Source organism: Streptomyces avicenniae (assembly GCF_000719135.1).
GTDB classification, from domain to species: domain Bacteria; phylum Actinomycetota; class Actinomycetes; order Streptomycetales; family Streptomycetaceae; genus Streptomyces; species Streptomyces avicenniae.
This window is the reverse complement of the sequence record NZ_JOEK01000001.1, coordinates 1-112122: the sequence shown is the minus strand read 5'-3', so window position 1 is coordinate 112122 and position 112122 is coordinate 1. Positions and strand designations below refer to the sequence as shown.

General features: G+C 74.1%; 112 protein-coding genes, 1 rRNA gene, 1 pseudogene, 1 CRISPR repeat array and 1 riboswitch (1 of these 116 only partly in view). Of the genes and pseudogenes, 61 read left to right on the top strand and 53 right to left on the bottom strand.

Going from position 1 to position 112122, the window contains the following annotated elements:
• Positions 1-471 carry the 3' portion of a VOC family protein gene (locus tag IF27_RS00560; protein WP_052847227.1) on the top strand. The gene continues 327 nt to the left of window position 1, outside the view, so only the last 471 of its 798 coding nucleotides appear in the window; its start codon lies beyond the left edge, outside the window; the stop codon is at positions 469-471.
• Between the two features lie 21 nt (positions 472-492).
• Here IF27_RS00560 and IF27_RS00555 read toward each other — a convergent pair whose 3' ends face one another.
• The gene (locus tag IF27_RS00555) at positions 493-1908 is read right to left on the bottom strand and encodes an FG-GAP repeat domain-containing protein (RefSeq protein WP_052847226.1); all 1416 of its coding nucleotides are present in this window, start codon (positions 1906-1908) and stop codon (positions 493-495) included.
• A 270-nt stretch (positions 1909-2178) separates the two neighbouring features.
• Between IF27_RS00555 and IF27_RS00550 the strand changes: the two genes are divergently transcribed.
• The gene (locus tag IF27_RS00550; protein ID WP_052847225.1) at positions 2179-2484 is read left to right on the top strand and encodes a hypothetical protein; all 306 of its coding nucleotides are present in this window, start codon (positions 2179-2181) and stop codon (positions 2482-2484) included.
• Here IF27_RS00550 and IF27_RS29795 read toward each other — a convergent pair.
• From IF27_RS29795 to IF27_RS00525, 5 genes are all read right to left on the bottom strand, one after another.
• Positions 2429-3886, bottom strand: a complete 1458-nt coding sequence (locus IF27_RS29795; protein ID WP_110945399.1) for a sensor histidine kinase — start codon at positions 3884-3886, stop codon at positions 2429-2431. The genes IF27_RS00550 and IF27_RS29795 overlap by 56 nt on opposite strands.
• 6 nt (positions 3887-3892) lie before the next feature.
• Complete coding sequence (locus IF27_RS00540) at positions 3893-4639, bottom strand: response regulator transcription factor (protein WP_052847857.1); 747 nt, start codon at positions 4637-4639, stop codon at positions 3893-3895.
• A 41-nt stretch (positions 4640-4680) separates the two neighbouring features.
• Positions 4681-6891 carry an MMPL family transporter gene (locus tag IF27_RS00535; RefSeq protein WP_052847224.1) on the bottom strand — a complete coding sequence of 737 codons (2211 nt, stop codon included), beginning with the start codon at positions 6889-6891 and terminating at the stop codon, positions 4681-4683.
• Positions 6892-7002: 111 nt separating this feature from the next.
• Complete coding sequence (locus IF27_RS00530) at positions 7003-7848, bottom strand: phosphatidylinositol-specific phospholipase C/glycerophosphodiester phosphodiesterase family protein (RefSeq protein ID WP_052847856.1); 846 nt, start codon at positions 7846-7848, stop codon at positions 7003-7005.
• A 185-nt stretch (positions 7849-8033) separates the two neighbouring features.
• Positions 8034-8828, bottom strand: a complete 795-nt coding sequence (locus IF27_RS00525) for an alpha/beta fold hydrolase (protein WP_052847223.1) — start codon at positions 8826-8828, stop codon at positions 8034-8036.
• A gap of 108 nt (positions 8829-8936) precedes the next feature.
• Here IF27_RS00525 and IF27_RS00520 point away from each other — a divergent pair, with 108 nt between their 5' ends.
• From IF27_RS00520 to IF27_RS00510, 3 genes are read left to right on the top strand one after another with little or no spacing between them, the layout of a single operon-like run.
• Positions 8937-9593 carry a HemK2/MTQ2 family protein methyltransferase gene (locus IF27_RS00520; RefSeq protein WP_052847222.1) on the top strand — a complete coding sequence of 219 codons (657 nt, stop codon included), beginning with the start codon at positions 8937-8939 and terminating at the stop codon, positions 9591-9593.
• Positions 9568-9885 carry a CDGSH iron-sulfur domain-containing protein gene (locus IF27_RS00515; protein WP_420821965.1) on the top strand — a complete coding sequence of 106 codons (318 nt, stop codon included), beginning with the start codon at positions 9568-9570 and terminating at the stop codon, positions 9883-9885. The genes IF27_RS00520 and IF27_RS00515 overlap by 26 nt, the downstream gene beginning before the upstream one ends.
• Positions 9875-10927, top strand: coding sequence for an NAD-dependent epimerase/dehydratase family protein (locus IF27_RS00510; protein WP_052847221.1), 1053 nt, complete (start codon positions 9875-9877; stop codon positions 10925-10927). The genes IF27_RS00515 and IF27_RS00510 overlap by 11 nt, the downstream gene beginning before the upstream one ends.
• Before the next feature lie 31 nt (positions 10928-10958).
• Here the strand turns inward: IF27_RS00510 and IF27_RS00505 are convergent, their stop codons facing one another.
• The 3 genes from IF27_RS00505 to IF27_RS00495 form a co-directional block, all read right to left on the bottom strand.
• Positions 10959-11945, bottom strand: coding sequence for an iron-containing redox enzyme family protein (locus IF27_RS00505; protein WP_052847220.1), 987 nt, complete (start codon positions 11943-11945; stop codon positions 10959-10961).
• A gap of 106 nt (positions 11946-12051) precedes the next feature.
• Positions 12052-13185, bottom strand: a complete 1134-nt coding sequence (locus IF27_RS00500) for a MarP family serine protease (RefSeq protein ID WP_052847854.1) — start codon at positions 13183-13185, stop codon at positions 12052-12054.
• A 238-nt stretch (positions 13186-13423) separates the two neighbouring features.
• Positions 13424-13837, bottom strand: a complete 414-nt coding sequence (locus IF27_RS00495; RefSeq protein WP_052847219.1) for a DoxX family membrane protein — start codon at positions 13835-13837, stop codon at positions 13424-13426.
• A gap of 297 nt (positions 13838-14134) precedes the next feature.
• On the opposite strand from IF27_RS00495, the gene IF27_RS00490 reads away from it, so the two are divergent.
• Complete coding sequence (locus tag IF27_RS00490; RefSeq protein ID WP_110945398.1) at positions 14135-15007, top strand: SigB/SigF/SigG family RNA polymerase sigma factor; 873 nt, start codon at positions 14135-14137, stop codon at positions 15005-15007.
• A 153-nt stretch (positions 15008-15160) separates the two neighbouring features.
• Here the strand turns inward: IF27_RS00490 and IF27_RS00485 are convergent, their stop codons facing one another.
• A complete protein-coding gene (locus IF27_RS00485) occupies positions 15161-15586 on the bottom strand; it encodes a DUF3224 domain-containing protein (protein ID WP_052847218.1) in 426 nt (141 codons plus the stop codon).
• A gap of 68 nt (positions 15587-15654) precedes the next feature.
• Positions 15655-16590: a helix-turn-helix domain-containing protein gene (locus IF27_RS00480; protein WP_110945397.1), complete on the bottom strand. Its 936-nt coding sequence runs from the start codon at positions 16588-16590 to the stop codon at positions 15655-15657.
• Between the two features lie 98 nt (positions 16591-16688).
• Between IF27_RS00480 and IF27_RS00475 the strand changes: the two genes are divergently transcribed.
• The gene (locus IF27_RS00475) at positions 16689-17486 is read left to right on the top strand and encodes an NAD(P)H-dependent oxidoreductase (RefSeq protein ID WP_052847217.1); all 798 of its coding nucleotides are present in this window, start codon (positions 16689-16691) and stop codon (positions 17484-17486) included.
• 63 nt (positions 17487-17549) lie between these two features.
• On the opposite strand, the gene lpdA is transcribed toward IF27_RS00475, so the two are convergent.
• Positions 17550-18959: a dihydrolipoyl dehydrogenase gene (gene lpdA / locus IF27_RS00470; protein WP_052847215.1), complete on the bottom strand. Its 1410-nt coding sequence runs from the start codon at positions 18957-18959 to the stop codon at positions 17550-17552.
• Positions 18960-19090: 131 nt separating this feature from the next.
• On the bottom strand, positions 19091-20089 hold the full coding sequence (locus IF27_RS00465) for an Lrp/AsnC family transcriptional regulator (protein ID WP_223290853.1): 999 nt from the start codon (positions 20087-20089) through the stop codon (positions 19091-19093).
• A gap of 85 nt (positions 20090-20174) precedes the next feature.
• Between IF27_RS00465 and IF27_RS00460 the strand changes: the two genes are divergently transcribed.
• Positions 20175-21710, top strand: a complete 1536-nt coding sequence (locus IF27_RS00460; protein WP_052847213.1) for an MFS transporter — start codon at positions 20175-20177, stop codon at positions 21708-21710.
• A 64-nt stretch (positions 21711-21774) separates the two neighbouring features.
• Here the strand turns inward: IF27_RS00460 and IF27_RS00455 are convergent, their stop codons facing one another.
• On the bottom strand, positions 21775-22938 hold the full coding sequence (locus IF27_RS00455; RefSeq protein ID WP_110945396.1) for a rod shape-determining protein: 1164 nt from the start codon (positions 22936-22938) through the stop codon (positions 21775-21777).
• Between the two features lie 349 nt (positions 22939-23287).
• Between IF27_RS00455 and IF27_RS00450 the strand changes: the two genes are divergently transcribed.
• The 3 genes from IF27_RS00450 (at position 23288) to fxsT (ending at position 26939) form a co-directional block, all read left to right on the top strand.
• Positions 23288-23527, top strand: a complete 240-nt coding sequence (locus tag IF27_RS00450; RefSeq protein WP_052847211.1) for a DUF397 domain-containing protein — start codon at positions 23288-23290, stop codon at positions 23525-23527.
• A 149-nt stretch (positions 23528-23676) separates the two neighbouring features.
• Positions 23677-24054, top strand: a complete 378-nt coding sequence (locus tag IF27_RS30725; RefSeq protein WP_190232738.1) for a hypothetical protein — start codon at positions 23677-23679, stop codon at positions 24052-24054.
• Positions 24051-26939, top strand: a complete 2889-nt coding sequence (fxsT, locus tag IF27_RS00440) for an FxSxx-COOH system tetratricopeptide repeat protein (RefSeq protein ID WP_052847207.1) — start codon at positions 24051-24053, stop codon at positions 26937-26939. Before IF27_RS30725 ends, fxsT begins: the two co-directional genes overlap by 4 nt.
• Before the next feature lie 9 nt (positions 26940-26948).
• On the opposite strand, the gene IF27_RS00435 is transcribed toward fxsT, so the two are convergent.
• Positions 26949-27872, bottom strand: coding sequence for a DUF3048 domain-containing protein (locus IF27_RS00435; protein ID WP_110945394.1), 924 nt, complete (start codon positions 27870-27872; stop codon positions 26949-26951).
• Between the two features lie 111 nt (positions 27873-27983).
• Between IF27_RS00435 and rpmG the strand changes: the two genes are divergently transcribed.
• The 5 genes from rpmG to IF27_RS00410 all read left to right on the top strand — a co-directional run bounded on the left by rpmG (position 27984) and on the right by IF27_RS00410 (position 31616).
• On the top strand, positions 27984-28148 hold the full coding sequence (rpmG, locus tag IF27_RS00430) for a 50S ribosomal protein L33 (RefSeq protein ID WP_052847205.1): 165 nt from the start codon (positions 27984-27986) through the stop codon (positions 28146-28148).
• 43 nt (positions 28149-28191) lie between these two features.
• Positions 28192-28446 (top strand): type B 50S ribosomal protein L31, encoded by a 255-nt coding sequence (locus IF27_RS00425; RefSeq protein WP_052847203.1) that lies wholly within the window; start codon positions 28192-28194, stop codon positions 28444-28446.
• A complete protein-coding gene (locus IF27_RS00420; RefSeq protein ID WP_052847201.1) occupies positions 28446-29588 on the top strand; it encodes a CobW family GTP-binding protein in 1143 nt (380 codons plus the stop codon). Before IF27_RS00425 ends, IF27_RS00420 begins: the two co-directional genes overlap by 1 nt.
• Before the next feature lie 163 nt (positions 29589-29751).
• On the top strand, positions 29752-31179 hold the full coding sequence (gene rox, locus IF27_RS00415; protein ID WP_052847198.1) for a rifampin monooxygenase: 1428 nt from the start codon (positions 29752-29754) through the stop codon (positions 31177-31179).
• Positions 31180-31379: 200 nt separating this feature from the next.
• Positions 31380-31616 (top strand): DUF397 domain-containing protein, encoded by a 237-nt coding sequence (locus IF27_RS00410; protein ID WP_052847196.1) that lies wholly within the window; start codon positions 31380-31382, stop codon positions 31614-31616.
• A gap of 37 nt (positions 31617-31653) precedes the next feature.
• Here IF27_RS00410 and IF27_RS00405 read toward each other — a convergent pair whose 3' ends face one another.
• Positions 31654-32166: an ATP-binding protein gene (locus tag IF27_RS00405; RefSeq protein ID WP_052847194.1), complete on the bottom strand. Its 513-nt coding sequence runs from the start codon at positions 32164-32166 to the stop codon at positions 31654-31656.
• Between the two features lie 367 nt (positions 32167-32533).
• Here IF27_RS00405 and IF27_RS00400 point away from each other — a divergent pair, with 367 nt between their 5' ends.
• Positions 32534-33373 (top strand): helix-turn-helix domain-containing protein, encoded by an 840-nt coding sequence (locus tag IF27_RS00400; protein ID WP_052847850.1) that lies wholly within the window; start codon positions 32534-32536, stop codon positions 33371-33373.
• A 48-nt stretch (positions 33374-33421) separates the two neighbouring features.
• Here IF27_RS00400 and IF27_RS00395 read toward each other — a convergent pair whose 3' ends face one another.
• Positions 33422-34033 carry a PadR family transcriptional regulator gene (locus IF27_RS00395; RefSeq protein ID WP_052847193.1) on the bottom strand — a complete coding sequence of 204 codons (612 nt, stop codon included), beginning with the start codon at positions 34031-34033 and terminating at the stop codon, positions 33422-33424.
• 141 nt (positions 34034-34174) lie between these two features.
• On the opposite strand from IF27_RS00395, the gene IF27_RS00390 reads away from it, so the two are divergent.
• From IF27_RS00390 to IF27_RS00375, 4 genes are all read left to right on the top strand, one after another.
• Positions 34175-35131, top strand: a complete 957-nt coding sequence (locus IF27_RS00390; RefSeq protein WP_052847191.1) for an ATP-binding cassette domain-containing protein — start codon at positions 34175-34177, stop codon at positions 35129-35131.
• Positions 35128-35925 (top strand): ABC transporter permease, encoded by a 798-nt coding sequence (locus IF27_RS00385; protein WP_052847189.1) that lies wholly within the window; start codon positions 35128-35130, stop codon positions 35923-35925. Before IF27_RS00390 ends, IF27_RS00385 begins: the two co-directional genes overlap by 4 nt.
• 34 nt (positions 35926-35959) lie before the next feature.
• Entirely contained in the window at positions 35960-36673 is a 714-nt protein-coding gene (locus IF27_RS00380; RefSeq protein ID WP_052847188.1) for a bleomycin resistance protein, read from the top strand.
• 105 nt (positions 36674-36778) lie between these two features.
• The gene (locus IF27_RS00375; protein ID WP_052847186.1) at positions 36779-38401 is read left to right on the top strand and encodes a threonine/serine exporter family protein; all 1623 of its coding nucleotides are present in this window, start codon (positions 36779-36781) and stop codon (positions 38399-38401) included.
• Positions 38402-38427: 26 nt separating this feature from the next.
• On the opposite strand, the gene IF27_RS00370 is transcribed toward IF27_RS00375, so the two are convergent.
• Together IF27_RS00370 and IF27_RS00365 are read right to left on the bottom strand one after the other, a co-directional pair.
• Entirely contained in the window at positions 38428-38742 is a 315-nt protein-coding gene (locus IF27_RS00370; RefSeq protein ID WP_052847184.1) for a DMT family transporter, read from the bottom strand.
• 10 nt (positions 38743-38752) lie between these two features.
• Positions 38753-38815, bottom strand: a riboswitch (guanidine-III (ykkC-III) riboswitch).
• Between the two features lie 65 nt (positions 38816-38880).
• Positions 38881-39375, bottom strand: a complete 495-nt coding sequence (locus IF27_RS00365; protein ID WP_052847182.1) for an inorganic diphosphatase — start codon at positions 39373-39375, stop codon at positions 38881-38883.
• 90 nt (positions 39376-39465) lie between these two features.
• Here IF27_RS00365 and dacB point away from each other — a divergent pair, with 90 nt between their 5' ends.
• The 6 genes from dacB to folE all read left to right on the top strand — a co-directional run bounded on the left by dacB (position 39466) and on the right by folE (position 46843).
• Positions 39466-40890 (top strand): D-alanyl-D-alanine carboxypeptidase/D-alanyl-D-alanine endopeptidase, encoded by a 1425-nt coding sequence (dacB, locus tag IF27_RS00360; protein WP_223290852.1) that lies wholly within the window; start codon positions 39466-39468, stop codon positions 40888-40890.
• Positions 40891-40944: 54 nt separating this feature from the next.
• Positions 40945-42060, top strand: a complete 1116-nt coding sequence (locus tag IF27_RS00355) for a zinc-dependent metalloprotease (protein ID WP_052847180.1) — start codon at positions 40945-40947, stop codon at positions 42058-42060.
• A gap of 154 nt (positions 42061-42214) precedes the next feature.
• The gene (gene tilS / locus IF27_RS00350; protein ID WP_052847178.1) at positions 42215-43381 is read left to right on the top strand and encodes a tRNA lysidine(34) synthetase TilS; all 1167 of its coding nucleotides are present in this window, start codon (positions 42215-42217) and stop codon (positions 43379-43381) included.
• Between the two features lie 45 nt (positions 43382-43426).
• Positions 43427-43981 carry a hypoxanthine phosphoribosyltransferase gene (gene hpt / locus IF27_RS00345; protein WP_052847176.1) on the top strand — a complete coding sequence of 185 codons (555 nt, stop codon included), beginning with the start codon at positions 43427-43429 and terminating at the stop codon, positions 43979-43981.
• Positions 43982-44103: 122 nt separating this feature from the next.
• Positions 44104-46104: an ATP-dependent zinc metalloprotease FtsH gene (gene ftsH, locus IF27_RS00340; RefSeq protein ID WP_110945488.1), complete on the top strand. Its 2001-nt coding sequence runs from the start codon at positions 44104-44106 to the stop codon at positions 46102-46104.
• A gap of 130 nt (positions 46105-46234) precedes the next feature.
• Complete coding sequence (gene folE, locus IF27_RS00335) at positions 46235-46843, top strand: GTP cyclohydrolase I FolE (RefSeq protein WP_052847172.1); 609 nt, start codon at positions 46235-46237, stop codon at positions 46841-46843.
• Here folE and IF27_RS00330 read toward each other — a convergent pair.
• The 10 genes from IF27_RS00330 to IF27_RS00290 all read right to left on the bottom strand — a co-directional run bounded on the left by IF27_RS00330 (position 46827) and on the right by IF27_RS00290 (position 55309).
• On the bottom strand, positions 46827-47183 hold the full coding sequence (locus tag IF27_RS00330) for a hypothetical protein (protein ID WP_052847170.1): 357 nt from the start codon (positions 47181-47183) through the stop codon (positions 46827-46829). The two genes, folE and IF27_RS00330, sit on opposite strands and share 17 nt — an antisense overlap.
• Complete coding sequence (locus tag IF27_RS00325; protein ID WP_052847168.1) at positions 47180-47581, bottom strand: hypothetical protein; 402 nt, start codon at positions 47579-47581, stop codon at positions 47180-47182. The genes IF27_RS00330 and IF27_RS00325 overlap by 4 nt, the downstream gene beginning before the upstream one ends.
• Positions 47578-47733 carry a hypothetical protein gene (locus tag IF27_RS30720; RefSeq protein ID WP_190232737.1) on the bottom strand — a complete coding sequence of 52 codons (156 nt, stop codon included), beginning with the start codon at positions 47731-47733 and terminating at the stop codon, positions 47578-47580. Before IF27_RS30720 ends, IF27_RS00325 begins: the two co-directional genes overlap by 4 nt.
• Positions 47726-48136, bottom strand: coding sequence for a hypothetical protein (locus IF27_RS00320; protein WP_052847166.1), 411 nt, complete (start codon positions 48134-48136; stop codon positions 47726-47728). Before IF27_RS00320 ends, IF27_RS30720 begins: the two co-directional genes overlap by 8 nt.
• 120 nt (positions 48137-48256) lie before the next feature.
• Positions 48257-49492, bottom strand: coding sequence for a helix-turn-helix domain-containing protein (locus IF27_RS00315; protein WP_052847164.1), 1236 nt, complete (start codon positions 49490-49492; stop codon positions 48257-48259).
• A 394-nt stretch (positions 49493-49886) separates the two neighbouring features.
• Positions 49887-50183: direct repeats of the CRISPR family, unit length 30 nt; unit sequence GTCCTCATCACCCCAAGGTGGGTTCGCAAC.
• 77 nt (positions 50184-50260) lie between these two features.
• Positions 50261-51838 (bottom strand): TIGR03086 family metal-binding protein, encoded by a 1578-nt coding sequence (locus IF27_RS00310; protein ID WP_052847162.1) that lies wholly within the window; start codon positions 51836-51838, stop codon positions 50261-50263.
• Positions 51839-51926: 88 nt separating this feature from the next.
• Entirely contained in the window at positions 51927-52706 is a 780-nt protein-coding gene (locus IF27_RS30715) for a hypothetical protein (protein ID WP_052847159.1), read from the bottom strand.
• A 113-nt stretch (positions 52707-52819) separates the two neighbouring features.
• Positions 52820-53824 carry an ABC transporter substrate-binding protein gene (locus IF27_RS00300; RefSeq protein ID WP_052847157.1) on the bottom strand — a complete coding sequence of 335 codons (1005 nt, stop codon included), beginning with the start codon at positions 53822-53824 and terminating at the stop codon, positions 52820-52822.
• Entirely contained in the window at positions 53821-54558 is a 738-nt protein-coding gene (locus IF27_RS00295; RefSeq protein ID WP_052847156.1) for an ABC transporter permease, read from the bottom strand. Before IF27_RS00295 ends, IF27_RS00300 begins: the two co-directional genes overlap by 4 nt.
• Before the next feature lies 1 nt (position 54559).
• The gene (locus IF27_RS00290; protein ID WP_420821964.1) at positions 54560-55309 is read right to left on the bottom strand and encodes an ABC transporter permease; all 750 of its coding nucleotides are present in this window, start codon (positions 55307-55309) and stop codon (positions 54560-54562) included.
• A gap of 41 nt (positions 55310-55350) precedes the next feature.
• Between IF27_RS00290 and IF27_RS00285 the strand changes: the two genes are divergently transcribed.
• Entirely contained in the window at positions 55351-56523 is a 1173-nt protein-coding gene (locus IF27_RS00285) for an ABC transporter ATP-binding protein (protein ID WP_052847153.1), read from the top strand.
• A gap of 22 nt (positions 56524-56545) precedes the next feature.
• On the opposite strand, the gene IF27_RS00280 is transcribed toward IF27_RS00285, so the two are convergent.
• From IF27_RS00280 to folB, 4 genes are all read right to left on the bottom strand, one after another.
• The gene (locus IF27_RS00280) at positions 56546-60241 is read right to left on the bottom strand and encodes an nSTAND1 domain-containing NTPase (protein WP_110945391.1); all 3696 of its coding nucleotides are present in this window, start codon (positions 60239-60241) and stop codon (positions 56546-56548) included.
• Between the two features lie 565 nt (positions 60242-60806).
• On the bottom strand, positions 60807-61313 hold the full coding sequence (locus IF27_RS00275) for a DUF3180 family protein (RefSeq protein WP_052847152.1): 507 nt from the start codon (positions 61311-61313) through the stop codon (positions 60807-60809).
• Between the two features lie 92 nt (positions 61314-61405).
• Entirely contained in the window at positions 61406-62014 is a 609-nt protein-coding gene (folK, locus tag IF27_RS00270) for a 2-amino-4-hydroxy-6-hydroxymethyldihydropteridine diphosphokinase (protein WP_052847151.1), read from the bottom strand.
• Positions 62011-62370, bottom strand: a complete 360-nt coding sequence (gene folB / locus IF27_RS00265; RefSeq protein ID WP_052847847.1) for a dihydroneopterin aldolase — start codon at positions 62368-62370, stop codon at positions 62011-62013. Before folB ends, folK begins: the two co-directional genes overlap by 4 nt.
• A gap of 182 nt (positions 62371-62552) precedes the next feature.
• Between folB and folP the strand changes: the two genes are divergently transcribed.
• Both folP and IF27_RS00255 read left to right on the top strand, forming a co-directional pair.
• Positions 62553-63443 carry a dihydropteroate synthase gene (folP, locus tag IF27_RS00260; protein ID WP_110945390.1) on the top strand — a complete coding sequence of 297 codons (891 nt, stop codon included), beginning with the start codon at positions 62553-62555 and terminating at the stop codon, positions 63441-63443.
• Positions 63440-63970 carry a nuclear transport factor 2 family protein gene (locus IF27_RS00255; RefSeq protein ID WP_052847149.1) on the top strand — a complete coding sequence of 177 codons (531 nt, stop codon included), beginning with the start codon at positions 63440-63442 and terminating at the stop codon, positions 63968-63970. Before folP ends, IF27_RS00255 begins: the two co-directional genes overlap by 4 nt.
• A 25-nt stretch (positions 63971-63995) precedes the next feature.
• On the opposite strand, the gene IF27_RS00250 is transcribed toward IF27_RS00255, so the two are convergent.
• From IF27_RS00250 to IF27_RS00240, 3 genes are read right to left on the bottom strand one after another with little or no spacing between them, the layout of a single operon-like run.
• Positions 63996-64175, bottom strand: a complete 180-nt coding sequence (locus tag IF27_RS00250; RefSeq protein ID WP_052847148.1) for a hypothetical protein — start codon at positions 64173-64175, stop codon at positions 63996-63998.
• A gap of 56 nt (positions 64176-64231) precedes the next feature.
• Positions 64232-65611, bottom strand: coding sequence for a PH domain-containing protein (locus tag IF27_RS00245; RefSeq protein WP_223290851.1), 1380 nt, complete (start codon positions 65609-65611; stop codon positions 64232-64234).
• Positions 65608-66108: a PH domain-containing protein gene (locus IF27_RS00240; RefSeq protein ID WP_052847147.1), complete on the bottom strand. Its 501-nt coding sequence runs from the start codon at positions 66106-66108 to the stop codon at positions 65608-65610. The genes IF27_RS00245 and IF27_RS00240 overlap by 4 nt, the downstream gene beginning before the upstream one ends.
• A gap of 78 nt (positions 66109-66186) precedes the next feature.
• Between IF27_RS00240 and IF27_RS00235 the strand changes: the two genes are divergently transcribed.
• Positions 66187-67341 (top strand): NADH-quinone oxidoreductase subunit D, encoded by a 1155-nt coding sequence (locus IF27_RS00235; protein WP_052847146.1) that lies wholly within the window; start codon positions 66187-66189, stop codon positions 67339-67341.
• Positions 67342-67354: 13 nt separating this feature from the next.
• Here IF27_RS00235 and IF27_RS00230 read toward each other — a convergent pair whose 3' ends face one another.
• Positions 67355-68323 carry an SAM-dependent methyltransferase gene (locus IF27_RS00230; RefSeq protein ID WP_052847145.1) on the bottom strand — a complete coding sequence of 323 codons (969 nt, stop codon included), beginning with the start codon at positions 68321-68323 and terminating at the stop codon, positions 67355-67357.
• Positions 68324-68352: 29 nt separating this feature from the next.
• Positions 68353-68697, bottom strand: a complete 345-nt coding sequence (locus IF27_RS00225) for a cold-shock protein (protein ID WP_052847144.1) — start codon at positions 68695-68697, stop codon at positions 68353-68355.
• A gap of 193 nt (positions 68698-68890) precedes the next feature.
• Here IF27_RS00225 and IF27_RS00220 point away from each other — a divergent pair, with 193 nt between their 5' ends.
• From IF27_RS00220 to IF27_RS00170, 12 genes are all read left to right on the top strand, one after another.
• A complete protein-coding gene (locus tag IF27_RS00220) occupies positions 68891-70171 on the top strand; it encodes a sensor histidine kinase (RefSeq protein ID WP_052847143.1) in 1281 nt (426 codons plus the stop codon).
• A 110-nt stretch (positions 70172-70281) separates the two neighbouring features.
• Positions 70282-70959 (top strand): response regulator transcription factor, encoded by a 678-nt coding sequence (locus IF27_RS00215; protein ID WP_052847142.1) that lies wholly within the window; start codon positions 70282-70284, stop codon positions 70957-70959.
• Positions 70960-71091: 132 nt separating this feature from the next.
• On the top strand, positions 71092-72024 hold the full coding sequence (locus IF27_RS00210; protein ID WP_052847141.1) for a Rossmann-like and DUF2520 domain-containing protein: 933 nt from the start codon (positions 71092-71094) through the stop codon (positions 72022-72024).
• A complete protein-coding gene (gene panC / locus IF27_RS00205; protein ID WP_052847140.1) occupies positions 72021-72896 on the top strand; it encodes a pantoate--beta-alanine ligase in 876 nt (291 codons plus the stop codon). Before IF27_RS00210 ends, panC begins: the two co-directional genes overlap by 4 nt.
• Positions 72893-74614: an L-aspartate oxidase gene (locus IF27_RS00200; protein WP_190232736.1), complete on the top strand. Its 1722-nt coding sequence runs from the start codon at positions 72893-72895 to the stop codon at positions 74612-74614. The genes panC and IF27_RS00200 overlap by 4 nt, the downstream gene beginning before the upstream one ends.
• Before the next feature lie 88 nt (positions 74615-74702).
• A complete protein-coding gene (gene nadC, locus IF27_RS00195) occupies positions 74703-75713 on the top strand; it encodes a carboxylating nicotinate-nucleotide diphosphorylase (protein ID WP_052847844.1) in 1011 nt (336 codons plus the stop codon).
• A gap of 2 nt (positions 75714-75715) precedes the next feature.
• Entirely contained in the window at positions 75716-76513 is a 798-nt protein-coding gene (locus IF27_RS00190; protein WP_052847139.1) for a type III pantothenate kinase, read from the top strand.
• A gap of 406 nt (positions 76514-76919) precedes the next feature.
• The gene (locus IF27_RS30710) at positions 76920-77096 is read left to right on the top strand and encodes a hypothetical protein (RefSeq protein WP_190232735.1); all 177 of its coding nucleotides are present in this window, start codon (positions 76920-76922) and stop codon (positions 77094-77096) included.
• A 192-nt stretch (positions 77097-77288) separates the two neighbouring features.
• A complete protein-coding gene (locus tag IF27_RS00185) occupies positions 77289-77708 on the top strand; it encodes a BlaI/MecI/CopY family transcriptional regulator (RefSeq protein ID WP_110945388.1) in 420 nt (139 codons plus the stop codon).
• Positions 77709-77717: 9 nt separating this feature from the next.
• Positions 77718-78236 carry an amino-acid N-acetyltransferase gene (locus IF27_RS00180; protein WP_052847138.1) on the top strand — a complete coding sequence of 173 codons (519 nt, stop codon included), beginning with the start codon at positions 77718-77720 and terminating at the stop codon, positions 78234-78236.
• A gap of 197 nt (positions 78237-78433) precedes the next feature.
• Entirely contained in the window at positions 78434-78772 is a 339-nt protein-coding gene (locus tag IF27_RS00175) for a histone-like nucleoid-structuring protein Lsr2 (RefSeq protein ID WP_052847137.1), read from the top strand.
• A 551-nt stretch (positions 78773-79323) separates the two neighbouring features.
• On the top strand, positions 79324-81846 hold the full coding sequence (locus IF27_RS00170) for an ATP-dependent Clp protease ATP-binding subunit (protein ID WP_052847136.1): 2523 nt from the start codon (positions 79324-79326) through the stop codon (positions 81844-81846).
• 91 nt (positions 81847-81937) lie between these two features.
• Here IF27_RS00170 and IF27_RS00165 read toward each other — a convergent pair whose 3' ends face one another.
• The gene (locus IF27_RS00165; RefSeq protein ID WP_052847135.1) at positions 81938-82612 is read right to left on the bottom strand and encodes a flavin reductase family protein; all 675 of its coding nucleotides are present in this window, start codon (positions 82610-82612) and stop codon (positions 81938-81940) included.
• A 161-nt stretch (positions 82613-82773) separates the two neighbouring features.
• Between IF27_RS00165 and IF27_RS00160 the strand changes: the two genes are divergently transcribed.
• From IF27_RS00160 to IF27_RS00150, 3 genes are read left to right on the top strand one after another with little or no spacing between them, the layout of a single operon-like run.
• The gene (locus tag IF27_RS00160; protein WP_052847134.1) at positions 82774-83025 is read left to right on the top strand and encodes a hypothetical protein; all 252 of its coding nucleotides are present in this window, start codon (positions 82774-82776) and stop codon (positions 83023-83025) included.
• Between the two features lie 30 nt (positions 83026-83055).
• Positions 83056-83646, top strand: coding sequence for a DNA-3-methyladenine glycosylase I (locus tag IF27_RS00155; RefSeq protein ID WP_052847133.1), 591 nt, complete (start codon positions 83056-83058; stop codon positions 83644-83646).
• A 31-nt stretch (positions 83647-83677) separates the two neighbouring features.
• Positions 83678-84169 carry a tetratricopeptide repeat protein gene (locus IF27_RS00150; RefSeq protein ID WP_110945387.1) on the top strand — a complete coding sequence of 164 codons (492 nt, stop codon included), beginning with the start codon at positions 83678-83680 and terminating at the stop codon, positions 84167-84169.
• Here the strand turns inward: IF27_RS00150 and IF27_RS00145 are convergent.
• The gene (locus IF27_RS00145; protein WP_110945386.1) at positions 84145-85026 is read right to left on the bottom strand and encodes an alpha/beta hydrolase family protein; all 882 of its coding nucleotides are present in this window, start codon (positions 85024-85026) and stop codon (positions 84145-84147) included. The genes IF27_RS00150 and IF27_RS00145 overlap by 25 nt on opposite strands.
• 207 nt (positions 85027-85233) lie before the next feature.
• Here IF27_RS00145 and IF27_RS00140 point away from each other — a divergent pair, with 207 nt between their 5' ends.
• Positions 85234-85659 carry an ATP-binding protein gene (locus tag IF27_RS00140; RefSeq protein ID WP_052847131.1) on the top strand — a complete coding sequence of 142 codons (426 nt, stop codon included), beginning with the start codon at positions 85234-85236 and terminating at the stop codon, positions 85657-85659.
• 33 nt (positions 85660-85692) lie between these two features.
• Here IF27_RS00140 and IF27_RS00135 read toward each other — a convergent pair whose 3' ends face one another.
• Positions 85693-86046 (bottom strand): winged helix-turn-helix transcriptional regulator, encoded by a 354-nt coding sequence (locus tag IF27_RS00135; RefSeq protein ID WP_052847130.1) that lies wholly within the window; start codon positions 86044-86046, stop codon positions 85693-85695.
• Between the two features lie 88 nt (positions 86047-86134).
• Between IF27_RS00135 and IF27_RS00130 the strand changes: the two genes are divergently transcribed.
• Positions 86135-86773 (top strand): NAD(P)-binding domain-containing protein, encoded by a 639-nt coding sequence (locus tag IF27_RS00130; protein ID WP_052847129.1) that lies wholly within the window; start codon positions 86135-86137, stop codon positions 86771-86773.
• 18 nt (positions 86774-86791) lie between these two features.
• Here IF27_RS00130 and IF27_RS00125 read toward each other — a convergent pair whose 3' ends face one another.
• Complete coding sequence (locus tag IF27_RS00125) at positions 86792-87712, bottom strand: HhH-GPD family protein (protein WP_052847128.1); 921 nt, start codon at positions 87710-87712, stop codon at positions 86792-86794.
• Between the two features lie 191 nt (positions 87713-87903).
• On the opposite strand from IF27_RS00125, the gene IF27_RS00120 reads away from it, so the two are divergent.
• Both IF27_RS00120 and IF27_RS00115 read left to right on the top strand, forming a co-directional pair.
• Positions 87904-88662: a hypothetical protein gene (locus IF27_RS00120; RefSeq protein WP_052847127.1), complete on the top strand. Its 759-nt coding sequence runs from the start codon at positions 87904-87906 to the stop codon at positions 88660-88662.
• 30 nt (positions 88663-88692) lie between these two features.
• Positions 88693-89133, top strand: coding sequence for a GNAT family N-acetyltransferase (locus tag IF27_RS00115; protein WP_223290850.1), 441 nt, complete (start codon positions 88693-88695; stop codon positions 89131-89133).
• On the opposite strand, the gene disA is transcribed toward IF27_RS00115, so the two are convergent.
• On the bottom strand, positions 89124-90248 hold the full coding sequence (disA, locus tag IF27_RS00110) for a DNA integrity scanning diadenylate cyclase DisA (protein ID WP_052847126.1): 1125 nt from the start codon (positions 90246-90248) through the stop codon (positions 89124-89126). The two genes, IF27_RS00115 and disA, sit on opposite strands and share 10 nt — an antisense overlap.
• A gap of 42 nt (positions 90249-90290) precedes the next feature.
• Positions 90291-91700 carry a DNA repair protein RadA gene (gene radA, locus IF27_RS00105; RefSeq protein ID WP_052847125.1) on the bottom strand — a complete coding sequence of 470 codons (1410 nt, stop codon included), beginning with the start codon at positions 91698-91700 and terminating at the stop codon, positions 90291-90293.
• A gap of 126 nt (positions 91701-91826) precedes the next feature.
• Between radA and IF27_RS00100 the strand changes: the two genes are divergently transcribed.
• Positions 91827-93455, top strand: coding sequence for a BACON domain-containing protein (locus IF27_RS00100; RefSeq protein WP_052847124.1), 1629 nt, complete (start codon positions 91827-91829; stop codon positions 93453-93455).
• Positions 93456-93484: 29 nt separating this feature from the next.
• On the opposite strand, the gene IF27_RS00095 is transcribed toward IF27_RS00100, so the two are convergent.
• Together IF27_RS00095 and IF27_RS00090 are read right to left on the bottom strand one after the other, a co-directional pair.
• Entirely contained in the window at positions 93485-94132 is a 648-nt protein-coding gene (locus IF27_RS00095) for a TetR/AcrR family transcriptional regulator (RefSeq protein WP_052847123.1), read from the bottom strand.
• Entirely contained in the window at positions 94129-94962 is an 834-nt protein-coding gene (locus IF27_RS00090) for a sugar phosphate isomerase/epimerase family protein (RefSeq protein ID WP_052847122.1), read from the bottom strand. The genes IF27_RS00095 and IF27_RS00090 overlap by 4 nt, the downstream gene beginning before the upstream one ends.
• 90 nt (positions 94963-95052) lie before the next feature.
• Here IF27_RS00090 and IF27_RS00085 point away from each other — a divergent pair, with 90 nt between their 5' ends.
• Both IF27_RS00085 and IF27_RS00080 read left to right on the top strand, forming a co-directional pair.
• On the top strand, positions 95053-95805 hold the full coding sequence (locus IF27_RS00085) for an ABC transporter ATP-binding protein (RefSeq protein WP_110945384.1): 753 nt from the start codon (positions 95053-95055) through the stop codon (positions 95803-95805).
• On the top strand, positions 95802-96539 hold the full coding sequence (locus IF27_RS00080; RefSeq protein ID WP_052847120.1) for an ABC transporter permease: 738 nt from the start codon (positions 95802-95804) through the stop codon (positions 96537-96539). Before IF27_RS00085 ends, IF27_RS00080 begins: the two co-directional genes overlap by 4 nt.
• A 47-nt stretch (positions 96540-96586) precedes the next feature.
• On the opposite strand, the gene IF27_RS00075 is transcribed toward IF27_RS00080, so the two are convergent.
• Positions 96587-97519 carry a Ppx/GppA family phosphatase gene (locus IF27_RS00075; RefSeq protein ID WP_052847119.1) on the bottom strand — a complete coding sequence of 311 codons (933 nt, stop codon included), beginning with the start codon at positions 97517-97519 and terminating at the stop codon, positions 96587-96589.
• Between the two features lie 35 nt (positions 97520-97554).
• On the opposite strand from IF27_RS00075, the gene IF27_RS00070 reads away from it, so the two are divergent.
• Positions 97555-98430 carry a DUF3109 family protein gene (locus tag IF27_RS00070; protein ID WP_052847118.1) on the top strand — a complete coding sequence of 292 codons (876 nt, stop codon included), beginning with the start codon at positions 97555-97557 and terminating at the stop codon, positions 98428-98430.
• Between the two features lie 114 nt (positions 98431-98544).
• Positions 98545-100386, top strand: a complete 1842-nt coding sequence (ilvD, locus tag IF27_RS00065) for a dihydroxy-acid dehydratase (RefSeq protein WP_052847117.1) — start codon at positions 98545-98547, stop codon at positions 100384-100386.
• Positions 100387-100417: 31 nt separating this feature from the next.
• Here the strand turns inward: ilvD and IF27_RS00060 are convergent, their stop codons facing one another.
• Positions 100418-102529, bottom strand: a complete 2112-nt coding sequence (locus tag IF27_RS00060) for a protein kinase domain-containing protein (RefSeq protein WP_052847116.1) — start codon at positions 102527-102529, stop codon at positions 100418-100420.
• 85 nt (positions 102530-102614) lie between these two features.
• On the opposite strand from IF27_RS00060, the gene IF27_RS00055 reads away from it, so the two are divergent.
• The 5 genes from IF27_RS00055 (at position 102615) to proC (ending at position 105708) form a co-directional block, all read left to right on the top strand.
• Positions 102615-103118, top strand: coding sequence for a hypothetical protein (locus IF27_RS00055; RefSeq protein WP_052847115.1), 504 nt, complete (start codon positions 102615-102617; stop codon positions 103116-103118).
• Positions 103119-103297: 179 nt separating this feature from the next.
• On the top strand, positions 103298-103732 hold the full coding sequence (locus IF27_RS00050) for an ArsR/SmtB family transcription factor (RefSeq protein WP_110945383.1): 435 nt from the start codon (positions 103298-103300) through the stop codon (positions 103730-103732).
• A complete protein-coding gene (locus IF27_RS00045; protein ID WP_420821963.1) occupies positions 103729-104016 on the top strand; it encodes a hypothetical protein in 288 nt (95 codons plus the stop codon). The genes IF27_RS00050 and IF27_RS00045 overlap by 4 nt, the downstream gene beginning before the upstream one ends.
• 29 nt (positions 104017-104045) lie before the next feature.
• Positions 104046-104861 (top strand): class I SAM-dependent methyltransferase, encoded by an 816-nt coding sequence (locus tag IF27_RS00040; RefSeq protein WP_052847114.1) that lies wholly within the window; start codon positions 104046-104048, stop codon positions 104859-104861.
• A gap of 25 nt (positions 104862-104886) precedes the next feature.
• Positions 104887-105708 carry a pyrroline-5-carboxylate reductase gene (gene proC, locus IF27_RS00035; RefSeq protein WP_052847113.1) on the top strand — a complete coding sequence of 274 codons (822 nt, stop codon included), beginning with the start codon at positions 104887-104889 and terminating at the stop codon, positions 105706-105708.
• A 54-nt stretch (positions 105709-105762) separates the two neighbouring features.
• Here proC and IF27_RS00030 read toward each other — a convergent pair.
• The 5 genes and pseudogenes from IF27_RS00030 to IF27_RS00010 all read right to left on the bottom strand — a co-directional run bounded on the left by IF27_RS00030 (position 105763) and on the right by IF27_RS00010 (position 111680).
• Positions 105763-108224: pseudogene (locus IF27_RS00030) on the bottom strand (ABC transporter permease).
• Positions 108221-108955 carry an ABC transporter ATP-binding protein gene (locus tag IF27_RS00025; protein WP_052847839.1) on the bottom strand — a complete coding sequence of 245 codons (735 nt, stop codon included), beginning with the start codon at positions 108953-108955 and terminating at the stop codon, positions 108221-108223. Before IF27_RS00025 ends, IF27_RS00030 begins: the two are co-directional and overlap by 4 nt.
• A gap of 128 nt (positions 108956-109083) precedes the next feature.
• Positions 109084-110064, bottom strand: coding sequence for an ABC transporter ATP-binding protein (locus IF27_RS00020; RefSeq protein WP_052847112.1), 981 nt, complete (start codon positions 110062-110064; stop codon positions 109084-109086).
• A 10-nt stretch (positions 110065-110074) separates the two neighbouring features.
• Positions 110075-110854: an ABC transporter permease gene (locus IF27_RS00015; RefSeq protein ID WP_052847838.1), complete on the bottom strand. Its 780-nt coding sequence runs from the start codon at positions 110852-110854 to the stop codon at positions 110075-110077.
• 16 nt (positions 110855-110870) lie between these two features.
• Positions 110871-111680 (bottom strand): ABC transporter permease, encoded by an 810-nt coding sequence (locus IF27_RS00010; RefSeq protein ID WP_052847111.1) that lies wholly within the window; start codon positions 111678-111680, stop codon positions 110871-110873.
• A 357-nt stretch (positions 111681-112037) separates the two neighbouring features.
• On the opposite strand from IF27_RS00010, the gene IF27_RS00005 reads away from it, so the two are divergent.
• A 16S ribosomal RNA gene (locus IF27_RS00005) occupies positions 112038-112122 on the top strand; the annotation flags it as partial.

The window sequence follows — 112122 nt, the reverse complement described above, 5'->3', positions numbered from 1 at the left end:
GTCGCCCGCGACCCCGGCGGCGTCGTCTTCGGCGTCTGGGAGCCCGGCACGCACGAGGGCTTCGCCCGGCGGTTCGAGCCGGGCGCGTACGCCTGGGCCGAGGTGTACACGCGGGACGGCGCGGCGGCCGACGCGTTCTTCTCCGAGGTCTTCCCGTTCGAGCCCATCGCCGTCGAGGGCCCGCCCTCGGTGGACTACGCGCTGTGGCAGCTCGACGGCGGCCCTGCCCTCGGCCGCTACCGCTTCCCGCCCGACGCGCCCGCCGACATCGCCGCGCACATCGAGGTCTTCTTCGGCGTCGGCGACTGCGACGCGGCCGTCGCCACCGCGCGGGGGCTCGGCGGGCGGCTGATCGACGGGCCGATGGACAGCCCGTACGGACGCTACGCCGCCGTCGCCGACTCGCAGGGCGCCAACTTCATGGTCATCGACCTGGAGACGACGACCGCCGAGCCGCCCGGCGACAGCTGACCGGCCCCCCGGCCTTTGCCGCTACGGCGCGATCACCTCGCCGAGACCTGGACCGTCCGCCGTGAAGCCGCTCAGCGCGCTCGCGCACACCCCGAACGAGCCCGCCGTGCTCACGCCCGCCGCGCCGGACGCCGCGTGCCACGAGCAGCCCTCCGCGTTCTCGCCCGGCACGCCGACGGTCAGGTCGGCCCGCCCGTCGCGGTTGACGTCGGCGAGCCTGACGCGCTGCCCGAACAGGTCCCAGTACTCCGCCGCGCCGTCCACGCCCGCCGAGTTCTGGTGCACGGCGGTCGCGCCCGCGCCCGTCAGCCCGGACGCCGTGCCGCGCAGCAGCACGACGCCGCCCGCCTCCTCGGCCGCGCCGATGTCCTCGCCCGGCACGCCCACGACGACGTCGTCCCTGCCGTCGCCGTCCGTGTCGCCGACGCCGAGTGACGCGCCGAACGCGTCGCCCAGCTCGCCCGAGCCCGGGATGCCGTTCGAGCCCTGCCGCAGCCGCGTCGGGGCGCGGGCCGGGTCGATGCCGCCGCGCGCGCCGTACCAGACGGTGACCTCGCCGCCGATCTGCCCGGTGGTCTTGCCGTCGAGCGGATCGGCCGGGTCGCCGAGGACGAGGTCGCCGAAGCCGTCGCCGTTCACGTCGCCGATGACGCCGGTCACGCCGTCGGCCGCCGTCAGCGTGGTGCGGACGGCCGCGTTCTGCCGCCAGTCGTCCACCAGGACCCGGCCGCCGGGGTCGGCGGCCGTGGGGCCGGGGAGGAGGACACGCTCGTCCGCCCCGTCGCCGTCGAGGTCGCCGCTGACGACGGTCACGCCCGAGCCGGTCGCGCCCAGCGCCGTGTCCACGGCGTGCGTCGCCGCGCCACCCGCGCGGGTGAACGGGCCGCGGTAGTGGTGCGTCGAGCAGTGCGAGCCGACCGAGACGTCCGCCGCGCCGTCGCCGTTCACGTCGCCCGTCGCGACCGTCTCGCCGAACGCGCAGCTCCCGGCCGGGACCGTGCTCTCCGCCAGCACCACGCCGCCCGACAGCCCGCCCCGCCCGCCCCACACGACGGTCACGCCGCCGCGCGCCGTGACGCCGCCGACCGCCTCGGTCGGCGAGCCGACGACCAGATCGGCGTAGCCGTCACGGTCCAGGTCCGCGCTCGCCGTCGCCGCGCCGAACCGGTCGGCCGCCTCCGCCGCGCCCGGTATCCCGGCGCTGGCCTGCGTGATCACGGTGGAACGCGCCGCGCCCAGCCCGTTCGCCGAGCCGTACAGCACGACGACGGCGCCCGCCCCCGCCTGCCCGCCGACCGTCGCCAGCGGATGGGAGACCACCACGTCGGCGAAGCCGTCGCCGTTGAAGTCGTCGTGCGCCGCCGGGGTCGCGGCGGAGGCGGCGGGCGCCAGGGGCACGGCGAGGCACGCCGCCGTCACCACCGCGAGCGGCAGCACCCGGAACCGGTGCAGTAACGGGGAACGGGCCGTTCGTCTCCGGCCACGCGACGGGCCGCCAACTCTCCGCACAGTGCGCTCCGTTCAGTCGTCGATAACGAACGATCGTACGGACGTACGCCCCCGCGCGCGGGCGGACGGGCGAGACGGTACCGCGCGCCGCGCCGTAACTCGTCCGGGTGACGGCACGCCCCGCGGGCCCGCCGCACGGCGCGGCAGGCGGCTCGGGAGCGCCGCCCGGCGCGTCGGCCCGCCGGTAGGTTGGCGCCCATGGCGACGCCCCCTGTGATCCGCGTCCGTTTCGAGGGCGGCCCCCGCGACGGCCGGACCATCGACCTGGTCATCACCGACCGGGCGCCGCTCATACTGGCCGCCAGGACCGAGGACGGCGCCCGGCCCGCGCCCGGCCTGTACGAGCTGCGCGCCACCCGCGGCGGCGGCACGCGCTACACGTGGATCGACGAACTGCCCGTCCGCGCCCCCACGGTGCGCGCGCCGCAGCCCCCGGCCCACGAGACCGTCACGACGACGGGCCGGGGCCGGGCCGCCGCGCCGCCCGCGGCAGCTCGACCGTGACGGTCGTGCCGGTCGGCCCGGTCGCGCCGCTCCCGGCCACCGAGGTGACGCCCACCCGCCCGCCGTGGGCCGTGACGATGGCGCGCACGATGGCCAGGCCGAGCCCTGAGCCGCCCGTGGCCCGGCTGTGGCTCGGGTCGCCGCGCCAGAACCGTTCGAAGACGTGCTCCAGATGCGCGGCCGGGATGCCGGGACCGTCGTCCGACACGGCGATCCGCACGCCGTCGGGCCGTTCCGACAGCGCGACCCGCACGGCGGTGCCGTCCGGCGTGTGCTGCGCCGCGTTGCCGACGAGGTTGCGCAACACCTGTGCCAGCCGGGCCGCGTCGCCCTTGATCCACACGCCCGCCGGGCCCTCGTAGCCGAACCCGCGGTGCGGGTCGATCACCCGCGCGTCGGCGAGGACGTCCTGTACGAGCGCGGCGACGTCGAGGGCGTCCCGGCCGATCGGGCGCCCGGCGTCGAACCGTGCCAGCAGGGCCAGTTCGTCCACCAGCAGCCGCATCCGGCCCGCCGCGTCGTCGATGTGCGCGACGGCCGCCTCCAACTGCTCTGCCGAGAGCGCGCCTTGGCGGTAGAGGTCGAGCCAGCCCGAGATCGTGGCGAGCGGGGTGCGCAACTCGTGCGACGCGTCGGCGGCGAACGACCGCACCCGCTCCTCGGCACGCGCCTGCGCGTCCAGCGCGTCGTTGACCGCGCGCGCCAGGTCGTCGATCTCGCTGTGCCGCCCGGCCAGCGGCATCCGCTCGGAGCGCCGCCCGGCCGCGATGGCGTCCGCGCTGCGCACCATGCGGGCCAGCGGGCGCAGGCCCACGTTCAGCACGACGACCGCGAGGCCGAGCAGGCAGACCAGCGCCAGCGTGACGATCCCCGCCTGGCGCAGGATGAGGGAGCGGATGGTCGCGTCGTCCACCGACGCGTCGATCACCAGCACCAGCGTCGTGGGGTGCGCGTCCGGCTCGTCGGACGAGCGGACGGTCAGGCCGGGGCTCGGCAGGCCACGCGCCAGCAACTCGTGCCCCTCCACCCGCAGTCGTACCGTCTCGCCCGGCGGCGCGGCGCGCACCCCGGCGCCGATCAGCGCCGCGGCGCTCGCCGTCGTCCCCGCGTGGTCGAGGGCCGTGCCGTCCGCGTCGAGCGCGACGATGCCGAGCGGCGGGCCGATGACGGCGGCGAGCTGGTCGCCGTTGACGGTCTGCGGGCCCGTCGCGACAAGGGCGCGCACCCGCTCGGAGTTGGCGGCCAGCGTCCGCTCCGCGCGGCTGCGCAGGTACTCGTCGAAGACGAAGGCCCCGGCCGCCGCCGTCGTGCCGAGGCCGAGCACGAGCAGGGCGGCGAGCCCGGACAGCACGCGCAGCCGCAGGCTGGACGGCCGCCGCGGGCGGGGGAGGCGCGCGGCCATGTCGGCTCAGTCCTCCGGGAGTTCGCGCACCGTGTAGCCGGTTCCCCGCACGGTCTGGATCAGCGGCGCGCGGCCGTCGTCGATCTTCCGGCGCAGGTTCGAGATGAACCGCTCGACCACCACCGAGCCGCCGCCGAAGTCGTACTGCCAGACGGCCTCCAGGATCTGGCTCTTGGACAGCACCTGCCCGCTGTGCCGCAGCAGGTACGCCAGCAGCCGGAACTCGGTGGGGGACAGGGCGATCAACCGGCCGCCGCGGCGCACCTCGTGGCGCCGCAGGTCCATGACGAGGTCGGCGCAGCGCGGCCGTTCCTCGTCGGCCGCCGCCCCGGCCGCCCCCGCCCCCGCCGCGCCTTCGCGGGAACGCCGCAGCAACGCGTGCAGCCTCGCGCCGAGTTCGACGACGCTGAACGGCTTGGTGACGTAGTCGTCGCCGCCGAGCCGCAGGCCCCGCACCCGGTCCTCGACCGCGTCGCGGGCGCTGAGGAAGAGGACCGGGGTGCGCACGTCCTGTCCCCGCAGGAGTTGGAGGACGTCGAACCCGTCGCTGCCCGGCAGCATCACGTCGAGGACGATGACGTCGGGTGGGCGGCGCGTGATCTCGCGTAACGCGCCGCCGACGTCCTGCGCGAGCGTGACGGCGAACCCGGCGAACGTCAGCGCGGAGTCCAGCAGGGTCCTGATGCCCTGGTCGTCGTCCACGACGAGGACCCGGTCGCGCGCCGCGCCGTCCCCACCGCCGCCGTTTCGCATGTCCACACGTCCCCCTCCGTGTTCGGTCCCCGCCGCGCCGGTCAACCGACCGGCGTCAGGGGCGCGGGTCCAGCATGCTCGCTCGCCGCGCCGGGGCGCGAGTGCCCGCCGCCCTCGACGTCGAGCCGCGGCAGGACCCGGTCCAGCCACCGCGGCAGCCACCACGCGCGGTGCCCGAGCAGCGCCAGCACGGCCGGGACGAGCGTCAGCCGCACGAGGAACGCGTCGGCCAGCACGCCCACGCCCAGGGCGAACGCGATCGCCTTGATCGTCGCGTCGTGCGAGAAGAAGAAGCCGACGAAGACGGCCACCATGATCAGCGCCGCCGCCACCACGACCCGTCCCGCCTGCCGCGCGCCCCGCTCGACGGCGTCCGCTGCGCCGGCCCCCACCAGGTACTCCTCGCGCATCGCGGACACGAGGAACACCTCGTAGTCCATGGCGAGTCCGAAGAGCACGGCCATCACGATGATCGGCGTGAAACTCGCCACCGGCCCGACCTCGGCCAGCCCGAGCGGCCCGGCGAGCCAGCCCCACTGGAAGACGGCCACGGTCGCGCCGAACGCCGCCGCGACCGACAGCAGGAAGCCCACCGTCGCCTTCACCGGGACGGCCACCGACCGGAACGCGACCAGGAGCAGCAGCATCGACAGACCGGCCACCACGATCGTGAAGGGGAGCACGGCGCCGCTCAGCCGGTCGGAGACGTCGATGCTGACCGCGGTGAGGCCGGTGACGGCCGCCGTCACGCCGGGGCGCCCGTCGAACCGTTCGAGGACCGTGCGGATGTCGCCGACCAGCTCCCCGGTCTCCGCGCTGCGCGGGCCGGTCTCCGGCGTCACGACGATCCGGGCCGCCAGGCCGTCCTGCGTCGCCTGCGTCCCGCTGACCCCGGCGACGCCTTCCGAGCCGTCGAGGGCCCGCGTCACCTCCTCGGCGGCCCGCGCCGCGTCGCCGGGGGCGTCGCTCTCGACCAGCACCACGAGCGGGCCGTTCGCGCCGGGGCCGAAGGCGTCCGCGATCAGGTCGTACGCCACCCGGCTCGGCGCCGACGACGGCTCGGAGCCGGCGTCGGTGAGGGCGAGCCGCAGCTCGGCGGCGGGCAGCGCGACGGCGCCGAGCACGGCGAGCACGGCGCAGACGGTGCGCACCGGGTGCCGCGTCACCGTCCGTACCCAGCGCACGCTGAGCGGCGGCTTGGCCGTGCCGCCGGTGGCGCGCCCGGCGGCCCGTGACCCGGGCCTGGGCGTCAGCCTGTCACCGGCCAGCGCCAGCAGCGCGGGCAGCAGCGTGAGCGCGGCGAGCACCGCGACGGCGACCGCCGCCGCCGTGGCGACGCCCATCGACGTCAGCATCGGCACACCCGCCACGGACAGGCCGAGCAGCGCCACCACGACCGTCGCCCCGGCGAAGAACACCGCCCCGCCCGCCGTCGCGTTGGCGAGCGCGATCGACTCGCGCGGCGCCACCCCGGCGGCGAGCTGCGCCCGGTGCCGCGAGACGACGAACAGCGCGTAGTCGATCCCGACGGCGAGCCCGAGCATCGCGGCGAGCGTGGGCGCGTTCTCCGAGATGCCGAAGAGCGATGCGAGGCCGACGAGCCCGGTGACGCTGATCAGCAGCCCGGCGACCGCCGTCAGCAGCGGCAGCCCGGCGGCGAGCAGCCCGCCGAACGTGATCACCAGGATCACGGCCGCCACCGCGACGCCCGCGATCTCGGCCGGGCCGAGCGCGGACGCCTCCTCCTCGAAGACCTCTCCGCCGAGCACGACGTCCACGCCGACCGCCTCCCCGGCGCCGGTCGCGTCGCCCAGCGCGTCGAGGGTCGCGCCCGGGACGGTCGCCGAGGCGGGCGTGGCGAGGGCGACCTCGGCGACGGCCACCGTCGCGTCGGCCGACAGCCGTCCCCCCTCGGCGAGGGGGTCGCTCACGGCCGCCACCCCGTCCACCGCCGCCACGGCGGCCAGGTCACGGACCACCGCGTCCCGCGCGCCCGGCTCCGTCAGCGCCCGGCCGGGCGCGGCGCGGAACACGAGCTGGGCCGTGTGCCCGCCGGGCGGCGGGAAGTGCGCCTCCATCCGCTCCTGCGCGAGCTGCGCGGGGGAGCCGGGCAGCGAACCGCTCGACTCGAAGGCCCCGGCCCCGGTCACGCCCGCCGTCACGACGGCGCCGATCGCGGCCAGCCAGACGACGAGGAAGAGCCGGTGCCGTCTGGCGGCCAGCGCCCCCAGCCGGTGGAGAAGGGTGCCCATGGCGAAGTCCTCCCGAGGAGATCCGTGGTCGTGCCCGTGGTCGTTACGCCGCCCACGATGCGGACCCCGGCTGAGGACTTCCCCCCGTTCCCCTTGACGGTTTCCTGACGATCAGTCGTGCTGCCGCAGGAAGGCGGCGAGGCCCGGGAGGTCGTCGGTGTTGAGGTGGTCCACGTCGGCCGCCAGCAGCTCGCGCCACACCGCGTCGCGCGCGGGGCCCGGCAGGTCGGGCGTCGCCCAGAAGCGGACGCGCTGCCCCGCCGCGTGCGCCGCGCCGACGTACCGGCGCAGCGCCGCGCGCTCTGCCTCGGGGAACGGGCCGCTCCCCAGCCAGGTGAACAGGCTCGTCCAGTTCGCGCTGATCAGCGGGATGAACGACGCGGGCACGCCGCTGCCCAGGTCCTCGGGCCGCCCGTCGTAGAACGCGTACCGCACCCGCTCCGCCTCCATCGGCGCGCGCGCCGCCCGGTCGCCCGAGATCACGGCGGTGACGGCGCCGGTGCGCACCCGGCCACGGCTGGCCGAGCTGAACAGCGCGCGGTACGGGCGCAGCCGCCGCGACAGCTCGCGGTAGGTCGCGTCGCCCGGCGTCTTGATGTCGATGAGCAGCTGGAAGTCGGGCCCGTACCCCCGGTGGACGGCGCCCCGGCCCGCGCGGACGCGGGCGGCCAGCGGGTCGAGGTAGAGGGCTTCGAGCGTGCGCGCCGGGTCGAGGTCCACGGCGTCGTGGGCGACGAGCAGTTGCCCGTCCACCAGCCAGATGTCCGCCTCGACGCTGCCGAAGCCGTGGTCGAGGGCGTCGAGGAGGGGGCGCGGGTGCTCGTAGTCGTTGTGCGCGTGGGCGCGGGGGAACGGCGCGGGTGGGCGGGCGCGGCCGTGCGCAGCGGCGGGCAGCGTGGTACCGGCGGTGAGCAGCCCGGCCGCCGCGGCTGCGGCGCCGAGGGTCCGGCGGCGGATCGGCCGGAGCGGGAGCGGGAGCGGGAGCGGGGACGGGGGGACGTGCGCCACGGTGCCTCCAGGGACGGCATGGACGGTGCGGCCATCCGTGAGTATCCGGGCGGGTCCGTGCCGTGACGAGGGGGCGGCGCGAACGTTCCCCGCGCCGTCACCGGGGATTCGCCGCCGCGCCGGGTCCGCGCGCCTCAGGCGTCGGCGAAGGCGGCGATCCGCTCGCCCCAGGTGCGGATGTCGGCGGCGTCGGGGGAGACGTGCAGCCGTGCGTCGGGCAGCAGTTCGGCGAGCTGTTCGGCGGTGGACACGGGGTGCACCGGGTCGTCGGCCCAGGCGAGGACGAGCGTGGGCACCCGGACGGCGGCGAGCGCCTCGTGCGGCGGCAGGTCGGAGCGGGCGGCGCCGCGCAGCAGGGCGGGCAGGACGTCCGGGTGGACGCCGAGCGACCGGGGCGGGTAGCCGGGCGCCCCGGCCAGCGACGCCGGTACGGGCGCGGCGGCGAACGCCGTGTCGAACGCGGCGGGGCCCCGCTCGTCCACCAGCTGCGCGGCCGTCCTGAACGCGTCGGCCCGCGCCGGACGCGTGCCCCACGCGGTGGGCGGGACGAGCAGCACCAGCCGCGCGAACCGCTCCGGCGCCTTGACGGCCGCCGTCAGCGCGGCGGCGCAGCCGAGCGACGCGCCGACGGCCGTGACGGGACGCTCCGGGCTGAGGTGGGCCAGCAGTTCCAGGAGGTCCTGGGCGACCGTCTGGTACGTGTAGTCCGACGATTCCGGCCGCCCGGCCGAGTCGCCGTGGCCGCGCGCGTCGTACCGGAAGAAACGGCGGCCGGGCAGGGCGCGGACGGGGTCCCAGCTGAAGAGATCCATGGCGTCCTCGACGGCGCGGCTCATCAGCATGCCGTGCGCCTGGATGATCAGCGGGCCGTCGCCGACCGAGGAGCAGGCCAGCTCGATACCGTCCGAAAGAGTGAATCTCGTCGTCATGGCGTGACATTACATGCGGGCAGATGAACGGGAGATGGCCGTCCGTGCCCGGCGGGGTGAGGGCTCGCGTGACGCTTCGGACCGACCGCGCGGGGTACCCGGCGCGGCGTGCTGTTCGTCAAACCCCCCGGGGTCTACCGCCCGCAGGACGACACGTCCCTGCTGCTCGAAGCGCTGGTCAGGGAGCCCCTGACGGCAGGCGCGCGCGTCCTCGACGTCGGCACCGGGTCGGGCGCCCTCGCGCTGGCCGCGGCCCGGCTCGGCTCCGCGCGGGTCACCGCCGTGGACGCGTCACGCCGCGCGGTCATGACGGCCAGGCTCAACGCGCTGCTGGCCCGCCGCCGGGTGCGCGTGCACCGCGGCGACCTGTTCGCGCCGGTCACCGGCCGCACCTTCGACCTCGTGCTCGCGAACCCGCCGTACGTCCCCTCGCCGCACCCCCGCCTGCCCCGGCGCGGCCCGGCGCTGGCCTGGGACGCGGGCCGGGACGGGCGCGCGATCCTCGACCGGCTCTGCCACTCGGTGCCGCCGCTGCTGCGGCCAGGCGGCGTCGTCCTGATCGTGCACTCCGGCCTGTCGGACCCGGAGCGGACGGCCGGGGTGCTTGAGTCGTCCGGCCTGCGGGCCGCGATCACGGAGCGGCGGCGCATCCCGTTCGGGCCGGTCATGCGGGAGCGCGCCGCGTGGCTGCGCGCCCAGGGGCTGCTGCTGCCGGGCGAGGACGGGGAGGAACTGGCCGTTGTCCGCGCCGAACGCGTCGCCTGACCTGCCGCTTCCCGAGCCCGAGCCCGAGGGCGCCGGACGCCCCGCGTGCCGCGTGTCCATCGAGCCGGGCGGGCCGGTCCTCGTGGAGGGCCCGGTCGAGTACGTCGCCGAGGACGGCTCGGTGACCCGCTCGGACCGCCCCGTGGTCGCGCTGTGCACCTGCCGCCGCAGCAAGACGTTCCCCTTCTGCGACACGAGCCACCGCCGCCGCAGCAGGAACGGCACGTCCCGCGCGCCGGGGAGACCGGGGAGACCGGGGAGACCGGGGGGAGAAGCCTCCCGTGACGGCTGAGACGGTCCTCGTCACCGGCGGCTCCGGCTTCCTCGCCACCCGCTGCGTCGCCCAGGCACTCCGGCGCGGGTACGCCGTGCGCGCCACGGTCCGCGCCCCGGGCAAGGAGCGGCGGGCGCGCCTGGCCGTGGCCGCCGCCGGGGTGCCCGAGGACGCCCCGCTCTCCTTCTCCGTCGCCGACCTCACCCGCGACGACGGCTGGGCCGAGGCCGCCGAGGGCTGTGCGTACCTGCTGCACGTCGCCTCCCCCCTGCCCGCCACGCCGCCCGCGCACGAGGACGACCTCGTCCGCCCGGCACGCGAGGGCACCCTGCGCGTCCTGCGGGCCGCACGCGACGCCGGTGTCCGGCGCGCCGTCGTCACGTCCTCGTTCGCCGCCATCGGCTACGGCCACCCCCCGACCGACCGGCCCTTCACCGAGGACGACTGGACGGACACGGGCGCCGACGTCGGCGCCTACGTCAGGTCCAAGACGCTCGCCGAGCGGGCGGCGTGGGACCTCATGGACCGCGAGGGCGGGGACATGACGCTCACGGTCATCAACCCCACGGGCATCTTCGGGCCCGTCCTCGGCCCCGACCTCGCCCGCTCCATCGGCCTCGTCAAAGCACTCCTGGACGGCACGATGCGCCGCACGCCGAAGGTCCGCTTCGCCGTCGTGGACAGCCGCGACGCGGCCGAGCTGCACCTGCTGGCCATGACCGACCCGCGCGCGGCGGGCCAGCGCTTCATCGCCGCCTCGGGCGACACGCAGCCGCTGCACGCGCTCGCGCTGACGCTGCGCCAGGGCCTCGGACCTGCGGCGCGGCGGGTCCCGACCCGCGACCTGCCGACCTGGGCGCTGCGGCTCCTGGCGCGCTTCACGCCGCGCCTGCGGGACGCCGCGGCGAACGCGGGCGTCGTCCGGCACCTCGACGACAGCAAGGCGCGTGACGTCCTCGGCTGGCGGCCCAGGCCCGCCGCCGACACGCTCCTCGACACCGCGCGCAGCCTCATCGACCAGGGCCTCGTCACACCACCGCCCGGCACCGCGCCCCGGTGACGCCCGCGGCGGCGGTGACGAACGGGACGGGTCAGGGCGTGCGCAGCGCGGAGCGCCCGGCCCGCCACGGTGTGATCAGGGAGGCCGCGAACCGCTCCTCAAGCAGGGTCGTCGCCTCCACGCCGAACAGCACGTCGTCGGCCAGCTCCGGCTCGTCCGCCAGTAGCCCGCCGACGACCTCGCGCCGCATCACCTGCTCGTGCACCGCGTCCGCCTCGACGTGCTCGGCGTAGAAGTGGACGGCCGCAGGACCGGCGCCCAGCCGCTCCATGGCCTGCGTCATGCGGCGTGACGCCGGCGACGAGGTGATCTCGACGGTCGCGTAGTGGCCCACCAGGGCGCCGCGCAGCGCGCGGTGCAGCCCGAACAGGGACATGAGGTTGACCGTCGCGAGCAGTTCCGCGGTGCCCTCCTCCATGTAGTGCCCGTAGGTGGGGTCCAGGCCGAGCCCGGCCATCAGGTCGGCGTAGAGCCGCTGGTGCATCCGGTCGGCACGCCCGGCCCCGTACTCGTCGTACTCGACGGCCACCAGCCCGGCCTTGGCACGGCCGCCGAGGTGCGGGATGCCGTACGCGTGCGGGTCGCCCTCCTTCAGGTGGTAGAGCGACCGCAGCGCGGCGTACTCGTGCAGCTGCCAGGGCTCGCCCTCGTCCTTCAGGAAGCCGCTGATGCCGCCGCCCTCCACGGGCTCGACCAGCAGCTCGTCCAGCGCGGCCCGCACATCGGTGTGCCCCGGCACCTCCGTGCGCAGGCACGTCAGGAAGCGCCGCTCCAGCGCGCCGCGCAGCCGCAGCACCTCCGGATGCCACTCCCAGCCGTCGGCCACGCCGTCGAAGCCCCGGTAGTGCAGCTCGTAGGCGAGGTACAGGGCGAGTTGGAGGTCCTCGCCGAACGGGTCGGCGCCGTCCACCGCGCCGTCCCCCGTGCCCGGCAGCGCGACGTCGTCGCGGCCCGGGTCCTGGCCGAGCGTCCCGATCAGCGTCGCCGACAGGTCCCCGCGTGCCGCTGGCAGTTCCATCCGGCGCTCCTCTCCCACCCGCGGCGCGCCACACGTCCGCGCGCCGCGCGCCGGTGGCCGTACGGCCTGGGCGAGTACCCCACGGGTACCGGGCGAACCCGGCGGCTCACATGTAGCCGCGTATCTGGTCCGCCGTGAGGACGTAGCCGGTGTTGCCGTCCGTCACCGAGCGGGCGAACACCATCCCGTACACCTCGCCCCCGGTGGTGAGCAGCGGCCCGCCCGAGTTCCCCGGGCGGACGAGGGAGCGGATCGTGTAGATGTCCCGGGTGACCATGCTGTCGCCGTGGATGCCCTGGCCACGGGCGTTGGTACGGCCCGCGACGGTGGCCGCGCGCAGGTCGAGCCCGCCGTTCTCCGGATACCCGGCGACCACGGCGGGGGCGCCCCGGTCGGCGTCCCCTGCCAGCGCGACGGTGGGCGCGGTCAGCCCCGGCACGTCGAGCACGGCGACGTCCACCTGGTCGTCGGCCAGCACCACGGTCGCGTCCAGCCGCTCCCCTGCGCCGCCGACCTGGACCATGATCGCGTCCGCGCCGTCGATCACGTGGGCGTTGGTCATCACCCGGCCGTCCGCGAAGACGAAGCCGCTGCCCTCCTGCCCCGAGCCGAGGCCGGACGCCGCCGTGATCTTCACGGTCGAGTCCCGCGCGGCGGCGACGGCCTCCGGCGTCACGTTGTCGCCCGAGGGGTCGGGCACCTCGGCCGTGGGGGCATTGGCGAACGGGTCGAAGACCTGCGGGAAGCCGGCGTCGGTCAGCGCGCCGGTGGCACGGCTGAACCAGGTCGGCGCCTGGTCCGGCATACGGCCCTGCACGGCGCCCAGCACCCGCGACTGCTGCACCTCACGGTTCAGCCCCGCCGAGGGCGTCGGGAGCAGCGCGCTGGCGGCGATCCAGGCGACGAGCAGCAGCGCCACCCCGTTGAAGACCGCGCCGCCCGCGCCGTCCAGCCACCGGGCCGGGGCCCGGCGCACGCCCTGCCGCAGCCGCAGCGCCAGCGGCCACGTGATCGCCTGGCCGACGGCCGCCGGTATGAGCACGACGAGCAGCGCCACCGTCGTCGCCGTCACCGACCCGGGCGTCAGCGGATCGATCACGAACGGCAGCAGCCACACCCCGATCACCGCACCGCCGACGAAACCCGCCAGCGAGATCACCCCCGCGACCAGCCCGCGCTGGTAACCGGACACCCCGGCCAGCACCGCGGCCACGAGCAGCACCACGTCGAGCACGTTCACCGCGCTCACCCCCCTTCGCCCACCGGGACGCGCCGGTCACCCGGCGTCCTCGCCACTCGTGTCCCTCTACCCGCTGACGCCCCCGCCTCCCCGCCGCGGGCGATCCCGTCCTCGGCCGTTCCCTCCGTCCCTTGGGAACAGCCCTCGCCCTGGCAAACGGGGGGCCGTCGGCCGTGGTTCCCCGCCCCCTGTCACTCGTTCGAATGAACGAGTGACGAACGCCCGTCGCGGGCACGGCTCAGCCGAAGAGCGGCCCGGTCCAGGTCAGGCCCACCTCGTCGCCCGCGAGGGCGAACAGTCCGGCCAGCGCCAGCGCCGCGCCCGCCAGCGCCAGGTCCTTCTGGAAATGCAGCATGTCGTTCATCCGCGCCGCCGGGTCGGGGACCGTCCAGAAGTTGTGCATGACGAGCGCCGTGGGCACCAGGAAGACCACCAGCAGCAGGGCGCCCAGGTCGGCCCAGACGCCCAGCAGCACGCTCAGCCCGCCCACCAGCAGCAGCACGCCGGAGCCGAGCACCGCGAGCCGCGGCGAGGGCAGCCCCTTCCCGGCCGCGTAGGCGGCCAGCGGGCCGCTGCGCGTCAGGTGGTTGACGGCGGAGAGCAGGAAGAAGAGGGCGAAGACGATCCGCCCGATCAGTACCAGCACGTCCATGGCGATGCCTCCAGGCGGTGACAGGGGCGCGGAACGCGCGCGGGACCTGCCCTGCGCCGCCTCCGCACCGGTACGGCCCTTCACCGAGTGTGCTGCCGCCCCCAGGACCCGGCAACCGGGAGGGACCGGCGCGCGTTTCACCTCCCGCGCGCCGGGCACGCGGGGGGAGTGGCAGGACAAGGTGCGTCAAAGCCGACAATCCGTCGTGACCGCCGGGCAGGACCCGGCGGTCACGGACAGCCCACGAGCACCTGTCAGAGAGCACGTCCCGAGCAGCAGGACCAGCGGAGAGAAGTCATGGGAACCACGGCAGTCACGCCGACCCGCCCCAGGCGCCATCCGCACGATGACGCCCCCGACACGACCGGCCGGTTCGAACGGATCGCGACCCTCCCGGAAGGCGCCGAACGCCGCAGACTCCGCCAGGAGGTCGTCTGCGCCTGGATGCCGATGGCCGACCGCCTCGCCCGCCGGTTCAGGGACCGGGGCGAGAGCCTGGAGGACCTGGAGCAGGTCGCCGCCCTCGGACTGGTCAAGGCCGTCGAGCGGTACGACCCGCACCGGGGCAAGGCGTTCGAGAGCTACGCCGTCCCGACCATCGTCGGCGAGGTCAAGCGGCACTTCCGCGACCACCTGTGGGGCGTCCACGTGCCCCGGCGCACCCAGGAGCTGCGCAACCAGGTGCGCGCCGCCCGCCAGGAGCTGGACTGCCGCGTGGACGGCCAGGCCCCCGCCGTCCGCGAGCTGGCCGAGCACTGCGGCCTCACCGAGGACGAGGTGCGGGACGGCCTCGCCGCCCTCGGCGGCTTCAGCCCGCTCTCGCTCGACGCGGACATCACCCGCGACGGCGAGGGCTACGCGCTCGGCGACACCCTCGGCGACGCCGACCCGGGCTACGACCAGGTCCTCTACCGGGAGATGGTCCGCCCCCGCCTCAGCGGCCTGTCGGAACGCGACCGGCGCATCCTCTACCTGCGCTTCTTCGAGGAGCTGACGCAGAGCGAGATCGCCGGGCGCCTCGGCATCTCCCAGATGCACGTCTCGCGGCTCCTCAGCCGCATCTGCGAGCGGCTGCACGACGAGATCGAGGCGGACACCGCCGACGTGACGGACGCGGCCGACGCCCCTGACGCCCCCGAGGGCGAGGGCACCCCCGGCACCGCTCCCTGACCGCCCACCCCTGACCGGACGCGCCCCCGGCCGCCGCTGCCGTCGTGATCATGGACGACAGGCAGACCGCGCCGGTCACGGCGCCCTCACACACGCGCGCGCCCGGCAGTCCTGAGACGTACCGCTGAACCGCCCCCGACCGACCCGCCCGGCTCAGTCGAGCTGGTAGTCGAACCGGATACGGTGCGTGCCGTCCGCCTCGACCACCAGGTCGCCCGTACCGGATATCCCGGTCAGCCCCCCGGTGCCGCTTCCCGGGACGACGGTGAAGAACCCCGTGGTGCGCTCGCCGCCCGCCATCGACAGCGAGTGCACGAAGTTGAAGGCGCCCTCGCGGTCGTGGAGCGCGCCCTCGAAGGACTCAAGGGCCAGATAGGTCCCCGCCCCTGCCGTCTCGTCGAAGGCCGAGGTGAACAGGGTGGCCGAACGCCCGGCGACCTCCCCCGTGAACGTCTTCTCCAACGTGGCGAGACCCACCGGCAGGCCCGTGGACGGAGCCGGCTCCGCCCCGCCGCCCTCCAGCGGCACGAGCTCCCTCGCGTCGAAGGCCGTGACCGTGAATGTTCCGGTTGCTTCCATGGACCCACCGTATCCAGGGGGTCTGACAACGAGCACGGCGGCAGACGCCGCCACCGCCCGCCCGCGGCTCAGGAACCCGCCTCCACCAGCGAGGACCGCCGTCCCGACGGGCCCGCCAGGCTCGCGCCCAACCGGGCGAGCGCCGCCGCGTCCTCGCCGTCCTCCACGGCGCTGTAGACGTGGATCTCCAACGCCGTGTCCCCCGTGACGGCGGGCACCCGCAGCGTCTCGTAGTCCAGCCGCATCAGCCCGGCCACCGGATGCCGCAGCTCCTTGCGCCCCGCCCCGCAGCTCAGCACCTCGCCCTCGTCCCACAGCCGCCTGAAGTCCTCGCTGCGCCCGGAAAGCTCCGTGATCAGCCCGGTCAGCTCCGCGTCGTACGGATAGCGCCCCGCGTGGAACCGCAGCTGGGCCACGGCCTCGCTCGCCGCCACCTCCCACTGCGGGAAGAGCGCCCGGGACGCGGGGTCGAGCAGGAGGAACCTGGCGTTGTTCCGGTCGCGCCGCGCCGGGTCGTCCAGGCCGCCCATCAGCGCGGCGCCCAGGCGGTTCCAGGCCACGACGTCGAGGCGGTGGTTCGTCGCGAAGGCGGGGAAGTCGGTCATGCCGTCGAGGAGACGTTGCAGCAACGGGCTGACCCGCGCGTCGGGCGCCGTGCCGCGCCGGGTCGTGGCCAGCGTGGCGAGGTGCCCGCGCTCCGCCGGGTCGAGGCCGAGCGCGCGGGCCAGCGCGTCGATCACCTCGGGCGACGGCTGGGTGGCACGGCCCTGTTCGAGCCGCACGTAGTAGTCCACGCTGATCCCGGCGAGCTGGGCCAGCTCCTCCCGGCGCAGCCCGCGCACCCGGCGGCGCCCGCCCGCGGCGATCCCGACGTTCTCGGGCGCCACACGGCCCCGCCGCACGCGCAGGAACGCCCCGAGCGCCCGGCGCGGATCGGCGACGCCGTCGTGCCCGTCATCCCGCCGGTCACCGTCACCGTCGCCGCGTCCGTCCAAGCCGTCCATGGATTCCAGTATGCGTGGGACTCCCGGTACCAGGAACGCCGTTCCGCCGGTCGAAGCGGGCCCTGGCTACCCCGCCACGCCCGAGCCACCGTGGTCCCATGACCACCCACCCCGCGCCGCGGCGCCCGAAGAAGATCCTCCTCGTCAGCGCCCACCCCGAGCCCCGCTCGCTCAACGCCTCCCTGAGCGCCTTCGCGGCCGGTCACCTGCGCGCGGCGGGCCACGAGGTCAGCGTCTCCGACCTCTACGCGATGAAGTGGAAGGCGGTCGTGGACGCCGACGACTTCCCCGGCCGCGACCCCGCCCGCCGCCTGAACGTCCTGGACGACTCCCAGCGCGCCACCCTGGACGGCACGCTCTCGCCCGACGTCGCCGCCGAGCAGGAGAAGGTGCGCCGCGCCGACGCCGTGATCCTCCAGTTCCCCCTGTGGTGGTTCTCGGTGCCCGCGATCCTGAAGGGCTGGATCGACCGCGTCTTCACCGCCGGATTCGCCTACGGCCCGGCCGTCCCGCCGCCCTACGGCGACGGCCCGCTCGCCGGACGGCGGGCGCTGCTGTCGGTGACCTACGGCGCGCGCGAGTCGGCGTTCTCGGAGCGCGGCATCCACGGGCGGCTGGCGGACGTCCTCCACCCCGTGCAGCACGGCCTGTTCTGGTTCACGGGGATGACGCCGCTCGACCCCTTCGCCGTCCACGGCTCCCTCGACGTCCCGCCGGAGCGGTACGCGCGGATCACCGAGGCGTACGCGCGGCGGCTCGACGGCCTGTTCACCGACGCGCCCGTCCCGTTCCGCTCCCTCACCGGCGGCGACTACGACCACGCCATGCGCCTCGTGCCCGGCACCGAGCCACCCGGCACGACCGGCCTCGACCTGCACACCCACCCGCGCACCTGACCCGGCCGCGCCCCGTCCCGAGACCGCGCCCAGGCGGTCTCGGGACGGGGCAGGACGGCTGTCTCACATGTTGATCATGTGCCCCGACAGGCCGTGGATCGCTTCCTTCACGGCCTCGCCCAGCGTCGGGTGCGCGTGGACGTTGCGCGCGATCTCGTGCACCGTCAGGTCCCACTGCTGCGCCAGCGTCAGCTCGGGCAGCAGCTCGGTGACCTCCGGGCCGATCAGGTGCGCGCCGAGCAGCTCGCCGTACGTCTCGTCGCTGATCACCTTCACGAAGCCGGTCGCCTGCCCGAGCCCGTGCGCCTTGCCGTTCGCCGTGAACGGGAACTTGACCGTCTTCACGGCGTAGCCGCGCTCCCGCGCCTGCTCCTCCGTGAAGCCGAAGCTGGCGATCTGCGGCTGGCAGTAGGTGGCGCGCGGGATCATCGGGTAGTTGAGCGGCATGGTCTCCGCGCCCGCGATCGTCTCGGCCGCGACGATCGCCATCGACTCGGCCGCGTGCGCCAGCATCAGCTTCGCCGTGACGTCGCCGATGGCGAAGATGTGCGGCACGTTGGTCCGCAGGTACTCGTCCACCGCGATGGCGCCACGCTCGGTCAGGGCGACACCGGTCGTCTCCAGCCCATAACCGGTCACGCGCGGCGCAAAACCGATCGCCTGGAGCACCTTGTCGGCCTCAAGGACCCGCTGCTCGCCCTTGGCGTCCGTGACGGTGACACGCACCGGCGCGTTCGGGTCGGAGTCGTCGATGCCGTCCACCCGCGTCGAGGTCAGCACCTCCACGCCGAGCTTGCGGTACTGGCGCGCCAGCTCCTTCGAGACCTCGGCGTCCTCCAGGGGCACCATCCGGTCCAGGAACTCGACGATCGTCACCTTCACGCCGTAGTTGTGCAGGACGTACGCGAACTCGACGCCGATCGCGCCCGCGCCCGCGATGATGATGCTGCCCGGCAGGTCGTCGGTGAGGATCTGCTCCTCGTACGTCACCACGCGGTCGCTCAGGGACGTCCCCGGCAGCAGCCGCGTCGAGGCCCCGGCCGCGACGATGCAGTGGTCGAACGTGACGGTCTCGCTGCCGCCGTCGCTCAGCGCCACCTGGAGCGTGTGCGGGTCGGTGAACGTGCCGCGCCCGTCGTACTCCGTGATGCCGTTCTTCTTCATCAGGTAGTGGACGCCCGCGACCCGGCCGTCGGCCACCTTGCGGCTGCGCTTGAACGCCTCGCCGTAGTCGAAGCTGACGCGGCCCTCGACCTGGATGCCGAACGTCTTCGCCTCGTGCTGGAAGATGTGCGCCAGTTCCGCGTTGCGCAGCAGGGCCTTCGAGGGGATGCACCCGACGTTCAGGCACACACCGCCCCAGTACTTCTCCTCGATGACGGCGGTCCGCAGCCCCAGCTGGGTGGCACGGACAGCCGCGGTGTAGCCGCCGGGGCCGGCGCCCAGGACGACGACGTCGTAGTGCGTGGCCATGAAACTCTCACGCCTTCTCTCACGCTCTTGCGGTGGACTGGGCCGGGAGGTCGGTCGCGCCGATTTCCCGCCCGCCTCCATGACACCACGCGCGGCAAGTTCCCGGCGGCGCGGCCCTGGGGGCGTGGGCGTCAGGCGCGCGTGGCGGGGCCGCCGCCGTGCGGGGTGATGCCCTTGAACGTGCGGACCAGCGGCAGCGTCTCCACCCGCTCCACGCCCTTCAGCGCCGCCACCCGCGTCGTCAGGTAGCGGTAGACGGCGGCGCTGTCCGAGCAGAGCAGGGAGACGAAGAGGTTCGTCGGCCCGGTCGTCGCCACCGCGTACGCGACCTCCGGGTGCCCGGCCAGCGCCCGGCCGGTCTCCTCCAGGCGCGACGGCGGCACGGCGAGCAGCATCAGCATGTGCGCGCGCAGGCCGAACATCCGGCGGTCGTACTCGACGTCGAGGTAGACGGAGCCGTCCGCCCGCAGCTCCCCGAGGCGGCGGCGCACCGTGCTCTGCGACCAGCCGGTGGCCGCGGCCAGGTCGGCGAGCGGCGCCCGGCCGTCCTCCGCCAGCGTGGCGACGAGGCGCAGGTCCCCCTCGTCGGCCGGTACGGGCCCGTCACCGCAGCGCGCCGTCGGCGCCGGTCGGTCGCGCAGCGCGGCGGCCTGCGCGGCGCTGAGCGCGCCCGACTTGTTCACCAGGCTCATCGGGCCGCCGAAGAACGTGTGCAGCGTGCTGAGCACGGTGACGCCCGTGACCTGGCGCGTCCTCGGGAGCTGTTCGAGCAGCGTCGGCGCGTGCCTGCCGTCCGGCGCCTCCGCCGGGATACGCGCGCCGAAGTTGACCTCCGTCCCGCCCGACAGGGCGTGCACCCAGATCGTGTCGGGACGGCGCGCCAGCATGCGCCCCAGCTCCTCGGCCGCCCCCGGGACGCAGCGCAGCCGCACGACCCAGCCGGTGTCGCCCCGCGCGCCCACCCGCCACAGGCCGACGACGTGCACGAGACCCGCCGTCCGCAGCCGCGTGTACCGCCGGGCCACGGTCTGGTCCGACACCCCCAGCACCCGCGCGATCCGCGAGAACGGCGCCCGCCCGTCGATCTGGAGGGCATGCACCACCTGGCGGTCGATGTCGTCGTATTCCACCGTGCCGAGGGTACGACGTGTCGGAGTCCGCCGAATCCGCCCGCCCGGCTGGAACGCCACGGGGGTCCGGTCGCAACCTTGCCGCATGTCTGCACCGTCCGCACCGTTCCCACCGGCCGCGCCGCCCGGCGCGCGCCCCGGCAAGTGGTGGCCGCTGGTCGCCATCTGCCTGGGCAACTTCATGCTCCTCATCGACGTCACCATCGTCGTCACCGCCCTGCCGTCGATGGCCCAGGACCTCGACGCGGGGTTCACCGACCTCCAGTGGGTCATGGACCTGTACGCCCTCGCGCTCGCCGCCCTCGTCATGGTCGCGGGCACGGCGGGCGACCTGCTGGGCCGCCGCCGCGTGTACGCCCTGGGGCTCGCCGCCTTCGCGGTGGCCTCCCTGGTCAGCGGCCTCGCGCCGAACGTCGGCGTCCTGATCGCCGCGCGCGCCCTCCAGGGCGTGGCCGCCGCCGCCATGCTGGCCACCAACACGCCGCTGCTCGCCGCCGCCTACACGGGCCGCGACCGCGCGTTCGCCTTCGGCATCTGGGGCGCGGTCAGCGGCGCGGCCAGCGCGCTGGGCGTCCTGCTCGGCGGCGTCCTGACCGACTACCTGGACTGGCGCTGGATCTTCTACGTCAACCTGCCGGTCTGCGCGCTCGCCCTGCTGATCACCTGGCGCACGGTCGCGGAGTCGCGCGGTGCCGCGTCCCGCATCGACTGGCCGGGCACCGCGACGTTCACGGTCAGCGCCGCCGCGCTCACCTACGGCCTGATCCGGGGCGGCGAGGACGGCTGGGGCGACGCCGTGGCCGTGGCCGCGTTCGCCGTGGCGGCCGTCGCGCTCCTGCTGTTCCTGCTGGTGGAGCGCCGTACGGCCGAGCCGCTGCTCGACCTGCGGATGCTGCGGCGGCCGTCGTTCGCCGCGCTGATGGCCGCCGCGTTGATACTGACGGGCGCCGCGTTCGCGCACTACACGTACACGATGCTGTGGCTCCAGTCCGTCCAGCAGCTGACGCCGATAAGGGCCGGGCTCGCGGTGGTGCCGATGGCGGTGACGGCGTTCGTCGTCTCGGGCGCGGGGGGCAGGTTCCTGCACCGGCTGCCCGCCTGGGTAGCGGTGAGCGGCGGCCTGGCGCTGATCGGCGTCGGCCTGCTGACGCAGACGGCGATCGGCCCGGGCTCCGACTGGACGGTCCTGCTGCCAGGGCTGATCATCTCGGGCGCGGGCGTCGGCACGGCGATCCCCGTCCTGGTCGCCGCCGCGCTCGCCGCCGCGCCCCCGGAGCGGGCGGGGATGGCGAGCGGCGCCGTCAACACGTTCCGCCAGCTCGGCTTCGCGCTCGGCGTCGCCGTGCTCGGCACGCTCTTCAGCGGGCGCATCCGCGAGGTCCTCACGGGGGCCGGCCTGACGGAGGCGGCGGCCCGCGCGGTCAGCGGGGGCGCCCCGCTGGGCAGTGACCAGGGGCTCGTGCGCGAGGCGTACGCGGCGGCGCTTGAGCGCGTCTACCTGACGGCGGGGCTGGCGGCCGTCGTCACGGCGCTGCTGGTGGCGGCGGTCGCGCGTCCGTCGCGGACGGCGGCGGCGCGGGCCGAGGCCCCGGCGCGCGAGCCGCTGCCGACGGCGCGCTGACCACGCCGACCGGAACGTACCGGCCGGGGCACGCGGCAGGCCCCGGCCGGTACGTGCGAACGGCTCAGACCGTCGCGGACGCCTCCTGCTCACGGCCCGCCTGCTCGTCACCGGTCTCCGCGCCCGCGTCCGGCGCGGGCAGCTGCCCGGTCCGCGACGCGGCGGGCACCCGCCCGGAGTGCCGCCCGCGCCGACGCGGCCCCGGGGTGGGCTCGGGCAGCGGCACGAGGCGTGGCCGTACGCGGCCTTCGAGCAGCGCGCCGAGGCCCTGCACGGCGCACAGCCCCGGCTCGTCGGCGACCTGGACGGGCATGCCGGTGTTGTCGCGGATGATCTGGTCGAGGCCGGGGAGCCCGGCCGCGCCGCCCGTGAGCATGACGCCGCGCTCGGCGAGGTCGGCCACCAGGTCGGGCGGGCAGCGGTGCAGCACGGCGCGGATGGTGTCCAGCAACGCCGTCAGCGGCGGCATGACGGCGGCCCGCAGGCTGCGCGGATCGACCCGCACCGTCCTGGCGAGGCCGGTGGCGACGTCGCGTCCCGCGACCTCGGCGAGTCCCTGCTCCGGGTCGCCCAGCGCCTCGTGCAGCGGGCGCACGGCCAGCGAGGGGAGCATCAGCTCGTGCTCGTTGCGCAGGTGCTGGAGGAGGGCGCGGTCGATCGTCTCGCCGCCCATCGGCACCTTGTCGGCCGCGACGATCGAGCCGAGCGACAGCACGGCGATCTCGGTCGTGGCCGCCCCGACCTGCACGATCATCGTGGCTTCCGGCTCCTCCACCGGCAGGCCGCAGCCGATGCCCGCCGTGATCAGGCTGTCCACCAGCTCGACGCGCCGCGCCCCGACCCCGACCAGCGTCTCCAGCGCGGCGCGGCGCGCCAGCGGGTCGGCGTCGTGCGGGATGCAGACGGCGGCGCGCAGCAGCGGGTTGCGCCGCCAGGCGCGGCGGAGCTTGGTGCCGACCATGGCGCGCAGCATGCGCTGGGCCATGTCGATGTCCACGACGGTGCCGCCGATGATCGGCTTGACGACGCGGATCGTGGCCGGGGTACGGCCCGCCATCCGTTCGGCGGGGGTGCCGACGGCGATCAGGGCGCCGGTCTTCGTGTTGACCGCGACGATGGAGGGTTCGTCCACGACCAGACCGGAGTTCTTCAGGTAGATGCGGGTACGGGCGGCACCGAGATCCGCGGCCACCGAGCAGCGCCGCAGATGATCATGGCTGAGGGTCATACCGTCATGCTGTGTGACCGCACCCCGGCCCGCCCGCTGTGCTGAGCCGACCGGAGGAGACGGCGCGTCAGCTACCCGACCGGTGACAACGCCGCGCCAAGGCCGGGCCATTGCTCGCCGCCCGAGGTGACGCTCCGTCGCCTCCGCGCCGCCACCGGGCGGTCCGGCGCTGTTCCCCGACTGTTGAATTGACAAGGACACGCCGAACGCGCTCCTCGTCCGGGCGCCGATCTGCTCATACGATCGGAAGCGAGGTCGTGTCCGGCGCGGAGCACCGTCGAGCGGGGACGGGCGGCGCCTCGGAGCGGGACGCGGCCTCGAACGAGGCGGCGAGGGGGAACTGCTGCTCATGCGGGGGACGTCTGGTGACGGCCGGGCCGGCTGGCGCAGGTCGAGCTACAGCAACGCGGACGGGGGCAACTGCGTCGAGGTCGCCGAGCCCCGGTGCGTCGGCTGCCTCGCCGACGTGCCCGTGCGGGACAGCAAACGCCCGTACGGCCCCGCCCTCGCGTTCGCGCCCGCGACCTGGTGCGCGTTCGTCCTGCACGTCGGCCGCCGCCACGGACGCCAGGTGTCCCGCATGCACTGACAGCCCGTCAACTCACGTCACACGGGCACCACTTCGGGTGTGCCGCGGCCCGATGTGCGGGAACCGGTGGCCGGGCCGTGCAGTCCCTGATAAGGGTGGAGCGGTCGGCGGGGCGGCGCCGCCGTACGGGTGGTGGGAGGCGGGTGCGGATGTCACGAGCGGGGCGGTGGCTCGTCATGGTCTGCGGCACGGTCGGGGTGTTCTGCGGGTGCCTGCTCGCCGGGTGGACCGACCCGTTCGGCGTCCTGCCCGAGGACGGCGCGAACCGGCTCGCGGTCTCCACCGCCACCGCCGGGGCGGCCTCGGCAGCGGTCGCCGTGCCCCTCGGCTGGTGGGCCGGTCGCGAGGCGGGGACCGGCGGCGGACGGCGCGTGCGGCAGCGCGCCACGGCCAAGGGCCGCGCGAAACTCACCCAGACTGCCGGGGGCGCCGACGACATCGACCAGCGCGCGACCGCCCGTGGCCGCGCGGAACTCCACCAGTCGGCCGCCGACCAGGAACCGGACACCCCGGGGAGCGGCACATGAGCCCCGACGGCGCACGCCCCCCGCGCGCGGGCGACCACGCCGACCAGCGCGGCAGCGCGTCCGGCGCCGCGAGCCTCAACCAGGCGGCGGGCGACCAGCCCATCACCTACGTCTACGGCCCCCAGTACGTCGGCGCGCCGCCCGCCGAGCCGGACGCGGGCCGCCTGGAATGGCCGGTGCGCATCGGCGCCGTCCCCCCGGCGGCCACCGCGTTCCAGGACAGGCAGGACCTCCGCGAACGGATCGGCCTCGCGCACCGCGGCAACGGCACCGTCGTCCTCACCCAGGTCCTCTCCGGCGGCGGAGGCGTCGGCAAGACGCAGCTCGCCGCCCGGCACGCCCACCACGCCGAGGAGTCGGCGACCGACCTCGTCATGTGGATCGACGCCTCGGAGACCGCCCAGGTCGTCGGCGCCTACGCCCGCGCCGCCCGCCGCCTCAGCCTCCCGGGGGACGAAGGCCAGGACGCGGAGACGCGGGCCCGCGACTTCCTCGACTGGCTGGCGGGCACGCGGCAGTCCTGGCTCATCGTCCTCGACGACATCACCGAGCCCGACGGCATGGGCGGCTGGTGGCCGCCCACGCCCTCCGGCGGGAACGGCCGGGTCGTGGCCACCACCAGGCGCCGCGACGCGATCCTGTCCGGCGGCGGGCGCGTCCTCATCGACATCGACGCGTTCACCGCCGCCGAGGCCGTCGCCTACCTGACGGACCGTCTCGTCCAGGCCGCCGCACGGCACCTTCTGGACGAGGAGGCCGAGGCGCTCGCCGAGGACCTCGGCCGCCTTCCCCTGGCGCTCGCGCACGCCGCCGCCTACATGGCCAACCAGGGCACCACCAGCCGCCGCTACCGCGCGCTGCTCGCCGACAGCAGGCAGCGTCTCGACGGCCTCATGGCCCCAGGAGGCGACGGCTACCAGCGCCAGATCACCTCCGGCCTCCTCCTGTCCCTCGACGCGGCGGCGCGCGAGGAGCCCGTGGGACTGGCCGGGCCCGCGCTGCGGCTGGCCGCCCACCTCGACCCGGCCGGGCACCCCAGGCACCTGTGGAGCAGCGAAGCCGTCACCGGCTACCTCGCCCGCCACCGCGCCACGCCGGACGCCGGGGAGGTGACCGCCGAGGATGCGCTGGCCGCGGTGCGGGTCCTGCACCGCTACGGCATGCTCACCGACCAGCCCGCCGACGGCCCCCGCGCCATCCGCGTCCACGCCCTGACGGCGCGGGCCGCCCGCGAGACGACCCCTGACGGCGCGTCGGCCGCCGCGTCCCTCGCCCTCGCCGCCGCCCTCATGGACTGCTGGCCCGCCGAGTACCACCACGACCCGGCGCTCGCCACGGTGCTGCGCTCCAACACCGACGTCCTCGCGCAGCACGCGGGCGACGCCCTGTGGGACCAGGAGACCGGCGGCCACGTCGTCCTCTTCCAGTCGGGCAACAGCCTCCACGACGCCGGGCTGCACCGCGCCGCCCGCGCGTACTGGACGGAGATGGCGCGGACCGCCCACGACCTCGTCGGCCCCGACCACGCCGACACCGTCACCGTCCGCCACAACCTGGGGATCTCCCTCCGCGACGCCGGGCGCGTCGAGGAGGCGATCGCGCTCCAGCGGCAGGTGGTCGAGGACCGGAGCCGCGTCCTCGGCCCCGACCACCGCAGCACCCTCGCGACGCGCGGCAGCCTCGCGATCTCCTACCGCAGGGCCGGGCGGTACGACGACGCGATCGCGCTCCAGCGGCAGCTCGTCGCGGACAGCGAGGCGGCGCTCGGCCCCGACCACCCCGACACCCTGGGCGCGCTGGGCAACCTCGCCTTCACCTTCTGGAACGCGGGCCGGATGGACGAGGCCATCCGCATCGAGGAGGAGGTCGCCGCCGACCGCGAGCGCGTCCTCGGCCCCCGGGACGTCAACACGCTGATCACCCGGAGCAATCTGGCGATCTCCTACCGCGACGCAGGGCGGATCGACGACGCGATCGCGCTCCAGCGCGAGGTGGCGGCCGACAGCGAGGAGGCGCTCGGGCCCGAGCACCCGGACACGCTGGACGTGCTCGGGTCGCTGGCCGTCACCTACCGCAGGGCCAGGCGGTTCGACGAGGCCGTCGCGCTCCAGCTGCGCCTGGGCGAGACCAGCGAGCGCGTCCTCGGCACGGATCACCCCGACACGCTGGGGATGCGGGGGAGCCTGGCGTACACGTACTGGAACGCGGGCCGGGTGGACGAGGCGATCGGCATCGAGGAGGAGGTCGCCGCCGACCGCGAGCGCGTCCTCGGGCCCGACCACCCCAGCACCCTCGTCGCCCTCAACAACCTGGCGATCTCCTACCGCGACGCAGGGCGCGTCGCGGAGGCCGTCGTGCTGCAGAGCCGTGTGGTCGCCGACTACGAGCGGGTCCTCGGCCCCGAGCACCCGAGCACGCTCGGCGCCCGCGGCAGCCTGGCCCTCTCGCACCGCAAGGCCGGGCAGCTTGAGGAGGCCGTCGCGCTCCAGCTCGACCTGGCCGCCGACCACGAGCGGATCCTCGGGCCCGACCACCCGGAGACCCTCGCGGCCCGTGGCGGCCTCGCGCACTCGTACTGGACGGCGGGCCGGGTCGAGGAGGCGATCGTGCTGGAGGAACGGCTCGTGGACGACCGGCGGCGCGTCCTCGGGCCGGACCACCCGGAGACGTTCACGGCGCGCGACAACCTGGCGATCTCCTACCGCGACGCGGGGCGCACCGGGGACGCCATCGCCCTGGAGCGTGCGGTGGTCGCCGACTACGAGCGCGTCTTCGGGCCTGACCACCACGGCACGAGGACGGCGCGCGGCTTCGTCGCGGCCTGGGAGCGGGAGCGCGTGCGGGCACGGAGGCGGCGCTGGTGGCGCCCGTGGGGCAGGCGGTGAGGCCGGCGCTCAGGCCCGGTCGAGCACGATCCAGACCGGGCCGCGCGCGAAGCGCAGGGGATCGCCGCCCGGCGTGGTGAACTCCGTCCCCGCCTCGGCGTCCGGCCGTTCCCACCGGCCGTCGTACGCCCTGCCGTCGCGCAGCACCACCGCGCCCCCCGAGCCGACGGTCTCGGTGTACGGCGTCGGGTTGCCGTTCGCGTCGCGCAGCGCGGACTCGCGCACGGTGACCCGCTGCACGACGACCGTCGCGGGCCGCGCGTCCACTGCGTCGCCGTCGAGGAGGACGCGCCACCGCCCCTCGTCCGCCGACCAGCGGAAGGTGAAGCGGGCCTGCGGGAAGGCGGCGTCGTACGTCCGCGCGGGCTCCCCGCCGCTCCCCGGCGCGGCGCCGAAGCGCAGCCCGGCACCGGCGGCGTCCGGCGCGTCCCCTGCGCCCTCGGCGGTGTCGAGCAACTCCTCCGGCCTGACGTACAGGTTGTGCGGCGAGGCGCGGCGCCCGTCCCGCTCGTACGCGCGTGGCGCCGCGTCGGGCGAGGCGGCGACGACGTCGGCCCGCCGGATGGCCGCCGCCACCGTCTCCTGCGCCCCCGAGTAGGCGAAGACCGGCCTGCCGAACTGCGCGAGCAGTTCGAGATCCGACTCCCGCGCGCTGCGCACCGGCCCGATCCGGCCGGGCAGCGTGCCGGACCAGACGCCCACGAGGCGGCTCAGCCCGCCCTCGACCTCCTCGGCGTAGACGAGGTCGGCGCTGTCGAGGCCGGTCTGCGGCCTGGCGCCCGGCGCGTTGTCGATCTTGACGGCGACGACCGGCCCCGGGTCGCCGCGCTCCCCGGTGAACGGGGACGTCCGCCCGCCGTCGCCGCCGCAGCCGGTGGCCGCGAGCAGGGCCAACGCCGCCGCGCCCGTCAGGGTCCGGATCTGTGTACGCATGGTCACCTCTCGCGCCGGAACGGCCCTCAGTGCATCACATACCGGGATGTACCGGACGCCATCCACGGACCGCCAGATGAAGACGATTACCGTTTCCGTATACTGGGCCGCATGAACCGCCACGACACGCGACCGGTCGTCCGGATGGGAAGCACCGCCGGGACCGGGTACTCGTACGCGACCCGCAAGAACAGAAGAAACGACCCCGACCGCCTTGAGCTGCGGAAATACGATCCGGTGGCCCGTCGGCACGTCCTCTTCCGCGAGGAGCGCTGACCGCGCGCACCGCCACGTCCCACCCCTGACGAGGAGCACGACCATGAAGTCCGGAATCCACCCCGCCTACCGCCCCGTCGTCTTCCGCGACCGCGCGGCCGGATACGCGTTCCTCACCCGCTCCACGGCGACGAGCGCGCACACCATCGAGTGGGAGGACGGCAACACCTACCCGGTGATCGACGTCGAGACCTCCTCGGCCAGCCACCCGTTCTACACGGGCACGGCCCGCGTCCTCGACACGGCCGGGCGCGTCGAGCGCTTCGAGCGCCGGTACGGCAAGCGCGAGGAACGCTGATGCTGCCCGTCGTCCTGGTCGGCGGACTGCACGCGGACGCCCGCAGGGGCGCCGTGCGGCAGCTGCTGCACCAGGTGCCGGGGAGCGTCGCCCTGCACCACGACCTGACGGGTGCCGCGCGCGGCCGGGTGGTCCGCACCGCCCGGCACGCGGGCGGCGTCATCGGCGGCGCCGAGACGGCGCTGGTCAACGACTGCGCCTGCTGCGCGCTGCGGGCCGACCTCGTCCCGGAGCTGCGCGGCCTGGCCGCCGACCGGACGACGCGGCTGGCCGTCGTCGAGCTGTGGGACTCCGTCGAGCCGCGCTCGATGGCCGAGGTGATCACGGCGCACGCCTCGGCGGGGCTGCGGCTGGCCGCCGTCGTCACCGCCGTGGACCCGGCGCAGGTCATGCCCTACCTGGCCTGCGGCGACGAGCTGGCCGAGACCGGGCTCGCCGCCGCGGCGAACGACGCGCGCACGGTCGCGGACACCTGGGCACGCCAGCTGGAGTACGCCCCGGTGCTCGCCCTCGCCGCCGGCCCCGACCAGGCCGACGACGCCGACCGCGCGCTGCTGGCCCAGCTGCACCCCACGGCGGTGCGCGTCGGCGTGGCCGACCCGCACTTCGCCGCCACGGTGCTCGGCGACCACTTCGACACGGAGGCCGCCGCCGCCCGCCAGCACCCCGCCACGGCGCTGCTGCCGCAGGAGGCGGCGCAGGACGGCGTGCTCACGGCCGTGTGGCGCCACCGCCGCCCGTTCCACCCCGAGCGGCTGTACACGGCGCTCGAAGAGCTGACCTGCGCGGCACCCCGCAGCAGGGGCCGCTTCTGGCTCGCCGACCGCCCCGACACCCTGCTGTCCTGGGACGCCGCGGGCGGCGCGCTGAGCGTCCACGCGGCGGGGCCCTGGCTCGCGGCACTGCCCGACGCCGCCTGGGACCTCGTCCCGCCAGGCCGCCGGGTGGCCGCGGCGCTCGACTGGGACGACGAACTGGGCGACAGGACCCAGCACCTGGTGTTCACCGGCCCGGGGCTCGACGTCGTCGGGCTGCGCGCGCTGCTGGCCACCTGCCTGCTGACCGACGAGGAGTACGCGGCCGGTCGTCCGGCCTGGCGACGGCTCGCCTCCGCCTTCGACGATCTCCTGGACCGCGTCTGAGACGGCGAGGGGGCGTACCCACTCCTCGCCACTCTCAACGTATAGCGCACGGGGGGGCTTGCGGCAAGACCCCGTCCCTGCCGCACAATCGTCGGCCGAGGCCAGGACCTGCGTGGACGCGCGGCCGGGCCTCGATCCGACTGCCTGGTGAGTGGGGGGTTCCATGTTCGACGTGATCATCGCCGGTGGCGGGCCGACCGGCCTGATGCTGGCCGCCGAACTGCGGCTGCACGGCGTACGCGTGCTCGTGCTGGAGCGCGAGACGGCGCCGACGCCGTACGTCCGCGCGCTGGGCCTGCACGTGCGCAGCATCGAGGTGATGGACCAACGCGGCCTGCTGGAACGCTTCCTCGCGCACGGCAGCCAGTTCCCGGTCGGCGGCTTCTTCGCCGCCATCGAGGCGCCCGCGCCCCCGGAGCTGGACACCACGCACCCGTACGTCCTCGGCATCCACCAGCCCGTCACCGACCGCCTGCTCGCCGAGCACGCCGCCGAGCTGGGCGCCGAGATCAGGCGTGGCCACGCGCTGGCCGGGCTGAGCCAGGACGACGAGGGCGTGGACGTCGAGCTGTCCGACGGCACACGGCTGCGCGCCCGCTGGCTCGTCGGCTGCGACGGCGGACGCAGCACGGTGCGCGGGCTGCTGGGCGTCGGGTTCCCCGGCGAGCCGACCAGGGCCGAGACGCTGCTGGGCGAGATGGAGGTGACCGCGCCGCCCGAGGAACTGGCCGCCGTGGTCGCCGCGGTGCGCGAGACCAACAAGCGGTTCGGCGTCGGGCCCTTCGCGGGCAAGGTGCACCGTGTCGTCGTCCCGGCGGACGGGGTGGCGGAGGACCGCTCGGTCCCGCCGACCCTCGACGACTTCAAGCGGCAGCTGCGGGCGTTCGCCGGCACCGACTTCGGCGTGCACTCGCCGCGCTGGCTCTCGCGCTTCGGGGATGCCACGCGCCAGGCGGACCGCTACCGCGTCGGCCGTGTGCTGCTCGCCGGCGACGCGGCGCACGTCCACCCGCCGGTCGGCGGGCAGGGCCTCAACCTCGGCATCCAGGACGCGTTCAACCTCGGCTGGAAGCTGGCCGCCGCCGTCAACGGCTGGGCGCCGGAAGGGCTGTTGGACACCTACCAGGCGGAACGCCACCCGGTGGCCGCCGCCGTGCTCGACAACACCCGCGCGCAGATGGAGCTGTTGTCCCCCGAGCCGGGGACGCAGGCGGTGCGCCGCCTGCTGGCCGAGCTGATGGCGCTCGACGGCGTCACCCGCCACCTGATCGAGAAGATCACCGCGCTCGACGTCCGCTACGACCTCGGCGAGGGGCACGAGCTGCTGGGGCGGCGGATGCGGGACGTGCCGCTCAAGGAGGGCCGCCTGTACGCGCGGATGCACGGGGGCCGCGGGCTGCTGCTCGACCGGACGGGGCGGCTGTCGGTGGCCGGGTGGGAGGACCGGATCGACCACGTCCCCGACACCGGCGGGGAACCGGGCGCGCCCGCCGTGCTGCTGCGGCCCGACGGCCATGTGGCGTGGGCGGGCGACGAGCAGGCCGACCTCCTCGCCCGGCTGCCGCGGTGGTTCGGCGCGCCCGCCGCCTGACCGCGCGGCCGGGGGAACCGAATCGCGCCGACGCGCGTCTCACGGACGGGCGACGCGTCGGCGCGGGGCCGGTGACGCCCCGTGCACGTGCATAAGCACGTGCAGATGCACGTGAACAACGTTATGATCCAGGGTAGTTGGGTGCGCGGCACATCCGTGCGGCGCACGATCGCACCACTCGCACGACCCTGGAGACACCGGTGGCCTACGCGTACAACGGCATAGCCGCTCACGAACTCCGGGACGTGCAGTGGCTGAAGAGCAGTCACAGCAACTCGCAGGGCACCTGCGCCGAGTTCGCGCGGCTGCCGAGCGGCGACGTGGCCATGCGCAACTCGCGCTTCCCCGACGGGCCCGCCCTCGTCTACACACCGGCGGAGGTCGAGGCGCTCCTGCGCGGCGTGAAGGACGGGGAGTTCGACCACCTCATCGCCTGACGTCATCGCCTGCGTGGCGAGGCGAGGGGCCGTTCCGTCACGCGGTCCCGAAGACCGCCCACACGATCTTGCCCTGCTGCCCGCCCGTCAGCGGGCGCCAGCCCCAGCCGTCGCTGAAACATTCCACGAGACGCAGCCCGCGCCCCGACTCGGTCGCCCCGTCCAGCTCCCCGACGCGCGGCGCATGACCGCTCGGGTCCTGCACGGCGCAGACCAACCGGCCCGCGCAGCGCATCAGTTCCAGCCCGACGGTCCGCGTCCTCGTCTCGGGCGGCATCGGCACGGGGACGGCCCGCGGCACGGGGGGCAGCGCGCGCAGCCCGTGGCGCAGCGCGTTGGTGACCAGCTCGGAGACCACGAGCCCGACCGGCTCGCACTGCTGCGGCAGCCGCCAGGCGCGGAGCGTCTCCCGGGTGAAGTCCCTGGCGCGGCGCACCGATTCCGGGCGCCCGCTCAGCGCGAGGGAGGCGGTGCTCGACACGGTCCGCGGATCGACGGGCGGCAGCGGGTGCCCCGATGGCATGAGCACGGGCGTTCCGTCTGTCCCCATGGCGCGGCACTCCTGGCGTAGCGGCGGCATCGCTGATGACGGAGGTCGCCCCGCCGCCCGGCGGGCCCCCGCGACCACCCCGGCCGCGTCGGGCGTGCGCGGGCAGGACGGTGCTGACGCACCGGGTCGCGGCGCGCGGTTCTCATGCTTCCCAAGGCTCACGGCAAATGCAAGGGCAGATGCACGTGCACGAAAATTTTTGATGGACCGTAATCACGCGCGCACCGAATGACACGTGGAGATGGCAGACTTCGCACGGTGCGAAGTGGAGGGCAGTGAGCGCATGAGTACTCAGGGGATAGTGGGGGATACCAACATCACCGGGGTCACGGGTGCCGCCGTGGTCCCGGAAGCGACCGGCGGCTCCATGGTCCGCCGTATCCTGCTCGGCTCGCAGCTGCGGCGGCTGCGCGAGGCGTGCAACGTCTCCCGTGAGGAGGCCGGTTACGCGATCCGGGCGTCCGAGTCCAAGATCAGCAGGATGGAGCTGGGGCGGGTCAGCGTGAAGCCGCGCGACGTCGCCGACCTGCTGACGCTGTACGGCGTCACCGAGGACGCCGACCGCGAGCCGCTCCTCGGCCTGGCCAGGTCGTCGGGCCAGGCGGGCTGGTGGCACAGCTACAGCGACGTGCTCCCCAGCTGGTTCCAGACCTACATCGGCCTCGAAGCCGCGGCCGAGCACATCTCGACCTACGAGCTCCAGTTCGTCCACGGCCTGCTCCAGACCGAGGCGTACGCGCACGCGGTCATGGTCAGCGGCCACAAGGGGCGGCTGCCCGCGGGCGAGGTGGACCGGCGGATCGCGCTGCGGCTCGCCCGGCAGAAGCTCCTCGTCTCCGAGAACGCCCCGCACCTGCACTGCGTGCTGGACGAGGCGGCGCTGCGCCGTCCGTACGGCGGGCACAAGGTGATGGACGAGCAGCTGCGGACCCTCATCGAGTTCTCCGAGTACCCGAACGTCACGCTCCAGGTCGTGGCGTTCGCGCAGGGCGGTCATGTCGCCGAGTCCGGCGCGTTCACGCTGCTGCGCTTCGCGGAGACCGAACTCTCCGACCTCGTCTACCTGGAGCAGCTCACCGGTGCCCTCTACCTCGACAAGCGCGAGGAGGTCACCGCCTACCAGGGCGTGCTCGGCAGGCTGCGGAACTCCGCGCTGAGCGAGCACGCGACGCGCGAGCACCTGGAGTGGCTGCGCGGGCGCCTGTGACGGGTGGCGCGGGCCGGGGCGGCGTCTCCGCTCCGGCCACGGGCCCGGTCAGCCGTACGGGTTCTCGACGCCCTCGGGGAGCACCTCGACGGTCCGCTCGCCCTCGCCCGCCATCACGTACGCCCCGCCCTCCAGCCGTTCGACGAGCCCGAGGGTCCATGCCGCGTCGCTCTCGGCGTTGTGCGTCCACAGCCGCATGACCTCGCCGATGTGCCCCCACTCCTCGGGCGACGACAGGGGTGTCCAGTACCGCTCCACCTCCGTGACCTTCAGCTTGAGCGCGGCGACGCGCTCGCGCAGCAGGTCGATCGCCTCGGCGCGCGGCAGGTCCACGATGAAGCCGACGGCGCCGGTGAGCACGTCGATGCGTTCGTCGTACGCGCGCAGCGAGGCGCGCAGCAGGGTCAGGTAGCTCTGCTCGCCCGCGGGCGTCAGCTCGTACTCGGTGCGGGGCGGGCCTCCGGCGGGGCTCGGCGCGGTGTCGTGCGCGTGGAGCAGGCCCTCCTTGGCCATCTGCTTGAGCGCGTGGTAGATCGACCCGGGTTTGGCGTTCGACCACTCGTGGGCGCCCCAGAACTCCAGGTCGCTGCGCACCTGGTAGCCGTGGGCACGGCCGTGCTGACGGACGGCGCCGAGGACGAGGAGCCGGATGACCGACATGCGCGGCCGTCTCCTTTCGCTGGTGTGACTGCCGTGCCCAGTGTCTCACCCGTCCCTCCCTAATCAAACTTGACTAGGCACCCGGGGTCCCGTACGGTCGCGCTCCGGTTTGGTAATCAAATTTGATCAGTAAGGGGTGACATGACCGACGCGATCGCCGTCACGGCCCTGAGCAAGACCTTCGGCGACAGACCCGCCCTCGACGGCCTCGACCTCACCGTCGCCCAGGGCACCGTCCACGGCGTCCTCGGCCCCAACGGCGCGGGCAAGACCACCGCCGTCCGCATCCTGACGACCCTGCTGCGGCCCACGGGCGGCAGCGCGTCCGTCGCCGGGCACGACGTCCTGCGCGACCCGGCCGCCGTCCGCCGCCGCATCGGGCTCGTCGGCCAGCACGCCGCGCTGGACGAGGGGTTGGACGGACGGCAGAACCTCGACCTCTTCGGCCGCCTCCACCACCTCGGCGCCCGCGCCGCCGCCCACCGCGCGCAGGAACTCCTCGAACGCTTCTCGCTCGCCGACACCGGCCGCATGCCCGTGGGCCGCTACAGCGGCGGCATGCGCCGCCGCCTCGACCTGGCCGCGGGGCTGATCACCAGGCCGGACGTCCTCTTCCTCGACGAGCCCACCACCGGGCTCGACCCGCGCGGACGCGGCGAGGTGTGGGAGGCCGTCAGGTCCCTCGCGGGCGAGGGCACCACCGTCCTGCTCACCACCCAGTACCTGGAGGAGGCCGACCACCTCGCCGGGCGCGTCTCCGTCCTCGACGGCGGACGGCGCGTCGCCGAGGGCACGCCCGACGAGCTGAAGGCCCGCACGGGCGCCGACCGCATCGACGTCGTCGTCCGCGACGCCGCGCAGCTCACGGCGGCTGCGGCCGTCGTCGGCGCCGCCGTCCGCGCGGCGCACCCCGTCACCGACCCCGATCGCCGCCTGGTCAGCGCCCCGGTCTCCGACCGGATGGCCGCGCTCACCGCGACCCTGCGCGCGCTGGAGGCCGCCGGGATCGCCGCCGAGGACATCGCCCTGCGCCGCCCCACCCTGGACGAGGTCTTCCTCCACCTCACCGGCACGGCCCCCAGGAAGGACCCCGCATGACGGCCCCCGCGTCCCCAGGACTCGTCACCGACACACTGATCATGACCCGCCGCGGCTTCGCCCACTGGGCCCGCAGGCCAGGCGCGGTCGCCACCGAGCTGATCTTCCCCGTGATGATGCTCGTGATGTTCGTCTACTTCCTCGGCGGCGGCCTCGCCGTCGAGGGCGGCGACTACGAGGACTTCCTCGTCCCCGGCATCCTCGCGCTCACCATGGCGTTCGGCCTGGAGGGCACCATGGTCGCGCTCACCCAGGACGTCGAACGCGGCCTGCTCGACCGCTTCCGCTCGCTGCCCATCGTCCCCTCGTCCTTCCTCGTCGCCCGCAGTGTCATCGACATGATCAGCTCGGCCGCGTCCCTGCTGGTCATGCTCGTCGCCGGACTCCTCGTCGGCTGGCGCTGGCACGAGGGCCCCGTCTCCGCCCTGGCCGCCGTCGGCCTGCTCCTGCTGCTGCGCCTGGCCATGCTCTGGGCCGGGATATGGCTGGGGCTGCTCGCCGGACGCCCGGAACTCGTGCAGACCATCCAGATCCTCGTGTGGCCCGTCGCGTTCCTGTCCAGCGTCTTCACCTCCCCCTCGACCATGCCGGGCTGGCTCGGCGCGATCGCCGAATGGAATCCGATGTCCGCCACCGCAGCCGCCGTCCGCGACCTCTTCGGCAACCCCTCCTGGGCCTCCGACGCCTGGGCCGCCGACCACGCGCTGCTGCTCGCCGTCGCGTGGCCCGTCCTGCTGCTGGCCGTCTTCGTCCCCCTCGCCCTGCACCGCTGGGCCCGCCTCTCCGACCACTGACCCACCCCCCCGGCTGACCCCAGGAGCACGGCCCATGCCCGAGACCACCACGCCCATGCTGCCCTGCCACGCGCTCGCGCCCGTCCTCGACTTCTACACCGCCCTCGGCTTCGACGTCACCTACCGGCAGGCCAGCCCCAACCCCTACGCCGTCGTCGAACGCGGCGACGTCGCGCTCCACCTCTACGGCATCAAGAACTACGACCCTGCCGCCTCGTACAGCACCTGCCTCATCGGCACCGACGACGTGGACGGCCTGCACGCCGCCTTCCGCGCGGGCCTCAAGGCCGCCCTCGGCCGCATCCCCACGACCGGCCTGCCCCGCATCGGGCCGCTGCGGGACACCAGCTACGGCGTCCGCCAGTTCCTCGTCACCGACCCCGCCGGGAACTGCCTGCGCATCGGGCAGCCCACCAGCGACGACCCGAGCCACCGCCCCGCACCCCGCGAACCGTACGCCCGCGCCCTGCACCAGGCCGCGCTGTTCGCCCACGGCAAGGAGGACCAGACGGCCGCCGCCCGGGTCATCGACCGCGCGCTCGCCCGCACCGCCGACCGTCCCACCCCCGTCCAGCTGCTGCGCCTCCTCGTGCTGCGCGCGGACGTCGCCGCACGCCTCGGGGACGACGCGGGCGCCACGGCCGCCCTCGACCGCGCCACCTCCGTCACCCTCGACCTCACCCCCGAGGAACAGGCGTCCGTGACGGACGACCTCGCCCGCCTCGCCGAGCTGCGCGACCAGCCCTGACCGGCCCGTACGCCTCGCACTCCCCGCGCCGCCCCGCCCGCATTGACCCTATGCTGCCCGGGTAGACGACGGGGACTCACGAGACGGCAGGGAGCGGGAGCGGACGTGGCCGGGGACAGCGCGCGGCCGGGCGGCGACGAGTCGTGGGACCCGGAGACCACCTCGGGATTCACGGTCCCCGAAGGGCTCGAACCGGCACCCCCCGCCGAGGACGAGCACCCGACGTCGTCCGGCTTCGCGCTCCCCGAGGGGCTGACCGTCCCGTCACGCCCGCAGCCGCACAGCGAGTTCACGCCCGCCGAGGGCATACCGGCCGTCGTCCACCTCACCCGCGGCGGGCCCTGGCAGGACCGGATGCGCAGCATGGTCCGGCTGCCCCTGACGGAACGCCCTGCCCCCGAGTACGTGCCGCGCGGCGACGACGAGACGCCCCCGCCCGTGCCGCGCGTCCTCGACCTGACGCTGCGCATCGGCGAGTTGCTGCTCGCCGGGGGCGAGGGCGCCGAGGACGTGGAGACGGCCATGTTCGCCGTCACCCACGCGTACGGCCTCGCTCGCTGCGAGGTGACCGTCACGTTCACGCTGCTGTCCGTCTCGCACCAGCCGTCCCTCGTGGACGCCCCCGTCTCCCTCGACCGCACCGTCCGGCGGCGCGGCACGGACTACACGCGGCTCGCCGCCGTGTTCCGGCTCGTGGACGACATCTCCTCCGGCGCCGTCACGCTTGAGGAGGCGTACGGGCGGCTGGCCGCCATGCGGCGCAACCGGCACCCGTTCACCAAGTGGCAGCTCACCGTCGCCAGCGGCCTGCTCGCCGGGGCGGCCAGCACCCTCGTCGGCGGCGGCTGGGCCGTCTTCGCGCTGGCCGCGCTCGGCGCGATGCTCGGCGACCGGCTCGCCTGGCTCGCCGCCGGGCGCGGGCTGCCGGAGTTCTACCAGTTCGTCGCGGCTGCCGTGGCCCCCGCCGTGGTCGGCATCTGCTGGGCGGCAGGGCACGACACGGGCGGCGGCGAACGGCAGGCCGCCGCCATGATCACCGGCGGCCTGTTCGCCCTGATCCCGGGACGCGCCCTGGTCGCGGGCGTCCAGGACGGCCTGACCGGCTACTACCTGACGGCCTCCGCGCGCCTGCTCGAAGTCATCTACCTCAGCGTCGGCATCGTCTGCGGCGTCCTCGCCGTCCTCTACCTGGGCGAGGTGTCGGGCGTCAGCCTCGACCCGGACGTCCTCGACCGCGTCACGCGCCCCGGCATCCAGCTCCCGGCGGCGCTCCTGCTGTCGCTGACGTTCTGCGTGCTGCTCCAGCAGGCGCCCAGCACCGTCGTCCCCGCCACGCTCAACGGCGGCGTCGCCTGGCTGGTCTACGGCGCGATGCACGACACCGGCGGCCTCTCGCCGTTCGCCGCGACGGCGGTCGCCGCCGGGATGGTCGGCCTGTTCGGACAGCTCGCGTCCCGCTACCGGTTCACGTCGTCGCTGCCGTACGTCACGGCCGCCATCGGCCCGCTCCTGCCGGGCAGCGCGGTGTACCTCGGGCTGCTCGCCTTCGCGCAGGGGGACGTCACCTCAGGCGTCCACAACCTGTTGACGGCCGTGACGCTCGCGCTGGCCATCGCCATCGGCGTGAACCTCGGCGGCGAGATGGCCCGCCTGTTCATGCGCACCCCCGGGGGCCGCCCCGCCACCCCGGCGGGCCGCCGCGGCGCGAAACGCACGCGCGGCTTCTGACCGCTCCGGCCCCGCGCCGCGCCCGTTCAGTGCGCCAGCTTCAGCCCCACGACGCAGCCCACGATCCCGGCCAGCAGCAGCACCTTCAGCGCGCTCGCCGACTCGTCACCGCTCAGCATCGCGTACGCGGTCGTGCACACCGCCCCGATCCCCACCCACACGGCATAGCCCGTCCCCACGGGCAGGGTGCGCAGCGCGTAGGCCAGACCGGCCATGCTGAGCACGAGGGCGACGACGAACACGGCCGTCGGCGCCGGTCGGCTGAAACCCGCCGACCTCCCCAGCGCCGTCGCCCACACGGCCTCCATCAGACCGGAAAGAACCAGCACGAACCAGGCCATCACGGACTCCCACGCGCCGTCTTGTCATGTCTGGGTACGGCGCACCTCGTCCAGGAGCCGGTCGGGGCTCTGCGGCCCAGGCTCTCACACAGGACGCGCGCCCGCCCCGGGCGCGCGTCCCCCCGCCGGGCCGTGCGGTCAGTGGGCCGCGCCGGACTCCGCCGCGCGCTTGATCGAACGCTCGATCTCCGCCTCGGCCGCCGCACGGCCGACCCAGTCCGAGCCCACGACGTGCTTGCCGGGCTCCAGGTCCTTGTAGCGCTCGAAGAAGTGCTTGATCTCGCCGCGGACGAACGCGCTGACGTCCTCGATGTCCTGGAGCTGCTCGAACCGCGGGTCGCCCGCCGGGACGCACAGCAGCTTGTCGTCGCCGCCCGCCTCGTCGGTCATCTTGAACATCCCGATCGTGCGGCACTCGATCAGACAGCCGGGGAACGTCGGGGCGTCCAGCAGCACCAGCGCGTCCAGCGGGTCCCCGTCCTCGCCCAGCGTGCCCTCGACGAAGCCGTAGTCCGCGGGGTAGGCCATCGACGTGAACAGGTGCCTGTCCAGGCGCACCCGGCCGGTCTCGTGATCGACCTCGTACTTGTTCCGCGAGCCCTTCGGGATCTCGATGGTGACGTCGAACTCCACGGAGGTTCTCCTTAAACGATCAATGCGCGCGAGTGGTGGTTAAGTGTCCCTCACGGAGGTGTCTGCTCGCGAAAGGGGCTGGTCCGTACCGTGCGAAGAGCAGCAGAAGTGCTGGAGAGCCTGCGCCGTCACCGTGCGACCTGGCGCATCGTCATCGGTTCGGCCACCGCGGGGCTGGTGCTCGCCGCCGTCGCCGTCGCGCTCACCGGCCCCTGGGACTCGGGACGCCGCGCCGCCGAGCGCGCGCACGCCGCCGAGGCCGACACCCGGCGCGACCCGTCGGGCGCGGACGCCGGAGTCACCGTCCCCGGCGCCGTCTCCGTCCTCGACCCCCTCGACGGCACCGCCCCCGAGTACACCGCGGAGGCCGTCCGCCGCGTCCTCGGCCCCGCGCTCACCGACGGCGCACTCGGCGACGGCACGACCGCCGCCGTCGTGGACCTCACCACGGGCGAGACGCTGTACGCCGACCACGCCACGACCGGCCGCGCGCCCGCCTCCACGGTCAAGATCATCACGGCCGTCACCGCGCTCAACGCCCTCGGCCCCGATCACCGCCTCGCCACCACCGTCCGCTGGGACGAGGACGGCGGACGCGTCTTCCTGGTCGGCGGCGGCGACCCGACCCTCACCGCCGACGACCTCACCGACCTGGCCGAACGCACCGCCGCCGCCCTCGCCGACCGCGGCGCGGGCCGCGTCCGCGTCGCCTACGACACCTCCCTCTACCGGGGCGGCGGCGAGCGGCACCCGATCGGGGTGAACGACAACATCGCCGCCATCACGCCCCTCATGGTCAACGAGGGCCGCACCGACGGCAGCAGCCACGGCCCCGCCCCCCGCGCCGACGACCCGGCCGCCGAGGCCGCCGACGCCTTCGCCGACGCCCTCGCCACGGCGGGCGCCCGCGTCGGCGGCGACCCCGCCGACCGCAAGGCGCCCGACGACGCCGAGGAACTGGCCGTCGTCCGCTCCGCCCCGCTGTCCTCGCTGGTCGAGCGCATGCTCACCGACAGCGACAACGACCTCGCCGAGGCCCTCGGGCGCCACACCGCCCTCGCCGGCGGCGAGCGCGCCGACTTCGAAGGTCTCGGCCGCGCCATGTCCGCCCAGCTCGACGACCTCGGCCTCGCGCACGACGGCGCCCGCCTCGTGGACGCCAGCGGCCTCGACCGCGACGGCCGCCTCACGGCCGAACTCCTCACCCGCGCGCTCGCCACCGCCGCCGACCCCGGCAGGCCGGAACTGCGCAGCGCCCTCACCGGCCTGCCCGTCGCGGGCTTCACCGGCACCCTCGCCAGCCGCTACGGCGACGAAGGGGCCGACGGCTCGGGCGTCGTCCGCGCCAAGACCGGCACGCTGACCGGCGTGAACACCCTGGCAGGGACGGCGGGCACACCGGACGGCCGAGTCCTCGCCTTCGCGTTCCTCGCCGCCGACACCACCGACCCCGACGCGGCCGAGGCGGCGCTCGACCGCGCGGCCGGAGCGCTCGCGGGCTGTGGCTGCGGCTGAACGCCCCGCCGCGCGGCTATCCGCTTTCCGCACCGGCACCGTACCGTTGACGGTATGACGAGTCCCGGCGGTAACGACCTGGTTGACTGGAATCTCGCCGTCGCCACGGCGGCCCGCGTCGCACGGCCCGGCCCCGAGGTCAGCCGGGCCGAGGCCCGCGCCGTCGTCGCCGAGCTGCGCCGCCACGCCGCCGCCTCCGAGCGGCACGTCCGCGCCTTCACCGGGCTCGACTCCGGCGCGGGCGACACGCCCGTCCTGGTCGTGGACCGTCCCGGCTGGTCGCGCGCCAACGTCGCGGGCTTCCGCGCGGTGCTCGCCCCCCTGACCGACCGCATGCGGGAACGCCGCGCCTCCGTCCCCGGCGGCGGCGCCCTCACCGCCGTGGGCAGCAAGGTCACCGGCGTCGAGGTCGGCATGCTGCTCGCGTTCCTCTCCTCGCGGGTCCTCGGCCAGTACGAGACGTTCGCCCCGCCGAGCCCCGACCTCCCGGCGGGCGACGACGCGGCGGGACGGCCCGGCCGCCTGCTCCTCGTCGCCCCGAACATCGTGCAGGTCGAGCGTGAACTCGACGTCTCCCCGCACGACTTCCGGCTCTGGGTCTGCCTCCACGAGGAGACGCACCGGACGCAGTTCACGGCCGTGCCCTGGCTGCGCGACCACCTCCAGGCCGAGATCCAGTCCTTCGTCGCCGAGGCCGACATGGACCCGGCCACCCTCGTCGAGCGCGTCAGGCAGGCCGCCCAGTCCCTCTCCGGCCGCCCGGGCGACGAGGAGGGCAACGGGATCATCGACCTCGTCCAGTCCCCGCGCCAGCGCGAGATCCTGGACCGCGTCACCGCCGTCATGTCGCTGCTCGAAGGGCACGCCGACTTCGTGATGGACGGCGTCGGGCCCGACGTGGTGCCGTCCGTCGGCGAGATCAGGGAGAAGTTCACCCGCCGCCGCAGGAACGGCGCCGGGCGCCTCGACCGCGTCCTGCGCCGCGCCCTCGGCATGGACGCGAAGCTGCGCCAGTACCGCGACGGCGAACGCTTCGTCCGCACCGCCGTGGAGCGCACCGGGATGGACGGCTTCAACCGCGTCTGGACGTCACCCAACACCCTGCCCACGAGCGAGGAGATCACCCACCCGGAGCGCTGGGTCGCGCGCATGAACCCCGGCGACGCGTAACGCAGCTCGCCAAGGTGGCGAAACACCCCCAAAATCACTCGTACGAGGGACCTTCGCCGCATGCCTGGCGTGCGATGCTCAGGTAACAGGGCTTCTCTGTCACCATTTACGCACCCAGCGTGACATCGCTCCCGCAGAAAGAAGTGATTCGGATATGGGTCCCCACCCCGCGGTCGCTGCGATACGCCTGGCGGTCCGCCGCGTTCTGCACGACATTCTCGACCGGGCCGACCGGGCTGTGTCCCCCGCACTCCCCGTCCTCACCGCTCCCCAGGTCCCCGGCGCCCGTGACACTGCCGGGCCCGCCGGTTCCTGCCCGGCCTCCAGAACCCCCCAGGCGCCCCCCGCCCTCCTCCCGCACCTCGCCTCCCAGGCCCCCCTGGGCCCGCTGGTGCTCGTCGCCTGCTCGGGCGGCGCCGACTCCATGGCCCTCGCCTCCGCCCTCGCCTTCGAGGCACCACGCTGCGGCGTACGTGCCGGTGCCGTGACCGTCGATCACGGCCTCCAGGACGGCTCGGCGGAGCGCGCGCGTGAGGTCGCCGACCGGCTCGCCGCCCTCGGGCTCGCCCCGGTGGAGACCGCCACCGTGGACGTCGGCCGTGACGGCGGCCCCGAGGCCGCGGCCCGCAGCGCCCGCTACGCGGCCCTCGACGCGGCGGCCGACCGCCACGGCGCCGCCGCCGTCCTCCTCGGCCACACCCGCGACGACCAGGCCGAGACCGTGCTCCTCGGCCTCGCCCGCGGCTCGGGCACCCGCTCCCTGTCCGGCATGGCGGCCGTCTCGGGCGGCCTGTCGGGCGACCAGGCCGCCGCCGGACGCTACCGGCGGCCGTTCCTCGCCATCGACCGCCAGACCACGCGCAAGGCGTGCCTCGTCCAGTCCATCCCCGTCTGGGACGACCCGCACAACACCGACCCGTCCTTCACCCGCTCCCGCGTGCGCCACGAGGCACTGCCCGTGCTGGAGAAGGCGCTCGGCCGGGGCGTCGTCGAGGCCCTGGCCCGCACCGCCCAGCTCTCCCGCGACGACGCGGACGCCCTCGACGCCTGGGCACGTCAGGCCGAGGCCGCCGCGACACGCCCCGACGGCACCCTCGACATCGCCGCCCTGCACGCCCTGCCGCCCGCCGTGAGGCGCCGTGTCCTGCGCCGCGCGGCCATCGCGGCCGGCGCCCCCGCCGGGTCGCTGTTCGCCCGCCACATCGAGGAGACCGACCGCCTCATCACGGCCTGGCGGGGCCAGCGGCCCCTCAATCTGCCGGGCCGCGTCGAGGCGAGCAGGCAGGGTGGCAGACTGGTGCTCCAGCAGGCCGACCACTAGGCCCGCGTCAAGCCAGCAGCAGGCCAGTAGAGAGCAGTGTCACGGGTGCACGAGACGGACCTGGGAGCCGACCTGGAGTCGGTGCTCATCACCAAGGAAGAGATCGACGCCAGGCTCGGCGAGCTGGCCTCCGTGATCGACGCGGAGTACGCGGGGAAGGACCTCCTGCTGGTGGGGGTCCTCAAGGGCGCGGTGATGGTCATGGCCGACCTCGCCCGCGCCCTGTCCACCCCCGTCACGATGGACTGGATGGCGGTGTCCTCCTACGGGGCGGGCACCCAGTCGTCCGGCGTCGTGCGCATCCTGAAGGACCTCGACACCGACATCAAGGGACGGCACGTCCTCATCGTCGAGGACATCATCGACTCGGGACTGACCCTGTCCTGGCTGCTCTCCAACCTCGGCTCCCGTGAGCCGGCGTCGCTGCGCATCTGCACGCTGCTGCGCAAGCCCGACGCGGCCAAGGTCGCTCTCGACGTGGAATGGGTCGGATTCGACATCCCGAACGAGTTCGTCGTCGGGTACGGACTCGACTACGCGGAGAAGTACCGGAATCTGCCCTTTGTCGGTACGCTCGCGCAGCATGTCTACAGCGGATAGCCGGGAACCCCGGCCGATCCCCTACCGTTGGAGATGACAAGGACACCGCGCGCACAGTAGATCCCGACCGGGGGCTGTGCCTAGATGTGGCAGGAGGGACGGGGCCCCGTCGCCCCGTATGGATAGACGTGAAGCGCTATTTCCGCGGGCCAGTGATGTGGATTGTGCTGGCCGTCCTCGCCGTGATTCTGCTGATGCAGGTGTTCAGCTCTTCCGAGGGCTACAAGAAGGTGGACACCGGCAAGGTGGTCGCCGCCATCAGTCAGAACCATGTCCGGTCAGCAGAGCTGACGACGGGTGACGAGCAGACCATCAGGGTCGAGCTCAAGGACGGCCGCCAGATCGAGGGCAGCAGCCGGGTCCAGGCCAATTACATCGACGGCCAGGGCGAGGACATCGCCCACTCGCTGCAGCAGAAGTTCCAGGACGACCAGATTCCGGACGGGTACACCGTCTCCCCGAAGTCGCAGAACCCCTTCGTCGGGATGCTGCTGTCGATCCTTCCGTTCCTGCTGATCATCATCGTGTTCCTGTTCCTGATGAACCAGATGCAGGGCGGCGGCTCCCGGGTGATGAACTTCGGGAAGTCGAAGGCGAAGCTGATCACGAAGGACACGCCGAAGACCACCTTCGCCGACGTGGCGGGCTCGGACGAGGCCGTGGAGGAGCTCCAGGAGATCAAGGAGTTCCTCCAGGAGCCCGCGAAGTTCCAGGCCGTGGGCGCCAAGATCCCGAAGGGTGTGCTGCTCTACGGCCCGCCCGGTACGGGCAAGACGCTGCTCGCCCGCGCCGTCGCGGGTGAGGCCGGGGTGCCGTTCTACTCCATCTCGGGCTCGGACTTCGTCGAGATGTTCGTCGGTGTCGGCGCCTCCCGTGTCCGTGACCTGTTCGAGCAGGCCAAGGCCAACGCGCCCGCCATCGTCTTCGTGGACGAGATCGACGCGGTCGGCCGTCACCGTGGCGCGGGCATGGGCGGTGGGCACGACGAGCGCGAGCAGACGCTGAACCAGCTCCTCGTGGAGATGGACGGCTTCGACGTCAAGGGCGGCGTGATCCTCATCGCCGCCACCAACCGCCCCGACATCCTCGACCCGGCCCTCCTGCGGCCCGGCCGGTTCGACCGGCAGATCGCGGTGGACCGGCCCGACATGCTGGGCCGTCTTGCGATCCTCAAGGTCCACCAGAAGGGCAAGCCCGTCGCCCCCGACGTGGACCTCGCCGCGGTCGCCCGGCGTACGCCCGGCTTCACCGGCGCGGATCTGAACAACGTGCTCAACGAGGCGGCGCTCCTCGCCGCGCGCGGCGACGCCAAGCTCATCGACAACTCGTTCCTCGACGAGGCCATCGACCGTGTGGTCGCGGGCCCGCAGAAGCGCACCCGGATCATGAGCCAGAAGGAGAAGATGATCACCGCGTACCACGAGGGCGGACACGCCCTGGTCGCGGCGGCCTCTCCCAACAGCGACCCGGTGCACAAGGTGACGATCCTCTCCCGCGGCCGTGCCCTCGGTTACACGATGGTGCTGCCCGACGAGGACAAGTACTCCACCACGCGCAACGAGATGCTCGACCGGCTGGCGTACATGATGGGCGGCCGGGCGGCCGAGGAACTGGTCTTCCACGACCCGACCACGGGCGCGGGTGACGACATCGAGAAGGCCACCTCCACGGCCCGCGCGATGGTCACCCAGTACGGCATGACCGAACGCCTGGGCGCGATCAAGTTCGGCCAGGACAACTCCGAGCCGTTCCTCGGCAAGGAGATGGCCCACCAGCGCGACTACTCCGAGGAGGTCGCCGGGCTGGTGGACGAGGAGGTCAAGAAGCTCATCGAGGGCGCGCACAACGAGGCGTGGGAGATCCTGGTCGAGAACCGGGACGTCCTGGACAACCTCGTGCTCGCCCTGCTGGAGAAGGAGACGCTGAACAAGGAGGATCTGGCCGAGGTCTTCGCGCCGATCGTCCGGCGTCCCCCGCGTCCGGCGTGGACGGGTTCCGCCCGCCGCACGCCGTCCACCCGCCCGCCGGTGACCTTCCCCACGAAGGAGATCAACCTGGCGAACGGCTCTCTGGAGAAGGGCACCGCCCCGGCCTCGGCCGGGGACGACCGCCACGAGGACTGACCTGTACGCAGGGTCACGTCCCGCGGAATGTCTCCCGCGCCCCCCACGTTCTACCGTGGGGGGCGCGGCCATGTCCGGAACCGTGCCGCACACGATGCGCCACCGCGCCACACAAGGAACGAGGAACGTCATGACCGACCCGGTGACCGTCACGGACCCCGGGGGTCCCGCCGGCGAGTTCGACGAGAAGCGTGCCGCCAGCGCCGTGCGTGAGCTGCTCATCGCGGTGGGCGAGGACCCGGACCGTGAGGGCCTGCGCGACACCCCTGCGCGGGTGGCGCGTGCCTACCGGGAGATATTCGCCGGTCTGTGGCAGCGGCCCGAGGACGTGCTCACGACGACGTTCGACCTGGGCCACGACGAGATGGTGCTGGTGAAGGACATCGAGGTGCTGTCCTCGTGCGAGCACCACCTCGTGCCGTTCGTCGGGCAGGCGCACGTCGGGTACATCCCGTCGGCCAACGGCAAGATCACGGGGCTGTCGAAGCTGGCCCGGCTGGTCGATGTCTTCGCGCGCAGGCCGCAGGTGCAGGAGCGGCTGACGACGCAGATCGCGGACTCGCTGATGCGCATCCTGGAGCCGCGCGGCGTGATCGTCGTGGTGGAGTGCGAGCACATGTGCATGACGATGCGGGGCGTGCGCAAGCCGGGCGCGAAGACGACGACGTCGGCCGTGCGCGGGCAGCTGCGCGACCCGGCGACGCGGGCCGAGGCGATGAGCCTCATCCTGGCGCGCTGACGTCGGCCCACAGGCACAGGCTGTCGGGGGTGCGGGCGGTGCCGTAGGTCCAGCTGAGGCGTTCGGCGCCGGGGACGCGGGCGGGCAGCTCGGGGGTTCTGGCGGCTCGCGCGCGGAGCACCTGGGCGTGGACGGCGTCGCCGTGGTGGCGGAGGGCGAGCCACCAGGGGCGTCGGCCGCGTGCGGCGGTGATCAGTGCGTCCACGACGGGCGCGGTGTCGGCCCGTCCCCAGGTTCTGAGCACGTTCCGCGCCCACCGCCGGGCGGCGTCCGTGTCGTCCTGCCCGCCGCCGCCGGGGAAGAGCCGGGCGGCGTGCGGGCGGTCGGGGGCGTCGGTCACCGCTCGTCGTGCGGCACGGCCGCCGTGGCGTCCCACAGGGCGGCGACGGCGGCTTCGGCCGCCTGCCCGGCGGCGCCCCGCGCGCGGTCGTCCGCCGTCCTGGACGCCGCCACCGCGACGGCCGGGAACAGCCGGTCGGCGACGGCGCGCAGCTGCGGTGCCTCGCCCAGGTCGGCGAGGCGGACGACCAGCTCGCGCGGCACGACGTCCGGCCAGTAGCGCATGCCGCCCCAGGAGTCCGAGGGGTGCGCGACCAGCGGCACCAGCCGCTCGGAGACCCGGCAGGCGCGGCAGGCGTGGTACGACCAACCCGGCCCCGACCCCGACGCGACGGCCGCCACCGCGACCAGGTGCGCGATGGCCGTCCCGCAGTAGTCGCAGTGTCGCGGCAGGTTCACGACGCTTCCTCGTCATCCGCCGCCGGCTCGTTCGTCCCGGCCTCGGGGCGCGGTGGAATCGGCCCTTCGAGCCCGGTGATGACGGTGATGTGGGGGTTCTCCTCCCGTACGGGCGCGGGGGTGAGGTGTCGAGGGCTTTCGACCTCAGCCACAACGCCCCCCGAATACCTTTGCCAGTGTGCTGTGGAGGACCTCCGGGTCGGTCAGGCACTGCCCGACCGGCGGCAGGGTGAGCCAGCGGACCTCCCCGTCCCCGACCCACGGTCCGCCGACGCGGTCGGCGGCCGGGACGGCGAGGCAGTAGCCGCGTCCCAGCGCCGTCACTCCCGGAGGCCACCCCCGGTCGTTCGCCGACCCCGGCGGGACCAGCCAATGGAGGACACTGTGTGCCGGGTCCTCGATGACCGGTCCTGACAGGCCGGTCAGGTGGAGGCGGTGCAGTGCGTACAGCCCTTGGAAGGACGGGACGCGCACCGCGTCGAACTCCTCGCCCAACGGCCGGACGCGTACGCGGCCGTCGCGCTGCAATCGGAAGGGTGGGCTGGTGAACGCCATGGTCTGCTCCTCGGGCGAAGGTGAGACCGGTGACGCTACTTATGGTGATCGGAACGTGACAGTCATGGAAGATGATCGCTCCGGGGCGAGGTGAGGCGCTGTGGGGCACGTTCCGTGGCTCTAGAGAACGCCGAGGAGCACGGCGAGTTCGCGGTGGTCCCGGGACATGGCCCGGGAACGCTTGTCGCGTACCTCGCGGAAGACGTCGGCCGCGAGGCGTTGATGCCGCAGCCACTCGGGGGAGGTCCGCGACAGGTCGAGAAGGATCGCCAGCGCCTTGTCGCCCGACCTCCGTGCCGCGTGTGCCTGGGCAACGGTCAGCAGGTGGCGTCGCCCGAACGTCGCGTTCCTCGGCGGTGGCGGCATCTTGGCCGCGAGGGCCAGGGCCCTGCCGGGGTTGTCGGCGGTCATGTGGTTCTCGATCGCCTGGTAGGCGACCGTGCGCCAGTCGAACCGGCCCCACGTCGCCTGACTGACCGCCTGCTGGCCGCCGAGCGCGATACCCGCCGCACGCGCCAGCCGCAGCATCTCCCTGGCCTCGTGCGGCCGGTTGTTGCGCGCCGCCGCCGACGAGCCATGGACCAGCAGCTTGCCCCACGCGCCCAGCGACGCACGCGAGGCCCGCGAAAGTCGGGGCTCGGTCACGTCGGCGGTCGCGACCGACACCGCCTCCGCCTCGTCCAGCCGCCCCTGCCGGATCAGCGACCACCCTTGCTGGTAGACCGCTGCCGCCACACCACCCTGGTCGTCGGCCCTGACGGCGTCCTGCACGGCGTCCCGTAGCGCCATCTGGGCCAGGTCGTAGGCACGGACCTGCACGAGGTAGCGCCCCACCATCTGAAGTACGCAGGCCCGCAGCCGCAGCGCCTCGGTCTGCTCCGCACCGGTGTCGAAGTGGCGGACGGCGAGATGGGCGGACCGTACGAGCGCCGGGAGCTGCTGGGCGACCGTGCCGTAGTCGTCCCGGTAGTACGTGTCCGCGAGCAGGTCCGCCGCCTGCCACATCGCGCGCAGATCGGGTTCGGCCTCCGGATCGTCCGTCAGGCCGAGTGATCCTGTCGCCGTCATCGGCGGGGCGATGACTTGGCGCAGGGCGAGAAGGGCGTGGTTGTCGCTGTCGTCGTCCCGTTGGTCGCGGTGGGGGGCGGAGGTGTCGAGGAGCTGGGAGGTCCGGACGCCGAGGGTTCGTGCCAGGGTGTGATAGGTCTCCAGCCGTGCCGTGCCACCGCGTTCGATCTTCTTCACGACGCCGAGGCTGAGTTCCGCCCGCTCGGCCAACTGCTGCTGGGTGAGGCCGAGACCGAGCCGGAGGGCACGCAGCCGGTTCCCCGGTGGGCTGTCGTCGTTGCTCCGCATGACGGTCACCGTCCCTGCTGGTGGGCAAGCCACTTTCCAGCATAGGGCGGTGACTTCGCTGGCCGGGCGGTGCTCGACACCCCTGTCCGCTCCACGACGCACCGCCGCTCCCGATGGACTTCGCGGCGAGGTGGCGGGTTGAATGGTGGCGGTACGGAGGGTGCGGCGCGATCCGGGAAACCTGGGCGAGCACACCCGTGTGCGTGCGTTGCGCGCCTGCTTCGGTTGCCTGGGCCGACCGAGCCGAACCAGCCCGAGGCAGCCGACCGCCTGACAGAATGGACCGTGCTCCAGCACGCCTCTGACCAGCACCGATGCACTACCGGCGGATCGCTGCACTTTCCGCCTCGCACGAGCCCGCAAAGCACCGGCTCACCTGCGGCTTTACCCTCGGGTCCTCATCACCCCAAGGTGGGTTCGCAACACGGCCTCATGAACGCGCACTGACCTGATGACCACCACGTCCTCATCACCCCAAGGTGGGTTCGCAACGGACGTCCATGGCCAGGGCCAGGTCTCCGATGCTGGTCCTCATCACCCCAAGGTGGGTTCGCAACTTCAGCCGTCCCCACAGGGCGGGCTCGGAGTCGTCGTCCTCATCACCCCAAGGTGGGATCGCAACAGGACGCCCTGACTCAGACGCAACGGGTACAGCGGGCAGGTTCTCATCATCCCGAGGTGGGTTGGCAATGACAGTGCCGGGCGGATCTGTGCTCGTCCCGTCAGGTCCTCGTCATCCCGATGAGCGTGGTCGGGGGTGTTGCTGGGTCAGCTGGCCGGGGTGCGGCCCAGGTAGGCGGCTAGTTTGTCGAGTGGTGTGGCGGTGTCGTGTGCTGGGTGTGGTGCGGCGAAGGATGCGCCGGGAGGGCGGGGTTGGTTGCCGTAGATCTCGTGGACGACGGGGAGTGCCGCCTCGGCGATGTGCTGCGGGACGTCGAAGGGGTGGCCGATGGCCTGGGCCAGGTCCCAGCCGTGCACCAGCATCTCGATCACCAGTTGTTCGACGATCCGCCGCCCCGGGGCCGGGCCGTAGCGTCGTTCCAGCATGCCGGGGCGGGCGAAGGCCCGCCGTGCGGCCCGGGAGGCGGCATCGAAGGCCGCGACGTGGTCGTCGCCCAGGTGGTCGGCGGTGAAGTCGGAGCGTGGGGTTCCCTCGGCGAGACCGGCCCACAGCAGGTTCTCCCAGACCAGATGGTCGAGGAGCGCCCGGACGTCCCAGTCGGCGCAGGGCGTCGGGCGGCCGAACTGGGCCGGGGCCACGGCGAGGACGAGCCCCGCGACCGCGTCCAGGACCTCCCCGCAGACGGGGAGCACACCGGCCGGGCCCCAGGCGTCCCCGCCCTCGTCGTAGATCTCCGCCAGCCGCGCGGCCCGCGCCCCCGGCTCCGGGTGCGCCCGCAGCGCCGCCCGCAGCCACCGTCCCTGCGCCGCCATGCCGGGCCGTACCGGTCGGCCGTTGATGAGGCACAGCAACTGCCAGTACCGCTCGACGTGCGGGTCTGCGGCCACGTCGAGCTGCTGGAGGAGCAGGCGCCTGGCCGCCGCGCCATCGACGCGCGGCACCCCCGGCCGGGCCGGTTGCGTGGGGAGCCAGGCCGCGACGATCGCGGTGACGACGGGGTCCGCCGCCGGTGAGTCCGGTACGACGCCCCGCGCCGTCGCGGCCTCCACGCGGCGCAGCCAGTCGTCCGTCACGCGCTCCGCGTCGCGTACCGCGCCGTCGTCGTGTTCGCCGGGATGGTGCGCGGCGGCGTAGTCGGCCATCCGGCGCAGGCCGTCACGCAGGGCGGGGGTCCGCACCAGCTCGCCCAGTTCGAGCCAGGCGTCCACCTGCTCGTCGGTGGGGTCGGCGGGCAGGTCGGGCGTGGCCGCGAGGAGGCCGCGCCGGTAGGTGGGCACGTCGAGGTCGCCCAGGGCGTCGGTGACGAACTCCTGGATGACGTCCCGGCGTTCTGCGGCGGACATGCGGGCGAGATCGGTCACGGTGGTGAGCCCCTCGGCGGTGGTGTCGCGGCGGATGACGGAGCGCAGGACCGCCTGCTGCGTGCGCAGCGTGCCGATCTGTCGCTCCAGCGCGTCGATGTGCGTCGCGGCCACGTCGGCGAGGCTGTTGCCGCGTTCGAGCACGTCACGGATCGCCGCCAGCCCCAGGCCCAGCCCGCGCAGGGTCCTGGCCAGTCGCAGGCGGGCCAGTGCGTCGGTGCCGTACAGCCGGTAACCGGCGGGGGTCCGGTGTTCCGGGTGGACGAGCCCGAGGTCGGACCAGTGCCTGATCAGCTTGACCGACAGGCCGGTCTTCCGGGCGACCTCCCCGATGCTCCAGAACGTGCCGCCATCGACGTGCATGCGCGTCAGTCTCGGGTCTCCCCCGAAGGGAGAGTCAACGGTTCACCGGCACGCCGACGGGGACCGGTGTTCGGTGGGTGGCCGGGGGTCAGGGCTTGCCCGGGGTGCCGGTCCCGAAGAAGTCGAAGCCGCCGCCCGTGCGCTGGATCGGGGCGGGCTTGCGGGGGGCAGGGGGGAGCTGGCGGCGTTCGCTCTGGTCGGACGCGGGCACGGGCGCGGGCTCGGCCGCGTTCACGGGCTCGGGCTCGGGCTCGGGCGCGGCCTCCGGTTCGGGGCGCGGCTCCTCGCGGGGCGCGGTGCGGGCGAGGCGGATCAGCGCGTCGTGCGCGAGGCGGTACGTGAGCGGGGTGGGCGCGCCGTCCTGCGTACGGTGGTCGGCGGGGGCCGCCGACAGGGCGCGCGCGGGCTGCGACGCCTCAAGGGCCAGCCTGCGGCGGCCTTCCAGCGCGCGGGCGCGCTCGCTCTCGGCGGTGGCGTAGCGGCGCAGCAGGTCGGCGTGCTCGGAGCGCAGCCTGCCCAGCTCGCCGCGCTTGCCGCGGATCTTCTCCTCCAGCGCGGTGACCAGTTCCTGCGACTCCTCCACCTCGGCCTGGCGCTCCTCGGCGCGCCAGCTGAGCCGTGCCTTCTCGGCGCGCTCGCGGGCGAGCCGCCTGGCCCCGTCCGCGTCCCAGCGGCGCAGCAGTGCGGCGCCCGCCACGGCGGCGAACGCGGCGACGGCCACCAGGACGCGCAGCACGAGGGCGTCCCGGTCGGCGGGCGGCCCGCCGACCAGCCATGCGACGGCCGCGCACAGCAGCGCGACGCTGCCGAGCGCGGCCGGGATCAGCACACGGTGCAGCGCCGAGCTGCGGTGACGTCCACGGGCCATGAGGCGAAACTTACCGTGGTCGCGCGAGCCCGGGGGAGTGGCCCCGGAGGGTTGTGCCCTGCTGGTTATCAACGGTCGCGCGGGGCGTTCCCTCCGGGGGTTCAGGGGCTCCGTCAGGCGCCGACGAGACCCTTCTCCTCCAGGTACTCGCGGGCGACCTCCTCGGCCTGGCGGCGCTCGGAGTCCACCTGGCGGTTCAGCTCGATCAGGTCCTCGGTGGTGAGGGTGGCGGTCAGCTCGTCGAGCGCCGCGGCGATCTCCGGGTCGCCCGCGCTCTCGGTGTTGAGGACAGGCAGCAGGTTGTCTGCGAGCTGGAGGTTCTGGTCGTCCTCCAGGAGGACGAGGCCGAAGTCCTCCAGCGTCGCGTCGGTGGTGGTGACGAGCGCGAGCTGGTCCTCGCCGTCCGCCACGGCCTGCTTGGACTGCACGGTGCCGACGCCGCGCGGGTCGATCTCGGTGATGTCGATGCCGTAGACCTCCTCAAGGCCCGGCTCGCAGAAGTAGCGCTCGGGGCACTCGTCGCCCGCCGCCAGCCGGATCGGCAGGCCGGACTCGCCGAGGTCGGTGAGCGTCTGGAGGTCGTTCTCCTCGGCGAACTCCTGGCTGACGGCGAACGCGTTCTGGTCCACCGCCTCGCCCGCGTCCAGCACGGTCAGGCCGCGCGGCTCGGCCAGCTCGCGCAGGGCGGCGACGGTCTCGTCGGCGTCCGAGGTGGCGACCGGCTCGGCGTCGGGGCCGTTGACCTGCGCGTTCAGGAACTCGGCCAGCGTCGCCGCGTACTCGGGGACGATGTCGATGCCGCCGCTCTCCAGCTCGGGCTCGTACAGCTCCCGGCCTTCGACGGTGGCGATGTCCGTGTCGTACCCGGCGTCCGCGAGGACCTGGGCGTACAGCTCGGCCATGATGGTGGCCTCGGTGAAGTTCGCGCCGCCGATGGTCAGCGAGCCGCCGCTCTCACCGCCGCCCTCGCCGGGCTCGGTGCTGCCGCCGCTTCCGCCGCTGCCTTCCTCCTCCAGGCTGTCGCCGCCTCCGCAGGCGCCGAGCGTCAGGGACAGCGCGGCGATGCCGCCGACGGTGAGCAGCGCGGTGCGATGACGGCGCTTGGATGTCGAGGTCACGAAATTCTCCGTCCAACAGGTTCTGACTGGGTGGTTCTTGACGCGCGGCGCCGGGGCGTCGCGCGGCGGGGGGTCGGGTCGAGGAGGCGCTGTGCGAGGACGAGCAGCCCCTCGATGGCGAGGGCGAGCAGGGCGACGAGCAGGGCGCCCGCCACGACCTGGCCCGTGCGGTAGGTGGCGAAGCCCGCGGTGATGATGCGGCCGAGGCCGCCGCCGCCCGGCAGCGCGGCGAGCGTCGCCGTGGCCACGATCTGCACGGCGGCGGTGCGCACGCCGGTCATGATCAGCGGGAACGCCAGCGGTACCTCGACGCGGCCGAGCAGCTGCGTCCTGGACATGCCCATGCCGCGCGCGGCCTGGACGACGTCGCGGTCGGCCGTGGAGATGCCGACGTACGCGTTGGTCAGCAGGGGCGGCACGGCGAAGAGGACGAGCGCGATGATCGTGGGCAGTTCGCCGTGGCGGCCGAGGGGGCCGAGGGTGAGGAGGACGAGCACGGCGAAGGTGGGGACGGCGCGGCCCGCGTTCGAGATGTTGATGGCCAGGGCGCCGCCGAAGCGCCGTCCGCCGTTGTGGCCGAGCCACAGGGCGAGGGGCAGGGCTATGGCGCAGGAGATCAGCAGGCACAGGCCGGTGAGCTGGAGATGTTCGTTCAGCCGGTGCCAGATACCGGCGGGTCCTGACCAGTTGGACCCGTCGCCGAGCCAGTCCCAGGCTTCTTCGACACTTCCCATGTCACACCGTCCCGGAGATCTTCGTCAGCGTGTCCTGCTGCGGTACGGCGGCCCGCCGTCGCCACCGCCGTCGTCCGCCCGCGCGGGCCCAGGGGGTCAGCAGGCGCTGGGCGAGGAGCAGCAGCAGGTCGGAGGCCACGGCGAGCACGACGCACAGGACGGACGCGGTGAGGACCTGGGCCTTGAAGTAGCTGTCCATGCCGGAGTAGATGAGGTTGCCCAGCCCGCCGTAGCCGACGATGGCGCCGACCGTGGTGAGCGAGACGGCCGAGACCGTGGCGATCCTGACGCCCGCCATGAGGGCGGGCAGGGCGAGCGGCAACTCGACGGTGAGCAGGAGCCGCAACCGCCCGTAGCCGAGCCCGCGGGCCGCCTCGCGGGCCTCGTCGGGTACCGCGCGCAAACCTTCCAAGGTGTTGCGAACGAGAACCGTGAGGGAGTAGAGGACCAGTCCGCAGACCACCACCGACATGGAGATGCCGAACACCGGCAGCAGCAGCGCGTACATCGCCAGGGTCGGCACGGTGTAGAGGACGGTCGTCGCGCCCAGGATGCCCCCGGCGGCCAGCCGCCAGCGCCGCGCGAGCAGCGCCAGGGGCAGGGCGACGACGAGGGCGATGCCGATCGCGGTCGCCGTGATGACGATGTGCTCCACCGTGGCATCGGTGAGCTCGTCGGCGCGGTCGCGGACGTACTCCCCGCAGATCCACTCGTTCGCCTGTAGGCAGCTCACGCTGCTCACCGCACTCATGTACAGCGACCCTAGTCGTTAAACCTGACAGAATGATGAACATGTTGCGGTTCGAGAATGTCACCAAGCGTTATCAGGACGGCACGGTTGCCGTCGATGACCTGAACCTGGAGGTGGCCGAGGGTGAGATCGTGACCCTCGTCGGACCCTCCGGTTGTGGGAAGACCACCACGATGCGGATGGTCAACCGGCTGGAGGAACCCACCTCGGGCCGCATCCTGTTCGACGGCCAGGACGTCGCGGAACAGGACCCCGTCAAGCTGCGCCGCCGCATCGGCTACGTCATCCAGCAGGTCGGCCTCTTCCCCCATCGCACGATCCTCGACAACACGGCCACCGTCCCCGTGCTGCTCGGCGAGCGCCGCGCGACCGCTCGCCGCCGCGCCGCCGAACTGCTCGAACTGGTGGGTCTCGACCCCGCCGTCCACGGCGACCGGTACCCGGACCAGCTCTCCGGCGGCCAGCGACAGCGCGTCGGCGTCGCCCGCGCCTTGGCCGCCGACCCGCCCGTCCTGCTGATGGACGAGCCCTTCGGCGCCGTTGACCCGGTGGTGCGCGAACGGTTGCAGAACGAATTCCTCCGGCTCCAGGCCGAGGTGCGCAAGACGGTCCTGTTCGTCACGCACGACATCGAGGAGGCCGTCAGGCTCGGCGACCGGATGGCCGTCTACGGGCAGGGCCGCATCGAGCAGTTCGACTCACCGGCCGCCGTGCTCGGCGCCCCCGCCAACGACTACGTCGCCTCGTTCGTCGGCAGCGACCGCGGCCTGAAGCGGCTGTCGGTCACCCCGGTCGAGCGCGGCGACCTCGAACAGCCGCCGGTCGTCCACCTCGCCGACCCGATGAGCGCCGCCGCGGCCGGGATGCGCGACTCCGGCGCGCGCTGGGCCGTCGTGCTCGACGGCGACGACACGCTGCACGGCTGGGTGCCGATACCCGACGCCGGTACGGCCGCCGAGGGGCCGGTCTCCGCGCACGCCCGCCGGATGGAGGCGTGGCTGCCGCTGGGCGCGTCGCTGAAGAAGGCGTTCAGCACGATGCTCCAGTACGACGCGGGTTGGATCGCCGTCCTCGACCCGGCGGACAACGACCGCTTCCTCGGCGTCCTCACCCCCGCCGGACTGCACGAGGCGCTGCGCCGCTCCATCGACGCGGACGCCAACGCGATCGAGCGCGCCGACGTCGAGCTGGAGACCGTCACGGCCGTCGGCTGACGGCGGCTCCCCCCTGCCCGCGTCAGCGCGGGCAGGGGGAGTCGTCCTCCCGCTCCGTGGCATGCGGCATGCCGCCATCGCGGGGGGCGGGCCCGCGCTGCGCGTCGCAGATCGTCTCCACGGCCTCGGCCGGGTCGGGGAGGCTGACGTCCCACAGGAGTGTCCTGCCCCTTTCCGTCCCCGCGGCCACCGTGCCGCCGTCAGGGCTGAACGCGACGGCCCGCACCGCGTCGATTCCGGCCGTGAGGGTCTGGCGTGCCTGACCGGTCCAGACGTCCCACAGCCGCACCGTCCCGTCCAAACCGCCCGTCGCGAGCGTGTCGCCCCTGGGGCTGAAGGACATCGACCGGATGTCGTCCGCGTGGCCGGTCGCCCGGAGGTCGGGCTCCTGGGTCGCGACGTCCCACAACCGCACGGTACGGTCCGCGCCCCCTGTGGCGAGCATGCGCCCGTCCGGTGCGAACGCGAGAGCATCCACCGTGCCGGTGTGGTCGGTGAGCGTTCCGATGATCTCGCCGGTCCCCGTGTCCCACAGCCGGACGATGCCCGCCTCGTCGCCGGTCGCGAGCGTGCTCCCGTCCTCGCTGAAGACGAGCGCGGTCACGGGGTCGGTGCCGCCGTCCAGCACCGCGGAGACCTCGCCGGTGGCCGTCTCCCACAGGTGCACCGATCCGTCGTGCCCGCCTGCGGCGAGCACACGGGCGCCGTCGCCGAAGGCGGCCGATCGGTACGGGTCGGACCGGGACTCTTCCTCCGGGCCACGCGGCGGGGTGTCCTCGTGCGAGAGGACGGGGCCGCGGTCGCCGGTCGTGACGTCATGCAGCTGGATCCCCCTCCAGCCGTTGACGGCGAGGAACCGGGGGCCGTCCGCGCCGAAGCCCACCGTCGCCACATACGTTCTGTCCTCGGTCGTGACGGTCTCGGCCCGTCCGGAAGACAGCTCCCACAGCCGCGCCGTCTCGTCGTGACCGGCCGTGACCAGGGACCGTCCGTCCGGGGAGTACGCGACGGTGGAGACAGGCCCGGCGTGCTCGTCGAGCGTCCGGCCGACCTGCCCCACCGTCGTGTCCCACAGCCGTGTCGTCCCGTCCAGGCTCCCGGTCGCCAGGGTGGCGCTGTCGGGGCTGAACGCGACGGACAGGATCTCCTCCGTGTGCCCGCTCAACGTCTGGCCGAGCCGGCCCGCCGCCATGTCCCACAGCCGGACGGTGCCGTCGGCGCTCCCCATGGCGAGTGTGCCGCCGTCCGGGCTGAAAGCCATCGATGTCACGGGTTCCGAGCCCACGAGCGGTGTGCCCACGGGGCGCCCGGTCGCCGTGTCGAGCAGCACGACGCTGCCTTCCGAACTGCTCGTGGCCACGGTGGCCGCGCCGGGGCCGACCGCGAGCGCCAACGCGTCGCCTGACTCCCCGAAGGGCGTCCCGAGGCGGCTCCCGGTCGCCGTGTCCCACAGCGTTATGGATCCCTCGCTGTCGGCGGTCGCCACGGTGCGGTCGTCGGGGGCGAACGCCATGCTTCTCACCGATGACGCCACGGTGAGGGTGACACGTACCTCTCCCGTGCGCGCGTCGCGCAGGAAGACCTCGAACCTGGCGCTGCCTCCGGAGGCCAGAAGGGTGCCGCCCGGACTGAACTGGAGCCGCTCATGGTCGAGGAGGTCCTCCTCGGCGAGCAGGACGGCGTCCCCTGTCGTCGTGTCCCAGACCCTGACCCCCGGGTCCGGCAGCGAGGTGGCGACCGACGCGCCGTCGGGACTCACGGCGACGGTCCGGGCCGAGTTCACGGCGGGAACGACGACGGAGCTGTGCAGCTCCCCCGTCACCGTGCTCCACCGACCGACCGTGCCCTCGTTGCCGACGGAGACGAGGCTCTCGCCGTCGGGGGAGAAGGCCACCTGCGTCACGGCCCTGTCCTCCCCGTCGAGGACGTGTCGCAGCGGCAGCGCGGCGGCCAGGTAGAGGCTGGTCACCGCCTCGGCGGTGGGGCTCGTCCGGTACGCCCTGATGGCGAGGAGGGACGCCAGGTCCGGGTCGGTGGCCAGCAGCGCCTTCGACTGCGCGGCGTACTGGCGGGAGGTCGCCGCCTTCTGCGCGGTGTCGGCCTGCCGTTGCTGCCAGACGGCGGCGCCGGTGGCGACGAGGGCGAGCGCGAGGAGCCCGGCCAGGGTGGCGGTGAGGGCACGCAGGCGGCGCGTGGTCCGCGCGGCGCGCCGCCGCTCGTCGTCGCGCAGCGCCAGGCCCGCGGTGAGGAACTCCCGCTCGGTGGCGGTGAGGCCGTCGTGGAGCTCCGGCGGGAGGCATTCCTCGGCGGTGGCGAGGCGCGTGCCGCGGTAGAGGGCTCCCGGGTCGCGGTCGAGGGCGTCCCACGCCTGCGCGTCCTCGGTGAGGCGGCGGTGCACGCGCAGGCGTTCCCGGTCGGTCTCGACCCACGAGTGCAGGCGGGGCCAGGCGGTGAGGAGCGCCTCGTGGGCCAGCTCGACCACGCCGTCGTCCAGGGTGATCAGCCGTGCCCGCGCGAGGTGTTCGACGACCGCTCCCGCCTCGCCGCCCGCCCCGGATTCGAGCTCGTCACGATGCGCGGGGCGCCGCGTGTCGGGGGTGCCGTCGCCCGGGGCGATCAGCCGCAGCAGGATCCGCCGGGCGAGCGCCGCCTGCCCGTCGCCGAGCGCGCTCCAGGTGGCCTCGGCCGTACGGGAGAGGGCGCCGCGCACGCCACCGGCCGCCTCGTACCCGGCCAGGGTGAGCGTCCGGCCCTTGCGGCGCCGCCAGGTCTCCAGCAGCGCGTGGGACATCAGCGGCAACCCGCCGGGCTGCTCCCGCACGTCCTCCAGCACGCGCGCGGTGAGCGGGCGCTCCACGACGAGCCCCGCGACCCGCGCGGGGCCGACGACGGCCTGGCGTAACTGGTCGCCGGTCATGGGGCCGACCAGGAGGCTGGCGGCGTTCAGCGCGTCCGCCAGGCCGGGGTGCTCGGCGCAGCGGGGGTAGAAGTCGGCGCGGACGGCGACGACGACGCGCAGCCCGCCGTCCTCCTCACGGACGGCCAGGAGCCGGTCGATGAACGCGGCGCGCTCGGCGGGGTCGCGGCAGAGGGTGAAGAGTTCCTCGAACTGGTCCACCACGACGACGGTGTCCCCCCGGCCCGGCGCTGGGGTCAGGACCTTGGCGGCGGTCCGCGCGGGGTGCGGGCCCGGCGTGCAGATACGGAGGGCCGCGGGCCGCTCGTACGGTGCGGGCGGGCTCTGGAGCGCGGGGAGGAGACCGGCCCGCAGCAGGGAGGACTTCCCGCTGCCCGACGGGCCGAACACGGCCGTGAACCGGTGCGCCCGCACCAGGCCCACCAGATCGGCGGCCAGTTCCTCCCGGCCGAAGAACCGCCCGCTGTCGCCCGGTTCGAACCGCGACAGCCCCTGGTACGGCGCCACGTCCTCGTCGTCGCCGACCGGCTCCGCGGTGACCTCCTCGGCCGCGCGGCGCCAGCGTTCCTCCCACGCCGCCGTGTCCCCGCCGCACGCCTCCACGTACGCCAGAGCCACGGGCAGCGAGGGCAGTTGCTCGCCCCCGGCCGCGCGCGACAGCGTGGGCACGGTGTAGGGCGTGCCCCGCGCCATCGCCCGGTACGTGATCCCCCCGGCCTCCCGGCGCAGCGCGCGTAACTGGGCGGCGAACCGCGGAACCGGCCCGTCCCCCGTCGGCAGCGGGTTCTCCTGACGTCCCACGCTCAGCTCCCCTCCCCCTCGGCCCTGCCCCCCGGGCCGGACTCTCCGTGACGGTATCGGGGCGCTTCCCGGCCCCGCAACGGTGTGGAGGTTCCGGGACGACGCCGTCGCGAAGAGCTGTGACCTGCGGCTTCGTGTTTTGTTGCGGAGGGCGGAAGAGGGCTGCGCAACAAGAAGGCGGCCTTGCAGAATCGATCACGTCCCTTGCCGGACCGGCACGCTGTCGCACAGGGCGGCGAGGTCGGCCGGAAGGAGGGAGGGACGACCGCCTCGGTGAGCGCGGGACGGCGTGGGGCACACCTGTGGGTGTCCCCGCCCGACCGCGGTCACCGAGGCACGCGGCGACAGCCGCGGGACGGAGTTCACCGAAGGACCACTCGGCTTCCGGCGGGGCTTCCGGCCCGGTGCGCCCGCATGCACCTGCGTGCGCACCGGGACGGAGGTCCGGGTCCGCCGGAAGTGCCCGAGGGGGGGAAGCGATGGTCGGCCACCGGCGCCGGTGGCCGACCACCGCGAGGACGTCGCGGCGCCCGCTCACCACACCGGGAGCGGGGTCGGCCGGAGGCTAGACGGGATGACGCAGCGGGCCGCCGCGTCCGCCGTCCTCGTCGTCGTCCCCGTCCGGCAGGCGGCAGACGCGCTCCAGCAGCAGCGCCGCCGCGATGACGGCGACCGCCGCGACCACGGCCAACCCCGCGTAAAGGGCCTGGTCGCGGCGGTTCGCCACGTCCAGCCGGTACAGGACGAGGTACAGCCCGAGCCCCCCGTACGCGCCGCCCATCAGGGCGGACACCAGCGCGCTCGCCTGCCCGAAGACGACGGCGCGCGCCGCCATCATGCGGTCCACGGGCCGCGCGTCCGGCCGCCGTTCGCGCTGCGCGCGCAGCCTGCCGCGCAGCGAGAGGGCGGTCGCGAGCAGCACGGCCGCGATGAGCGCGAGGATGACCGGGGCGAGCAGGGGGACGGCGGGGAGCGTGTTGTCCAGCGACTCCCACAGCCCTGAGGCCGCCCAGCACAGCGCGAGGGCACCGGCGAACAGCGCGGCCAGCGTCCTGATCCGCAGTTGGTTCACAGCGATGGAGTCCGTCGTGGTCGGGGGCGGGGGTCGAGGGGAGAGACGAGCGGCGGGGGCGTTCCGTTCCGCCGGGCGCCTCCCCGCCGGGGTCAGTCCGGGAGGACGAGCGTCAGGTCGGGCCGGGGCGTCACGCCCCGCTCCGTGATCCCGTCGAGGAGCGACGCGACCTCGCCGTGGCCCGGCACCTCGGCGTCGGGATCGACGTCGTGCCAGGGTACGAGGACGAACGCCCGCTCGTGCACCCGGGGATGGGGCAGCGTGAGGGCGGGATCGGCCGAGGTGACGCCCTGGTAGCTGATGATGTCCACGTCCAGGGTGCGTGGCCCCCAGCGGGTGTCGCGCACGCGCCGGTACGCCTCCTCGATCGCCTGCGCGCGCTCCAGCAGGGAGGCGGGCGGCAGCGTGGTCTTCAGGAGCACCACGGCGTTGAAGTACGTCGGCTGGCTGCCGGGATCGACGCCCCACGGCTCCGTCTCGTAGACGGGCGACACGGCTTTCACCCGCACCCCTGGAGTGTCCTCCAGCGCGTCGATGGCGCCCTGGAGGGTGTCGAGGCGATTGCCCAGGTTGCTGCCGAGCGAGAGCACGGCGCGGTGCGGGTTGTGGAGCGTGGAGTCCGCGGCGTCCACCTGACGGACGACGGACGCGGGCACCGGCTGGACGGTCGGGTCGGGGGAGGAGGCGTGCGAGGGTGTCATGTTCGGCTCCGCTTGATGGTGATGGTCACGTCGTCGAAGGGAACGGTGATCGGCGCCTGGGGCTTGTGCACCGTGACCTCTGCCTCCTGTACGGCCTCCGGCGCGAGGCACCGGTCGGCGATGCGCTGGGCCAGCGTCTCGATCAGGTCGCACGGCTCACCGGTGACGACCGCGACGACCTGTTCCGCGACCTCCCCGTAGTCCACCGTGCGCGCGAGATCGTCGGCGTCGGCGGCGGGCCGGGTGTCGAGGCCGAGGACGACATCGACGACGAACGTCTGTCCTTCCTCACGTTCCCTCGGGAGCACCCCGTGGAATCCTCTGCCGCTCAGTCCGCGCAGGGCTATACGGTCCACGGCGCTCACTCCCTCTCCGCAGTCGTGCGCTGATGTCGTGCCGTCCTCCAGGTCAGGCGCGGGCGGCGTGGTAATCGAATCTACCTGCGAAGGGCCGACACCTTCGGTCAGCGCCGCACGGCCGCCGGATGTTCCCGTCGGCGCGGCGGCGGGGCCGCCGTACCTGCCCCTACCCTGGTGCCATGAGCATCGCGCACGGCCAGGTGACAGGACTCCCCGGGTGGGACCGCTGCGCGGTGATGGGGGTGGTCAACGTCACCCCCGACTCCTTCTCGGACGGCGGGCGCTGGTTCGACACCGGGCAGGCCGTCAAGCGCGGGCTCGACCTGATCGCGCAGGGCGCCGACCTCATCGACGTCGGCGGGGAATCGACCCGTCCGGGTGCCAGCCGGGTGGACGAGGCCGAGGAACTGCGCCGCGTCCTGCCGGTGGTGGAGGCCCTGGCCGCCGAGGGGGTGCCGGTGAGCGTGGACACGATGCGCGCCTCGGTGGCCGGACGCGCCGTCGCCGCCGGGGCGGCGCTCGTCAACGACGTCAGCGGCGGCAGGGCCGATCCCGCGATGATCCCGGTGGTGGCCGAGGCGGGCGTGCCGTTCGTCGTCATGCACTGGCGCGGCCAGAGCATCGACATGAACGACCGCGCACGGTACGGCGACGTCGTCGCCGAGGTGCTGGACGAGCTGCGCCGCGCGCTGGACGCCGCCGAGGCGGGCGGCATCGCCGCCGACCGGCTGATCGCCGACCCCGGTCTCGGCTTCGCCAAGACGGCGGAGCACGACCTCGCGCTGCTGGCCGCGACGCCGCGCCTGCGCGCCGCGCTCGGCCGCCCGCTGCTGGTCGCCGCCTCCCGCAAACGGTTCCTCGGCCGTGTGCTGGCCGGGCCTGGCGGCACGCCGCCGCGTGCCAGGGAACGGGACGCCGCCACCGCAGCCGTCAGCGCGCTCGCCGCGGCGGCGGGCGCCTGGGCGGTGCGGGTGCACGAGGTGCGGGCCAGCGCCGACGCCGTGCGCGTCGCCGGTGCGGTCGCGGCGGCGGGGGAGCGGGCAGGGGAACCCACGGGGGAGGCCGGATGAGCGGCGGCGGCGCGGACACCGACGTCGAGGCGGTCACGGCCGCCAACACGGCCCTGTACGAGGCGCTGGAGAGCGCCGACCTCGACGCGATGGGCGCCCGCTGGCTCGACCACGAGGGCATCAGCGTCGTCCACCCGGGCTGGCCGGTGATCAGCGGGCGCGGCGAGGTGCTGCGCAGCTACGCCCTCATCATGGCCAACACCGAGTACATCCAGTTCTTCCTGACGGACGTCGAGGTGTCCGTCATCGCCGACACGGCGCTCGTCACCTGTACCGAGAACATCCTCAGCGGCGGCCCCGCGGAGGAGGACGGTTCGGCCGGGCCGCTGGTCGGCGGCCTGGTCGTGGCGACCAACGTCTTCCGCCGCGCCCCCGACGGCGGCTGGCGCCTGTGGAGCCACCACGGCTCGCCGGTGCTGATCGACGGCGACGGCGAGGACGGGGACGAGGGTCCTGGCGGCACGAGGCAGGGCGGCGGCGCGGACGACGACGAGGACGACGGCCTCGGCCCGACCCGGTTCGCCTGACGGCCGCACGGGCGGGCCGCGCGCCTCACCCGGGTATGCGGCGCCTGCGCCAGACGAAGAGGGGTATCCCGATCCGGCCCACCTCGGGGCCGTCCCCCCGCGTGCGGACCGCGTGCGCGCCGGTCGGCCCGCGCCGCCGCGCGACGTCGGCCGCCGGCTCCTCGCGGACGGGCCCGTCCTCCTCGTGAAGCTCTTCGTCACCCATGGCAGAAAGCCTAGGGAGGACCACTGACAACGCCCGGGGCCCGCGGGCTCAGGGGCTCAGGGGCCGGTCAGCCAGCGGTCGGGCGCGGCAGAACGGCGGCCGAGCCGTGAGCGGTTCGCCTGCGCGGCGACCTCGTCCGCCGCGTACCCGGCGTCCAGGAGGCGCGCGGTCGCCGTGCCGTCCGCCCCGTGGTCCACGTGCACGTCCGCCAGCCGCAGCAGGCGGGCGCGCGGCCCCTGGGTGAGCCGCACGCTCTGCACCTTCGCGTGCGGCACCAGCTCGTGCACGCGCCGCAGCCGCCCGCGCCTGGCCACGAACAGCGTCGGCGTCGCCGCGTGCCCGTAGCCCGTGCGCCAGACCGGCATCGCCCAGCGCGCCCGTTCCGGCGCCGGGCGGATCGCGGCCAGGGCGGCGGCGATGTCCACGTCGGGCAGGACGCGCCCGAGCAGCGCGGCGGCCTCGGCGCGCGAGGCGACGGGCAGCAGCAGCCCCTCGCGGTTGCCCGACCGGGTGCCCGCGACGTCCAGCTCGACCCTGACCCAGCCGCGCGGGCGCCACAGCAGCGGCTCCACCAGCCGGACGCACTGCACGCGCCCCGGCGGGACGGTCGCGTGGTCCCGCTGCAACAGCCCGTGGTCCAGCCGCAGTCCGTCGGGCGACTCGCTGACCGTCCAGCCGTACAACGTCAGGTAGCTGCCGACGCTCGCCCGCCAGTTCGCGGCGATCAGCGGCAGCAGCACCAGAAGCGCGGCGACGAGGTTGTTCGTCGTGAGCCACACGACGGGGATCAGCGCGGCGCCCGGCACGAGGAACGCCCACGTACGGCCGCGCAGCACGAGCGACCACGCGAGCGTCTTCGGGTCCACCTCGTGCAGCGCCAGTGCCGGGGCCTCGCCCGCGTTGGGCGCGGCCTCGGGCGCGATGCCCGCGGCGCGCGCCAGCAGTTCCGCCCGGAGATCGCGCGCCTCGTTCTCGCCCAGGAACGCCAGCTCGTCGGCGGACCGGGAGCCGACCACCTCCATGCGCAGTTTCGCGACCCCCAGCAGACGCGCCAGCAGCGGACGGCTCACGTCGATCGACTGGATGCGGTCGAGACGCAGGTGCGCGGAACGCCGGAACAGCAGGCCGGTGCGGATGCGCAGCTCGGTGTCGGTCACGAGGAAACGCGTCACGCGCCACGACAGGAAGCCGTACAGCCCCGCGCACGCCAGGAACAGCGCCAGCGACAGCAGCAGCCAGCCCAGCGCCACCGAGGACGTCCAGCGGCGCAGCTCCTCCACGTTCTGCACCATCACGGCGAACAGCCCGGCCAGCGGCGCCCAGGCGCGGCGCCACGGCGTCAGCGGGTGCAGGCGCCTTCCCTGCCCCGCCGGGATCTCCCGCTCGGGGATCCCGCCCGGCACGGCTGCCGCGCCGAGCGCCGGCTCGCCGCTCACAGCCCCGCCGAACGGGCCTCGCCCAGCTCGGTGAGTCTGTCGCGCAAACGTTCCGCCTCGGCCGGGGCGAGGCCGGGCACGGACGCGTCGGTGGCCGCCGCGGCGGTGTGCAGCTGGAGGCGGGCGAGGCCGAAGCGGCGCTCCAGCGGCCCCGAGGTCACCTCGACGAGCTGCATGCGCCCGTACGGCACCACCGTCAGCTGCTGCCACAGCACGCCACGCCTGATGAGGAGGTCGTCGTCCCGCTCCTGGTAGCACCACGAGCGCCAGTTCCGCCCCAGCGCCCACCAGCCCCAGACGCCCGCCGTGAGCGGGACCAGCGCCAGCAGCGACCAGGCAGGGGCGCCCAGCAGGAGGGGCAGCACGGCGGCCAGCAGCGCGGGTGGCGTCAGGCAGGAGACCAGCACGAGGCGCCGCATCGTCAGCAACCCGGGCATCACCGGCCGCCAGGTGTCGCCGGACGTCCCCGGCGGGGGCTGTGCTGCCACCTCGTCCATGTGCACGAGCTTAGGTCCTGGCCCGCGCATCCGGCCTGGGAGGCGTCCCACGGCCGGTGGGGTGACAGACTGACGCGCATGACGGAGACCGTGGTCGGCATCGGCGGGACCGGCGCGGGGTTCGACGGCGCCACCGACATGGTGCTCAACATCGGCCCCCAGCACCCGTCCACCCATGGCGTCCTGCGCCTGCGGCTCGTGCTCGACGGCGAGCGGATCGCGCGGGCCGAGCCCGTGGTCGGCTACATGCACCGGGGCGCGGAGAAGCTGTTCGAGGCGCGGGACTACCGGCAGATCATCGTCCTGGCGAACCGGCACGACTGGCTGTCGGCGTTCTCCAACGAGCTGGGCGTCGTCCTGGCCGTCGAGCGCATGCTCGGCATGGAGGTGCCCGAGCGCGCCGTGTGGCTGCGCACGCTGCTCGCCGAGCTGAACCGGGCCCTGAACCACCTGATGTTCCTCGGCTCCTACCCGCTGGAACTGGGCGGGATCACGCCGATCTTCCACGCCTTCACCGAGCGCGAGACGCTCCAGCACGTCATGGAGGAGGTCTCGGGCGGCCGGATGCACTACATGTTCAACCGCGTCGGGGGCCTGAAGGAGGACCTCCCGGCCGGATGGACCGGCCGCGCCCGGCAGGCCGTCGCCGCCGTGCGGGGCGGGCTGCCGCGCCTGGACGGCCTGGTGCTGGGCAACGAGGTGTTCCGCGCCAGGACGCGCGGCGTCGGCGTCCTCGACGCGGCGGCGGTCCACGCGTACGGCGTCTCGGGGCCGATCGCACGCGCCAGCGGCGTGGACTTCGACCTGCGCCGCGACGAGCCCTACCTCGCGTACGGCGAGCTGGGCGGCGTCCTGAAGGTCGCGACGCGCACGGCGGGCGACTGCCTTGCACGCTTCGAGGTGCTGCTCGACCAGACGCGGAACGCGCTCGACCTCGCCGACGCCTGCCTCGACCGGCTCGCCGAGCTGCCGCCGGGGCCCGTCAACCAGCGGCTGCCCAAGGTCCTGAAGGCCCCCGAGGGCGCGACGTACGCGTGGACGGAGAACCCGCTCGGGCTCAACGGCTACTACCTCGTCTCGCGCGGCGAGAAGACGCCGTACCGGCTGAAGCTGCGCTCCGCTTCGTTCAACAACATCCAGGCCCTCGGCGCGCTGCTGCCGGGGACGCTGGTCGCGGACATGGTGGCGATCCTCGGGTCGTTCTTCTTCGTCGTCGGCGACATCGACAAGTAGCCGTCGCCGCCGGTCACAGCGGCGAGGCGATGCCCACAGGCCGCGCGAGCCAGGTGAAGCCGCCGAGGCCCGCCGGGTCCGTCAGCTCGGCCGCCGCGCCCGCCTCGGCGAGCGCCCGCACGTACGCGGCCGGGTCGGTCGTCGCCAGCGCGAGCGGCGGCCTGCCGCCGTCAACGCCGAGGGACCGCAGCGCCGCCCGCTGCCGCAGCAGGACGGCGCCCGGCCCCGCGCAGGCGTCGAACGCGACGTGGGCCGTGAGGTCGCAGCTGCCGTCGGGGACGGGGCGCACCTGCCGCCCCGCCCGGTAGCCCGTCAGGGTGCCGAGTGGCGGGCGTTCCTCCCGCGTGTGGCCGTAGTCCACGGCGACGGCGAGGCCGCGCGCCAGCGACGCCACGGCCCCCGCCCAGGCGCGGTCGCGCGGCAGGCCGATCTCGGCGCGCCCGCCGGGGGCCAGCGGCCACCAGCGGCGCAGCCAGGCCGCGTCGTCCCCGTCCACGCGCCCGCCCAGCCGCTCACGGCCCTCCGGGGTGACGAGGACGTGCCGCACGACGCCCTCGCCGTCCGCCTCCGCCACGTCCACCGGCACGTTGTCCAGCCACTCGTTGGCGAACAGCAGGCCCACCGCCCCGGCGGGGGGACGGGCGCACCAGGTGATCCGCGGGTCGAGCCCGGCCGGGCGCCCGGCGCGCTCCACGGCGTAAGGACGCACGCGCGCCGACACGTCGCCCGGCAGCGCCGCCAGTGCCTCCAGCACCCCGCGCACCAGCTCGCCGCGCCCCGCGCCCACGTCGGTGAACGCCAGTGCGGCCGGGCGGCCCAGCGCCTCGTCCACCGCGACCAGCAGCCGCGCGACGGCGCGCGCGAAGAGCGGCGAGACGTGCGCCGACGTCCTGAAGTGCGCGGCCGGGGCCTCGCGGAGGAAGAAGCCGCCCGGGCCGTAGAGGGCCCGCTCGGTGGCCTCGCGCCAGCCCGTCTCCCGCATGTGTGACGCCTCCCCGGCCCGGCCGCCGGTCAGGCGGGGGGCGTCCGCTCGTCGTCGAACACGACGGTGAGCGAGGACGCGAAGCCTCCCGAGAGGTCGTCGTCCTCGTCCTCGTCGGCGTCGGCGTCGGCGCCGTCCCGCGCGCTGCGGACCGTGACGGCGCGGTAGGAGAAACCGTCCTGCGCCGCCTGCTCCCAGGTGAACGTGACCGGCTCGCCGACGTCGAGGGAGCGGAAGGACGACGGCGCCGACGCGATCGAGGAGAAGTGCGCGAACACGTCGCCCGGCACGGCCTCCGAGCGGATGACCCCCCACCCGTCCTCGTCGTCCCACCTGTGGACGATCCCTGCGGAGAACGTCTCGTCCGCGCTCACCGGCTACCCCCAGAATGCGATCGTGGGCCCGCCATCGTAGCCGTCCGGCGCCCGGCCGTGGCCGTCCCGCCGGGAACGCCCGGCCCTCCCCGCGCGGTGGCACGGGCTCTCCACCCCAAGGAGTAGTTGACGGCCGCACGTATCGGCCGTCCGGTTGATTCCCGAGCCGCACGGAATGCCTACTCTGGGTGACGTGAACCGGCTCTACGAATTCCTGCGCCGTCACCCCACCGCGGTGGACGGCACCTGGGCGTTCGGCCTGCTGGGGATCATGCTCCTGATCGCGCCGTCCGCCCAGGAGAACGCCTGGCCCGACTCCGCCTTTCCGATCGCCTTCGCCCTGGGCGTCGTCGGCACGCTGCGCCGCCGGTGGCCCGAGGCGATGCTCGTGGCGTCCTTCGGCGTCGGCTGCGCGCAGCTCGTGATCGGCGTGCAGCCGCTGCCCAGCGACGTCGTGTTCCTCGTCGTCGCGTTCACCATCGCCTCCCGGCCGCACCGCGGCTGGTCACGGCTCGCGCTGGCCGGCTGCCTGCTGGCGCCGACCCTCGCCCGCGTCCGCTGGCCCGACCAGGGTGACGAGCGGGCCAGCGTCGCCGCCCAGGTGTTCGGGACCGGCCTGCTCACCATCACCTTCTGCCTCGCCTGGGTGCTGGGCGACTCGCTGCGCACCCGCCGCGCCTACTACTCGGAGCTGGAACGCCGCGCCGAGCGGCTGGAGCGCGAGCGGGAGACGCAGGCGCGGATGGCCGTCACCGCCGAGCGCGCCCGAATAGCCAGGGAGCTGCACGACGTCGTCGCGCACAACGTGTCGGTCATGGTCGTCCAGGCGGACGGCGCCGCGTACGTGCTGGACAGCTCGCCCGAGCTCACCCGCAGCGCGCTGCACACCATCTCGGGCACAGGACGCCAGGCCCTCACCGAGATGCGCAGGCTGCTCGGCGTGCTGCGCAGCGAGGACGGCGGCCCCGGCGGGGCGACGGCGGGCGACTACGTTCCGCAGCCGGGCGTGGAGCAGCTCGCGGATCTCGTGGACCAGGTGCGGGACGCGGGCCTGCCCGTCGATTTCCGCGTGGAGGGCACGCCGCGCACGCTGCCGAGCGGCGTCGGGCTGACGGCGTACCGCGTCGTGCAGGAGGCGCTGACCAACTCGCGCAAGCACGGCGGCCCGCACGTCGGCGCGACGGTACGGCTGCGGTACGACGGCGACGCGCTCACCGTCCTGGCCGACGACGACGGGCGCGGCGCGCAGGCCGCGCTGTACGAGGAGCGCGGCGAGGACGGGCTGGGGCACGGGCTGATAGGCATGCGCGAGCGTGTCGGTATGGTCGGTGGCGTCCTGGTGGCGGGACCGCGCCCCGGGGGCGGCTTCCGTATCAGCGCGACCCTTCCGCTCGCGGGCGCGGAACCCGCCGGACCCGCCGGGGGGCGGGCCGGTGCGTGCGGCGCCGACGACTCCCGCCGCGACGTGCCCTGATCCGATCTGTTCCGACCCGACGTGACCCCGCCCCGCACCGACCGCGCACAGACGACCGAACTCGACCGCCCGACGACCGACCGGTTTCCACCGGTGAGAGGAAGAGACCGATGGCGATCAGAGTGATGCTGGTGGACGACCAGGCGCTCCTGCGGACGGGCTTCAAGATGGTGCTCTCCGCCCAGCCCGACATGGAGGTCACGGCCGAGGCGGGCGACGGCGCCGAGGCCCTGGACGTCCTGCGCTCCACGGCCGTGGACGTCGTCCTCATGGACGTCCGCATGCCACGTCTCGACGGCGTCGAGGCCACCCGCCGGATCTGCCAGGAGGGCGGCGGAGGCCCGGGCGACCCCAAGGTCCTCATCCTCACGACCTTCGACCTCGACGAGTACGCCTTCTCGGGGCTGAAGGCGGGCGCCGCCGGATTCATGCTGAAGGACGTCCCGCCCGACGAACTCCTCGGCGCCATCCGCGCCGTCCACAGCGGCGACGCCGTCGTCGCGCCGTCCACCACCCGCCGCCTCCTCGACCGCTTCGTGGACCTCCTCCCGGCCGGGCCCGGCACGCCCCACCCCGAGATCGACCTGCTCACCGACCGCGAGCGCGAGGTCCTGATGCTCATCGCGCAGGGCCTGTCCAACGGGGAGATCGCCGCACAGCTGTTCGTCTCGGAGGCGACGGTCAAGACCCACGTCGGCCGCATCCTCGGCAAGCTCGGCCTGCGCGACCGCGTCCAGGCCGTCGTCCTCGCGTACGAGACGGGGCTGGTGCGCGCGGGCGGGCACTGAACGGCCGCCGCCGCGCGGGCGCCCCGGACGGCCACCGCGCGCGGCCGGGAGCCGCCCGCCCGCCGTAGCATGGCAGGGACCGTCCGGTACCGACACACGGACCGGAACGCGAACGAAAGAGGCAGCCCCGCCGTGAACGCCGACGGATACGCACCCCGGGTCACCGAGGCGCGCGACCGCCCCGCGCGGCTCACGGTCGGCGTCGTCGGCGCCGGGCGCGTGGGCCCCGCCCTGGCCGCCGCCCTCGCCCTGGCGGGACACCGGCCGGTCGCCGCGTCAGGCGTCTCCGACGCGTCACGCCGCCGGGCCGAGACGCTGCTGCCCGGCGTCCCCCTCGTCGCCCCCGACGACGTCCTCGCGCTCGCCGACCTGGTGCTGCTCAGCGTCCCCGACGACGCCCTGCCAGGACTGGTCACGGGCCTCGCCGAGACCGGCGCCGTCCGGCCGGGCCAGCTCCTCGTGCACTGCTCGGGACGCTTCGGCACCGGCGTCCTCGACCCCGCCCTGCGCGCCGGAGCCCTGCCGCTCGCGCTGCACCCCGTGATGACCTTCACCGGCACACCCGTGGACGTGCAGCGGCTCGCGGGCTGCTCCTTCGGCGTCACCGCCCCCGCCGAACTGCGCATGGCCGCCGAGGCGTTGGTCATCGAGATGGGCGGCGAGCCCGAGTGGATCGAGGAGCGCGACCGGCCGCTCTACCACGCCGCCCTCGCCCTCGGCGCGAACCACCTCGTCACCCTCGTCGCCCAGTCGCTCGAACTGCTGCGGCAGGCCGGTGTCGCCGCCCCCGACCGCATGCTCGGCCCCCTGCTCGGCGCCGCGCTCGACAACGCCCTGCGCTCCGGCGACGCCGCCCTCACCGGCCCCGTCGCACGCGGCGACGCAGGTACGGTCGCCGCCCACGTCGCCGAGCTGCGCGCGCACTCCCCCGGCGCCCTCGCCGGCTACCTCGCCATGGCCCGCGTCACGGCGGACCGTGCACTCGACCACGGCCTGCTCAGACCCGAGCTGGCCGAGGCGCTTCTCGACGTACTCGCCGACAGCGCCGAGGAAGGAGAGCGATGACGATATCCGTGGCCCGCGACGCGGACGCACTGCGGGCGCTGTACACCCCGGGCGCCGACCGCGCCGTGGTCATGACGATGGGCGCGCTGCACGAGGGACACCTCGCCAACATGCGCGCCGCCAGGCAACGCCTGTCACCCGCGGGGCAGCTCGTCGTCACCGTCTACGTCAACCCGCTCCAGTTCGGCCCAGGCGAGGACTTCGACCGCTACCCGCGCCAGCTCGACGCGGACGTGAAGCTCGCAGAGGAGGGCGGCGCCGACCTCGTCTTCGCCCCCGACGACGCCACGATGTACCCGGACGGCCACCCGCGCGTCACGCTCACCGCGGGCCCCATGGGCGCGGGCTTCGAAGGCGCCGAGCGGCCAGGCCACTTCGACGGCATGCTGACCGTCGTCGCCAAGCTGCTCCACCTCACCGCGCCCGACTACGCCACCTTCGGCGAGAAGGACGCGCAGCAGCTCGCCCTCGTCCGCCGCATGGTCCGTGACCTCGACTTCCCCGTCGAGATCCTGCCGGTGCCGACCCTGCGCGACGACGACGGCCTCGCCCGCTCCAGCCGCAACCGCTACCTGACGCCCGCCGGACGCACCACCGCCCTCGCCCTCTCCCGCGCCCTGTTCACCGCCCGCGACACCACGGGACCACCCGCCGCGCGCCTCGCCGCCGCCCGCGCCGTCCTGGATGCCGCCGCCGGGGCCGAACCGCCGCTCGCCCTCGGCTACCTCGCGCTGATCGACCCCGCCGACTTCACCGAGATCGACGGCGGCGACACCGCGTTCACCGGCGAGGCCGTCCTCGCCGTCGCCGCCCGCGTCGGCACCACCCGCCTGATCGACAACGTCCGCCTGACCCTGGGCGCCGCCGCGTGAACACCGCACCCGTCACCACGCCCGTACCGCACCCCGCCGCGCTGGCCGCCCCCGCGCCCGGCTGGTCCCTCGACGCCGAGGTCGCCGTCGTCGGCTCGGGCGTCGCCGGGCTCACCGTCGCCCTGCGCTGCGCCGCCGCCGGGCTGCGCACCGTCATCGTCACCAAGGCCCGGCTCGACGACGGCTCCACGCGCTGGGCGCAGGGCGGCATCGCCGCCGCACTCGGCGAGGGCGACACCCCCGACCAGCACCTCGCCGACACCCTCGTCGCGGGCGTCCAGCTGTGCGACGAGGCCGCCGTCGCCGCCCTCGTCACCGAGGGCCCCGGCGCCGTCCGCCGCCTCATCGGCCTCGGCGCCCGCTTCGACACGGCGGAGGACGGCGGCCTCTCCCTCACCCGCGAGGGTGGCCACCACCGCCGCCGCATCGCCCACGCGGGCGGCGACGCGACGGGCGCCGAGATCTCCCGCGCCCTCGTCGCCGCCGTGCGGGCCGCCGGGATCGCCACCGTCGAGAACGCCCTCGCGCTCGACCTCCTGAAGGACGCCGAAGGCCGCACCGCCGGGGTGACGCTGCACGTCATGGGCGAGGGGCGCCACGACGGCGTCGGCGCCGTCCACGCCCCCGCCGTGGTGCTCGCCACCGGCGGCATGGGCCAGATCTTCTCCGCCACCACCAACCCGGCCGTCTCCACGGGCGACGGCGTCGCCCTCGCCCTGCGCGCGGGCGCCGAGGTCTCCGACCTGGAGTTCGTCCAGTTCCACCCCACCGTGCTGTGGCTCGGCCCCGACGCCGAGGGGCAGCAGCCGCTCATCTCCGAGGCCGTGCGCGGCGAGGGCGCGTACCTCGTGGACGGCGACGGCGTCCGCTTCCTGCACGGGCAGCACGAACTCGCCGAGCTGGCCCCGCGCGACATCGTCGCCAAGGCCATCACCCGCCGCATGCAGGAGAAGGGCGCCGAGCACATGTACCTCGACGGCCGCCACTTCGGCGCCGACATGTGGGCCCGCCGCTTCCCCACGATCCTCGCCGCCTGCCGCGCCCACGGCATCGACCCGGTGACCGGCCTCATCCCCGTCGCGCCCGCCGCGCACTACGCGTCGGGCGGCGTCCGCACCGACCTCGCGGGCCGCACCACCGTGCCCGGCCTGTACGCGTGCGGCGAGACGGCCTGCACCGGCGTGCACGGCGCCAACCGCCTGGCGTCCAACTCCCTTCTCGAAGGGCTGGTCTTCGCCGAGCGCATCGCCACCGCCCTCACGTCGAGCCCCCTCCCGCGCGCCGCCGCGCCCGTCACCGCGCCCCCCGCCCCGGGCCCCGGCCTGCTGCCGCCCGAGGCGCGGACCGTCATCCAGCGCGTCATGACCAGGGGCGCCGGCGTCCTGCGCTCCGCCGACAGCCTCGCCGAGGCGGCCCGCGCCCTCGACGCCCTCGCCCTGGACGACGACCGCAAGCCGGCCGAACCGGGCGCGGACACCTGGGAGACGGCTAATCTGCATCTCGTCGCCAGGGTCCTCGTGACCGCCGCCCTGCACCGCACGGAGACCCGCGGCTGCCACTGGCGCGAGGACCACCCCGAGCGGGACGACGCACGGTGGCGACGCCACCTGGTCGGCACACTCGCCCCGGCCCCCGGGGGCACCGCCCTGACCGTCTCGACCACCCGCACGACCGCCTTCCCGCCCACGGCACCACCCGCCCCCGGCACCGACCGGTGAGCGTCCCGCGTACGGCCCGTCCGCACCGGAGCAGCGACCAAGGAGACCCGACCCCGTGACCACCCCCCAGACCCCGGCGCCGCAGCGCGTGGAGCTGACCCTGCTGCCCCTCGGCGCCCGGCCGACCGACGACGGCCCCGCGGGCGGCTGCGGGGCGGGCTGCGCCTGCTGCGACGGGCACGACGCGGAGTACGACCCGATGGAGTGCGGCCTCGACCCCGACCTGGCCGCGCTGCTCGCCGACGCGGGGCTCGACCCCGTGCTCGTCGAGGACGTCGCCCACCTCGCCATCGAGGAGGACCTCGACAACGGCGTGGACGTCACGACGGTCGCGACCGTCCCCGAGGAGGCCGTCGCCGTCGGCGACTTCACGGCCCGCCAGGCCGGGACCGTCGCCGGGCTGCACATCGCCGAGGCCGTCCTGTCCGTCGTGTGCACGGCCGAGTTCGAGGTCGAGCGGCACGTGGCGGACGGCGACCGCGTCGAGGCCGGGCAGGTGCTGCTCACCGTCACCAGCCGCACCCGCGACCTGCTGACCGGCGAGCGCAGCGCCCTCAACCTCCTGTGCCACCTCTCCGGCGTCGCGACCGCCACCCGCGCCTGGGCCGACGCCCTCGACGGCACGGGCACCCGCGTCCGCGACACCCGCAAGACCACGCCGGGCCTGCGCGCCCTGGAGAAGTACGCGGTCCGCTGCGGCGGCGGCGTCAACCACCGCATGTCGCTCTCCGACGCGGCGCTCGTCAAGGACAACCACGTGATCGCGGCGGGCGGCGTCGCCGAGGCGTTCCGCCGGGTCCGCGCGGAGTTCCCCGGCGTGCCCGTCGAGGTCGAGGTGGACCGCCTCGACCAGATCGAGCCCGTCCTCGCCGAGGGCGCCGACCTCATCCTGCTCGACAACTTCACGCCGGAGGAGACGCGCGCCGCCGTCGAGCTGGTCGCGGGCCGCGCTGAGCTGGAGTCGTCGGGCGGCCTCACCCTGGACGGCGCCCGCGCGTACGCCGAGGCGGGCGTGGACTACGTCGCCGTCGGCGGCCTCACCCATTCGGCCCCCATCCTCGACATCGGTCTCGACCTGCGTCCCGAGAGGCACGCCTGACCATGCTGCTCACCATCGACGTCGGCAACACGCACACGGTCCTCGGCCTCTTCGACGGCGAGGAGATCGTCGAGCACTGGCGCATCTCCACGGACGCCCGCCGCACCGCGGACGAGCTGGCCGTGCTCCTCCAGGGCCTCATGGGCATGCACCCCCTGCTCGGCGACGAGCTGGGCGACGGCATCGACGGCATCGCCATCTGCTCGACCGTGCCGTCCGTCCTCCACGAGCTGCGCGAGGTCACCCGGCGGTACTACGGCGACATCCCGGCCGTCCTCGTGGAGCCCGGCGTCAAGACGGGCGTGCCGATCCTCACCGACAACCCGAAGGAGGTCGGCGCCGACCGCATCATCAACGCGGTGGCGGCCGTCGAGCTGTACGGCGGGCCGTGCATCGTCGTGGACTTCGGCACGGCGACGACGTACGACGCCGTCTCGGCGCGCGGGGAGTACGCGGGCGGGGCCATCGCGCCCGGCATCGAGATCTCCGTCGAGGCCCTGGGGATGCGCGGCGCGCAGCTGCGGAAGGTCGAGCTGGCCAGGCCGCGCCATGTGATCGGCAAGAACACCGTGGAGTCGATGCAGTCCGGCATCCTGTACGGCTTCGCGGGCCAGGTGGACGGCGTGGTCGAGCGGATGTCGCGCGAGCTGGCGGACGACCCGGACGACGTCACGGTGATCGCCACCGGCGGCCTCGCCCCGATGGTGCTGCGGGAGTCCACGGTGATCGACGAGCACGAGCCGTGGCTGACCCTCGTCGGGCTGCGCCTGGTCTACGAGCGGAACATCTCCCGGTCCTGACCCCCCGCCCGGGAACACGCCCGCCGACGCCCCAATCGCTGCGAATTGTCTGCTAAGCACTTAATGTCAGTTCATGGCTACGTCCCAGGGTTCCCCCGCCCCCCGAGGTGACGGGGACGAGAACGGTGAGCAGCAGCAGCGTCGGCCGCAGGCGCCACGCCCGGTGCCGACCCCGGCGGACGTCTTCCCGCCGCGCGGCGGACGCCGCCCGGCGGCCCGTCCTGTGCCCCAGGAACCCGCCGACCGCGACGGGGGGAACAAGGACGGCGGCGGCGACGGCCGTGATGGGGGCGACGGGAGGAGTGGGGAGAACTCACCCCAAGGCGGTCGATAGGCAGCCGCTCGGTAGGCTGGGGGCGGCCCGTCCGGCAGGACCCGGCGGGCACGTCCTAGGAGGCCGATCGTTGTGGACTACGTCGCCGCACTCTTCCCACCCGTGGTGATGGCCGTGGGCTTCACCTGGCTGATCGTGACGATCATCCGGTCCCAGGGTGGCAGCAACAAGTTCAAGGAGGACGCCGCCGTGGACGCGGCCCTCGCGCGCCGCGCCGCCGCCGAGAACGGCGACCGGCCGACCGGCTGAGCGGCACCTCCTCCGGCTTCCGCGGCCCCTCCGGCGCCGCCCGTGGCGCGGCCGCGGGCGGCGCCGCGCCGCGTGCCCGCCGCGGCTCCCGCGCGCCCCACGGGCCCGGCCGCCCCTCCCCGCCGCACCGCGGCGGCGACTCCCGTCTTGCGGCAAGTGTCCGCTATGTCGCGGCTTGGTTATTCTTCCCCTGTGCCTCGACCACTGGGAGAGCTGGAAGACGCGGTGATGACCCGCGTATGGGAGTGGAACCGTCCCGTCACGGTGCGAGAAGTTCTCGAAGATCTGCGGGAGGAGCGTTCGATCGCCTATACGACGGTGATGACCGTCCTCGACAACCTGCATCAGAAGGGCTGGGTCCGCCGCGAGCAGGAGGGCCGTGCCTATCGCTATGAGGCGATCTCCACACGCGCCGCGTACTCGGCCGCTTTGATGAATGACGCATGGGCCGAGAGTGACAACGCGGCTGCGGCCCTCGTGGCTTTCTTCGGGATGATGTCCGCCGACCAGACCGAGGCATTGCGTGACGCCTTGCGTGTGGTCGATGTCGTCGATGTCGTCGGAGAGCGCCGTGATGGACCCGAAGCACCCCGTGAAGAGAGCGCGGGTTAGCCTCGGGATGTGTCGGAAACCTCAACAGAAGTCACTGTGCGCCGCGCCAGGACTACAGATGTCTCCTCGATCCGGCGGCTGATCGACGGCTACTCCCGTGACGGCATCCTGCTCGACAAGGCGACGGTGACGCTTTACGAGGACATTCAGGAGTTCTGGGTGGCCGAGCGCGACCACGACGCCGAGGTGGTCGGCTGCGGCGCCTTGCACGTCATGTGGGACGACCTCGCCGAAGTGCGCACACTCGCGGTCGATCCCCGGCTGCGCGGGCACGCGGTGGGCCACCGTGTGCTGGAGAAGCTGCTGGGCACGGCCCGCTGGCTGGGGGTCCAGCGTATTTTCTGCCTCACCTTCGAAGTGGAGTTCTTCGCGCGCCACGGCTTCAAGGAGATCGCCGATGCACCGGTCCCCGGTGATGTCTACAGCGAGCTGCTCCGTTCCTATGACGAAGGCGTCGCCGAGTTCCTGGGACTGGAACGCGTGAAGCCCAACACATTGGGTAACACTCGGATGCTGCTGCATCTCTGAGAGTGCATCTCCACGAGAACACGGGCGGCGGCTTATGTCCGGATCGTCCCGGCGTGTCTTATGGGGGTCCCGCTAATCCACACTCCGGGGTTTGTGTTTTCCCGGCCATGGCTGTTTGATTACACTGCGGTACTCGATTACACCTCGGTACGCAACGACGTTATTCATCGGCGACAAAATGGAAGAGGAGCAGCCCGGTGGCACAGAAGGTTCAGGTCCTTCTCCTCGACGACCTCAGCGGCGGCGAGGCGGAGGAGACCGTCACGTTCGCGCTCGACGGCAAGACGTACGAGATCGATCTCAATGCGGAAAACGCCGATCGCCTCCGCGACGCGCTCGACCCCTATGTGAAGGCGGGGCGCCGCGCCGGTGGAAGCCGTGCCGCCCGCAGCCGTGGCCGCGCCGCCACGGGAGGCGCGTCGGGCGAGGACACGGCGAAGATCCGCGCCTGGGCCAAGGAGAACGGCTACGAGGTCAACGACCGCGGTCGTGTTCCCGCCAGCATCCGCGAGGCGTACCAGAAGGCCGGCGTCTGAGCGTCCGGTCCGTCGCGCCGACCCGTCACGGGTCTGCGGCCCACGTCCCTGTCCGGGGGGCCGCCCACCCCGGGCGGCCCCCCGGGGCCGTTCACGGCGCGTCCCGGGCGTGTGTCCTGACGGGCCCACGGGCCCGCGTGCGGGAGAGTTACACCCTGTCCGCCTCCGGTCGCACACGGTTTTCCCGTTCGCCTGTAGCGGATGTCCATGGCTCTCACCGCATGGAGTGTCAGCCTTGAAGGGTAGGCAGTTCCATGAGGACGATGCAGGACGATGGACACCGACGGGTGAGGGGGCGGTGAGAACCGGTCCGGTGCGGGCCCGGGGACACGTTCGCCGACGGCGTAGCTGTTCCGAGGCCCAATACCTGGCCTGCGGGAACATCGTCTCGCACCATCGGGTTGGAACTGATGTCGCCTGTTCGGGGCAAGGCGCCGGGGACAGGAGCAGACAGTTGGAATGAGCGGTCCCCCGTTGCGGGACTAAGCTGCGGAAGGACAGGGAGGGGACCGACCCCTTTACTGCCTGACCGCTCTGAGGAGCGATTAACGATGTTCGAGAGGTTCACCGACCGCGCGCGGCGGGTTGTCGTCCTGGCTCAGGAAGAAGCCCGGATGCTCAACCACAACTACATCGGCACCGAGCACATCCTCCTGGGCCTGATCCACGAGGGTGAGGGTGTCGCCGCTAAGGCCCTGGAGAGCCTCGGGATCTCGCTTGAGGCGGTCCGCCAGCAGGTGGAGGAGATCATCGGGCAGGGCCAGCAGGCGCCGTCCGGCCACATCCCCTTCACTCCCCGGGCCAAGAAGGTCCTGGAGCTCTCGCTCCGCGAGGCCCTCCAGCTCGGCCACAACTACATCGGCACGGAGCACATCCTGCTCGGCCTGATCCGCGAGGGCGAGGGCGTCGCCGCCCAGGTCCTGGTCAAGCTGGGTGCCGATCTGAACAGGGTGCGCCAGCAGGTCATCCAGCTGCTGTCCGGGTACTCCGGCGGCAAGGAGGCCGCGACCGCGGGCGCGCCGTCCGAGGGGACGCCGTCCACCTCGCTGGTGCTCGACCAGTTCGGCCGCAACCTGACGCAGGCGGCGCGCGAGTCCAAGCTCGACCCGGTCATCGGGCGCGAGAAGGAGATCGAGCGCGTCATGCAGGTGCTCTCCCGGCGCACCAAGAACAACCCGGTGCTGATCGGTGAGCCCGGCGTCGGCAAGACCGCCGTGGTCGAGGGCCTGGCGCAGGCCATCGTCAAGGGGGAGGTGCCCGAGACCCTCAAGGACAAGCACCTCTACACCCTGGACCTGGGCGCCCTGGTCGCCGGTTCCCGCTACCGCGGTGACTTCGAGGAGCGCCTGAAGAAGGTGCTCAAGGAGATCCGCACCCGCGGCGACATCATCCTGTTCATCGACGAGCTGCACACCCTGGTGGGCGCGGGCGCGGCCGAGGGCGCGATCGACGCCGCCAGCATCCTCAAGCCGATGCTGGCCCGCGGCGAACTCCAGACCATCGGTGCGACGACGCTCGACGAGTACCGCAAGTACCTGGAGAAGGACGCGGCCCTCGAACGCCGCTTCCAGCCGATCCAGGTCGCGGAGCCGTCGCTGCCGCACACCATCGAGATCCTGAAGGGCCTGCGCGACCGGTACGAGGCGCACCACCGCGTCTCCATCACCGACGCCGCGCTGGTGGCCGCCGCCCAGCTGGCCGACCGGTACATCTCGGACCGTTTCCTCCCCGACAAGGCCATCGACCTCATCGACGAGGCCGGATCACGGATGCGCATCCGCCGGATGACCGCGCCGCCGGACCTGCGCGAGTTCGACGAGAAGATCGCCGGTGTCCGCCGGGAGAAGGAGTCCGCGATCGACTCGCAGGACTTCGAGAAGGCCGCCTCGCTGCGCGACAACGAGAAGCAACTGCTCTCGGCGAAGGCCCAGCGGGAGAAGGAGTGGAAGTCCGGCGACATGGACGTCGTCGCGGAGGTGGACGAGGAACTGATCGCCGAGGTCCTCGCCGCGTCCACGGGCATCCCGGTCTTCAAGCTGACCGAGGAGGAGTCCTCGCGTCTGCTCCGCATGGAGGACGAGCTGCACAAGCGCGTCATCGGCCAGCAGGACGCCATCAAGGCGCTCTCGCAGGCCATCCGACGCACGCGTGCCGGTCTGAAGGACCCGAAGCGTCCCGGTGGCTCGTTCATCTTCGCCGGGCCCTCCGGTGTCGGTAAGACCGAGCTGTCCAAGACGCTGGCGGAGTTCCTCTTCGGCGACGAGGACGCGCTGATCTCCCTGGACATGTCGGAGTTCGGCGAGAAGCACACCGTCTCCCGCCTGTTCGGCTCCCCGCCCGGCTACGTCGGGTACGAGGAGGGCGGCCAGCTCACGGAGAAGGTGCGCCGCAAGCCGTTCTCGGTCGTGCTGTTCGACGAGGTCGAGAAGGCCCACCCGGACATCTTCAACTCGCTGCTCCAGATCCTGGAGGACGGTCGCCTGACCGACTCCCAGGGCCGTGTCGTGGACTTCAAGAACACCGTCATCATCATGACGACGAACCTGGGCACCCGCGACATCTCCAAGGGCTTCAACATGGGCTTCGCGGTGGCAGGGGACGTCGCCACCGGGTACGACCGGATGAAGGCCAAGGTCAACGACGAGCTGAAGCAGCACTTCCGCCCCGAGTTCCTGAACCGTGTCGATGACACGGTGGTCTTCCACCAGCTCACGCAGGACGACATCATCCAGATCGTGGACCTGATGATCGCCCAGGTGGACGACCGGCTGAAGGACCGTGACATGGCCATCGAGCTGAGCACGGACGCCAAGCAGCTCCTCGCGACGCGCGGCTACGACCCGGTGCTCGGCGCCAGGCCGCTGCGCCGGACGATCCAGCGGGAGATCGAGGACATCCTGTCCGAGAAGATCCTGTTCGGCGAGCTGCGCCCCGGCTACATCGTGGTCGTGGACACCGAGGGCGAGGGGAAGGACAAGTCCTTCACCTTCCGCGGCGAGGAGAAGTCCGCGCTGCCGGACGCCCCGCCGGTGGAGCAGGCGGCCGGTGGCGGCCCGAACCTGGCCAAGGAGTGACCGTCGCGTCCCGACGCTGACGGCGCCCCGCCGTGAACGACGCGTGTGCCCCCCGCGGCTCCTGCCGCGGGGGGCACACGCGTGTGTCGGCTCAGCGGTACAGGTCCTCGGGGATCGTCGCCAGCGCGGACGGTCCACGGCGCGGTCCCAGGCCGTAGAAGTGCTGGAAGCTCATGATCAGCGGACGCCAGGCGTCCGGATCGACCCGGTCGGCGGTGCCCGGCAGGCGGAGCGCGTCGGTGACGTGCACCCGGGTCACCAGGACCTCGAACGCGAGCACGCCGCCGCGCGCCGCCGCGTCGTCCTCCGCCACCGGGTGCACCGCCCTGACCTCGCCCTCCATGTGCACGGGGCACTCGGTCACCCGGGGCGGGGCCACCGTCGCGGACGGCGTCCTGCCGAGCCCGGCGCGCGCGAACTTGTCCCGGACGTGCCGGTACCCCCGGCGTGCCTTCCCCGGCGGCACCGGATCGGTCCCCGTGGTCAGCGCGAGGCGGTCCACGGCGGGCGCGAGGTCGTCGGACGGCAGGTTCAGCACGCACTCACGGGTGCGCAGCAGGTTCCGCGCGGTCGTGGAGCGCGCCCCGATGCCCAGGACGGCCCGGCGGCCGAGCCAGAAGACGGACGAGAAGGGCGCCAGGTTGGCCGTGCCGTCCTCGTTGAGCGTGGACAGCAGCACCACGGGCGTGCCGAAGTAGAGGATGCCCGGGTCGATGGGGCGGTGTGCGGCGGCCTCCGTCGGCGCGGGGCGAGTCGTGTCGTGCATACGCCTCACCCTCCGGCGGGCGCGGGCCCGCCGCTGGCGGATTACGGACGTCCCGCCCGGCTGCCCGCCCGCCGTCGCCGGAACGCCCCGCCCGGATCGCCGTGCGGCGTGATCGGGACGACGATGGGTGGGGAGCGGCAGACGGAAGCGGAGGTGCGGTGATGCGGCACACGATGCGCGCCGAGTACGTCGAGGAGACGCGCGGCGAGGGCCGCGAGCCCGACGTGAAGACGTGGCACATGGTGAGGGGGGAAGGCGACGCGACCACCGCGCTGTGCGGCCGGGAGCTGACGCCCGACGCGAAGAACCTGCCCGAGCAGGAGTGGGGGCACACCACCGAGCAGGACTGCCACACCTGCGGCGCGCTGTACCTGCGCGAGTCGCCCTCGTCGCCGCCGGACCGTCCGTCCTGAATTGTCAGTCCTCTCGGGCAGACTGCACGCATGGACGAAACACTGGCGGTGGCGGGCGCCGACGGGCTGCTGCGCTGCCCGTGGGGGATCGCGCCGGACGACTACCGCGCCTACCACGACACCGAGTGGGGGGTGCCCGTCCGGGGCGACCGGGCGCTGTTCGAGCGGATGTCGCTCGAAGCGTTCCAGTCGGGACTGTCCTGGCTGACGATCCTGCGCCGCCGCGAGGGCTTCCGCGCGGCGTTCGCCGACTTCGACGCCGCGCGCGTCGCCGCCTTCGCCGAGGAGGACGTCACCCGGCTGCTCCAGGACCCGGGCATCATCCGCAACCGGCTCAAGATCGAGGCCACCGTCGGCAACGCCGCGATCCTGGCCGGGTGGCGCGCGGGGGAGCTGACCGAGCTGATCTGGTCGTACGCGCCCGACCCGGCCGAGCGCCCCGTGCCGCGCGGCAACGGCGACATCGCGGCCACGACCCCCGAGTCCACCGCGCTGTCCAAGGAATTGCGCCGCCGGGGCCTGCGCTTCGTCGGCCCGACCACCGCGCACGCGCTGATGCAGTCCTGCGGCCTGGTCAACGATCACCTGGCCGACTGCCACTTCCGGGGTATCGGCCGGTGACACTCCGTCGGAGAGCTGCGAGGATGCTGCGATGATCACGACCGACGATGACTGGGAGCGGCGTGTCGCCCGGTTGTGGGCCGAGTTCGACACCTGGGACGAGGCCGCCTTCCGCGCGGCGATGAAGGACCTGGTCGCCACGCGCCCCCCCGAGGACCCCGCCGGACTGTTCGAGCTGGCCTCCGCGCTGGACGCGACCGACCAGGAGTCGGAGGCGGCCCACCTCTACCGGCGCGCGCTGGCCGCCGGGCTCGACGGCCCCCGGCGGCGGCAGGCCGTCATCCAGCTCGCGAGCACCCTGCGCAACCTCGGCCGGTCCGAGGAGAGCGTCAGCCTGCTGCGGGCGGAACGCGCGGTCGCCTCGGACGACCTGGACGACGCGCTGGCCGCGTTCCTCGCCCTGTCGCTGACCGACGCGGGCCGCGAGCGCGAGGCGGTCTCCCTCCTGCTGCGCACGCTCTCCCCGCACCTGACCCGCTACCGCCGCTCCGTGGACGGCTACGCCGACGACCTGCTCCGCTGACGCCCGGGCGTCAGGTGCCGGACGAACCATTCGGTCATCGCCGCGTCCACCACACGGGCCGTCGGCAGTTGCGGCGCCGGGGCGTCCCCCGGCGGTTCGGCCAGCGGATGGTCCAGACCGGGCACGGTCAGCAGCTGGACGTGGTCCTCGTCGGCGTACCGGCCGCGCAGCGCGGCCACGAGGTCGGCGGCGTCCGTGCGCAGGTCCGGGTAGTCCTGCGCGCCGCTGACCACGAGCAGCGGCGGCTGCGTCTCCCCCCGCGCGAGGTCACCGGCGCGTGCCACGAAGTCGAGCCGCCCGGCCACCGCTCGTGAGGCGTCGGTCCACGGATAGGGCCGCCCGGTCACCCCTTCGAGCAGGCCGACGATCGAACGGGCCCGCACCGCCGCGTTCACCACCGCGCCCACGCCGACCCGTACCCGCCCCTCCGCCATGACGCGCAGCGCCACCGCGCCGCCCAGGGAGCCGCCGACCACACCGATCGGCCCGCCCGCCGCGACGGGGAACCGTTCCCGCAGCTCCGCCAGCGCGCCGGGGAACTCGTCCACCGCCTGGTCCACCACCGGCTCCAGGTAGCCGTGCACGGCGTCGCGCCGCACCCGCTCCACCACCTCCGCGTCCCCGCCCGGCAACTGCCGCGCGCCGCACCACGGCATGCCGAGGTGCACCCGCCAGGCGGGCACGCCGCGCAGCGGCAGCGCCGCGGCGAACGCGGCCTCGGTCCGCGGTGGATCCATCAGGTGCCAGGTGACGAGCAGCGGCGGGCGTTCCTCCGCGGTCGGGACGGACGGCGGCAGGGCGGCGAAGGGGACGCCCGCGGCAGTGACACCGGTGTGGATCTCGATGGCGGCGCTCATGCGGCGACGGTAGGCCCCGCGGCGCCTGCCCGGAAGTCCCGTCTGCCGCAGGCAGATCGCGCGGGCGCGCGCCCCCGTGAACGTACGTTCCTCCCGAACTGCGTGGCTTCCGTGTGAAATTCACGTTTGGCCGATCCTCCCCGAATGATCGGCCGTGGAAAAGGAACCCGTAAGACATCGGACACCGAGCACGAGAGGAGCACGGCCATGTGCCTCGTCCCCGAACGCTCCGGGAACGCCGATTTCGCTCTGCGCTTCCCGGCCCACCCCGCCTGGGTACGCAACGTACGCCAGGCCATGCGGACGGCGCTGTGCACCACCGTCCCCCGGAACGGCGATCTCATCGACACCGCCGTCCTGCTGACCTCCGAGGTGGTCAGCAACGCCGTCAACGCCTCCCTGCACTGCCCCACCCCGCCCCCGGTGGACGTGCAGGCGTGCTGGTCGCCGGAGGGCAGCCTCCAGGTCGTCGTCTACGACCGCGCCCCCGGCACCCCCGATCCGAAGGACCGGGAGCCGGAGGACGAATCCGAGCACGGGCGCGGCCTGTTGCTGCTGACCCGCTGCGCACGCCGCTGGGAGGTGTGCCGCCACGCGCCCGGCCAGGGGAAGACGGTCTCGTTCCAGCTCTGAGCCGGGACGGCCCCGCCCGGTGTCACCCGGGCGTCACCCCGGGCCGCCGTCCGCCCCTTCCCGCGCCGCCGCCACCGCGTCGCCGTGCTCCGCCGCCCAGTCCCCGACCGCCTTGAGCGGCGCGAGGAGCGTCCGTCCCAGCGGCGTCAGCTCGTACTCCACGCGGGGCGGCGCCTCGCGGTAGCGGCGGCGCGCCACCAGCCCGTGCGCCTCCAGGCGGCGCAGCGTCTCGGTGAGCACCTTGGGGCTGATGCCGCCGACGCGGCGCCGCAGCGTGTACGGGCGGCAGGGCCCGTCGCGCAGCGCCCACAGCAGCACGCCGTTCCACGTGGGGGCCAGCAGGTCGAGGCCCTGCCGCGCGCGGCAGTCGGCCAGGAACTCCGGCATGGGCCGCCTCCGTCCGTCGGACACCGAGCGGTGTCCTTCGGATTATCTACGTTTGCCGTGCACCTGGATGTGAGGAGAGGAACACCGCATGCGCATCGGCATACTCGGCTCCGGCGGCCTCGGCACGGCCCTGGCCGCCCGCTGGACGGCGGCCGGGCACGACGTCCTGACCAGTGGCCGCGACCCCCGCCGTACGGGCCACGGCTTCGCCGACGCGGCGGCGCACGGCACGGACGCCCTGCTGCTCGCCGTCCCCGACCACGCGGCCCTCGCCGTGCTCGACGCAGTCGGCGCGGGCGGCGGCGCGCTGGCCGGGCGGACCGTCATCGACTGCACGGTCCCGCTCGTCCCCGGCACGCTCACGCTCTCCACGGCCGGCGGCCCGCCGATGGCCGCGCGGATCGCCGCCGCGGCGCCCGGCGCGCACGTCGTGAAGGCGTTCACCTTCGCGCCCGCCGCCGTGTGGACCGGCGGGCCGCCCGTCTTCGACGGCGACCCGCTCGGCGTCCCGCTGTGCGGCGACGACCCCGGCGCCCTGGCCACGGTCGGCCGCCTGGTGGCCGACCTGGGCGCGGCCCCGGTGCCGGGCGGCGGCCTGGAGCGCGCGGCGCTCGCCGAGGCCGCCTCGGCGTTCATGATCGGCCTGTGGGCGGCGGGCGCCGACGCGAGGACCGTCCTGCCGCGCGCCGACGCCGAAGCGGCCCGGCCCACGCTCGGCCGCCGCTGACGGCCGCCGCCCGCCTGCTCAATCGGCGCCCGGCAGCCGGTACCTGCCGTCGGGCAGACGCTCCGCGAGGCCGTCCGTCACCAGGCCGCCCAGCGCGCGGGCGCGCTGCTCCGGGTCGTGCCACACGCGGTCGAGCAGCGGCCTCGGCACGGGCCCGACCGCCTCTCGCAGCACGGCCAGCAGCTTCCCGCGCACCTGCCGGTCCGTGCCCGCGTACGCCTGGGTACGCCGCGGCGGGCCCTCGTGCACGGGCGAACCGGCGCTGCGCCACGCGCACAGCTCGGCGATCGGGCACCGTCCGCACTCGGGAGTGCGGGCGGTGCACAGCAGCGCACCCAACTCCATCGTGGCCGCGGCCCAGCGGGCCGCCGTGGCGGTCTCCTCGGGCAGCAGCGTGCGGGCGAGCTTGCGTTCGGCGGCCGTCGTGGCGTTCGGCGGGTACTGCGTCCCGGTGACGGCCCGCGCGAAGACGCGGCGCACGTTCGTGTCGAGGACGGCGTGCCGCTGCCCGTAGGCGAACGAGGCCACGGCCGCGGCCGTGTACTCGCCCACTCCCGGGAGCGCGAGGAGCTGGTGATGGTCCGTGGGCACCTCGCCGCCGTGGCGTTCCGCTATGGCCGCGGCGGCGCTGTGCAGCCGCAGTGCGCGGCGCGGGTATCCCAGGCGGCCCCAGGCCCTGACCGCCTCGCCGGGGGCCTCGGTCGCCAGGTCGGCCGGGCGTGGCCAGCGTTTCAGCCATTCCTCATAGACCGGCAGCACGCGGCTGACCGGCGTCTGCTGGAGCATGAACTCGCTGACCATGACCCCCCAGGCGCCCGCCTCGGGGCGGCGCCAGGGCAGGTCACGGGCGTGGTGGTCGAACCAGTCGATGACCGGGGCGTGCAGGGCCGTGTGGTCGGCGTCGGTCGTCGTCGCTGTCGTCGCTGTCGTCGCAGTCATGGCAAAGGCGATCCTGGCATGCCGGGGGCACGGCACAAAGCGGCCCGCGCCGCGCGTCTCGGAGCGGGCCGAAGCCATGGGTGGGGCGCTCGCGCGTGACCGATGTCTCGTAAGGTTTCCGCGTGGGATCTCTGCGCACTCCGGTCGGGCCTCTGCCGTCCTCCATTTACTGGCGGCGCAGGGCAGTTGTGATGTTGCTCGTCGCGGTCGTCGCGCTCCTGGTGCTGTGGGCGCTGCGTCCATGGGCCGGAGGCGGCGAGCCCGCGGCGGCCGGGGGCGGTGAAGGACCGGCCGAGTCGATCACGCCGGGGCCCACCCCGTCGGAGTCGCTGATCGACGAGCGACCAGGCGGACGTGACGAGGCGTCGGACGACGAGGACGGCCGGGACGACGGCTCCGACGGCTCCGACGACGGCTCGGGCGGGGGCGGCAGTGCCGGTTCCGACGGCGCGAACGGCGAGGACGCCTCAGGCGGCGGCTCGGACGGCGGCGGCTCCGACGGCGGCGCCGGTTCCCAGGGCGGCGGGGGTGACATCGCCCCGGCCGGGCTGCCCGACTGCCTCCCGCAGGACATCTCGCTCTCCCTGCGCAGCAGCGCCAACGACTACGCCCAGGGACAGCTGCCCGAGCTGCGCCTCGGCGTCCACAACAGCTCGGACGCCGCCTGCCGCCTGGACTTCGGCGTCGAGGCCCTGACCGTCACGCTGGCCGACGTGGACGACGAGCGGATCTGGTCCTCCGCCGACTGCCCGGACAACACCGGGTCCATCCCGGTCGCGGTCGAGGGCGGCGCCACCGAGGAGCACCGCATCGTCTGGGACCGGCGGCGGTCGAGCGCCGACTGCGAGGCGGGCCCCGGCACGGCCGCCGCGCCGGGCACGTACCTCGCCGAGGCGGAACTGGCGGGCTTCCCCGTCGCGCAGACATCGTTCCGGCTCGACGAGGACTGAACCCGCCCGAAGTGGGGAAGCGGTGGGGACGTGCTGCGCTACACCGACGACATGACCGAGATCGCCGAGGACATGCTGACCGGCTTCTTCGACGGCTGGCCGCGCGCCGCCTCGTCGGCCCAGCATCTGGCGGTCCTGCGCGGGAGCTACCGGGCGGTGGTGGCGATCGACCGCGCGGCGGGCCGTGCCGTCGGCTTCGTGCACATGATCAGCGACGGGGTGCTGACGGCGTCCGTCCCCTGGCTCGAAGTGCTCCCGGCCTGGCGGGGCCGGGGCATCGGCACCGAGCTGATGCGGCGTGTCCTCCAGGGGACCGAGGGCTTCTACTCCGTTGACCTGCTGTGCGACGCGTCCGGCCAGGCGTTCTACGGCCGGTTCGGCATGGCGCCCGTGCCGGGGATGACGCTGCGCCGCCAGGGCGTGCTCGACGGCGACCGGAAGGAACTCCCGCCGGAGACCGCTCAGACGTAGCGCTCCAGGATGGACGACTCCGCCAGCCGGGACAGGCCCTCGCGCACGGAACGGGCACGCGCCTCGCCGACGCCGTCCACCGCCTGGAGGTCGTCCACGCTGGCGGCCAGCAGCTTCTGCAACGTCCCGAAGTGGTCCACCAGCCGGTCGATGACGAGCCCGGGCAGGCGTGGCACCTTGGCCAGCAGCCGGAAGCCGCGCGGTGACACCGTCGCGTCCAGCGCCTCGGGGGCCGTACCGGCGCCGAGGGCGCGGCCCACGGCCGTCAGCTCCAGCAGCTCCGCGCGGTCGAGCGCGTCCAGCTCGGCGAGGGCCGTGCCGACCTTCCTCGACCGCTTGCCGCCCGGCTCCGGCAGGTAGTCGCGGACGATCAGGTGGCGTTCCGGCTCGACGCCCGCGATCAGCTCGTCCAGCTGGAGCGACAGGAGCCTGCCGTCCGTGCCCAGCTCGACGACGTACTCGGCGATCTCGGCCGCGATCCGCCGCACCATCTCCAGCCGCTGCGCGACCGCGGCGACGTCCCTGACCGTCACCAGGTCCTCGATCTCCAGGGCGGAGAGCGTGCCCGCGACCTCGTCCAGGCGCAGCTTGTACCGCTCCAGCGTGGCCAGCGCCTGGTTGGCGCGGGAGAGGATCGCCCCCGAGTCCTCCAGCACCCGCCGCTGCCCGTCCAGGTACAGCGCCACCAGCCGCATCGACTGGCTCACGGAGACGACGGGGAAGCCCGCCTGGATGGAGACCCGCTGGGCCGTGCGGTGGCGCGTGCCCGTCTCCTCGGTGGGGATGCTGGGGTCCGGCACGAGCTGGACACCGGCCCGCACGATGCGGGAGATGTCCCGGTCCACGACGACCGCGCCGTCCAGCTTGCACAGCTCGCGCAGCCGCGTGGCGGTGAACTCCACGTCGAGCACGAAGCCGCCGGTGCACAGCGACTCGACCGTGCGGTCGAAGCCGAGCACGATGAGCCCGCCGGTGTTGCCCCGCAGGATGCGCTCCAGGCCGTCCCGCAGGGGAGTGCCCGGGGCCACCGCGCTGAGCACCGCGCGCAGCGGGGTCTCGCCCCCGGGGGCACCCCCCGGCCTGCCGGTGCCCGCCGGCCGGTCGCTGGCTGCCATGCGTTCCTCCGGGGGACGAATCTGCGCTTAGTGCGCACGAGTCTACCGGCGCGCCTCCTCACGCCCGCCGGGCTCCGCGTTCCGCGCCGGTCGGCGGCCGGGCAGCACCCGCAGGGCCTCGCCGATGTCCGCCACCTCCTGGACCCGCATGCCGGGGGGCCGCTCGCCCGAGTCGGCGGGGACCAGCGCGTGGGTGAAGCCCAGCCGTGACGCCTCGGCCAGCCGCCGCTGCACCCCGGTCACGCGCCGCACCTCACCCGCGAGGCCGACCTCGCCGATCGCCACCAGGTTCTTCGGCAGCGGGGTGTCGCTCGCCGCGCTGGCCAGGGCGAGGGCGACGGCCAGGTCGGCGGCGGGCTCGGACAGCCGCACGCCGCCCACGGTCGCGGTGTAGATGTCGTTCTTCCCCAGCGAGGAGATCTGGCCGCGCTGCTCCAGCACGGCGAGCATCATCGAGACGCGGGACGTCTCCAGGCCCGAGGTCGTCCGCCGGGGCGACGGGATCTGGCTGGCCACCGTCAGCGACTGCACCTCGGCGACCAGCGGGCGGCGCCCCTCAAGCGTGACGGTGAGGCAGGTGCCAGGCACGGGCTCGTCACGCCGGGTCAGGAAGAGTCCCGACGGGTCGGCGAGCGAGATGATGCCCGTGTCGTGCAGTTCGAAGCAGCCGACCTCGTCGGTGGCGCCGTACCGGTTCTTCACGCCGCGCACCAGCCGCAGCCGCGCGTGCCGGTCGCCCTCGAAGTGCAGGACGACGTCCACCAGGTGTTCGAGCAGCCGGGGCCCGGCGATGGCGCCGTCCTTCGTGACGTGGCCGACGAGCAGGGTGGACATGCCGCGTTCCTTGGACGCCCGGATCAGCGCGCCCGCGACCTCGCGGACCTGCGCCATGCCGCCCGGCGCGCCGTCCACCTCGGCCGAGGCGACGGTCTGCACGGAGTCGAGGATCAGCAGCCCCGGCTTGACCGCGTCGAGCTGCCCGAGGACCGAGCCGAGGTCCGTCTCGGCCGCGAGGTACAGGTGGTCGTGCACGGCCCCGATGCGGTCGGCGCGCAGCCGCACCTGGCCCGCGGACTCCTCGCCCGTCACGTACAGCGTCCTGTGGTCGGAGGACGCCGCCTTGGCCGCGACGTCCAGCAGCAGCGTGGACTTGCCGACGCCGGGCTCGCCCGCGAGCAGCACCACCGCCCCCGGTACCAGGCCGCCGCCGAGCACCCGGTCCAGCTCCGGCACGCCCGTGCCGCGCGCCTCCATCCGCAGGCCGCTCACCTGGCCGATGGGCACCGCGGGCGTGGCCACACGGGTCGCGGCCGACGTCCGCACGGCGGGCGCCGCGCCGACCTCCTCGACCGTGCCCCATGCCTGGCACTCCGGGCAGCGGCCGAGCCATTTGGCGGTGGTCCAGCCGCACTCCGTGCACCGGTAGCCGGGACGATCAGCTTTACGAGCCATGCCCGGAACGCTACCGCCGTCCACTGACACCGCCGACCGTCGTACCCGGTCCCGGCGATCACCCGTTTGAGGGAACCTCCCCGTTCCCGGCCCGTCCGGCCGCCGCCGGGCGCCTACGGTCACCGGGTGAGGACCAGCAGCCGCGACCGAGCGCCGCACGCCGCCCCCCGCGCCGTCCCCCCGGAGGCCGGCTCCGAGACGACCGGGCAGGCGTACGACGACGCGTACCTCGACGGGCTGTTCACCTACTGCCTGTCCATCATGGGGGAGCACGACGCCGCGACGGCCGCCCTCGGCGAGGCACTCGCCCTCGCCGAGCGGCAGGACGAGCGCGGGCGCCGCCCCACCACGCCCGCTCTCCTGCGGCCCTGGCTCTACGCGCTCGCCCGCTGGTCGTGCCTGCGGCGCCTCGCCGCCCAGCGCCGTACCCCCGGCGACACCTCGCCCGACACCCCGCGGGCCCTCGGCGAGGGCGCCGAGGCGAGGCGACGCCGCCGCGAACTCGCCGCGCTCTCCTGGCCGGAGGCCGCGGGGACGACCCAGCCCCAGCGCGAGGCGCTGGAACTGACCATCCGCCACCAACTCCCCGTCGCCGAGCTGGCCCGCGTCCTGCGGCTGTCCGAGAGCGCGGCGCACACGCTGGTGACCTCAGGCGCGCGCGAGGTGGAACGCACCCGCGCCGCTCTCGCCGCGCTGGAGTCGGCGGGCTGCCCGGCCACCGCCGCGCTGGCGGGCGACGACCGCCGTCTCCTCCTCGGCTCCGGCATGCGTCGCGAGCTGATCCGGCACGTGGACGAGTGCCCGTCATGCCGTCTGGTGGCCCGGCGCGCGATGGCCGCCACCTCCTGGCCGGGCGGCGCGCCCGCCGAGGAGACGAGGCTCACGGTCCTGCCCGCGCCGCGCCCCGCCGTGGAGGCCGCGCGCCTGGCGATCCGCAGGGCCCGCGCGCAGCACACGCCGCGCTACGACCGCGCGGGCTTCCCGCTGGACGAGCGGGACCGCGCCGCGCGCCGCGAGAAGCTGCGCAGCCGCGCCTTCGCGACGACGGTCGTCGCCGCCGTGGTCGCCGCGCCCGTGCTGGCGCTGTGGGCGGCGTACCGGGGTGCGCCGCCCGCCACCGAGACCGCCCGCAGCGAGGACACCGCCGCGACGGCGCAGGACAACGCGCTCACCGGCCCGGGGCCCGGCGGCGGCGAGCTGCGGTTCGGCGGCGTCAGCGGCGCGGGCGCGCAGGAGCGCGACACGGCGGGCGCCGAGGAGCGTACGGGCGACGGGGACGCGGCCGACGCGCAGGACGGCGCCGACCCCTCGGCGTCCCCCGGCACCGGCGACGACCGGGCCACGGCGGGCGGCGACGGCGCGTCGGAGGGCGGCGACGCGGGCCCTGGACGGATCACCGCCGAGGCCGTCCCGACGGGCGAGGGCACGCGCGTCACCCTCACCGCCTCGGGCGGCGAGCCGGTCACCTGGACCCTCACCTCGGACGCGGACTGGCTGGTGCCGAGCGCCACCTCGGGCACGCTGGAGCCGGGGGAGAGCCAGGTCGTCGAGGTCACGGTGGACCCGGGGCGTGAACCGGCCGGGCCGTGGCAGGGGCGGATCACCGTCGAGCCCGCGGCGGCCGTGATCACCGTGGAGGGCGGCGGAGCCCCCGAGCCGGGGCCGTCGCCGAGCGAGCCGCCGCCCGCCGAGCCGGAGGAACCGGCGGAGCCGACGCCGACCGGCGAGCCGTCGCAGGACTCCGGGGCCGTCTGAGCCGAGGCGCGGTCCCGGGGGCGGGTGGTTCAGGCGGGCGCGGTGCCGGGCGCGGCGGTGAGATGGTGCTGCACGACGGGCGCGAGCCGCCCGATCAGCTCCTCGGCGTCGGCGCTCGCCAGCGGCTCGATCCGCAGCGCGTACCGCATCAGGACGACCCCGATGAGCTGTCCGGCCGCCAGCTCGGCACGCAGCTCGGCGTCCGGCGCGTCCAGCCCTCCGGCGACGCGTGACAGCAGCTCCTCGCGGACGAAGCGCTGGAAGATGCGGGCGGCGGCCTCGTTGTCCAGCGCGGAGCGGACCACGGCGAGCAGCGGCGTGCGCGTCGCCTCGTCCTCCCAGATACCGAAGAAGAAGCGCGTGAAGCGCACGCCGAACTCGGACACGGGGAAGCGGCCCGCGTCCGGCAGCCCGCGCGCCGCGGGCGCCGCCGCCGCGGCCACGGCCGCCGCGAAGACGCCTTCCTTCGTGCCGAAGTAGTGGTGGACGAGGGCCGGGTTCACGTCGGCGCCGCGCGCGATGGCCCGGATCGACGCCCGGTCGTAGCCCCGCTCGCCGAACTCGGCGCGCGCCGAGACGAGGATGCGCTGCCGCGTGCCCGGCGCGTCGTCCCCCGGCCTGGCGCGCGGCGGCCTGCCGGGGCCGCGCCGCGGTGCGCCGCCCGGCGTGACGCTCACGGGCGCTCGTCCCGGCGCAGGGCGTCCGCGGGGGCGCTCAGATGCAGCCGGGTGAAGGCCAGGGCCTCCGCCAGGTCGGCCTCGCGCTGCGCGGCGGAGGCGGCGCGCCTGGTGTTGATCTCGGCGACGACCTGCCCGCTGTAACCGGCCGTGGCGAGCCCTTCGAGGAGTTCGGCGCACGGCTGGGAGCCGCGCCCGGGGACCAGGTGCTCGTCCTTCGCCGAGCCGCTGCCGTCGGCGATGTGGACGTGCCCGAGGCGGTCGCCCATGCGGCCCGCCATGGCCAGCGCGTCGGCGCGGGAGGTGGCGGTGTGCGAGAGGTCGAGCGTGTAGGACGGGAAGTCGTCGTCGGTCGGGTCCCAGCCGGGGGCGTACGCGAGGAGTTCGCGGTCGCGGTAGCGCCAGGGATACATGTTCTCGACGGCGAACGTGATGCCCGTCTCCTCCGTGAGCCGGTGGATGCCGGTGACGAAGTCGCGCACGTAGGAGCGCTGCCAGCGGAACGGCGGGTGCACCACCACGGTCGAGGCGCCGAGCCGCTGCGCCGCCGCCCGGGCCGTCGTCAGCTTGCGCCAGGGGTCGGTGCCCCACACCCGCTGCGTGACGAGCAGGCAGGGCGCGTGCACGGCCAGGACGGGCACGCCGTGCGTGTCGGAGAGGCGCCGCAGCGCGTCGATGTCCTGGCTCACGGGGTCGGTCCAGACCATGACCTCGACGCCGTCGTAGCCGAGGCGCCCGGCTATCTCGAACGCCGCCTCGGTGTTCTCCGGATACACCGAGGCGGTGGACAGCGCGACCTTCGCGGTGGGGACGCGTACCTGGGGTGCCACGCCGCCAAGCGTACGGCCCGTCTCCGGGAAGCGGCCGGGGCGCCGCCGCGCGGCTTGACGGGCGAGGCGCCCGGCTGATTAATTAAACGCATGATTAATAAATCGTCGGACGGGCCCGCCGTACGGGCCAGGGGCCTCGCGGTGCGCCGCGGCCCCACGCGGGTGCTCGACGGCCTCGACTTCGCCGTCGCGGGCGGGAGCGTCACCGGCCTCCTCGGCCCCTCCGGATGCGGCAAGACGACCCTGATGCGCGCGGTCGTCGGCGCCCAGGCCAAGGTCACGGGCACGCTCGACGTCCTCGGCCGCCCCGCGGGCAGCCGGGAGCTGCGACACCGGATCGGCTACGTCACGCAGGCGCCGTCCGTCTACCTCGACCTCACCGTCCAGCAGAACCTCGACTACTACGCCGCCGTCCTCGGCATGCCCCGCCCCGAGCGGCGCGAGCGCGTCGAGCGGACCCTCGCCGACGTGGACCTCACCCGGCACGCCGGGGCCCTCACCGGCGTCCTCTCCGGCGGGCAGCGCTCCCGCGTCTCCCTCGCCGTCGCGCTCCTCGGCACGCCCGACCTGCTGGTCCTGGACGAGCCCACCGTCGGCCTCGACCCCGTCCTGCGCCGCAGCCTGTGGGACCTCTTCCACCGCCTCGCCGCCGAACGCGGCACCACGCTGCTGATCTCCTCGCACGTCATGGACGAGGCCGACCGCTGCGACCGGCTCCTGCTCCTGCGCGAGGGCCACCTCCTCGCCGAGGGCACCCCGGCCGAACTGCGCGGGCGCACCGGCGCGCAGAGCATCGAGGACGCGTTCCTGCGGCTGGTCGCCGGGGAAGGCGGCGCACGGTGAACGCCGCCCGTACGCTCGCCACCGCCCGGCGCGTCCTGCGTCAACTGCGCCACGACCCGCGCACCATCGCGCTGCTCCTCCTCGTGCCGGTGCTGCTGCTGGTGCTCCTGCGCTACGTCTTCGACGCCGACCGCGCCGCCTTCGACCGCATCGGCAGCTCGCTGCTCGGGATCTTCCCGATGGTCACGATGTTCCTCGTCACGTCCATCGCCACCCTCCGCGAACGCACCTCGGGCACGCTGGAGCGGCTGCTGACCATGCCGCTGGGCAAGGGCGACCTCATCGCGGGCTACGCGCTCGCCTTCGGCGTGCTCGCCGTCGCGCAGGCCGGGGTCGCCACGGGCGTCGCGCTGTGGTTCCTCGACCTGGACGTCGCGGGCTCACCCTGGCTGCTGCTGCTCGTCGCGCTGCTGAACGCCCTGCTGGGCACGGCGCTCGGGCTGTTCGTCTCGGCGTTCGCCGCATCCGAGTTCCAGGCCGTGCAGTTCATGCCCGCCGTGATCTTCCCGCAGATCCTGCTGTGCGGCCTGTTCACCCCACGCGACCGCATGCAGCCGGTGCTTGAGTACGTCTCCGACGTGCTGCCGATGTCCTACTCGGTGGACGGCATGGAGCAGGTGCTACGCCACGCCGAACCCACCGGCGACTACTGGCGCGACATCCTGGTCGTCGCCGCCTTCGCCCTCGGGCTGCTCGCCCTGGGCGCCGCGACCCTGCGCCGCCGCACCGCGTGACGCACCCCGCCGCGCATCCGGCCTGACGCGCCGCCGCCCGCCCCGCGTCAGGCCGACCGCATGCCGTCCAGCTGCCGCAGGATCACGCCCTCCCGCAGCGCCCAGGGGCAGACCTCCAGGACCTCCACGCCGAACAGATCCATCGCCGCCTCCGCCACCAGCGCCCCCGCCAGCAACTGCTGCGCACGCCCCTCGGACACCCCGGGCAGCAGCATCCGCTCCCGCACCGGCATGACGGCCAGCTTCTGGCCCCACGTCCGCAGGTCCTCGCGGCTCAGCTCCCGCCGCACGTACAGGCCGTCCGCCGAGCGCGCCGCGCCCGCCATCCGCGCGAGCTGCTTGAACGTCTTGGACGTCCCGACCACCCGGTCGGGGCGCCCGAGACGCGTGAAGTCCCGCACGACATCCGCCACCTGCGACCGCACGTCCCGCCGCAGCGCCCGCACGTCGGCCGGGTCCGGCGGATCGCCCGGCAGCCGCCCCGACGTCAGCCGCCCGGCGCCCAGCGGCAGCGACACCGCCGCGTCCGGCTCCTCGTCCACCCCGAAGGCGATCTCCAGCGAGCCGCCGCCGATGTCGAACATCAGCAGCCGCCCCGACGACCAGCCGAGCCACCGGCGCGCCGCCAGGAACGTCAGCCGCGCCTCGTCGGGCCCTGACACCACGCGCAGCTCGACCCCCGTCTCCAGGGCCACCCGCCGCAGCACCTCGTCCGCGTTGGCCGCCTCGCGCACGGCCGAGGTGGCGAACGGCAGCAGGTCGGCGACCCCTTGGTCCTCCGCCACGACCATCGCCTCGCGCACGGTCGCCACGAGACGGTCCACACCGTCGGGCCCGATGGCCCCCTGCCCGTCCAGCAGTTCGGCGAGCCGCAGCTCCGTCTTGTGCGAATACGCGGGCAGTGGACGCGCACCGGGATGCGCGTCCACCACCAGCAGGTGAACTGTGTTCGAACCCACGTCGAGAACACCGAGTCTCATGACGGTCAACGCTACCGTCCCACTACTCTGACTGTGTGGCGAAGACGAAGCGGGCGAAGCAGGGCAAGGCGCACAAGCAGCTCGACGGAGCGCAGCGGCGCGCCGCGGGCGAGGAGGTCTCCCTCGACCACGCCCGCGCCTGGGTCGAGTTCCCCGACCCCGCCGACCCCGAGCAGCTGTTCCGCTGCGACCTCACCTGGCTCACGTCCCGCTGGAACTGCGTCTTCGGCCGCGGCTGCCAGGGCATCCAGGCGGGCCGCGCGAGCGACGGCTGCTGCTCCCTCGGCGCCCACTTCTCCGACGAGGACGACGAACGCCGCGTCGCCGGGCACGCCGCGCGCCTCACGCCCGAGACCTGGCAGTTCCACGGCGAGGGCACGGGCGAGCGCGGCTGGACCGAGCCCGACGAGGACGGCGAGCTGCGCACCCGCCGCCACCAGGGCGCGTGCATCTTCCTGAACCGTCCCGGCTTCCCCGGCGGCGAGGGCTGCGCCCTGCACACCCTCGCCCTCGCCGAGGACCGCCAGCCGCTGGAGACCAAGCCCGACGTCTGCTGGCAGCTCCCCGTGCGCCGCACCTACGACTGGGTGGAGCGGCCCGACGGCGAGCAGATCCTCGTCGTCTCCATCGGCGAGTACGACCGCCGGGGCTGGGGCGGCGGCGGGCACGACCTGCACTGGTGGTGCACCGGCGCCCCGGCCGCCCACACCGCGAGCGAGGCGCTGTTCGTCACCTACCGGCCCGAGCTGGTCGAGATGATGGGCAAGGAGGGCTACGACGTCCTCGCGCAGATGTGCGAGGCACGTCTCGCCGCGCGCGCCGCCACCCCGCCAGGCGTCCGGTTCCTGCCGCTGCTCGCCCCGCACCCGGCCGACCCCGTGCCCGACGACGCGGCGCCCGCCCCCGCGTGAGCGCGCGCGCCCGTCGCGTACGTCTCGTATCGCGGTATCGCGGTCCCGAAGCGCGGGCGCAAGGCGTAGCCTCGACGGGGTAGCCGCACAGCCTCGTGAGGAGAGCAGATCACCATGGCGACACTGAGGTCCCGTACCGTCACCCACGGCCGTAACGCGGCGGGCGCCCGCGCCCTCCTCCAGGCCGCCGGCGTAGCGCGCGAGGACTTCGGGAAGCCGATCATCGCCGTCGCCAACAGCTTCACCGAGTTCGTGCCGGGCCACACGCACCTCCAGCCGGTCGGCCGGATCGTCTCCGACGCGATCAGCGCGGCGGGCGGCATCCCCCGTGAGTTCAACACCATCGCCGTGGACGACGGCATCGCGATGGGCCACGGCGGCATGCTCTACTCGCTGCCCTCCCGCGACCTGATCGCCGACTCCGTCGAGTACATGGTCGAGGCGCACTGCGCCGACGCGCTGATCTGCATCTCCAACTGCGACAAGATCACCCCCGGCATGCTGAACGCCGCCCTGCGGCTCAACATCCCGACGGTCTTCGTCTCCGGCGGCCCGATGGAGTCCGGCACGGCGACCCTCGTGGACGGCACCGTCCGCAAGCTCGACCTGATCAACGCCATCGCCGACGCGGCCAACGACGCGGTGTCCGACGAGGACCTCCTGCGCATCGAGAACAACGCCTGCCCCACCTGCGGCTCCTGTTCCGGCATGTTCACCGCCAACTCGATGAACTGCCTGACCGAGGCCATGGGCCTGTCCCTGCCGGGCAACGGCTCCGTCCTCGCCACCCACACCGCCCGCCGCGCCCTGTACGAGGACGCCGGACGCACCGTGGTCGCGCTGGCCCGCCGCTTCTACGACGAGGACGACGCGACCGTCCTGCCCCGCGCCATCGCCTCCCGCGCCGCGTTCGAGAACGCCATGGCCCTCGACATCGCCATGGGCGGCTCCACCAACACGATCCTCCACCTCCTCGCCGCCGCGCAGGAGGCCGGGCTCGGCTTCGGCCTGAAGGACATCGACGCCCTCTCGCGCCGCGTGCCCTGCCTCTCCAAGGTCGCGCCGAACGGCTCGTACTACATGGAGGACGTCCACCGCGCGGGCGGCATCCCCGCCATCCTCGGCGAGCTGTACCGGGGCGGGCTGCTCAACGAGGACGTGCACTCCGTCCACAGCGACTCCCTCGCCGACTGGCTGAAGAGCTGGGACATCCGCGGCGGCTCCCCGTCGCCCGAGTCCGTCGAGCTGTTCCACGCGGCGCCGGGCTGCGTCCGTTCGGCCACCGCCTTCTCCCAGTCGGAGCGCTGGGAGACCCTCGACACCGACGCCGCGAACGGCTGCATCCGCGACCTGGCGCACGCCTACTCCGTCGAGGGCGGCCTCGCCGTCCTGTACGGCAACCTCGCCGAGGACGGCTCCGTCGTGAAGACCGCGGGTGTCGATGAGTCGATCTGGGTCTTCGAGGGCCCGGCCGTCGTCCTGGACTCGCAGGAGGATGCGGTCAACGCGATCCTCACCAAGCGCGTCAAGGAGGGCGACGTCGTCGTCATCCGCTACGAGGGCCCCCGCGGCGGCCCCGGCATGCAGGAGATGCTGCACCCGACGTCGTTCCTCAAGGGACGCGGCCTCGGCAAGAAGTGCGCGCTGGTCACGGACGGCCGCTTCTCCGGCGGCACCTCCGGCCTGTCCATCGGCCACGCCTCGCCCGAGGCGGCCGCCGGGGGCACCATGGCGCTCGTGCGCGACGGGGACACCATCCGCATCGACATCCCGAACCGGCGCATGGACCTCCAGGTGCCGGACGACGAGCTGGCCGCGCGCCGCGAGGCGCTGGGCGGCCGGTACGCCCCGGCGTCCCGTGACCGCAAGGTGTCGCTCGCGCTGCGCGCCTACGCGGCGATGGTCACCAGCGCAGACAAGGGCGCCGTGCGCGACGTGAGCCTGCTGGAGGGCTGAGGCCCCGCCGCGGCCCCGCGCGCGGGCGCCGTCAGTCGTCGATGGAGGTGGCGTACAGCGTGTTCCCGAGGGTCACGACGTACGCCACGCCCTCGTCCGTCACCACGGGCGCCGGGGCCCAGCCGTCGCTGCCCAGGCCGGGCGAGCCCGGATGCGGCTCGCCTCGCCAGGTGACGGACCCGTCCCGCGCGCTCACCGCGTACAGCCGCCCCTCCGCGTCCGACAGGTAGAGCGAGCCGTTCGTCACGGTGGGTGCGGACGCCGTACGCACGCCGGTGTCCTCGTCCCACATCACCTCGCCCTCCAGCGCGTCCACCGCCGTGACCTGGCCGCCGACGGACGACATGAACACCGCCCCGTCGCCCAGCACGCCGCGCGGGTCGGACGGCTGCGGCAGCTCCGTCCGCGTCCACTCGCCGGTCGCCCCGAGGCCGAGCGCCAGGACGGCGGTGATCGCGGGGACCTCGGGGTCGAACTCCTGGAAGTACGCCGCCTCGCCGTCCATCCCGATCAGGTCCAGCATCCCGGCCGCCTCGGGCGGCGGCGTCACGGGCAGGGACCACAGGGGGCGCGCCGCCGCGTCCAGCAGCATCAGCTGCGGGTCGCCGCCCGACGCGTCGTCCCGCGTCTCCACGAGCAGCCGGTCGCCGTGCGCGGCGGTGGCGGTGACGTAGCGGCCCGGCGCCTCCCACGTCCCTGCCTGCTCGCGGTCGTCCGTCCGGTAGAAGCGCAGCGTGCTGTCGCCGTTCTGGAGGACGAGCGTGTCGTCCAGGGTCCGCAGGGTGCCCATCAGTTCGGGGGCGTCGATCTCCCACAGCTCCTCGCCGTCCGCGTCGAGCGCGACCAGCCCCTTGTCCGAGCGGGTGTAGACCGTGCCGTCCTCGCCGGGGATGCCCGCCGGGCCGAGCACCGCGTCGCGCGGCCCGCGGTGGCGGAAACGTTCCTCGCCGTCCGGGTGCAGCAGGACGGACAGCTCCCCGCCGCTCGTGCACAGCAGCCCCGACCCGGCGTCGTCGCAGGAGAACCCGCCCGTCGCGGCGTCGAGGACGCCGAAGTCCCGCAGATCCTTCTCCCAGGGGCTGAACGGCGCCGCCCGCCCGTCACCCTCACCGGTGGCGACCTGCCCGCCGCCCCCGCCGTCACCCCAGGGCGCCGCCAGCCACACGCCGACCCCCGCGACCGCCAGCACCGCCGCCGCCACCCCGGCCGCCGTCCAGCGCCTGCGGCGCCGCGCGGGCACCCCTGGCGCCGTGTCCGGCAGCGGCACCGACCGCTGCTCGCGCACCGGCTCCGGCCAGTACGCGGGACCGCCGGGCCCGGCGCGCTCCCTGCTGTCCGCCTCCACCGCCATCCGCAGCAGCTCCGCCACGTCCGGCCGTTGCTCCGGGTCCTTGGCCAGACAGCGCGTCACCAGCTCCCGCAGCCCGTCCGGCACGTCGTCCAGGTCCGGCTCCTCGTGCACCACGCGGTACGCCACCGCCAGCGGATCCCCGCCGGACTCGAACGGACTGCGGCCCGTCACCGCGTACGCCACCACCGCGCCCAGCGCGAACACGTCCGCCGCCACCGTCACCTCGGCGCCGCCGGTCAGCTGCTCGGGCGCCATGAACGGCGGCGAGCCCAGCACGGCGCCGTCCTCCGTCAGCCGGTGACTGTCGCTCAGCGCGCGGGAGATGCCGAAGTCGATCAGCCGGACGCCGTCCTCGGCGAGCAGCACGTTCCCCGGCTTGAGGTCGCGGTGCACCAGCCCGCAGCGGTGGATGTCCCGCAGCGCCTCGGCCAGTTGCGCGCCGACGCGCGTCGCCTCGCCAGGCGCCAGCGGCCCGTCCCGGTCCACCCGGTCCGTCAGCGATCCGCCCGGCACGTACAGCGTGGCCAGCCACGGCGGGTCGCCCTCCGGGTCCGCGTCCACGACCGGCGCCGTGAACGCGCCGCTGACGCGCCGCGCCGCCGCCACCTCCCGGCGGAAGCGCGCCCGGAATCCCGGGTCCCGCGCGTACTCGGGCCGTACGACCTTCACCGCGAGCGCCCGCCCGCCGACCGTCCGCGCCAGGTAGACGACGCCCATCCCGCCGCTGCCGAGCCGCCGTTCCACCACGTACTCGCCCAGGCGCTCCGGCTCCGTGCCCCGGTCGTTCGTCATGGCATCTCCCCCCGGGTATGCCCCATCGCCGGGGGACAGCGTACTGGGGTGGGGGCGCCGCCGCCCGACGGAGATAATCGACCGCATGTCCAAGTCTGCACGGCAGCCCGCATCCGACGCCGACCGGGAACCGGCCCCCGATCCCCTCCGGTTCTACGGCACGACCTGGGTGGACCACTCCGGCGGCTACGCCCTGCGCCGCGTCCTGCTGACGCTCGGCGCCGCGGTGCTCACCCTACTGGGAATCCTCCTGCTGTGGCTGAGCGTCATAGCCCTGACGGGCACGGACACGGCGTCGTGGCTGCGGTCCCTGGTCATCCTCGCGCTGGTGCTGTGCACCGCCATCGCGTTCACGCGCGCGTGGAGCGGCTACACCCGCCCCCGGCCCGCGGGCGCCACCGACGAGTCGGCGTTCCGCAGCATCAAGATCGTCGGATTCGTCGGCCTCCTGCTGGCGTACGCGATGCGCAGCGTGGTCGAGGCGCCGGGCGAGAAGCTGCTGCGCCTCGACCACGAGGCCGCGCTCGAACGCCACCGCCGTCGCGCGAGCCGCAGGTCAGGCAGCCCGAAGCGCCGCAGGCGCCGCTGACCGCGCGCGAGGCCGCCGCGTCTCAGGGTTGACCCTGAGTCGTCCCGGAACCGACCCCGACACCTGTCAGGAATTGTTGACGGGTGACGCGGTCGCCTGCCACGCTGCCTGTGTGCCGCCGCGGGACGCGACGGGACGCCACAGGACGACCGGGACGGTCGGGCGGAGGGAGGGACGGCATGGGCGCCGGAGGCGACGGGCAGGTCCGCCCCCCGCACGAGCCCGACGCCGCTCCCACCGGGAACCAGCTGCTCACCGTCCTGGCCGCCCTCAGCAACCCGCACCGCATCCGCATCCTCGCCGCCCTGACGGAACGGCGGAACTACGTCAGCCGCCTCGCCCGCGAGATCGGCATCGGCCGCCCGCTGCTCCACATGCACCTCGCGCGCCTGGAGGCGGCGGGGCTCGTCACCGGCTCGACCGAGACCGGCGCCGACGGCAAGGCGATGAAGTACTTCGACGTCACGCCGTTCGTCTACGAGCTGACCCCCGCCACCGTCGCCGAGGCGGCACGCACCCTCACCCTCCCCACCCCGGAACCGGCACCCGAGCCGGACGGCGGACCGGCGCAGGACCCGCCGCGCACGTCCGCCAGGAAAGCGAGAAGACCGTGAACGACTCGATGGTGACCCTTGCCGACGACCCCGCGGGCACCTGGGCCGCAGCCGCCGGTTCCATAGGCGTGTTCGTCCTGCTCATCGTCATCGTGTGGCAGGTCTCCGCCGCCTGGCGCGCCCGGCTCGGAGGCCGCCGCGAGGACGACTACCGCCGCCTCGCCGCCAAGTACGCCGACCTCCTGGAGGACAACACCGAGATCCTCCGCCGCTACACCGACGAACTGACCGAGACCCGCAAGTCCGTCTCCTCGATGGAACGCATGATGCGCGAACTGGACTGATGCCCCCCGCCCCCGGAGAATGGCCCACCATGACCCGGCCGGAAGCCAGCACCCGCAGCGGCCTGCCCGCGAGCCCGCGGCCCTACGCCACGTCCTTCGACGCCATCGCCGCCGACTACGCCGCCGCCCGCCCCACCTACCCGCCCGCCCTGTACGACACCGTCGAACAGCTCACGGGCCGCCCCCTCGCCGAATCCGACGTCCTCGACGTCGGCGCGGGCACCGGCCTCGGCACCCGCCCCCTCCACGAGCGGGGCGCCCGCGTCACCGCCGCCGAGCCGGGGCCCGGCATGGCGGCCCAGTTCCGCGCCACGCTCCCCACCACCCCGCTCGTCCGCGCCGACGGCGACCACCTGCCGTTCGCCCCCGCCACGTTCGACCTCGTCACCTACGCCCAGGCGTGGCACTGGACGGACCCCGCACGCTCCGTCCCCGAGGCGTTCCGCGTCCTGCGCCCCACCGGCGCCCTCGCCCTGTGGTGGAACACCCCCGACCCCGACGACCCCTGGGCCACCGCCCAGCGGCAGCGCCTGCGCGAAGGGCTCCCGCGCTACCACGGCCACGACATGAGCCGCCGCGCCCCGTCCGTCATCCGCGGCCTCGGCCTCCCGCTCACCGTCCTCACGTGCGAGGTCCCCTGGCAGCGCACCGTCCCCGTCGAGGCCCACCTCGCCAACCTCGCCTCCCACTCCTACCTCACCGTCGCGGGCCCCGCGACCACCGCACCCCTCCTCGCCGCGGAACGCGCCGCCGCCACCGCCGCGTTCCCCGACGGCCAGGTCACCGAGCGCTACGTCGTACGCCTCACGCTCGCCGCCCGTACTCCGGACGCCGCCGGGGCGTGACCCCCCGTGGTGCGAGGATGACCGCATGAGCGGTTCAACGACCCCCCAGATCGCGGTCCTCGGCACCGGCAAGATCGGCGAGGCCCTGCTCGGCGGCCTGCTCAGGTCAGGCCGCGCTCCCGACGCGCTCCTCGCCACCGCGCGCCGCCCCGAGCGCGCCGCCGCCCTCCGCGAGCGCTACGGCATCGAGACCACGGACACCGCGGGGGCCGCCAAGAGCGCGGGCATCCTCATCCTCACCGTGAAGCCGCAGGACATGGCCGCCCTCCTCACCGAGCTGGCGCCCGACCTGCCGCCCGACCGCCTCGTCGTCTCGGCCGCCGCCGGGGTCACCACCGCGTTCATCGAGGAACACCTGCCCGCGGGCACCCCCGTCGTCCGCGTGATGCCCAACACACCCGCGCTCGTGGACGAGGCCATGTCCGTCATCTCGGGCGGCCGTCACGCCACGGCGGAACACCTCGACTGGGCCGACGCCATCTTCGGCAGCGTCGGCCGGACGATGCGCCTGCCCGAGCACCAGCAGGACGCCGCCACCGCCCTGTCCGGCTCGGGGCCCGCGTACTTCTACTTCCTCGTCGAGGCCATGATCGACGCGGGCATCCTCCTCGGCCTGCCCCGCGACAAGGCCCACGACCTGATCGTCCAGTCCGCCGTCGGCGCCTCCGTCATGCTCCGCGACAGCGGCGAACACCCCGTCAGGCTCCGCGAGGCCGTCACCTCCCCAGGCGGTACGACGATCAGCGCCATCCGCGAGCTGGAGAACCACGGCGTACGGGCCGCGCTCATCGCCGCGCTCGAAGCCGCGCACGACCGCAGCCGCGTACTCGGCGGCGGACAGCGCTGAACGAACGGGCGCCGCGGGACCGGCGGTGTGCCGGTCCCACGGCGCCCCGCCGCGTCAGTCCGTCGCGATCGCCCGCAGCACGTTCATCCGCCCCGCGCGGAACGCGGGCAGCAGCGCCGCCGCGAGCCCCACGACCGCCGCGCCCGCGAAGACAGCGCCGATCGTCCCCCACGGGACCTCCAGCACCCCCAGCCCCCGCGACGCCAGCACCCGCTGCCCCACCACGCCCCACGTCAGCCCGATCCCGAGCCCCAGCAGCGCGCCGAACAGCGCGATCACCAGCGATTCGAGCCGCACCATCCGCCGCAACTGGCGCCGCGACAGCCCGACCGCCCGCATCAGCCCGATCTCGCGCGTCCGCTCCACCACCGACAGCGTCAGCGTGTTCACCACACCGAGCACGGCCACGACGATCGCGAGCCCCAGCAGGCCGTAGACCAGGTTCAGCATCTGCCCGATCCCCTCCTCAAGCAGCTCCTTGTACTCCCCCTGGCCGCGCACGCTGTACTGCGGGTATCCGGCGAGCGCCTCGCGCAGCCCCTCGTGCGCCGCCGCCTTCTGCCCGTCCACCGCCGTCACGAACAACACCGAGCTGAGCGGCACCAGATCCGCCGGGAGATGCGCCCGCGCCGTCTCCAGCGACACGTACTTCGCGCCCTGGTCGAGCAGCGAGTCGTCCGACGTGACGGCGGCCACCCGCAGCGACGCCGTCTCACCGCCGACGAACCGCACCGACAGCGCGTCGCCGACCGCGAGGCCGTGCTCCCGCGCGAACACCTCGTTCACCGACATCGCGCCCGGCGCGTACGCGTCCGCCAGCTCGCCCGCCACCGTCTCCGCCCGCATGTCCAGGGCGTACGACGGATCGGCTGCCACCAGCTCCTCGGCCGTCTCCGCGCCGTCCGGCGTGGTGATCTCCGCCGACACCGCCGACACGTGCGTCACGCCCGCCACCTCGGGCACGCTCCGCACCGCGGCCTCCACCTCCGCCGTGAACCGCTGCTCCGTCGCCGTGTCCAGGATGAAGTCGGCGCCCACCGCACGGTCCAGTTGGTCGGACGCCGACGCCACGACCGACGAGCCGACCACCGACAGCGCCCCGACCACCGCCAGACCGACCATCAGCGCGGCGGCCGTCGCGCCCGTACGCCGTGGGTTGCGCACCGCGTTCCGCCCGGCCATCCGCCCCACGGGGCCGAAGAGCCGCAGCACCACCGCGCCCACCCCGCGCACCACGACGCCCGCCAGCAGCGGCCCGACCACCACCGCGCCCACCAGCGTCAGCAGCACGCCCACGCCCAGGTACGCCCCGCCGTCACCGACGTCCTCCGCCCCCGCGGCGGCGACCAGCGCCACCCCGCCGAGGCCGCACAGCAGCAGCCCCAGCGCGGCCCGTACCCGTCCGGCGCGCTCGGGACCTGCCGACGCCGCCTCCCGCAGCGCGGCCATCGGGCTCGTCCGCGCCGCCCGCCGCGCCGGGAGCCACGCCGCCACCACGGTCGTCAGCACGCCGACCACCAGCCCGACGACCGGCGTGGACGCCGAGACCGTCAGCTCCGACAGCTCGACCTCCAGGCCCACCGGTTGATCTGGCGTCGGCTGGAGCCGAGGGCGCGCAGGAGGCCGATCTCGCGGGTGCGTTGGGCGACGAGCATGGAGAAGGTGTTGACGATCAGGAAGACCCCGACCAGCAGCGAGAGCGCGGCGAACCCGAGCATCCCGTAGCGCACGTACTCCAGGAAGCCGACCTCGTCCGTCAGGTCGGACTCCACCTCGGCCGCCGTCCGCACGTCGAACGCGTCCGCGCCCAGCGCCTCCTGGACGCGCCGCTTCAGCTCGCCGTCCGACACGCCGTCCGCCGCCGTGACCTGGACCTCGCTCACCGCGTCCGCCGCGCCGAGCAGCAGCTCGCGGGCCGGGCCGGGGGCGAGCAGCACCATCGACATGCCCGGGTTGGGCGTGGTGAAGGTGGCGATCCCGCTGACCGTCACGTCGAACGAGCCCGGCGCCGCGACGACGCGCAGCGCGTCCCCGACCGCGAGGCCGCCGCGTTCCGCCGTGTCCGCGTCGAGCAGCGCCTCGCGCGGCCCCTCGGGGGCGCGGCCGTCCGTCAGCTCCATCGACCGCAGGGCGGCCGGGCCCCAGTCACCGGCCTGGGTGGGGCCCGCGCTGTCCTCCGCCACGTCCTCGCCGTCCGCGTCCACGACGGTGACCTCCGTGGTGGAGACGACGCCTTCGGCCGCGGCGACCCCGTCGATCCCGCCCACCTGCTCGGCGAGCGCGGCGGGCACCGTACGGGCGTGGCCGGTGTCCTGCGCGTGCTCCTCCTCGGCGGGGCCCACCGTGACGTCGGCGGTCGTGGACGCGAAGAACCGGTCGAAGGTCGCGCCGAGCGTGTCGCTGAAGACGAGGGTGCCGCAGACGAAGGCGACGGAGAGGACGACCGCCGTGCCGGAGAGGGCCATGCGGCCCTTGTGGGCGAGGAAGTTGCGCAGGGAGGTCTTGAGGACGGTCATGAGGTGCGTCCCTTGGCGTCGAAGTCGCGCATGCGGTCGAGGACGCGGTCGGCGGTGGGGTGGTGCATCTCGTCCACGATGCGGCCGTCGGCGAGGAAGACGATGCGGTCGGCGTGCGCGGCGGCTGCGGGGTCGTGGGTGACCATGACGATGGTCTGGCCCAGGTCGTCAACCGAGCGGCGCAGGAACGCCAGGACCTCGGCCCCGGCGCGGGAGTCGAGGTTGCCGGTGGGCTCGTCGCCGAAGATGATGTCCGGCCGTGCGGCGAGGGCGCGGGCGACGGCGACGCGTTGCTGCTGCCCGCCGGACAGCTGCGCCGGGCGGTGCTTGAGGCGGTCGGCGAGGCCGACGGTCTGGATGACGCGGGCGAGCCATTCCTTGTCGGGTTTGCGCCCGGCTATGTCCATGGGGAGGGTGATGTTCTCGGCGGCGTTGAGGGTGGGGAGGAGGTTGAACGCCTGGAAGATGAACCCGATCCGGTCCCTCCGCAGCCGGGTGAGGTGCTTGTCCTTCAGCCCGGTGATCTCCGTGTCGCCCAGCCAGATGCGGCCGGAGGAGACGGTGTCCAGCCCGGCCAGGCAGTGCATCAACGTGGACTTGCCGGAGCCGGACGGCCCCATGATCGCCGTGAACCGTCCCCGTTCCATGTCGATGTCCACGTGGTCGAGCGCCGTCACACGGGTCTCACCGGTGCCGTACGCCTTCACGACCCCCCTGGCCCGCGTGCTCACCACCCCGGTCGCCACAGCCGTCGTCACGTTCTTCTCCTCCACCGGTGGGTCCTGTCCTGACGGAGGAAACGGTGCCGCTCACGGGGGGTCGGGCACGATGGTGCGGGTGGCCGTATCGGGGGTGGGGTTCACACCACCTCCGGCGCTCCGGCGGCCCCCCTGACGTACATCCGCGCGATCACGTCCTCGATGTCGGGCTCACGCAGCGACAGGTCGGCCACCGGGTGACCGGCCGCCACCGCCGCCACGAGCGGGGCCGCGCTCGCCGACGCCGGGAACGCCAGCCACTGCCGCGGCCCCTCCACCCGCACCGTCCGCGCGCCGGGCACCTCGATGGGCGGCAGCTCGCGCTCCAGATCGACCACGAGCGTCCGCTCGCCGTCCCCGATCTCCCGCAGCCCGGCGAGGCCGCCGTCGTACATCAGCCGACCGTGGTCGATCACCATCACGCGTGAACACAACTGCTCGATGTCCGACAGATCGTGCGTCGTCAGCAGCACGGTCGTGCCCAGTTCCTTGTTCAGGTCACGCAGGAACGTGCGCACCTTTGCCTTGCTGATGACATCGAGCCCGATCGTCGGCTCGTCCAGGTACAGCACCTCGGGATCGTGCAGCAGCGCCGCCGCGATGTCCCCGCGCATCCGCTGCCCCAACGACAGCTGCCGCACCGGCACCGGCAACAGCTCGGCCAGGTCGAGCAGTTCGACGCAGCGCTCCATGTTCGCCCGGAACCGCGCCTCCTCCACCCGGTACAGCCGCCGCACCAGCGCGTACGAGTCGCGCAGCGGCAGGTCCCACCACAGCGTGGTGCGCTGCCCGAAGACGACGCCGATGCGCCGCGCCAGCCGCGTCCGCTCCCGCGCCGGGTCGATCCCCGCGACGCGCAGCCGCCCGCCGCTCGGCGTCAGGATGCCGGTCAGCATCTTGATCGTCGTGGACTTCCCGGCGCCGTTCGGCCCGATGTAGCCCACCATCGAGCCCCGGTCCACGGTGAACGAGATCCCGTCCACCGCCCTGACCTCCTCGCGCGTGCGGCGCCACCGCCCGGCCCTCCGCCGTACGTGGAAGACCTTCTCCAAATCCCGCACCTCGATCAGTGCCTCGCCCATCGCCTTCTCCTCAGCTTCCCGTGCTCCGATAGGTACCGAGCGCCGCGCGCCACGCCAGTCCTGCCACCAGCAGCAGCGCCGCCGCCACGGCGGGGGAGAGGAAGTCCACGAACCCCGGCAGCCCCAGCGGGTCGTCCCGCCCCAGCAGCCGCATCGTCGGGATCCAGTTCACGAAGGCCAGCGGCACCACGAACGTCACCCCCTGGACCAGCTCGCGCCCGAAGATCGTCGGCGGGTACTGGAGCAGCGTGCTGCCGCCGTAGGTGAAGGAGTTCTGCACCTCGGCGGCGTCCTGGGCGTAGAACTGGAAGACGGCGCCCAGGACGTAGATCGCCATGAAGATGGCCGCGCCGCTGAGCAGCATCGTCACCAGCAGCGCGACGCGCCACGGCGTCCAGTCCACGTCGAGCTGCGGGAGCGACCACCCCAGGACGGCGAGCCCCTGCGCCGCGCGGCCCAGGCGCCGCAGGGCGAAGCGGTCGGCGGCCAGCTGCACCAGCACGGGCACCGGCCGCACGAACATGACGTCGAGCGACCCGTCCCTGATCCGTGAACCCACCTCGTGCAGCTCGCCCGTCAGCACATGGGCGACCGACAGCGAGAAACTCGTGGTGCCGTACAACAGCCCCACCTCGGCGACGGAGAAGCCACCGAGCGCCTCCACATGCGCGAACATGATCAGAATCGCGACGAAATCCAGGCTCGTCAGCACGATATTGCCAAAGAAAGTGAGCGCGAACGAAAGCCGATAGGTCATCGTCGAACGCATCCACATCCCGGCGGTCAGCATGTAGGCCCGCACCGCCTCACCCACCCTGGACCACCACCCGCCGCGTCGCCGCCGACTGCGCCAGGCGTCCCAGGAACAGGAACAGCACCGCCCAGGCCGCCGACAGCGCGAGTACCGCCAGGAGCCCGCTCCCCGTGTGGCGGCCGAGCAGGACGTCGGCCGGCACCTGGAGCGTCGCCGCCCAGGGGAGCAACTGCGCGAGGTCCCCGGTGTTCCCGGGAAAGACCGTGAGGGGCATCAGCATTCCCGAGAAGAACATCGACAGGATCACGTACATCGTCGAGACGCCCCCGCCGTCCATCAGCCAAAAAGCCGAGAGCCCCACCAGGAATCGGATTCCGAAACTCACCAGGATCGCGATGCTCACGGCGAGGAGGAACGCCAGCCAGCGCAGCGGGTCGAGCGGCAGCGCCAGGTCGAACGCGAGGGCGCCCAGCACCATCGGGACGACGCCCCGGCCGAGCAGGTGGAAGAGTGCCCGGCCCAGATCCGAGGCGAGCCACCACAGGTGCAGGTCGGCCGGGCGGTACAGGTCGATGACGATGTCGCCGTGGCGTACGCGCTCCTGCAACTCCGACTCCAGCCCGCCGCCCAGGAGCGACATGCAGGCCAGCAGCCCCTGCCCGACCCAGACGAAGGTCAGCGCCTGCGCCTGGTCGTAGCCGCCGAGCTGCGGTCGCAGGTCCCACAGCGCGATGAACGTGTAGCTCAGGATGAAGCCGAAGACGGTGTTGGCGACCACACCCGCGAACGTCGCCGCCCGGTAGGTCGCGTAGCGCCGGAAGCTGTTCCTCGCGACCGACGGATAGATGCCCGATCCCTGCATGTCCCCACCACTCCCGCCTCCCCTGCCCCGGGTGCCCAGGCACCCCCGTGGACACCCCAACTCCGTTGTGGGTCAAGGCGCCAAAGCAACCCAGCCTAGGAGCCGGAAGTTGCCGCCTGCCAGGGGTTATCGCCCCTGCGCAGGTCTCGACTTGACACTGCCTGAGCCGGTCCGTAAGGTCCTTCGAGCTTGCCCGGGAACGCCGATAGCGCCCGGAGAGGCCCGAGAGGGTTTTGAAGGAAGCGTCCGTTCCTTGAGAACTCAACAGCGTGCCAAAAGTCAATGCCAATGTTTTGATTGATTGAATATGGCACCCCTTGATTCCGGGGTGCCGCGAGTATCGGCTCGCGTGAGACATTCACGGAGAGTTTGATCCTGGCTCAGGACGAACGCTGGCGGCGTGCTTAACACATGCAAGTCGAACGATGATCCGGTTTCGGCC

Coding starts and splice junctions, on each gene's coding strand:
- rpmG (WP_052847205.1), top strand. CDS start 27,984: ATGAACCGCCACGACACGCGACCGGTCGTCCGGATGGGAAGCACCGCC.
- IF27_RS00145 (WP_110945386.1), bottom strand. CDS start 85,026: ATGAGCGCCGCCATCGAGATCCACACCGGTGTCACTGCCGCGGGCGTC.
- IF27_RS00235 (WP_052847146.1), top strand. CDS start 66,187: ATGACGGAGACCGTGGTCGGCATCGGCGGGACCGGCGCGGGGTTCGAC.
- IF27_RS00230 (WP_052847145.1), bottom strand. CDS start 68,323: ATGCGGGAGACGGGCTGGCGCGAGGCCACCGAGCGGGCCCTCTACGGC.
- IF27_RS00290 (WP_420821964.1), bottom strand. CDS start 55,309: ATGAGTGCGGTGAGCAGCGTGAGCTGCCTACAGGCGAACGAGTGGATC.
- IF27_RS00240 (WP_052847147.1), bottom strand. CDS start 66,108: ATGGACGAGGTGGCAGCACAGCCCCCGCCGGGGACGTCCGGCGACACC.
- IF27_RS00525 (WP_052847223.1), bottom strand. CDS start 8,828: ATGACGACGAGATTCACTCTTTCGGACGGTATCGAGCTGGCCTGCTCC.
- folE (WP_052847172.1), top strand. CDS start 46,235: ATGACCGACCCGGTGACCGTCACGGACCCCGGGGGTCCCGCCGGCGAG.
- IF27_RS00390 (WP_052847191.1), top strand. CDS start 34,175: ATGACCGACGCGATCGCCGTCACGGCCCTGAGCAAGACCTTCGGCGAC.
- lpdA (WP_052847215.1), bottom strand. CDS start 18,959: ATGGCCACGCACTACGACGTCGTCGTCCTGGGCGCCGGCCCCGGCGGC.
- radA (WP_052847125.1), bottom strand. CDS start 91,700: ATGGCTCGTAAAGCTGATCGTCCCGGCTACCGGTGCACGGAGTGCGGC.
- IF27_RS00125 (WP_052847128.1), bottom strand. CDS start 87,712: ATGACTGCGACGACAGCGACGACAGCGACGACGACCGACGCCGACCAC.
- folP (WP_110945390.1), top strand. CDS start 62,553: ATGAGCATCGCGCACGGCCAGGTGACAGGACTCCCCGGGTGGGACCGC.
- IF27_RS00255 (WP_052847149.1), top strand. CDS start 63,440: ATGAGCGGCGGCGGCGCGGACACCGACGTCGAGGCGGTCACGGCCGCC.
- IF27_RS00250 (WP_052847148.1), bottom strand. CDS start 64,175: ATGGGTGACGAAGAGCTTCACGAGGAGGACGGGCCCGTCCGCGAGGAG.
- IF27_RS30715 (WP_052847159.1), bottom strand. CDS start 52,706: ATGGCCCGTGGACGTCACCGCAGCTCGGCGCTGCACCGTGTGCTGATC.
- IF27_RS00165 (WP_052847135.1), bottom strand. CDS start 82,612: ATGCACGACACGACTCGCCCCGCGCCGACGGAGGCCGCCGCACACCGC.
- folK (WP_052847151.1), bottom strand. CDS start 62,014: ATGACACCCTCGCACGCCTCCTCCCCCGACCCGACCGTCCAGCCGGTG.
- IF27_RS00315 (WP_052847164.1), bottom strand. CDS start 49,492: ATGCGGAGCAACGACGACAGCCCACCGGGGAACCGGCTGCGTGCCCTC.
- IF27_RS00355 (WP_052847180.1), top strand. CDS start 40,945: ATGACGAGTCCCGGCGGTAACGACCTGGTTGACTGGAATCTCGCCGTC.
- IF27_RS00060 (WP_052847116.1), bottom strand. CDS start 102,529: ATGACGAACGACCGGGGCACGGAGCCGGAGCGCCTGGGCGAGTACGTG.
- IF27_RS00460 (WP_052847213.1), top strand. CDS start 20,175: ATGTCTGCACCGTCCGCACCGTTCCCACCGGCCGCGCCGCCCGGCGCG.
- IF27_RS00490 (WP_110945398.1), top strand. CDS start 14,135: ATGGGAACCACGGCAGTCACGCCGACCCGCCCCAGGCGCCATCCGCAC.
- fxsT (WP_052847207.1), top strand. CDS start 24,051: ATGAGCCCCGACGGCGCACGCCCCCCGCGCGCGGGCGACCACGCCGAC.
- IF27_RS00130 (WP_052847129.1), top strand. CDS start 86,135: ATGCGCATCGGCATACTCGGCTCCGGCGGCCTCGGCACGGCCCTGGCC.
- proC (WP_052847113.1), top strand. CDS start 104,887: ATGAGCGGTTCAACGACCCCCCAGATCGCGGTCCTCGGCACCGGCAAG.
- IF27_RS00475 (WP_052847217.1), top strand. CDS start 16,689: ATGACCACCCACCCCGCGCCGCGGCGCCCGAAGAAGATCCTCCTCGTC.
- IF27_RS00055 (WP_052847115.1), top strand. CDS start 102,615: ATGTCCAAGTCTGCACGGCAGCCCGCATCCGACGCCGACCGGGAACCG.
- IF27_RS00135 (WP_052847130.1), bottom strand. CDS start 86,046: ATGCCGGAGTTCCTGGCCGACTGCCGCGCGCGGCAGGGCCTCGACCTG.
- IF27_RS00120 (WP_052847127.1), top strand. CDS start 87,904: ATGTTGCTCGTCGCGGTCGTCGCGCTCCTGGTGCTGTGGGCGCTGCGT.
- IF27_RS00085 (WP_110945384.1), top strand. CDS start 95,053: ATGATTAATAAATCGTCGGACGGGCCCGCCGTACGGGCCAGGGGCCTC.
- IF27_RS00505 (WP_052847220.1), bottom strand. CDS start 11,945: ATGGAACTGCCAGCGGCACGCGGGGACCTGTCGGCGACGCTGATCGGG.
- tilS (WP_052847178.1), top strand. CDS start 42,215: ATGGGTCCCCACCCCGCGGTCGCTGCGATACGCCTGGCGGTCCGCCGC.
- IF27_RS00310 (WP_052847162.1), bottom strand. CDS start 51,838: ATGCACGTCGATGGCGGCACGTTCTGGAGCATCGGGGAGGTCGCCCGG.
- IF27_RS29795 (WP_110945399.1), bottom strand. CDS start 3,886: ATGGCCGCGCGCCTCCCCCGCCCGCGGCGGCCGTCCAGCCTGCGGCTG.
- IF27_RS00535 (WP_052847224.1), bottom strand. CDS start 6,891: ATGGGCACCCTTCTCCACCGGCTGGGGGCGCTGGCCGCCAGACGGCAC.
- IF27_RS00170 (WP_052847136.1), top strand. CDS start 79,324: ATGTTCGAGAGGTTCACCGACCGCGCGCGGCGGGTTGTCGTCCTGGCT.
- IF27_RS00435 (WP_110945394.1), bottom strand. CDS start 27,872: ATGCGTACACAGATCCGGACCCTGACGGGCGCGGCGGCGTTGGCCCTG.
- IF27_RS00540 (WP_052847857.1), bottom strand. CDS start 4,639: ATGCGAAACGGCGGCGGTGGGGACGGCGCGGCGCGCGACCGGGTCCTC.
- IF27_RS00285 (WP_052847153.1), top strand. CDS start 55,351: ATGTTGCGGTTCGAGAATGTCACCAAGCGTTATCAGGACGGCACGGTT.
- IF27_RS00155 (WP_052847133.1), top strand. CDS start 83,056: ATGGACGAAACACTGGCGGTGGCGGGCGCCGACGGGCTGCTGCGCTGC.
- rox (WP_052847198.1), top strand. CDS start 29,752: ATGTTCGACGTGATCATCGCCGGTGGCGGGCCGACCGGCCTGATGCTG.
- ilvD (WP_052847117.1), top strand. CDS start 98,545: ATGGCGACACTGAGGTCCCGTACCGTCACCCACGGCCGTAACGCGGCG.
- panC (WP_052847140.1), top strand. CDS start 72,021: ATGACGATATCCGTGGCCCGCGACGCGGACGCACTGCGGGCGCTGTAC.
- IF27_RS00450 (WP_052847211.1), top strand. CDS start 23,288: ATGCGGGGGACGTCTGGTGACGGCCGGGCCGGCTGGCGCAGGTCGAGC.
- IF27_RS00140 (WP_052847131.1), top strand. CDS start 85,234: ATGTGCCTCGTCCCCGAACGCTCCGGGAACGCCGATTTCGCTCTGCGC.
- IF27_RS00385 (WP_052847189.1), top strand. CDS start 35,128: ATGACGGCCCCCGCGTCCCCAGGACTCGTCACCGACACACTGATCATG.
- IF27_RS00015 (WP_052847838.1), bottom strand. CDS start 110,854: ATGCTGACCGCCGGGATGTGGATGCGTTCGACGATGACCTATCGGCTT.
- disA (WP_052847126.1), bottom strand. CDS start 90,248: ATGGCAGCCAGCGACCGGCCGGCGGGCACCGGCAGGCCGGGGGGTGCC.
- IF27_RS00480 (WP_110945397.1), bottom strand. CDS start 16,590: ATGGACGGCTTGGACGGACGCGGCGACGGTGACGGTGACCGGCGGGAT.
- IF27_RS00295 (WP_052847156.1), bottom strand. CDS start 54,558: ATGGGAAGTGTCGAAGAAGCCTGGGACTGGCTCGGCGACGGGTCCAAC.
- IF27_RS30725 (WP_190232738.1), top strand. CDS start 23,677: ATGTCACGAGCGGGGCGGTGGCTCGTCATGGTCTGCGGCACGGTCGGG.
- IF27_RS00160 (WP_052847134.1), top strand. CDS start 82,774: ATGCGGCACACGATGCGCGCCGAGTACGTCGAGGAGACGCGCGGCGAG.
- IF27_RS00400 (WP_052847850.1), top strand. CDS start 32,534: ATGGTCCGCCGTATCCTGCTCGGCTCGCAGCTGCGGCGGCTGCGCGAG.
- IF27_RS00370 (WP_052847184.1), bottom strand. CDS start 38,742: ATGGCCTGGTTCGTGCTGGTTCTTTCCGGTCTGATGGAGGCCGTGTGG.
- IF27_RS00380 (WP_052847188.1), top strand. CDS start 35,960: ATGCCCGAGACCACCACGCCCATGCTGCCCTGCCACGCGCTCGCGCCC.
- IF27_RS00405 (WP_052847194.1), bottom strand. CDS start 32,166: ATGGGGACAGACGGAACGCCCGTGCTCATGCCATCGGGGCACCCGCTG.
- IF27_RS00455 (WP_110945396.1), bottom strand. CDS start 22,938: ATGACCCTCAGCCATGATCATCTGCGGCGCTGCTCGGTGGCCGCGGAT.
- IF27_RS00010 (WP_052847111.1), bottom strand. CDS start 111,680: ATGCAGGGATCGGGCATCTATCCGTCGGTCGCGAGGAACAGCTTCCGG.
- IF27_RS00040 (WP_052847114.1), top strand. CDS start 104,046: ATGACCCGGCCGGAAGCCAGCACCCGCAGCGGCCTGCCCGCGAGCCCG.
- IF27_RS00420 (WP_052847201.1), top strand. CDS start 28,446: ATGCTGCCCGTCGTCCTGGTCGGCGGACTGCACGCGGACGCCCGCAGG.
- IF27_RS00075 (WP_052847119.1), bottom strand. CDS start 97,519: ATGAGACTCGGTGTTCTCGACGTGGGTTCGAACACAGTTCACCTGCTG.
- IF27_RS00425 (WP_052847203.1), top strand. CDS start 28,192: ATGAAGTCCGGAATCCACCCCGCCTACCGCCCCGTCGTCTTCCGCGAC.
- IF27_RS00190 (WP_052847139.1), top strand. CDS start 75,716: ATGCTGCTCACCATCGACGTCGGCAACACGCACACGGTCCTCGGCCTC.
- IF27_RS00050 (WP_110945383.1), top strand. CDS start 103,298: ATGGGCGCCGGAGGCGACGGGCAGGTCCGCCCCCCGCACGAGCCCGAC.
- IF27_RS00150 (WP_110945387.1), top strand. CDS start 83,678: ATGATCACGACCGACGATGACTGGGAGCGGCGTGTCGCCCGGTTGTGG.
- IF27_RS00395 (WP_052847193.1), bottom strand. CDS start 34,033: ATGTCGGTCATCCGGCTCCTCGTCCTCGGCGCCGTCCGTCAGCACGGC.
- IF27_RS00550 (WP_052847225.1), top strand. CDS start 2,179: ATGGCGACGCCCCCTGTGATCCGCGTCCGTTTCGAGGGCGGCCCCCGC.
- IF27_RS00215 (WP_052847142.1), top strand. CDS start 70,282: ATGGCGATCAGAGTGATGCTGGTGGACGACCAGGCGCTCCTGCGGACG.
- IF27_RS00485 (WP_052847218.1), bottom strand. CDS start 15,586: ATGGAAGCAACCGGAACATTCACGGTCACGGCCTTCGACGCGAGGGAG.
- IF27_RS00020 (WP_052847112.1), bottom strand. CDS start 110,064: ATGGGCGAGGCACTGATCGAGGTGCGGGATTTGGAGAAGGTCTTCCAC.
- IF27_RS00495 (WP_052847219.1), bottom strand. CDS start 13,837: ATGGACGTGCTGGTACTGATCGGGCGGATCGTCTTCGCCCTCTTCTTC.
- IF27_RS00320 (WP_052847166.1), bottom strand. CDS start 48,136: ATGGCGTTCACCAGCCCACCCTTCCGATTGCAGCGCGACGGCCGCGTA.